This window comes from Janibacter sp. Soil728 (assembly GCF_001428305.1).
Taxonomy (GTDB): Bacteria; Actinomycetota; Actinomycetes; order Actinomycetales; family Dermatophilaceae; genus Janibacter.
The window spans coordinates 781,591-893,905 of sequence record NZ_LMRZ01000001.1; the positions used below are offsets into that span (position 1 = coordinate 781,591).

110 protein-coding genes, 7 tRNA genes, 1 other RNA gene and 2 pseudogenes (2 of these 120 running past the window's edge) are annotated in these 112,315 nt (G+C 69.6%); 62 read left to right on the forward strand and 58 right to left on the reverse strand.

All coding sequences use genetic code 11. The features are described from left to right. Positions 1-16: the beginning of an NADPH-dependent FMN reductase gene (locus tag ASG73_RS03770; protein WP_055990905.1), read on the reverse strand. The gene continues 521 nt to the left of window position 1, outside the view; the window shows 16 of its 537 coding nt (coding positions 1-16); it begins with the start codon at positions 14-16; the stop codon falls past the left edge of the window. Positions 17-115: 99 nt separating this feature from the next. On the opposite strand from ASG73_RS03770, the gene ASG73_RS03775 reads away from it, so the two are divergent. Continuing rightward, positions 116-610 carry a MarR family winged helix-turn-helix transcriptional regulator gene (locus ASG73_RS03775; RefSeq protein ID WP_055990908.1) on the forward strand — a complete coding sequence of 165 codons (495 nt, stop codon included), beginning with the start codon at positions 116-118 and terminating at the stop codon, positions 608-610. Positions 611-636: 26 nt separating this feature from the next. Here ASG73_RS03775 and bsaP read toward each other — a convergent pair whose 3' ends face one another. The 14 genes from bsaP to ASG73_RS03845 all read right to left on the reverse strand — a co-directional run bounded on the left by bsaP (position 637) and on the right by ASG73_RS03845 (position 15,932). After that, positions 637-909, reverse strand: a complete 273-nt coding sequence (gene bsaP / locus ASG73_RS03780) for a biotin synthase auxiliary protein BsaP (protein ID WP_055990911.1) — start codon at positions 907-909, stop codon at positions 637-639. 277 nt (positions 910-1,186) lie between these two features. After that, positions 1,187-1,912: an AIM24 family protein gene (locus ASG73_RS03785; protein WP_055990914.1), complete on the reverse strand. Its 726-nt coding sequence runs from the start codon at positions 1,910-1,912 to the stop codon at positions 1,187-1,189. 118 nt (positions 1,913-2,030) lie between these two features. Beyond that, complete coding sequence (locus ASG73_RS03790) at positions 2,031-2,882, reverse strand: M56 family metallopeptidase (protein WP_055990917.1); 852 nt, start codon at positions 2,880-2,882, stop codon at positions 2,031-2,033. Beyond that, positions 2,879-3,307 (reverse strand): BlaI/MecI/CopY family transcriptional regulator, encoded by a 429-nt coding sequence (locus ASG73_RS03795; protein WP_082566966.1) that lies wholly within the window; start codon positions 3,305-3,307, stop codon positions 2,879-2,881. The genes ASG73_RS03790 and ASG73_RS03795 overlap by 4 nt, the downstream gene beginning before the upstream one ends. Then, the gene (gene cydC, locus ASG73_RS03800) at positions 3,282-5,018 is read right to left on the reverse strand and encodes a thiol reductant ABC exporter subunit CydC (protein WP_235499343.1); all 1,737 of its coding nucleotides are present in this window, start codon (positions 5,016-5,018) and stop codon (positions 3,282-3,284) included. Before cydC ends, ASG73_RS03795 begins: the two co-directional genes overlap by 26 nt. Beyond that, positions 5,015-6,736: a thiol reductant ABC exporter subunit CydD gene (gene cydD, locus ASG73_RS03805; RefSeq protein ID WP_055990920.1), complete on the reverse strand. Its 1,722-nt coding sequence runs from the start codon at positions 6,734-6,736 to the stop codon at positions 5,015-5,017. Before cydD ends, cydC begins: the two co-directional genes overlap by 4 nt. A 2-nt stretch (positions 6,737-6,738) precedes the next feature. Then, positions 6,739-7,845, reverse strand: a complete 1,107-nt coding sequence (gene cydB, locus ASG73_RS03810; RefSeq protein WP_055990923.1) for a cytochrome d ubiquinol oxidase subunit II — start codon at positions 7,843-7,845, stop codon at positions 6,739-6,741. A gap of 15 nt (positions 7,846-7,860) precedes the next feature. Continuing rightward, complete coding sequence (locus tag ASG73_RS03815) at positions 7,861-9,300, reverse strand: cytochrome ubiquinol oxidase subunit I (protein WP_055990926.1); 1,440 nt, start codon at positions 9,298-9,300, stop codon at positions 7,861-7,863. Positions 9,301-9,428: 128 nt separating this feature from the next. Beyond that, positions 9,429-10,700 (reverse strand): MFS transporter, encoded by a 1,272-nt coding sequence (locus ASG73_RS03820; RefSeq protein WP_055990929.1) that lies wholly within the window; start codon positions 10,698-10,700, stop codon positions 9,429-9,431. Between the two features lie 20 nt (positions 10,701-10,720). Next, on the reverse strand, positions 10,721-11,260 hold the full coding sequence (locus tag ASG73_RS03825; protein ID WP_055990931.1) for a DinB family protein: 540 nt from the start codon (positions 11,258-11,260) through the stop codon (positions 10,721-10,723). Between the two features lie 49 nt (positions 11,261-11,309). Beyond that, a complete protein-coding gene (locus ASG73_RS03830) occupies positions 11,310-12,122 on the reverse strand; it encodes an amino acid ABC transporter ATP-binding protein (RefSeq protein WP_055991454.1) in 813 nt (270 codons plus the stop codon). 5 nt (positions 12,123-12,127) lie between these two features. After that, the gene (locus ASG73_RS03835; protein ID WP_082566967.1) at positions 12,128-13,141 is read right to left on the reverse strand and encodes an amino acid ABC transporter permease; all 1,014 of its coding nucleotides are present in this window, start codon (positions 13,139-13,141) and stop codon (positions 12,128-12,130) included. Beyond that, on the reverse strand, positions 13,141-14,034 hold the full coding sequence (locus ASG73_RS03840; RefSeq protein WP_055990934.1) for an ABC transporter substrate-binding protein: 894 nt from the start codon (positions 14,032-14,034) through the stop codon (positions 13,141-13,143). The genes ASG73_RS03835 and ASG73_RS03840 overlap by 1 nt, the downstream gene beginning before the upstream one ends. 134 nt (positions 14,035-14,168) lie before the next feature. Continuing rightward, positions 14,169-15,932 carry a substrate-binding domain-containing protein gene (locus tag ASG73_RS03845; RefSeq protein WP_055990937.1) on the reverse strand — a complete coding sequence of 588 codons (1,764 nt, stop codon included), beginning with the start codon at positions 15,930-15,932 and terminating at the stop codon, positions 14,169-14,171. A 130-nt stretch (positions 15,933-16,062) separates the two neighbouring features. Here ASG73_RS03845 and hisC point away from each other — a divergent pair, with 130 nt between their 5' ends. Then, positions 16,063-17,136 carry a histidinol-phosphate transaminase gene (hisC, locus tag ASG73_RS03850; protein WP_055990940.1) on the forward strand — a complete coding sequence of 358 codons (1,074 nt, stop codon included), beginning with the start codon at positions 16,063-16,065 and terminating at the stop codon, positions 17,134-17,136. 124 nt (positions 17,137-17,260) lie between these two features. Here the strand turns inward: hisC and ASG73_RS03855 are convergent, their stop codons facing one another. Beyond that, on the reverse strand, positions 17,261-18,208 hold the full coding sequence (locus ASG73_RS03855) for an endonuclease domain-containing protein (RefSeq protein ID WP_082566968.1): 948 nt from the start codon (positions 18,206-18,208) through the stop codon (positions 17,261-17,263). 145 nt (positions 18,209-18,353) lie between these two features. Next, entirely contained in the window at positions 18,354-18,752 is a 399-nt protein-coding gene (locus ASG73_RS03860) for a phage holin family protein (RefSeq protein ID WP_055990948.1), read from the reverse strand. A 213-nt stretch (positions 18,753-18,965) separates the two neighbouring features. Between ASG73_RS03860 and pdhA the strand changes: the two genes are divergently transcribed. Genes pdhA through ASG73_RS03875 form a run of 3 tightly spaced genes read left to right on the forward strand, consistent with a single transcriptional unit; the run spans position 18,966 to position 22,624 of the window. Further along, complete coding sequence (gene pdhA / locus ASG73_RS03865) at positions 18,966-20,207, forward strand: pyruvate dehydrogenase (acetyl-transferring) E1 component subunit alpha (protein ID WP_055990951.1); 1,242 nt, start codon at positions 18,966-18,968, stop codon at positions 20,205-20,207. After that, the gene (locus tag ASG73_RS03870) at positions 20,204-21,193 is read left to right on the forward strand and encodes an alpha-ketoacid dehydrogenase subunit beta (protein ID WP_055990954.1); all 990 of its coding nucleotides are present in this window, start codon (positions 20,204-20,206) and stop codon (positions 21,191-21,193) included. The genes pdhA and ASG73_RS03870 overlap by 4 nt, the downstream gene beginning before the upstream one ends. A 12-nt stretch (positions 21,194-21,205) precedes the next feature. Continuing rightward, entirely contained in the window at positions 21,206-22,624 is a 1,419-nt protein-coding gene (locus tag ASG73_RS03875; protein ID WP_055990957.1) for a dihydrolipoamide acetyltransferase family protein, read from the forward strand. Positions 22,625-22,717: 93 nt separating this feature from the next. Here ASG73_RS03875 and ASG73_RS18050 read toward each other — a convergent pair whose 3' ends face one another. Then, positions 22,718-23,119 carry a MarR family winged helix-turn-helix transcriptional regulator gene (locus ASG73_RS18050; RefSeq protein WP_162253959.1) on the reverse strand — a complete coding sequence of 134 codons (402 nt, stop codon included), beginning with the start codon at positions 23,117-23,119 and terminating at the stop codon, positions 22,718-22,720. Between the two features lie 118 nt (positions 23,120-23,237). On the opposite strand from ASG73_RS18050, the gene ASG73_RS03885 reads away from it, so the two are divergent. The 3 genes from ASG73_RS03885 to ASG73_RS03895 all read left to right on the forward strand — a co-directional run bounded on the left by ASG73_RS03885 (position 23,238) and on the right by ASG73_RS03895 (position 25,718). Then, positions 23,238-25,214, forward strand: a complete 1,977-nt coding sequence (locus ASG73_RS03885) for a cytochrome c oxidase assembly protein (protein ID WP_055990963.1) — start codon at positions 23,238-23,240, stop codon at positions 25,212-25,214. Between the two features lie 78 nt (positions 25,215-25,292). Further along, positions 25,293-25,493, forward strand: a complete 201-nt coding sequence (locus ASG73_RS03890; RefSeq protein WP_055990966.1) for a hypothetical protein — start codon at positions 25,293-25,295, stop codon at positions 25,491-25,493. A 21-nt stretch (positions 25,494-25,514) separates the two neighbouring features. Continuing rightward, positions 25,515-25,718: a DUF6458 family protein gene (locus ASG73_RS03895; protein ID WP_055990969.1), complete on the forward strand. Its 204-nt coding sequence runs from the start codon at positions 25,515-25,517 to the stop codon at positions 25,716-25,718. Between the two features lie 80 nt (positions 25,719-25,798). Here ASG73_RS03895 and ASG73_RS03900 read toward each other — a convergent pair whose 3' ends face one another. Continuing rightward, positions 25,799-27,670, reverse strand: a complete 1,872-nt coding sequence (locus tag ASG73_RS03900) for an acyl-CoA dehydrogenase (RefSeq protein WP_055990972.1) — start codon at positions 27,668-27,670, stop codon at positions 25,799-25,801. Positions 27,671-27,974: 304 nt separating this feature from the next. Here ASG73_RS03900 and ASG73_RS03905 point away from each other — a divergent pair. Beyond that, positions 27,975-28,045: transfer RNA gene (locus ASG73_RS03905), tRNA-Gly, on the forward strand. Positions 28,046-28,623: 578 nt separating this feature from the next. On the opposite strand, the gene ASG73_RS03910 is transcribed toward ASG73_RS03905, so the two are convergent. After that, entirely contained in the window at positions 28,624-29,169 is a 546-nt protein-coding gene (locus tag ASG73_RS03910) for a hypothetical protein (protein WP_055990975.1), read from the reverse strand. Between the two features lie 237 nt (positions 29,170-29,406). On the opposite strand from ASG73_RS03910, the gene dcd reads away from it, so the two are divergent. Beyond that, positions 29,407-29,982 carry a dCTP deaminase gene (gene dcd / locus ASG73_RS03915; protein WP_055990978.1) on the forward strand — a complete coding sequence of 192 codons (576 nt, stop codon included), beginning with the start codon at positions 29,407-29,409 and terminating at the stop codon, positions 29,980-29,982. Between the two features lie 21 nt (positions 29,983-30,003). Then, positions 30,004-31,539, forward strand: coding sequence for an amidase (locus tag ASG73_RS03920; RefSeq protein ID WP_082566971.1), 1,536 nt, complete (start codon positions 30,004-30,006; stop codon positions 31,537-31,539). Here the strand turns inward: ASG73_RS03920 and ASG73_RS03925 are convergent, their stop codons facing one another. Then, positions 31,540-32,505 (reverse strand): endonuclease/exonuclease/phosphatase family protein, encoded by a 966-nt coding sequence (locus ASG73_RS03925; protein WP_156466115.1) that lies wholly within the window; start codon positions 32,503-32,505, stop codon positions 31,540-31,542. A 60-nt stretch (positions 32,506-32,565) separates the two neighbouring features. Here ASG73_RS03925 and ASG73_RS03930 point away from each other — a divergent pair, with 60 nt between their 5' ends. The 6 genes from ASG73_RS03930 to ASG73_RS03955 all read left to right on the forward strand — a co-directional run bounded on the left by ASG73_RS03930 (position 32,566) and on the right by ASG73_RS03955 (position 37,628). Next, complete coding sequence (locus ASG73_RS03930) at positions 32,566-33,600, forward strand: enoyl-CoA hydratase/isomerase family protein (RefSeq protein WP_055990984.1); 1,035 nt, start codon at positions 32,566-32,568, stop codon at positions 33,598-33,600. A gap of 54 nt (positions 33,601-33,654) precedes the next feature. Then, positions 33,655-34,788, forward strand: coding sequence for an ABC transporter ATP-binding protein (locus ASG73_RS03935; RefSeq protein WP_055990987.1), 1,134 nt, complete (start codon positions 33,655-33,657; stop codon positions 34,786-34,788). A gap of 1 nt (position 34,789) precedes the next feature. Further along, positions 34,790-35,440 (forward strand): ABC transporter permease, encoded by a 651-nt coding sequence (locus tag ASG73_RS03940; RefSeq protein ID WP_055990990.1) that lies wholly within the window; start codon positions 34,790-34,792, stop codon positions 35,438-35,440. After that, positions 35,437-36,171, forward strand: coding sequence for an ABC transporter permease (locus tag ASG73_RS03945; protein ID WP_055991459.1), 735 nt, complete (start codon positions 35,437-35,439; stop codon positions 36,169-36,171). Before ASG73_RS03940 ends, ASG73_RS03945 begins: the two co-directional genes overlap by 4 nt. Beyond that, on the forward strand, positions 36,168-37,106 hold the full coding sequence (locus ASG73_RS03950) for an ABC transporter substrate-binding protein (RefSeq protein WP_082566972.1): 939 nt from the start codon (positions 36,168-36,170) through the stop codon (positions 37,104-37,106). Before ASG73_RS03945 ends, ASG73_RS03950 begins: the two co-directional genes overlap by 4 nt. 117 nt (positions 37,107-37,223) lie before the next feature. Next, complete coding sequence (locus tag ASG73_RS03955; protein WP_055990993.1) at positions 37,224-37,628, forward strand: DoxX family protein; 405 nt, start codon at positions 37,224-37,226, stop codon at positions 37,626-37,628. An 89-nt stretch (positions 37,629-37,717) separates the two neighbouring features. Here ASG73_RS03955 and ASG73_RS03960 read toward each other — a convergent pair whose 3' ends face one another. The 4 genes and pseudogenes from ASG73_RS03960 to ASG73_RS18470 form a co-directional block, all read right to left on the reverse strand. Further along, positions 37,718-38,287 carry a TetR/AcrR family transcriptional regulator gene (locus ASG73_RS03960; protein ID WP_055990996.1) on the reverse strand — a complete coding sequence of 190 codons (570 nt, stop codon included), beginning with the start codon at positions 38,285-38,287 and terminating at the stop codon, positions 37,718-37,720. An 8-nt stretch (positions 38,288-38,295) separates the two neighbouring features. Next, positions 38,296-38,655, reverse strand: a complete 360-nt coding sequence (locus ASG73_RS03965; protein WP_055990999.1) for an SPW repeat protein — start codon at positions 38,653-38,655, stop codon at positions 38,296-38,298. A gap of 259 nt (positions 38,656-38,914) precedes the next feature. Continuing rightward, positions 38,915-39,553 (reverse strand): annotated as a pseudogene (locus ASG73_RS18270) (iron-sulfur-binding reductase); the annotation flags it as partial. 1 nt (position 39,554) lies between these two features. Further along, positions 39,555-42,834, reverse strand: a pseudogene (locus ASG73_RS18470) (heterodisulfide reductase-related iron-sulfur binding cluster); the annotation flags it as partial. Between the two features lie 233 nt (positions 42,835-43,067). On the opposite strand from ASG73_RS18470, the gene cysK reads away from it, so the two are divergent. After that, positions 43,068-43,994 carry a cysteine synthase A gene (gene cysK / locus ASG73_RS03975; RefSeq protein WP_055991002.1) on the forward strand — a complete coding sequence of 309 codons (927 nt, stop codon included), beginning with the start codon at positions 43,068-43,070 and terminating at the stop codon, positions 43,992-43,994. A gap of 2 nt (positions 43,995-43,996) precedes the next feature. Beyond that, positions 43,997-44,593: a serine O-acetyltransferase gene (gene cysE, locus ASG73_RS03980; RefSeq protein WP_055991005.1), complete on the forward strand. Its 597-nt coding sequence runs from the start codon at positions 43,997-43,999 to the stop codon at positions 44,591-44,593. A 73-nt stretch (positions 44,594-44,666) separates the two neighbouring features. Here cysE and ASG73_RS03985 read toward each other — a convergent pair whose 3' ends face one another. Continuing rightward, positions 44,667-45,008: a hypothetical protein gene (locus ASG73_RS03985; RefSeq protein ID WP_055991007.1), complete on the reverse strand. Its 342-nt coding sequence runs from the start codon at positions 45,006-45,008 to the stop codon at positions 44,667-44,669. 94 nt (positions 45,009-45,102) lie between these two features. Between ASG73_RS03985 and ASG73_RS03990 the strand changes: the two genes are divergently transcribed. From ASG73_RS03990 to ASG73_RS04015, 6 genes are all read left to right on the forward strand, one after another. After that, positions 45,103-45,189: transfer RNA gene (locus ASG73_RS03990), tRNA-Ser, on the forward strand. Positions 45,190-45,259: 70 nt separating this feature from the next. Next, the gene (locus ASG73_RS03995; RefSeq protein WP_055991010.1) at positions 45,260-46,627 is read left to right on the forward strand and encodes a protealysin inhibitor emfourin; all 1,368 of its coding nucleotides are present in this window, start codon (positions 45,260-45,262) and stop codon (positions 46,625-46,627) included. Positions 46,628-46,653: 26 nt separating this feature from the next. After that, positions 46,654-47,103: a type II 3-dehydroquinate dehydratase gene (locus ASG73_RS04000; RefSeq protein WP_055991012.1), complete on the forward strand. Its 450-nt coding sequence runs from the start codon at positions 46,654-46,656 to the stop codon at positions 47,101-47,103. Positions 47,104-47,329: 226 nt separating this feature from the next. Beyond that, positions 47,330-47,533, forward strand: coding sequence for a cold-shock protein (locus tag ASG73_RS04005; RefSeq protein WP_055991015.1), 204 nt, complete (start codon positions 47,330-47,332; stop codon positions 47,531-47,533). Between the two features lie 301 nt (positions 47,534-47,834). Beyond that, positions 47,835-49,229, forward strand: a complete 1,395-nt coding sequence (locus tag ASG73_RS04010) for an LCP family protein (protein WP_162253960.1) — start codon at positions 47,835-47,837, stop codon at positions 49,227-49,229. A gap of 78 nt (positions 49,230-49,307) precedes the next feature. Next, a tRNA-Ser gene (locus ASG73_RS04015) sits at positions 49,308-49,393 on the forward strand. Between the two features lie 69 nt (positions 49,394-49,462). Here the strand turns inward: ASG73_RS04015 and ASG73_RS04020 are convergent. Next, positions 49,463-50,377 (reverse strand): DUF5996 family protein, encoded by a 915-nt coding sequence (locus ASG73_RS04020; protein ID WP_082566974.1) that lies wholly within the window; start codon positions 50,375-50,377, stop codon positions 49,463-49,465. Positions 50,378-50,536: 159 nt separating this feature from the next. Between ASG73_RS04020 and ASG73_RS04025 the strand changes: the two genes are divergently transcribed. Further along, a tRNA-Arg gene (locus ASG73_RS04025) sits at positions 50,537-50,609 on the forward strand. A 546-nt stretch (positions 50,610-51,155) separates the two neighbouring features. Here the strand turns inward: ASG73_RS04025 and ASG73_RS04030 are convergent. Beyond that, positions 51,156-52,994 carry a phosphoenolpyruvate carboxykinase (GTP) gene (locus ASG73_RS04030; RefSeq protein WP_055991024.1) on the reverse strand — a complete coding sequence of 613 codons (1,839 nt, stop codon included), beginning with the start codon at positions 52,992-52,994 and terminating at the stop codon, positions 51,156-51,158. Positions 52,995-53,261: 267 nt separating this feature from the next. Between ASG73_RS04030 and ASG73_RS04035 the strand changes: the two genes are divergently transcribed. The 3 genes from ASG73_RS04035 to ASG73_RS04045 all read left to right on the forward strand — a co-directional run bounded on the left by ASG73_RS04035 (position 53,262) and on the right by ASG73_RS04045 (position 57,839). Further along, the gene (locus tag ASG73_RS04035; RefSeq protein ID WP_082566975.1) at positions 53,262-54,587 is read left to right on the forward strand and encodes an acyl-CoA dehydrogenase family protein; all 1,326 of its coding nucleotides are present in this window, start codon (positions 53,262-53,264) and stop codon (positions 54,585-54,587) included. Between the two features lie 46 nt (positions 54,588-54,633). Beyond that, on the forward strand, positions 54,634-55,899 hold the full coding sequence (locus ASG73_RS04040) for an acyl-CoA dehydrogenase family protein (RefSeq protein WP_055991028.1): 1,266 nt from the start codon (positions 54,634-54,636) through the stop codon (positions 55,897-55,899). Between the two features lie 191 nt (positions 55,900-56,090). Further along, entirely contained in the window at positions 56,091-57,839 is a 1,749-nt protein-coding gene (locus ASG73_RS04045; RefSeq protein ID WP_055991030.1) for a S8 family peptidase, read from the forward strand. Between the two features lie 98 nt (positions 57,840-57,937). Here ASG73_RS04045 and ASG73_RS04050 read toward each other — a convergent pair whose 3' ends face one another. From ASG73_RS04050 to ASG73_RS04070, 5 genes are all read right to left on the reverse strand, one after another. Beyond that, positions 57,938-58,693 (reverse strand): helical backbone metal receptor, encoded by a 756-nt coding sequence (locus ASG73_RS04050; RefSeq protein WP_055991033.1) that lies wholly within the window; start codon positions 58,691-58,693, stop codon positions 57,938-57,940. Continuing rightward, positions 58,693-59,019: a DUF202 domain-containing protein gene (locus tag ASG73_RS04055; protein ID WP_055991036.1), complete on the reverse strand. Its 327-nt coding sequence runs from the start codon at positions 59,017-59,019 to the stop codon at positions 58,693-58,695. The genes ASG73_RS04050 and ASG73_RS04055 overlap by 1 nt, the downstream gene beginning before the upstream one ends. 7 nt (positions 59,020-59,026) lie before the next feature. Further along, positions 59,027-59,392, reverse strand: a complete 366-nt coding sequence (locus tag ASG73_RS04060; protein WP_055991041.1) for a YidH family protein — start codon at positions 59,390-59,392, stop codon at positions 59,027-59,029. A gap of 18 nt (positions 59,393-59,410) precedes the next feature. Next, positions 59,411-62,665 carry a fused isobutyryl-CoA mutase/GTPase IcmF gene (gene icmF, locus ASG73_RS04065; RefSeq protein WP_055991045.1) on the reverse strand — a complete coding sequence of 1,085 codons (3,255 nt, stop codon included), beginning with the start codon at positions 62,663-62,665 and terminating at the stop codon, positions 59,411-59,413. 61 nt (positions 62,666-62,726) lie between these two features. Further along, positions 62,727-63,239 carry a MarR family winged helix-turn-helix transcriptional regulator gene (locus ASG73_RS04070; RefSeq protein WP_055991050.1) on the reverse strand — a complete coding sequence of 171 codons (513 nt, stop codon included), beginning with the start codon at positions 63,237-63,239 and terminating at the stop codon, positions 62,727-62,729. Between the two features lie 122 nt (positions 63,240-63,361). Here ASG73_RS04070 and ASG73_RS04075 point away from each other — a divergent pair, with 122 nt between their 5' ends. After that, entirely contained in the window at positions 63,362-63,958 is a 597-nt protein-coding gene (locus tag ASG73_RS04075) for a superoxide dismutase (RefSeq protein ID WP_055991053.1), read from the forward strand. A 60-nt stretch (positions 63,959-64,018) separates the two neighbouring features. On the opposite strand, the gene ASG73_RS04080 is transcribed toward ASG73_RS04075, so the two are convergent. From ASG73_RS04080 to ASG73_RS04090, 3 genes are read right to left on the reverse strand one after another with little or no spacing between them, the layout of a single operon-like run. Next, complete coding sequence (locus ASG73_RS04080) at positions 64,019-64,375, reverse strand: fluoride efflux transporter FluC (protein ID WP_055991056.1); 357 nt, start codon at positions 64,373-64,375, stop codon at positions 64,019-64,021. Next, complete coding sequence (locus ASG73_RS04085) at positions 64,372-64,803, reverse strand: fluoride efflux transporter FluC (protein WP_082566977.1); 432 nt, start codon at positions 64,801-64,803, stop codon at positions 64,372-64,374. The genes ASG73_RS04080 and ASG73_RS04085 overlap by 4 nt, the downstream gene beginning before the upstream one ends. Beyond that, positions 64,800-66,017, reverse strand: coding sequence for a pyridoxal phosphate-dependent aminotransferase (locus ASG73_RS04090; protein ID WP_055991057.1), 1,218 nt, complete (start codon positions 66,015-66,017; stop codon positions 64,800-64,802). Before ASG73_RS04090 ends, ASG73_RS04085 begins: the two co-directional genes overlap by 4 nt. Positions 66,018-66,075: 58 nt before the next feature. Here ASG73_RS04090 and ASG73_RS04095 point away from each other — a divergent pair, with 58 nt between their 5' ends. Further along, entirely contained in the window at positions 66,076-66,420 is a 345-nt protein-coding gene (locus ASG73_RS04095; protein WP_055991060.1) for a DUF4333 domain-containing protein, read from the forward strand. A 140-nt stretch (positions 66,421-66,560) separates the two neighbouring features. On the opposite strand, the gene ASG73_RS04100 is transcribed toward ASG73_RS04095, so the two are convergent. Beyond that, positions 66,561-68,213, reverse strand: a complete 1,653-nt coding sequence (locus tag ASG73_RS04100; protein ID WP_055991063.1) for an acetolactate synthase — start codon at positions 68,211-68,213, stop codon at positions 66,561-66,563. 43 nt (positions 68,214-68,256) lie between these two features. On the opposite strand from ASG73_RS04100, the gene ASG73_RS18475 reads away from it, so the two are divergent. The 5 genes from ASG73_RS18475 to ASG73_RS04120 all read left to right on the forward strand — a co-directional run bounded on the left by ASG73_RS18475 (position 68,257) and on the right by ASG73_RS04120 (position 73,063). Next, complete coding sequence (locus tag ASG73_RS18475) at positions 68,257-68,388, forward strand: hypothetical protein (RefSeq protein ID WP_268766350.1); 132 nt, start codon at positions 68,257-68,259, stop codon at positions 68,386-68,388. A 146-nt stretch (positions 68,389-68,534) separates the two neighbouring features. Continuing rightward, positions 68,535-70,073: a Re/Si-specific NAD(P)(+) transhydrogenase subunit alpha gene (locus tag ASG73_RS04105; RefSeq protein ID WP_055991065.1), complete on the forward strand. Its 1,539-nt coding sequence runs from the start codon at positions 68,535-68,537 to the stop codon at positions 70,071-70,073. Positions 70,074-70,076: 3 nt separating this feature from the next. Next, on the forward strand, positions 70,077-71,525 hold the full coding sequence (gene pntB / locus ASG73_RS04110; RefSeq protein ID WP_055991068.1) for a Re/Si-specific NAD(P)(+) transhydrogenase subunit beta: 1,449 nt from the start codon (positions 70,077-70,079) through the stop codon (positions 71,523-71,525). A 219-nt stretch (positions 71,526-71,744) separates the two neighbouring features. Next, positions 71,745-72,080 (forward strand): PadR family transcriptional regulator, encoded by a 336-nt coding sequence (locus tag ASG73_RS04115; RefSeq protein WP_055991071.1) that lies wholly within the window; start codon positions 71,745-71,747, stop codon positions 72,078-72,080. Continuing rightward, positions 72,077-73,063 (forward strand): permease prefix domain 1-containing protein, encoded by a 987-nt coding sequence (locus ASG73_RS04120; protein WP_055991074.1) that lies wholly within the window; start codon positions 72,077-72,079, stop codon positions 73,061-73,063. Before ASG73_RS04115 ends, ASG73_RS04120 begins: the two co-directional genes overlap by 4 nt. Here ASG73_RS04120 and ASG73_RS04125 read toward each other — a convergent pair. From ASG73_RS04125 to upp, 3 genes are all read right to left on the reverse strand, one after another. Beyond that, entirely contained in the window at positions 73,057-73,812 is a 756-nt protein-coding gene (locus ASG73_RS04125; protein WP_055991076.1) for a PH domain-containing protein, read from the reverse strand. The genes ASG73_RS04120 and ASG73_RS04125 overlap by 7 nt on opposite strands. A gap of 2 nt (positions 73,813-73,814) precedes the next feature. After that, positions 73,815-73,988, reverse strand: coding sequence for a hypothetical protein (locus ASG73_RS18105; protein ID WP_200946666.1), 174 nt, complete (start codon positions 73,986-73,988; stop codon positions 73,815-73,817). A gap of 90 nt (positions 73,989-74,078) precedes the next feature. After that, positions 74,079-74,717: a uracil phosphoribosyltransferase gene (upp, locus tag ASG73_RS04130; protein WP_055991080.1), complete on the reverse strand. Its 639-nt coding sequence runs from the start codon at positions 74,715-74,717 to the stop codon at positions 74,079-74,081. A gap of 81 nt (positions 74,718-74,798) precedes the next feature. Here upp and ASG73_RS04135 point away from each other — a divergent pair, with 81 nt between their 5' ends. The 5 genes from ASG73_RS04135 to ASG73_RS04155 all read left to right on the forward strand — a co-directional run bounded on the left by ASG73_RS04135 (position 74,799) and on the right by ASG73_RS04155 (position 77,315). Then, positions 74,799-75,254, forward strand: a complete 456-nt coding sequence (locus ASG73_RS04135) for a nucleoside deaminase (protein WP_055991082.1) — start codon at positions 74,799-74,801, stop codon at positions 75,252-75,254. A gap of 94 nt (positions 75,255-75,348) precedes the next feature. After that, positions 75,349-75,438 (forward strand) — tRNA-Ser (locus ASG73_RS04140). Between the two features lie 113 nt (positions 75,439-75,551). Next, on the forward strand, positions 75,552-76,184 hold the full coding sequence (locus ASG73_RS04145) for a hypothetical protein (protein WP_156466116.1): 633 nt from the start codon (positions 75,552-75,554) through the stop codon (positions 76,182-76,184). Continuing rightward, entirely contained in the window at positions 76,166-76,912 is a 747-nt protein-coding gene (locus ASG73_RS04150) for a hypothetical protein (protein ID WP_156466117.1), read from the forward strand. The genes ASG73_RS04145 and ASG73_RS04150 overlap by 19 nt, the downstream gene beginning before the upstream one ends. Positions 76,913-76,961: 49 nt before the next feature. Next, positions 76,962-77,315 (forward strand): hypothetical protein, encoded by a 354-nt coding sequence (locus ASG73_RS04155; protein WP_055991091.1) that lies wholly within the window; start codon positions 76,962-76,964, stop codon positions 77,313-77,315. Positions 77,316-77,349: 34 nt separating this feature from the next. On the opposite strand, the gene ASG73_RS04160 is transcribed toward ASG73_RS04155, so the two are convergent. Together ASG73_RS04160 and ASG73_RS04165 are read right to left on the reverse strand one after the other, a co-directional pair. After that, on the reverse strand, positions 77,350-77,856 hold the full coding sequence (locus tag ASG73_RS04160; RefSeq protein WP_055991094.1) for a LytR C-terminal domain-containing protein: 507 nt from the start codon (positions 77,854-77,856) through the stop codon (positions 77,350-77,352). 2 nt (positions 77,857-77,858) lie between these two features. Continuing rightward, complete coding sequence (locus ASG73_RS04165) at positions 77,859-78,158, reverse strand: type II toxin-antitoxin system VapB family antitoxin (protein ID WP_055991096.1); 300 nt, start codon at positions 78,156-78,158, stop codon at positions 77,859-77,861. Positions 78,159-78,209: 51 nt separating this feature from the next. Here ASG73_RS04165 and ASG73_RS04170 point away from each other — a divergent pair, with 51 nt between their 5' ends. The 3 genes from ASG73_RS04170 (at position 78,210) to lhgO (ending at position 82,898) form a co-directional block, all read left to right on the forward strand. Next, positions 78,210-79,760 (forward strand): helicase HerA-like domain-containing protein, encoded by a 1,551-nt coding sequence (locus tag ASG73_RS04170; protein WP_055991467.1) that lies wholly within the window; start codon positions 78,210-78,212, stop codon positions 79,758-79,760. An 82-nt stretch (positions 79,761-79,842) separates the two neighbouring features. Beyond that, the gene (locus ASG73_RS04175) at positions 79,843-81,699 is read left to right on the forward strand and encodes a hypothetical protein (RefSeq protein ID WP_055991099.1); all 1,857 of its coding nucleotides are present in this window, start codon (positions 79,843-79,845) and stop codon (positions 81,697-81,699) included. Further along, positions 81,696-82,898 (forward strand): L-2-hydroxyglutarate oxidase, encoded by a 1,203-nt coding sequence (gene lhgO / locus ASG73_RS04180; RefSeq protein ID WP_055991102.1) that lies wholly within the window; start codon positions 81,696-81,698, stop codon positions 82,896-82,898. Before ASG73_RS04175 ends, lhgO begins: the two co-directional genes overlap by 4 nt. 27 nt (positions 82,899-82,925) lie before the next feature. Here the strand turns inward: lhgO and ASG73_RS04185 are convergent, their stop codons facing one another. The 3 genes from ASG73_RS04185 to ASG73_RS04195 all read right to left on the reverse strand — a co-directional run bounded on the left by ASG73_RS04185 (position 82,926) and on the right by ASG73_RS04195 (position 86,226). Then, positions 82,926-84,308 (reverse strand): condensation domain-containing protein, encoded by a 1,383-nt coding sequence (locus ASG73_RS04185; protein ID WP_055991105.1) that lies wholly within the window; start codon positions 84,306-84,308, stop codon positions 82,926-82,928. Between the two features lie 5 nt (positions 84,309-84,313). Continuing rightward, positions 84,314-85,678 (reverse strand): condensation domain-containing protein, encoded by a 1,365-nt coding sequence (locus ASG73_RS04190; RefSeq protein ID WP_055991109.1) that lies wholly within the window; start codon positions 85,676-85,678, stop codon positions 84,314-84,316. Between the two features lie 89 nt (positions 85,679-85,767). After that, entirely contained in the window at positions 85,768-86,226 is a 459-nt protein-coding gene (locus ASG73_RS04195; RefSeq protein ID WP_055991470.1) for a DUF3817 domain-containing protein, read from the reverse strand. A gap of 84 nt (positions 86,227-86,310) precedes the next feature. Here ASG73_RS04195 and ASG73_RS04200 point away from each other — a divergent pair. The 11 genes from ASG73_RS04200 to ASG73_RS04245 all read left to right on the forward strand — a co-directional run bounded on the left by ASG73_RS04200 (position 86,311) and on the right by ASG73_RS04245 (position 97,319). Continuing rightward, positions 86,311-86,398: transfer RNA gene (locus ASG73_RS04200), tRNA-Ser, on the forward strand. Between the two features lie 124 nt (positions 86,399-86,522). After that, positions 86,523-86,621: signal recognition particle sRNA small type (ffs, locus tag ASG73_RS17425), an RNA gene on the forward strand. A gap of 162 nt (positions 86,622-86,783) precedes the next feature. Beyond that, positions 86,784-88,358 (forward strand): hypothetical protein, encoded by a 1,575-nt coding sequence (locus tag ASG73_RS04205; RefSeq protein ID WP_055991112.1) that lies wholly within the window; start codon positions 86,784-86,786, stop codon positions 88,356-88,358. Positions 88,359-88,429: 71 nt separating this feature from the next. Beyond that, the gene (locus ASG73_RS04210; protein WP_055991115.1) at positions 88,430-88,999 is read left to right on the forward strand and encodes an NADPH-dependent FMN reductase; all 570 of its coding nucleotides are present in this window, start codon (positions 88,430-88,432) and stop codon (positions 88,997-88,999) included. Positions 89,000-89,088: 89 nt separating this feature from the next. Further along, positions 89,089-91,251: a DNA polymerase III subunit gamma and tau gene (locus ASG73_RS04215; protein ID WP_082566980.1), complete on the forward strand. Its 2,163-nt coding sequence runs from the start codon at positions 89,089-89,091 to the stop codon at positions 91,249-91,251. Positions 91,252-91,309: 58 nt separating this feature from the next. Further along, positions 91,310-91,909 carry a recombination mediator RecR gene (gene recR / locus ASG73_RS04220; protein WP_055991121.1) on the forward strand — a complete coding sequence of 200 codons (600 nt, stop codon included), beginning with the start codon at positions 91,310-91,312 and terminating at the stop codon, positions 91,907-91,909. Then, positions 91,902-92,456, forward strand: a complete 555-nt coding sequence (locus ASG73_RS04225) for a DUF5063 domain-containing protein (protein WP_055991123.1) — start codon at positions 91,902-91,904, stop codon at positions 92,454-92,456. Before recR ends, ASG73_RS04225 begins: the two co-directional genes overlap by 8 nt. A gap of 189 nt (positions 92,457-92,645) precedes the next feature. Further along, positions 92,646-93,920 (forward strand): aspartate kinase, encoded by a 1,275-nt coding sequence (locus ASG73_RS04230; protein ID WP_055991126.1) that lies wholly within the window; start codon positions 92,646-92,648, stop codon positions 93,918-93,920. Beyond that, a complete protein-coding gene (locus ASG73_RS04235) occupies positions 93,917-94,996 on the forward strand; it encodes an aspartate-semialdehyde dehydrogenase (protein WP_055991129.1) in 1,080 nt (359 codons plus the stop codon). The genes ASG73_RS04230 and ASG73_RS04235 overlap by 4 nt, the downstream gene beginning before the upstream one ends. 218 nt (positions 94,997-95,214) lie before the next feature. Further along, complete coding sequence (locus ASG73_RS04240) at positions 95,215-96,123, forward strand: LytR C-terminal domain-containing protein (RefSeq protein WP_055991132.1); 909 nt, start codon at positions 95,215-95,217, stop codon at positions 96,121-96,123. Next, positions 96,120-97,319 carry a pyrophosphate--fructose-6-phosphate 1-phosphotransferase gene (locus ASG73_RS04245; protein WP_055991135.1) on the forward strand — a complete coding sequence of 400 codons (1,200 nt, stop codon included), beginning with the start codon at positions 96,120-96,122 and terminating at the stop codon, positions 97,317-97,319. The genes ASG73_RS04240 and ASG73_RS04245 overlap by 4 nt, the downstream gene beginning before the upstream one ends. A gap of 45 nt (positions 97,320-97,364) precedes the next feature. Here ASG73_RS04245 and ASG73_RS04250 read toward each other — a convergent pair whose 3' ends face one another. From ASG73_RS04250 to ASG73_RS04280, 7 genes are all read right to left on the reverse strand, one after another. Then, positions 97,365-98,102: an enoyl-CoA hydratase-related protein gene (locus ASG73_RS04250; protein WP_055991138.1), complete on the reverse strand. Its 738-nt coding sequence runs from the start codon at positions 98,100-98,102 to the stop codon at positions 97,365-97,367. After that, entirely contained in the window at positions 98,102-98,464 is a 363-nt protein-coding gene (locus ASG73_RS04255; RefSeq protein ID WP_055991141.1) for a YchJ family protein, read from the reverse strand. Before ASG73_RS04255 ends, ASG73_RS04250 begins: the two co-directional genes overlap by 1 nt. Positions 98,465-98,508: 44 nt before the next feature. Continuing rightward, positions 98,509-99,144, reverse strand: coding sequence for a GntR family transcriptional regulator (locus tag ASG73_RS04260; RefSeq protein WP_055991144.1), 636 nt, complete (start codon positions 99,142-99,144; stop codon positions 98,509-98,511). Positions 99,145-99,147: 3 nt separating this feature from the next. Further along, positions 99,148-99,573, reverse strand: a complete 426-nt coding sequence (locus ASG73_RS04265; RefSeq protein WP_055991147.1) for a VOC family protein — start codon at positions 99,571-99,573, stop codon at positions 99,148-99,150. A 120-nt stretch (positions 99,574-99,693) separates the two neighbouring features. After that, positions 99,694-99,767: transfer RNA gene (locus ASG73_RS04270), tRNA-Pro, on the reverse strand. 74 nt (positions 99,768-99,841) lie between these two features. Further along, positions 99,842-100,351 carry a hypothetical protein gene (locus tag ASG73_RS17760; RefSeq protein ID WP_156466118.1) on the reverse strand — a complete coding sequence of 170 codons (510 nt, stop codon included), beginning with the start codon at positions 100,349-100,351 and terminating at the stop codon, positions 99,842-99,844. Beyond that, the gene (locus ASG73_RS04280) at positions 100,348-101,286 is read right to left on the reverse strand and encodes a metallophosphoesterase (protein ID WP_055991153.1); all 939 of its coding nucleotides are present in this window, start codon (positions 101,284-101,286) and stop codon (positions 100,348-100,350) included. Before ASG73_RS04280 ends, ASG73_RS17760 begins: the two co-directional genes overlap by 4 nt. A gap of 56 nt (positions 101,287-101,342) precedes the next feature. Between ASG73_RS04280 and ASG73_RS04285 the strand changes: the two genes are divergently transcribed. Then, positions 101,343-101,801 carry a GatB/YqeY domain-containing protein gene (locus ASG73_RS04285; RefSeq protein WP_055991156.1) on the forward strand — a complete coding sequence of 153 codons (459 nt, stop codon included), beginning with the start codon at positions 101,343-101,345 and terminating at the stop codon, positions 101,799-101,801. Positions 101,802-101,869: 68 nt separating this feature from the next. Here ASG73_RS04285 and ASG73_RS04290 read toward each other — a convergent pair whose 3' ends face one another. From ASG73_RS04290 to ASG73_RS04300, 3 genes are read right to left on the reverse strand one after another with little or no spacing between them, the layout of a single operon-like run. Further along, positions 101,870-104,410, reverse strand: a complete 2,541-nt coding sequence (locus ASG73_RS04290) for a transglycosylase domain-containing protein (protein WP_055991159.1) — start codon at positions 104,408-104,410, stop codon at positions 101,870-101,872. A 56-nt stretch (positions 104,411-104,466) separates the two neighbouring features. Beyond that, positions 104,467-105,621 carry an ArsA family ATPase gene (locus tag ASG73_RS04295; protein ID WP_055991163.1) on the reverse strand — a complete coding sequence of 385 codons (1,155 nt, stop codon included), beginning with the start codon at positions 105,619-105,621 and terminating at the stop codon, positions 104,467-104,469. After that, positions 105,621-106,616, reverse strand: coding sequence for an ArsA-related P-loop ATPase (locus ASG73_RS04300; RefSeq protein ID WP_055991166.1), 996 nt, complete (start codon positions 106,614-106,616; stop codon positions 105,621-105,623). Before ASG73_RS04300 ends, ASG73_RS04295 begins: the two co-directional genes overlap by 1 nt. Positions 106,617-106,645: 29 nt before the next feature. Between ASG73_RS04300 and ASG73_RS17765 the strand changes: the two genes are divergently transcribed. From ASG73_RS17765 to ASG73_RS04315, 4 genes are all read left to right on the forward strand, one after another. Beyond that, positions 106,646-106,801, forward strand: a complete 156-nt coding sequence (locus ASG73_RS17765) for a DUF4177 domain-containing protein (RefSeq protein ID WP_156466119.1) — start codon at positions 106,646-106,648, stop codon at positions 106,799-106,801. Further along, a complete protein-coding gene (locus tag ASG73_RS04305) occupies positions 106,801-107,265 on the forward strand; it encodes a RidA family protein (protein WP_055991169.1) in 465 nt (154 codons plus the stop codon). The genes ASG73_RS17765 and ASG73_RS04305 overlap by 1 nt, the downstream gene beginning before the upstream one ends. Further along, on the forward strand, positions 107,265-108,098 hold the full coding sequence (locus tag ASG73_RS04310; RefSeq protein WP_055991172.1) for an NUDIX hydrolase: 834 nt from the start codon (positions 107,265-107,267) through the stop codon (positions 108,096-108,098). Before ASG73_RS04305 ends, ASG73_RS04310 begins: the two co-directional genes overlap by 1 nt. Positions 108,099-108,199: 101 nt before the next feature. After that, complete coding sequence (locus ASG73_RS04315; RefSeq protein ID WP_200946668.1) at positions 108,200-108,904, forward strand: MBL fold metallo-hydrolase; 705 nt, start codon at positions 108,200-108,202, stop codon at positions 108,902-108,904. Between the two features lie 370 nt (positions 108,905-109,274). Here ASG73_RS04315 and ASG73_RS04320 read toward each other — a convergent pair whose 3' ends face one another. Then, the gene (locus tag ASG73_RS04320; RefSeq protein ID WP_055991177.1) at positions 109,275-109,952 is read right to left on the reverse strand and encodes a Crp/Fnr family transcriptional regulator; all 678 of its coding nucleotides are present in this window, start codon (positions 109,950-109,952) and stop codon (positions 109,275-109,277) included. A gap of 104 nt (positions 109,953-110,056) precedes the next feature. Between ASG73_RS04320 and nth the strand changes: the two genes are divergently transcribed. Together nth and ASG73_RS04330 are read left to right on the forward strand one after the other, a co-directional pair. Continuing rightward, positions 110,057-110,740 (forward strand): endonuclease III, encoded by a 684-nt coding sequence (gene nth / locus ASG73_RS04325; RefSeq protein WP_055991180.1) that lies wholly within the window; start codon positions 110,057-110,059, stop codon positions 110,738-110,740. Beyond that, complete coding sequence (locus ASG73_RS04330) at positions 110,737-111,423, forward strand: NUDIX hydrolase (protein ID WP_082566982.1); 687 nt, start codon at positions 110,737-110,739, stop codon at positions 111,421-111,423. Before nth ends, ASG73_RS04330 begins: the two co-directional genes overlap by 4 nt. Here ASG73_RS04330 and ASG73_RS04335 read toward each other — a convergent pair. Together ASG73_RS04335 and ASG73_RS04340 are read right to left on the reverse strand one after the other, a co-directional pair. Beyond that, positions 111,386-112,213 (reverse strand): alpha/beta fold hydrolase, encoded by an 828-nt coding sequence (locus ASG73_RS04335; protein WP_235499344.1) that lies wholly within the window; start codon positions 112,211-112,213, stop codon positions 111,386-111,388. The genes ASG73_RS04330 and ASG73_RS04335 overlap by 38 nt on opposite strands. An 80-nt stretch (positions 112,214-112,293) precedes the next feature. Further along, a protein-coding gene (locus ASG73_RS04340) for a phage holin family protein (RefSeq protein ID WP_055991189.1) crosses the window boundary here: on the reverse strand, positions 112,294-112,315 show its 3' portion. Its footprint extends 437 nt past the window's final position; only the last 22 of its 459 coding nucleotides appear in the window; its start codon lies beyond the right edge, outside the window; it ends in the stop codon at positions 112,294-112,296.

The following is a 112,315-nucleotide window of genomic DNA, read 5'->3' on the forward strand; positions in this document are numbered from 1 at the left end:
GGACGAGGACGTTCATGAGGGGACTCCAGACGAGGTATTGGTCAAGTGCTTGACCATGGTGCGCGCCATGAATTGTCAAAGTCAAGTCCTTGACCAATGCCTTACGATGAGGGGCATGACCACGCCCATGCCGCCGAGCGTCGACGCCTTCACTGGTGGCGACGCCTGCACCGGCGCCGACGGGCAGCCGCCGCTGGTCAACCTGCTTGCGCGGGCCCAGGCGAGCTTCGTCGCCGACTTCGAGGCCCGGCTGCGTGCCTCCGAGATCGACGGGCTCTCCCTCGCGCACTCCACCAATGTGCTGCGCCACCTGTCCGAGGGGCCACGCCGGGCGCGCGACATCGTCGATCGCTGCGGCGTGACCAAGCAGGCCGTGAGCCAGCAGATCGCGCACCTGGAGCGCAATGGCTTCGTCGCCGTCGGGCGGGACGAGGACGACCAGCGCGCCCGCATCGTCAGCCTCACGACGAAGGGGGAGTGCGCCCAGGTCGTCGTCGGCCGCCTCTTCACGCAGGTCGAGCACGACTGGGCCGAGCGGATCGGCGCGGAGTCGGTCGCCGCCGTGCGTCAGGCCCTCACCGAGCTCCTCGGCGAGGGCACCGCTTGCTGATCGGTCGGTGACCGCGAGCGTCGGCGTCAGGCGCTCGTGAGGGTCCCGGTCGTCTGGCCGTGCTTCTTGCAGGTCGCGGTCCAGTCGGACCCGGACCGGTCCACCGCGAGCGTGCGGCGGCAGGTCGTGCAGTGGATGGGCGGCTCGGTGGCGAGCTGCTGCCGGCACAGGACGTGGTTGCCCTTGCTGGCGGAGGTGCCGCAGCGGGCGCAGTAGGTCATCGCGATGACGGGCGGGATCGCGCCGAGGGTGTCGGGGTCGCTCCAGCCGGAGTCGCCAGCGGTGGGCAGGTCAGTCATGTGTTGATTGTCGCCCATGCCACGCCCGCCCTCCACCGTGGCCCCGTCCGGCGCCCTCGGTGCTCCCTGCCTCGCGCTGCCGACTTGCTACGCGCGGGTACGACGTGCAGTTGCGGGGAGCCGCGTGGGTGGTTCCCCGGAAATTCAAGGGTCGACCGCGCCCAACCGCGGCAGCTGCACGTCGTACCCGCAAGTAACAAATGGTTGGAGTCACGACACAGGTCGGCTGTCGATCACGCCCTCGGCGCCCTCAGCTCCCGGCCACCGCCGCCGACGGTCAGCCACCCAGGAGATCTGCGATGCCGCCGCCGCTGCGGCCCTGGGCCTGGTGACCGCCGTCGACCACCGACTCGGCCGGCTGGACCAGCACGTATCCCTGGCCGCCGAAGGCCATCTGGAAGGTCTCGCCGGTGCCACCGCGCACGAGCGACTTCAGGCCGCCGGTGTCGACCTTGATGTCCATCCGCACCCCACCGGTCCACATGACGACGGCCTGCGCGTCACCGAAGGTCGGTGCGCTCGCCACGTCGAGGGCGACGGGCTCTCCCTTCGTCGTGATGGCGACGTAGCCGCTGCCCCGCAGGACAACGTTGTAGAGGCCGCCGGTCATCGCCGCGCCGCGCGCCTGGATGCGGTGGATGTCCCAGTCGATGGAGGCGGAAAAGGCCAGGATGTTGTTGCCGTTGACCGAGATCATGTCGTTCTCCAGGTACATGATCTGGATCTCCTGGGCGTCGTCGGCGACGAAGAGCTCGCCCTGGCCGGAGCAGGTCATCATCTTGACGCCCTCGCCGGTCGTGGCCTGCTTGAGGAACTTGCCGACCCCGCCGGAGCCTTGGTTCTCGAAGCGGACATCGCCCTGGTAAGCGACCATCGAGCCCGTCCGCGCCATGACCGGGCCGTGCCCCATCTGGACCTTGAGCAACTTCTTGTTCTGCAGCGAGAACTGGTCGGAGGTCTGCTCTTCCTTGAAGTCGGTGAAGAGGGATCCGTGGATCGGCATGTCGTGCGCCCTTCTGCGTGGCCGCCCCCCGCGGGCGCCGGTTGGCCCAACACTAGAGAGCGCTCCCGCCCCCCGGCTAGGGGGGTGAGCACCCCGATGACGAAGGGGGATTCCCCGGTCAGCGCACGACGACGGTCACGAGGGTCGGCGGCACGACGAGAGCGGCAGCACAGATGACGTAGAGGACGAGCGTCTGCCAGGGCGCCGGGTCGTCGGCGACGAGCAGGCGGATGCGGGTGGCCGCTGCCCCCGTGCCGGCGGAGACCCCCGGCGTCAGGTCGGTCCGAGCGGCGGCCTCGGACAGCGAGACGATGGCTCGTCCGAGCGCGACCTCACCCACGTCTTCGCGGGCGGCGCGGTCGGCGAGGACCTCGACGAGCAGGGCGACCTCGCGCAGGGCGGCGTCGGTGCGCAGCGGTCGCGGGGTCGCGGTGTGCAGGACGGTGAAGAACTCCAGGACGAGGTCGTGGCGCTCGCGCAGGTGCGCCTCCTCGTGGGCGACGACGGCCGCCAGCTGGTCGCCGGGCAGCGCGGTCAGCGCCGCCTCGGTGATGACGAGCCGCGAGCCTGCGCCGGGGACGCAGTAGGCGGACAGTCGCTCCGAGGGGAGCACCCGGGTGTGTGCGCCCTCGTGCCGGCCGACGAGGTCGACGAGCTGGCGGTGCTCGTCGCGGGCGGCCCGGATCCGGCGACCGACGTTGTGCCCGTTGATGAGCAGCCGCGCGAGGACCCCGATCGAGGCGATCGTCGCGACGACGAGGACGAGCGCCTCAGGCACGCTTGGCAGAGGGCGGGGTCGCAGCCAGGCGATCGGGGCCGCGGTCAGCAGGCACAGGACGGCGGACGACGAGAGCGCCTGCCAGACGAAGAGCGCCGCCCGCGGGCTGCGGCGCAGTCGCTCGATCCGCACGAGGACGTGCGGCGCGGTGAGGAGTGCTGCCGCGCAGAGCAGCAGCAGTGCGGCTATCACCCGGTGGAGTCTGCCGCACCCCGTCCGCGACGACGGCGGGGACGGTCTCCCTTCGCCTCGACGTCGGCCATCGCGGTCCGGACGGCGTCGAGGTCGTCGGCGCTCGCCTCGGAGAGGAAGTGCAGGATCGCGGCCTGCCGGTCCGCGCTGCTCAGGTCGTGAAGCGGGCTGCGCATGGCCTGCGCGGTGAGGGACTCACGAGTGGACGCCGGCCGGTAGCGCCAGGCGCGCCCGTCGCGCTCGCGGGTCGTCACTCCCTTGACCTCGAGGCGGGAGAGCACGGTCATGACGGTCGTGTAGGCGAGGTCGCGGCCGGTGAGCCGGTCGGAGACCTCGCGGACGGTCAGTCCGGTGCCGGCCTCGTCGGCCCACAGCACGTCCATGATCGCCTGCTCGAGGTCACCCAGCGATGCTTTGGTGGGCACGGTGGCTCGCTCCTTCCTTCTCGATCGTCACGATGCGGTCCATGCGGTCCAGGCCGACCCCGTGGTGGGTCACCATGATCACCGACCGGTCGCCGGCGTGCTGCAGCAGGTCGGTGATGACGGCCTCGGCGGTCGGGTGGTCGAGGTGCGCGACCGGCTCGTCGAGCAGGATCACCGGCCGTCCGCTGGCGATCGCGCGGGCGATGGACAGCCGGGCCCGCTCGCCCCCCGAGATGCCCAGGCCGCCAGACCCCAGACGACTGTCGAGACCGTGTGGGAGTCCGGCGAACCACGTGCCCAGCCCCGCCCGACGAAGGGAGTCGACCAGCCCCTCGTCGTCGGCCTCCGGTGCGGCGAGGGCCAGGTTGGCGCGCAGGGTCGCGGCGAGGACGTGCGGCTCGTCGTCCACGATGGCGAAGAGCGCACGCACGTCGGTCAGGTCGCGGTCGGTGACGTCGGTGCCGTCGATCGTGTAGCTCCCACCGCTCGGGTCGAGGTGCCGGGCGAGGACGGCGAGGGCGGTCGACTTGCCGCTGCCGTTGGGGCCGACGAGCGCGATCCGGGCGCCCGGATCGACGGCCAGGTCGAGGGGGCCGAGGTCGGTGCGCCCGGGGAGCCAGCCGGCGGTGAGGCCGCGCAGCTCCAGCCGCGGCGCGTGGTCCAGACCCTGCATTGCCCTAGGGCAATGCACACCTGGCGAGGCCGAAGGGGGGATCCCCCCGGCTACTCCGTGGGCGACGGCCAGCTCCTGGTCGAGCAGCTCGTCAAGGCGCTGCTGGCAGGCGCGGGCCCGGGCGTGGGCGCGGGTGGCGTCGGTGAGGACTCCGAGGGTTTCGCCGGTCGCGACGGGGGCGAGGACGAGCAGGGCCATGACGGGGGTGCTCGCGCCGGAGGTGGCGGCGAGGGCTGCAGAGACGAGAGCGCCGACGCCGGTGATGATGAGCACCGCTGCGGCAGAGATGGATCGGCCGCGCGCCTGGCGAGTGACTGTGGCATGCAGCGTGTCGTGGGCGGTGGTCAACCACCCGGTGGCCGTCGCCGTGCCCCCGATGGAGCGCAGCTCGTCTGCGTGGTCGGCGCTCAGCTGGGCGATGCGGGCGACCTCGGCGCGGGCCGCGAGCACCTCGGTCTGTGCGTGTGACTCGAGGCGGTCGGCGAAGGCGGCGACCACGGCGGTGGCGGCGAGCATGCCTGCGATGACCAGACCGACCCTCGGGTCGACGAGCGCGGTGAGGGCGGCGGAGGTGATGCCGGCGAGGAGTGCGGCGATCGCCGGGACCGTGACCCTGACCGATGCTTCGACGACGTCGGTCAGGTCGTCGACGACGCCGGTGAGCAGGTCGGCGCGGCCACGGGAGCCGAGCCTGGCCGGGGTGAGGGGGACGAGGGCGGCATAGGTCCGGGTGCGCCGCTCGGCGAGGTCGCCGAGGGCGACGTCGTGGCTGCGCAGGCGCTCCCAGTAGCGGAAGAGGGGACGTGCGAGACCGAAGGTGCGCACGGCGACGATCGTCGTCAGCAGCAGCATGATCTGCGGGCGCTGGTCGGCGCGGACGATGAGCCAGCCCGAGGTCGTCGTCAGGGCGATGCCTGAGGCGGTCGCGATCCCACCGAGAAGACCGGCCATGATCAGCCCGCGGCTGAGTCCCAGAAGCCGCATCTCCTTGAGGTCGTGCGCACCCGGACGCATCTCCTTGAGGTCGTGCGCACTCATCGGGTCACCGCCTGCTGGCCGAGGCGGACGTGGTGGTTGGCCCGAGCCGCGAGGTCGGGCTGGTGGCTGACCGCGATGACCGTGCGGGTGGCGGCGAGGCGGGTGATGGTGTCTCCGATCGTGGCCGCCGACTCCGGGTCGACGTGGGCGGTCGGTTCGTCGAGCAGGACCACGGGCGAAGGGGAGAGCAGCGCCCGGGCGAGGACGAGCCGGGCGCGCTGGCCGGCTGACAGTCCGAAGCCGTCGTCGCCGAGGGGGCTGTCGACGCCCAGGGGGAGCGTGGCGATGGCCTCATGGAGTCCGACCTCGCGCAGCGCCTGCCAGACATCGGTGGACTCGGCCGGGCCGGCGATCGTCAGGTTGGCGCGCAGGGTGCCGGCGCCGAGGAAGGGGCGCTGCGTCACCAGGTGCACCTCGGGTGCGCTGACCTCTCCACGGTCGGGTCGGCGGATACCGGCGATGACCTCGAGCAGGGTGGTCTTGCCGCACCCCGACGGCCCGGTGATGACGGTCAGCCCGCGGCCGGCGACGAGGTCGACGCCCGCCAGGACCGTCCGCTCCGTGCCGGGATAGCTGTAGTCCACCCCGGCGAGCGAGACGGTGCCGGGCAGGCCGAAGGGGGCACCCCCCTTCGCTCCCTGCATTGCCATAGGGGAATGCACGTTCTCTTGCATTGCCATAGGGGAATGCACGTCTTCTTGCATTGCCATAGGGGAATGCGCGTCTTCCTGCATTGCCATAGGGGAATGCGGGTCGAGGTCGGCAAGGATCTCGTCGAGGGCGGCGGCCCCGTCTGCGGCGGAGTGGAACTCGGTGCCCACCCGGCGGATCGGCCAGTACGCCTCGGGCGCGAGCAGGATCGCGGTGAGCCCGATGAGCAGGTCCATCGACCCGGTGGTCAGGCGCAGGCCGACGACCACGGCGACGATCGCGACCGAGATCGTCGCGAGCAGCTCGAGGGCCGCAGCGGACATGAAGGCGAGTCGCAGCGTGCGCATCGTCGCCCGGCGATGACGCTGGCTGACCTCGCCGATGACCTCGACCTGGCGCTCGGCCCGGCCGTAGCTGACGAGCGTCGGCAGTCCGCGCATGACGTCGAGGAAGTGACCCGACAGATCGCGAAGGGAGTCCCACCGCCGCTCCGTGTCCTCTTGCGTCGTCGCCCCGATGAGTGCGGCAAAGAGCGGGAGGAGCGGCACGGTGAGGATCACGACGAGCGCGCTCGGCCAGTCCACGACGAGCAGGCAGGCGATGGCCAGCGGCGGGACCACGGCGGCCGAGACGAGCGCCGGCAGGTACTTCGCGACATAGGGCTCGACCGCACTCGTGCCCTGCGTCGCGAGGGTGAGCGCCCTGTCGCGAGAGGGCGGTGTCCTGAGGTGCGACGAAGGAGCCTCGAAGGGGCGTTGGTGGATCGTGCGCTGTGACCACGCCGCGATCAGCTGCTCGCGCAGGTGGGTTGCCACCACCGTGCCGGCGCGGGCCGCGATGGCTTCCGAGGCCGCCCCGAGCAGGGCGCGCACCGCGAAGAGGCCACCCGTCCAGACCATCGGTGCGACCAGGTCCTGGCCGCGCACCACGGACACCACGAGGACCGCCAGGGCGAAGGCGGTCCCGATCGTCGCTATCCCTTGGGCCACACCGATGCCCGCGAGGGCCGCGACCGGCCTGCGGGTGGCTGGGACCACCCGCAGGATGCGCGGATCGAAGGGCCTCATCGTCAGTGCGCCTCCGCCGACGCCTGCGCGCCGGCCTCGGCCTCGGCGTCGGCCTTGACGTCGGCCTTGACCGCGTGCCGCTGCGGCAGGTGCTCCACCGACAGCCGACGGCGGAAGATCCAGTAGCTCCAGAGCGTGTACCCGATCATGATCGGGGTGAAGACCGCCGCCGCCCACGTCATGATCGTGAGCGTCATCGGTGAGCTGGCCGCGGCGGCGAGGGTGAGGTCCGCGCTGTCCCCACGGCCGTTGATGGCATTGGGCGAGAGCATGAGGAAGTAGCTGACCACCGTCAGGCCGATCGTCGCGGAGGTGCCGATGAAGGCCCGGCCTTCCGCTCCCTTCGCATTGGCGGCGATCGCAGCGAGAAGGGCGACGGCAGCGACGGCCATGACCACCCACGCGGCAGGCGTGCCGCGCTGCATCCCGAGCGAGACGAAGAGAGTGACGGCCAGGACGGCCGAGACCAGGCCGGCTGTGGTCGCGATGCGCCGGGCCTGCTCGCGGATCTCACCGGTGGTCTTCAGCGCGAGGAAGTGCGCGCCGTGGGCCAGGCAGAGGACGGTGACGGTGAGCCCGCCGAGCAGCGCGACCGGCGTGAGCAGGCTGAGCAGCGACCCGTCGAACTCGGTGTACTTCGTCGTGCCCATGGTGTGCTCGGTCATCGGCAGTCCGGCCACGAGGTTGGTCAGCGCGACACCGACGAGGAAGGGGGCGATGAAGGACCCGCCGACGATCGCCAGGTCCCAGCGGCGCACCCACAGCCGATCGGTGCGCTTGTGCCGGTACTCCAACCCCATGTTGCGCAGGATGAGCGTGACGAGCAGGAGCAGCAGCGCCAGGTACATGCCGGAGAACATCGTGGCGTACCAGTGGGGGAAGGCGGCGAAGGTCGCGCCGCCCGCGGTGAGCAGCCACACCTCGTTGCCGTCCCAGTGCGGGCCGATGGTCGTGAGCATCGTGCGGCGCTTGTCGTCGCGCTCCACCTCGCTGCCCTTGCCCTCGAGCACCGGCAGCAGCATCCCGACACCGAAGTCGAAGCCTTCGAGGACGAGGTAGCCGGTCCACAGGACGGCCAGCAGGACGAACCAGACGGTGATGAGATCCATGTCAGTGCTCCCCGATCAGTACGAGAACTCGAGCGGCTGGTCGTCCTCGACGAGACGCGGGGCCTCGAAGGGTTCGGCGCCGCGGCGGATGTAGTCGAGCAGGAGGCGGACCTCGACGACGGCGAGCCCGCCGTAGAGGGCCGTGAAGACGAGCATCGAGGTCCACACGTCGGCGGTCCCCACGCTCGGGGAGACCGCGGTGTGTGTCGCCATCTCGCCGAAGACGACCCAGGGCTGGCGGCCGACCTCGGTGAAGATCCAGCCGAAGCTGTGGCCCAGCACGGTCGCGATCGGGGTGAGCACGATGAGCCCGAAGACCCACCGCTGCATGGGGATCCGGTCCTTGCGCGTCGCCCAGAGGACCCAGGCGCCGACGGCCATGGCGAAGAAGCCCGTGGCCATCATCAGGCGGAAGTTCCAGTAGGTCATCGCGATCGGCGGGACGTAGGTGTCTGCCTGCGTCAGCTCGCCGTCGCCGAAGCTCTCGCGGTACTCCGCCTCGAGGTCGGCGATGCCGCGCACCTGCCCGTCGAAGCTGCCGGTGCCCAGGAAGGAGAGCAGGCAGGGGATCTCGATGACGTGCTTGGGGTTCTCCCCACCGAGGCCGGCGATGGTCAGGACGGAGAAGGGGGCGCACTCACCGGCGGGCGGGGTGTCGTACAGGGCCTCGGCGGCCGCCATCTTCATCGGCTGGACCTCGGTCATCACCTTGCCCTGCAGGTCACCGCTGATGGCCACACCCATCCCCGCGACGAGGACGACGACGGCACCCAAGCGGGCCGCGTGGCGGTACATCCTGCGATCGGCGGAGGGACCTCCCTTCGCCGTGCCCTGGCGCAGCTTGTGCAGGCCGACGGCCATGACGAGGGCGCCACCGACGAGGTAGCAGGCGGTGATGACGTGGGGGAAGGCGACGAGTTGGACCGGGTTGGTGAGCACCGCCCAGAAGTCGGCCATCTCGGCACGCCCGGTCACCGGGTTGATCCGGTAGCCGACGGGGTGCTGCATGAAGGAGTTGGCGGCGAGGATGAAGTAGGCCGACAGCAGGGTGCCGATGTGCACGATCCACATGGTCGCCGCGTGCAGCCGCTCGGGGATGCGACCCCAGCCGAAGATCCACAGGCCGAGGAAGGTCGACTCGAGGAAGAAGGCGAGCAGCGCCTCGAGGGCGAGCGGTGCGCCGAAGATGTCGCCGACGAAGCGGGAGTAGGTCGACCAGTTCATCCCGAACTGGAACTCCTGGACGATGCCCGTGACGAGCCCGAGCGCGAAGTTGATCGTGAAGAGCTTGCCGAGGAACTTCGCCATCCGCAGGTGGTCCTCGTTGCGCGTGCGGATCCACCGTGAGTGGTACCAGGCGACGATGGCCGACAGCCCGATCGTGACCGGCACGAAGAAGAAGTGGTACACGGTGGTGATCGCGAACTGCCACCGAGCGAGATCGAGCACGTCCATCGTATCTCCTACGACGTCTAGTACTACATGACGTCGTAGACGCTACTCCGGTCCGCGGTGGCTGCCAAACCGGATGGTGCCCGCTCCCTGAGGAGCTTGCGCAGCAAGCGTCTCGAAGGGATCGCTGCTCAGGCCCTCGCCACCCGGTACCGCACGAAGGCCGGGCTCACCGCGGTCGCGACGAGCGTCAGCACGATGACCAGGACACCACCGCCGATCGTCGTCACTGCCGTGCCGAGCTCGCCGGCGACCAGCCCGTGGAGGACATCGGCGACTCGTGGACCGCCAGCGACGATGACGATGAAGACGCCCTGCAGGCGGCCGCGCATCGCGTCGGTCGCGGCCGTCATGAGCATCGTCGAGCGGAAGGCCGCCGAGACCGTGTCCGCAGCGCCGCCGATCGCGAAGAAGACGCAGGCGATCCCCAGCCACGGCACGAGCAGCCCGTCCGCGAAGGCGATCGCGACACCGAAGCCGACGATCGCCCCACCCCACACGAGGATCGCGGCGGTGACCGCGAGGCCCTGCCGCTCCACCCGCGAGACCCATCCCGACACCACGCCGCCGAGGAAGGCGCCGATCGGCATGGCGGCGAAGAGCAGGGCGAAGGCCAGACCACCCTCGGCCGGCCCGCCGAAGTCGACGTGCGCCATCTCGGGGATGAGCGCGCGCGGCATGCCGAAGACCATCGCGATCAGGTCGACGACGAAGGACATGAGCAGCACCGGCTGGGTCGCGAGGTAGACGAAGCCGTCGATGACCGAGCGCAGGCCGGGGGAGGAGCCGGCGATGACCGTGACCGGCAGCGGGGGAAGGGAGATGACCGCCCAGAGCGTCGCGAAGAGGAAGAGGGTGTCGACGAGGTAGAGCCACGAGAACCCGAGAAGGGGGATGAGTGCGCCGCCGATGAGCGGCCCGGCGATCGCGCCGCCGGTGAAGACGGTCATGTTGAGCGTGTTGGCCGCGGGCAGCAGGTTGGCCGGCACGATCCGGGGGAGGACGGCCGAGCGAGTGGGCTGGTTGACCCCGAAGAAGGCCTGCTGCATCGAGAAGATCGCCAGCAGCAGCCAGACATTGGTGTTGCCGAGTGCCGCCTGGACGAAGAAGATCGCCGAGGTGAGGATCAGGCCCCACGTCGTGACCGTCAGCAGCCGCCGCCGGTCGAAGTGGTCGGCCAGCGACCCGCCGTAGAGGCCGAAGATCACCAGTGGCACGAGGCCGAAGAGGCCGGTCAGCCCGACATAGGCGCTCGACCCGGTCATCGAGTAGATCTGGGCCGGGACGGTCACGACCGTCAGCTGTGCCCCGATGACCGTGACGATCTGGGCGGTGAAGAGACGTCGGTAGGCCGGAACCTTCAGAGGGCGAGTGTCGGCCAGCAGGCCCCGGAGGCGACGCACCGCGTCACCCTACGCCGATGTCAGTAGCCGGTCTGCCCGTCGACCGCCTCGCGCAGCAGGTCCATGTGGCCCAGGTGGCGGGCGTACTCCTCGATCAGATGGGTGAGGATCCAGCGCAGGTTGAGCTGCTGGCCGCGACGCCGGCCCACCACCGCGCCGTCGAGGTCGCTCCACCCGGCCAGCGCGGCCCGTGAGGCGGCGAGCTCCTGCTCGTAGGCCTCGATCGACTCGGCCGCGTTGTCGGCGGTGGCGCCGACGAGGTCGGCGTCGCGATCCCCCTTCGTCGACCAGCGGGCGACCACGTCCTCGCCGAGCAGCACGGTCCGCAGCCAGTAGGTCTCGACCTCGGTGAGGTGGCGCACCACCCCCGCCAGGCTCAGGGACGAAGGGGGGACCGCCCGGCTCGCGAGCTGGTCACCGCTCAGCCCGGCGACCTTGAGGAAGACCGTCTCGCGGTACAGGTCCAGCCAGTGCTCGAGGACCTCGCGCTCACCGCCCAGCATCGGGCCGTCGCTGCGGGTGTCGGGTCGCTCGCGCACGATGACGGTCGGGTCGGACATGCCCCCACCCTCACACAACCATCTCCCACCGAGCGGAAGGGGAAGGGCGTCAGACCAGGTCGGCAGCGGCCTCGGCGACCCGCTCGTGCTCGGAGCGCAGCCGCTTGAGGAAGTCGCGGGTCCGGGCGTGCTGCGGGTGGTTGATGACCTCGCTCGGCTTGCCCTGCTCGACGACGACGCCGCCGTCCATGAAGACGACCCGGTCGGCGACATCCCGCGCAAAGGCCATCTCGTGGGTCACGACGATCATCGTCATGCCCTGGCCGGCGAGGTCGCGCATGACCTCGAGGACCTCACCGACGAGCTCCGGGTCGAGCGCGGAGGTCGGCTCGTCGAAGAGCATCAGCTTGGGCTGCATCGCCAGCGCCCGCGCGATGGCGACCCGCTGCTGCTGGCCACCCGAGAGCTGGTTGGGGTAGGCGCTCGCCTTGTCGCCCAGACCGACCTTCTCCAGCAAGGCGTCGGCCTCGGTGCGCACCTCGGCCTTGCGGCGGCCCTGCACCTTGATCGGTGCCTCCATGATGTTTTCGCGAGCCGTCATGTGGGGGAAGAGGTTGAAGCGCTGGAAGACCATGCCGATCTCGCGGCGCTGGGCAGCGATCTCCTTGTCCTTCAGGCGGTGGAGCTTCGACGCCCCCGGGGATCCTTGGTCGCGGTAGCCCATGAGGTCACCGTCGACCCAGATCCTCCCCGCCTGGATGTCCTCGAGCTGGTTGATGCACCGCAGGAAGGTCGTCTTGCCCGAGCCGGACGGCCCGAGCAGGCAGACGACCTCGCCGGCCGCGACATCCATGTCGATGCCCTTGAGGACCTCGTTGCTGCCGTAGGACTTGCGGACCTGCACCGCGTGGACGAGTGGCATGCCGCTCACTTGCCGCCTCCGATCGTCAGACCCATCAGGCGGGTCTTCGTGGTGTCGGTCTTGGTCTGCACGGACGTGTTGCCGTAGCCGCGACCGAAGTGCCGCTCGAGGAAGTACTGCCCGACCATGAGCACCGAGGTGATCACGAGGTACCACATGCAGGCCGCCATGAGGGTTGGCATGATCTTCAGCGTCCGGTTGCCGATGGCCTGGGCCTGGAAGAAGAGCTCGGTGCTCAGCGGCAGTGCCATGAGGAGCGAGGTGTCCTTGAGCATCGCGATCGTCTCGTTGCCCGTCGGCGGGATGATGACCCGCATCGCCTGCGGCAGGATCACCCGACGCATCGACAGGCTCGGCTTCATGCCCAGCGCGGAGGCGGCCTCACGCTGGCCGTTGTCGACCGACATGATGCCGGCGCGCGCGATCTCGGCCATGTACGCCGCCTCGGAGAGGCCCATCGCGATGATGCCCCAGATGAGCGTGCTGCTGATCTGGTTGACGTTGAAGGTGAAGAGCGTCAGGTCGCTGCTCATCCCCAGCCACCCGGCGAGCTGCTGGCTGAAGGGGAAGGGCCCGATGTCGAACTTCGGGTAGAGGTAGCCGATGCCGGTGCCGAAGAGCACGACGAGCACCAGGCGGGGGATCCCGCGGAAGAACCAGGTGTAGAGGAACCCGACGAACTTCAGCACCGGGTTGTCCGACAGCCGCATGACGCCGATGACCACACCGAGGCCGACGCCGATGATCATCGAGCCGATCGTCGCGAGGATGGTGCCCTTGAGCAGGCCCTCGAGGACGGGGGAGTAGTTCATCACCTGGAAGGCGAAGGGCCAGTCCCAGCGCTCGTTGGTGACGAAGCTGGAGATGACCATCGCGAAGAAGATCGCGATGATGACGAGTGCGACCCAGCGCCCCGGGTGACGCACCGGGACAGCCTTGATGGGGCCGGTGTCGGACAGGGGAGCCGACCCCCCTTCGACGGTCGAAGGGGGGATCGCCGCACCGCTGCCGGTGGTCATCAGGGGTTGACCGCGAAGGAGTCGATGCCGCCCGACTCGTTACCCCAGTTCTTCAGGATGGCGTCGTAGCTGCCGTCCTTCTTCATGCTCTCGAAGGCGGCGGCGATGGCCTCACCGAACTTCGTCTGGTCCTTGGGGACGACGATGCCGTAGGGGGCGGAGTCGTAGGTGTCGCCGAGCGCCTCGAGCTCGTCACCCTGCTGCTTGACGGCGTAGAGGCTGATGGGGGAGTCGGCGGCCATGGCCTCGGTCTTGCCCGAGACGAGGCTCGCGGTGACCTTGGACTGCTCGCCCTCGACGACGAGCTTCATCTTCTGGTCGCACTTCTTGTTGAGGGCGGTCAGCTCGTCGAGCTGGACGGTGCCCTTCTGCACGCCGACCGTCTTGCCGCAGGGGTCCTTGGGGTCGACCTTGCCGGGGTTGCCCTTCGTCGTCACCCACTGCGTGCCGGCGTTGAAGTAGCTGATCATCGAGACCTGCTTCTTGCGCTCGTCGTTGATCGTGAAGGAGCTGACCGCGACGTCGTACTTGTTGGAGTCCACACCGAGGATCAGCCCGTCGAAGGGGGCGTTCTTCCACGTCGTCTTCAGGCCCATCTTGGCGGCGGCACCCGTGAAGAGGTCGACGTCCATGCCCTCGACGGTCTTGCCGTCGTCTCCGAGGAACTCGTTGGGGGCGTAGGAGGCGTCGGAGCCGATGCTGAGCGTGCCCTTGCTCTTGATGTCGGCGGGGACGAGCTCCGCGACGGCGTCGTCGACCTTCACGTCGGCGGCTGCGGTGGGGGCGTCACTGCCGCTGGACCCGCTGCCCTCCAGGGTGTCGGAACCGCAGGCGGACAGAGCGCCGGCACTGACGGCGAGCGAGACGAAGAGAGCGACGTGGGCACGGCGCATGGTGGTCCTCCAGATGCACGTTGGGGCACTGGAAGCGTGCCCGGTGCGCGCCATCGTGCCACCGCGCCGGGCAGTGCGGGGACATCCACGCCGCGACCGTCACGACATCGTGACGGTCGCCCCCTTCGCCCCGGTCAGCGTCCGCTGCGCGCCAGCAGTGCCTGGACGAAGACCCGCTCGATGTCGTCGGGCGTCTCGGCGATGTAGCTCGTGCCGCCCGTCTCGTCGGAGATCTTCTGCAGCGCGGTCGGGTTGGCCTCGCCCATGCCGATGGTGATGACGCGCACCGGCTTCTTCGAGTCGTAGGCGTCGTCGAGCTTCGTGAGCAGCTGCTTCAGGGTCAGGCCACCGTTGGGGTCGTCGTTCTCGCCGTCGGTGAAGACGACGATCGAGTTGACGTACTCGGGGTCGTACTCCTTGACCATCTTCTGGTGTGCGGCCCAGATCGAGTCGTAGAGCGCGGTGTCGCCGCCGAGGTACTGGTCGCTGCCCTCGATGAGCTTGCCCAGCTTGTCGCGGTGGCTGCCCGCGCCGTCGGCACTGTCCAGTCGCTTGACCGGCGAGATCTGACGGTAGTCCTTGCCCTTGGACTGATCGGTGCTGAAGATCCACGCACCGACCTCGCTGCCGGCCGGCAGGATGCTGGCGCCCTTGCTGAGCGCTCCCTTGGTGACCTCCCAGCGCGTCATGCCGGGGGTCGGGCTGGGTCGCTCCATCGAGCCGGACGCGTCGACGACGGCGAGCATGCGCATGTCCGTGCGCATCTTGTCCCACTGATCGACGGCGGCGATGCGCTCGTCGCGGTCCAGCGACTCGAGCTCGACCAGCTTGGCCGCGGGCTGCCCGGCGACCTCCGGCCCACCCGAGCCGTTGGACTCGCGGAAGCCGGCCTGGGTCAGCGCCTCGCGCATCGTGAGGGTGCCGAGCTCGGTCCGTGCGCTGTCGGCGGTCTTGAGCACCTCGCCGCTCAGCTCGGGGTTCATGATCCACGGGTAGTCCAGCGACAGCGTTCCCTTGGCCGGCATCACCGCGCGAAGGGGGGTGACGTCCGGGTTGTCCTCGTTGTAGGCAGCGATCTGCTGCTCGGACGCGGGGAAGGGCTGGGTCTTCTTCTGGTCCGCGGTGTAGTCGGCGAACAGCTTGGTGAGCGACGGCGCCGCGAAGCGCGACATGAAGATCAGGCGGGAGCCGGTCTCGAGGCCGATCCGGTCCGGCTGCCCGATTCGGCTGGCGTGGAAGGCGAGTCGGCTGGCCGTGTCGGTGTCGGGGTTGGCCATCCGCAGACCGCCGTCCTTGTTGACGAGGGTGCCCCAGGACGGGAAGTCCATGACCTTCTTGGTCTGGTCGGCGCCGCTGGCCAGCACGACGGGGGAGGAGGCGATCGACTGGCCCTCGATCCACTGACCCTTGGTCTTGCTCGCGTCGATCGCGTCGATCCAGGTCGAGCTGTCCGGGATCCAGATGTCAGGGGCCTGGCCCTCGTTGATGTTCTTCGCGGCGTCGGCGGCCGAGGTGGGGGTGACGTCGAAGGCCGCGCACTGGTTGCTCTCCTTGACCTTGGCGAGAGCCTCCTCGAGCGGACCAGCGATCTCGGGGGTGGCGGCGACGGTGATCGCCCGGTCACCGCAGGCGGAATCGGTGCTGTCGTCGCCCCCCAACGCGGCGAAGGCGCCGACGCCGCAGAGGGCGAGCACGAGGAGCGCGGCGAGGGCGAGGAGCAAGACGGGGCGCTTCTTGCCCTCCTTCTCACGCCGGCGGGAGCGGCGCGAGGGTGGGGAGTCGGCGTCCTCCCCCTTCGTCACGGGGGTGGCTGTTGCTGCTGTGGGGGTCTCGGTGCCCTCGGGACCTTCGTCGTCCCAGAGGTCGCGTCGCCGTGAGGGTCGGCTGTCGCCGCTCATCAATTTCTCCTTCGCCGCGGGCGCGCCATCGCTGCCCCCCGCTCAATCATGACCCACCAGAGGACCACACAGACCCCGCAGCGCGGGCGATCCTGTGCGGACGATCACGCCGGGTGGTTAAGGTGCGCGCATGGACACCCCACGGCTGCGCTCGGCCCTCGACCAGGTTCCCGCCTACGTTGCTGGCAAGCCGCCGGTTCCTCGCGAAGGCCTCACGGTCTACAAGGTCTCGTCCAACGAGAACCCCAACCCGCCGCTCCCTTCGGTCCTCGAGGTCATCCGCGAGGCGGCAGGTCAGGTCAACCGGTACCCCGACATGGGCGTCACCGGCCTGACCGACGCTCTCGCCGAGTACCTCGACGTGCCCCGCGAGCAGATCGCGACCGGCACCGGCTCCGTCGGCGTTCTCGCCCAGGTCATCCAGTCGACCTGCGACCCGGGCGACGAGGTCGTCTACGCCTGGCGTTCCTTCGAGGCCTACCCGATCGTCGTCGCGATCGCTGGTGCGAGGTCCGTGCAGATCCCACTCACCTCTGACCACCGCCACGACCTCGACGCGATGGCCGCGGCGATCACCGACCGCACCCGCGTCGTCCTCGTGTGCACCCCCAACAACCCGACCGGGCCGGCCGTCAAGCACGCCGAGCTCGAGGACTTCATCGCCAAGGTGCCGCGCGATGTCCTGATCGTCGTCGACGAGGCCTACCTCGAGTTCGTCGAGGGCGAAGGGGAGGTCGACGGGCTCTCCCTTCGCCGCCAGCACGACAACGTCATGCTGCTGCGCACCTTCTCCAAGGCGTACGGCTTGGCCGGTCTGCGCGTGGGCTACGCCATCGCACCCGAGCCGGTGGCCGAGGCGCTGCGCAAGACGGCCACCCCCTTCGGCGTCAACCTCATCGCCCAGGCCGCGGCGATCGCCTCACTCGACGCCAAGGACGAGCTCGACGTGCGGGTCAAGGACATCGTCGCGGAGCGCGCGCGGGTCCTCGCGGGGTTGCGGGAGGCGGGCTGGGAGATGACCGACAGCCAGGCCAACTTCGTGTGGTTCCCGCTCGGCGAGCGCACGGGCGACTTCGTCGCGGCCTGCGCCGACGCCGGTCTGTCCGTGCGGCCCTACGGCACGGACGGCGTGCGCGTCAGCATCGGCGAGACCGAGGCCAACGACCGGCTCCTCGACGTGGCGCGGGAGTTCGCGCGCGCCTGACGGCCCCAACCCCCTGCATTGCCCTATGGCAATGCACGCGGCCCCCCGACCGTTCGTCTGCATTCCCCTATGGCAATGCAGACGCGGCCGGGAGCGTGGTCGGCGCGGCCGTGGCGAAGGGGGGTCAGGCAGCTGCGCGGACCTCGTCGACGGCCGCGCGGATCTGGTCGAGGATGATCGAGTCCTCCGTGAGGTCCGCCCACACGAAGTGGAGGACGATCCAGCCCTCCGCGCGCAGGTCCGCGTCGCGGGCGAGCTGTCTGGCCATCACCTCGGGCCCCGTGTACTTCACCTCGCCGTCGAACTCGATGGCGATCTTGTACTCCCTCAGGGCGAAGTCCACCCGGTAGTTGTGGCCGCGTGCGCGCGCCCGGACCTGCGGGTCGAACTCCCACGGACCGTTGCGCAGGATGGCGGCCGTCAGCGTCTCGCCGGGTGACTCGTGGCGTCCCTCGACATGCTCGAGGGCTCGTCGGGCCGCGGCAATGCCCCGCGAACCGGTCCGCGATGCCACAGCGCGGCTGAGGTCTTCGGTCGTGCACACCTCGAGCCGCAGGGCATGGTCGGCCGCAACCAACCCGGCCATGGGGTTGTTGCTCATCGCGGTGCCGACGATCGCGGTGACGGGGTCGACGACTCGCACGGTGGCATCGACCAAGGGGACGTGGACGTCGACGCACTCCACCCCCTTCGCCGCGAACTCGCTCACGCGCACGCCCCGCCGCGTCCGGCCATGGCTGACGCCCACCGTCGCGATCTCCACCGTCGAGAGGTCGCACCGTGCCACAGGCAGTCCGTGGAGCAGCGCTGCCGAGACGCGGCAGGCCGCAGCGCCGTCGCCGAGGAGGCGAAGGTTGGCGACGGTCCGCAGGATGTGGCGCTCGTCCTCCGTCGCGTCGGGACGGCACGAGTACCACCCCTGCGCGGCTCGCCAGATCAGCCGCTGCCGCACGAGAAGTGCCAGGTCGTGCCCTGAGATGCCGTCGGCGCGAGCCTGCTCGGTGCTGAAGAGCGGCAGGTCACGGAAGGCGGCGACGTGGCGGCGCAGTCTCGATGCTCTGGTCATGGTCATGGCGCAACCGTGGCCGAAATCGGCCCGCGAACCGCGAGGTTTTCCACAACGAGACGAGGGCGGTGCATTCCCCTATGGCAATGCGCGATTCCCTCGACCGTTCGTCTGCATTGCCATAGGGCAATGCAGAGTCAGGGGTGAGTGGTCAGCGGTCGAGGTCTTCCTTCTCCGGCAGGACCCAGTTGAGGACCATCGAGACCAGAGTGATGACCAGTGCGCCGATGACGGCGTCCCACCAGAACTTCGTGATCCCGAAGCTCAGGCCGAGGGGGCCCGAGATCCACTCGGTGATCTGCAGGAGGAAGGCGTTCACGACGAAGGTGAAGAGCCCGAGCGTGAGGACGATCGCGGGGAAGGCGAGCACCTTGGCGATCGGCTTCACGATCGCGTTGACCACGCCGAAGATCAGCGCGACGAGGATGACGGTCGTGAACTTCGAGGCAAAGGTCGTGTCGTTGTCGGCGAGGACGATGCCGTCGATCAGCCACGCGGCCACCCACAGGGCGACGGCGTTGACTCCGGTCCGGATCAAGAAGTTCGTCATGGGCTCAGCATGTCAGCCCGACCGCTCACCTGCATTGCCCTAGGGCAATGCAGGTCCCGGTTTGGGCGTCCACCTGCTGAGACGCTAGGTTGGCTCACGCCAATGAACTGTGGCTCGGGTCACAAGCCCGCCGCAGCCGATCGAGGCGTCAGACGACGCCCTCCGTGGCCGCGGGCGGGGCGATCCCCTGAGCCGAGGCCGAAGGGAGCAGCAGTGAGCGACAGCGACGTCGCCGGCCACGCCGGGACCCGAGGACGTATGGCAGGGGCCTTCGAGCCCTCGCCCGAGATGGGGCCCACGCCCCCTTCGCAGATCTCGGGGCACTTCTCCGACGACAACCCGGAGATGGTCCAGTTCGTCGACGCGGACGGCAACCGTCTGGCGACCAACGAGACCAATGCCCCGTACGCCCAGATCGTCGAGGACATGACGAGCGAGGACGCGCGGACGATCTACCGCGACCTCGTGCTCGTGCGCCGCATCGACGCCGAGGGCTTCGCCCTCCAGCGCCAGGGTGAGCTCGGCCTGTGGCCGAGCCTCTTCGGCCAGGAGGCCGCGCAGGTCGGCGCCGGTCGCGCGCTGCGCGCGCAGGACTACGCCTTCCCCGGCTACCGCGAGCACGGCGTCGCGTGGTGTCGCGGGGTCGACCCGGTGAGCCTCTTCGGCATGTTCCGCGGGGTCAACCACGGTGGGTGGGACTCCAACGAGAACAACTTCCACCTCTACACGATCGTCATCGGCAACCAGATGCTCCACGCGGTCGGGTACGGCATGGGCATCGCGGCCGACGGCGACATGGGCACCGGCGACCCGGAGCGCGACGCGGCCGTCATGGCCTTCACCGGTGACGGTGGCACGAGCCAGGGCGACTTCAACGAGGCCCTCGTCTTCGCGGCCGTGACCAACGCCCCGGTCGTCTTCTTCGTGCAGAACAACCAGTGGGCCATCTCCGAGCCCAACGACAAGCAGTTCATCATCCCGCCCTACCAGCGCGCCCGCGGCTTCGGCTTCCCCGGCGTGCTCGTCGACGGCAACGACCCGCTCGCGTCCTACGCCGTCGCCAAGGACGCGCTCGACAAGGCGCGCAGCGGCCAGGGCCCCACCCTCATCGAGGCCTACACCTACCGGATGGGCGCGCACACGACCTCCGACGACCCGACGAAGTACCGCAGCGATGCCGAGGTCGAGATCTGGAAGCACAAGGACCCGATCAAGCGCATGCGCGGCTTCATGCAGGAGCGCGGTCACGCCGACCCCGAGTTCTTCGCCGCCGTCGACGCGGAGGCCGATGAGGTCGCCGCTCGCATCCGCAAGGCCTGCCAGGAGATGCCCGACCCGGAGCTGCCGACGATGTTCGACAACCAGTACACCGAGCCACACCCCTTGGTGGAGGCCGAGCGCGAGGAGTTCCTCGCCTACCACGCCGGCTTCGCCGAGGAAGGGGGCCAGGCATGAGCGGCACCCGACTCTCCCTCGCCAAGGGGCTGAACGCCGGCCTGCGCAAGGCGATGGACAAGGACCCCAAGGTCGTCCTCATGGGCGAGGACGTCGGCAAGCTCGGCGGCGTGTTCCGCATCACCGAGGGCCTGCAGAAGGACTTCGGTGACCACCGCGTCATCGACACCCCGCTCGCCGAGTCCGGCATCGTCGGCACCGCGGTCGGGCTGGCACTGCGCGGCTACCGCCCCGTCGTCGAGATCCAGTTCGACGGCTTCGTCTACCCGGCCTTCGACCAGATCGTCAGCCAGGTCGCCAAGATGCACGCCCGCTCCCTCGGCCACCTCAAGATGCCGATGGTCATCCGCATCCCCTGCGGTGGCGGCATCGGCGCGGTCGAGCACCACAGCGAGTCCAACGAGGCCTACTTCGCGCACACCGCCGGCCTGCGGGTCGTCTCGTGCAGCAACGCAGCGGACGCCTACTGGATGATCCAGCAGGCCATCGAGACCGACGACCCGGTGGTCTTCTTCGAGCCGAAGCGTCGGTACCACGAGCGGGGCGAGACCGAGATCGACGAAGGGGGTTCCCCTGACCTTGGTTTGTACGACGCCCGTGTGGCCAAGGAGGGCAGCGACCTCACGTTGCTCTGCTACGGACCCATGGTCAAGACCTGCCTCCAGGCCGCCGCGGCGGCACAGGAGGAGGGCCGCAACCTCGAGGTCATCGACCTGCGCTCGCTCAGCCCCCTCGACCTGCCGACGATCACGTCGTCGGTGAAGAAGACCGGTCGGGCGGTCATCGTCCACGAGGCGCAGACCTTCGTCAGCCTCGGTGCGGAGATCGCCGCCCGGGTCCAGGAGGAGTGCTTCTACCACCTCGAGGCGCCGGTGCTGCGGGTCGGGGGATACAACATCCCCTACCCGCCCAGCCGCTTCGAGGAGGAGTACCTCCCCACCCTCGACCGCGTCCTCGACGCCGTCGACCGCTCTTTCGCGCACTGACCAGGAGGACACGTGGCCGTCAAGAACTTCAACCTGCCCGACCCCGGTGAGGGCCTGACCGAGGCCGAGATCACGACGTGGAAGGTCAAGGTCGGCGACGAGGTCGCCGTCAACGACATCGTCATCGAGGTCGAGACCGCCAAGTCGCTCGTCGAGCTGCCGATCCCCTTCGCGGGCAAGGTCGTCCAGCTCCTCGCCGCCGAGGGCGACACCGTCGACGTGGGCGCCCCGATCATCGCCGTCGAGGTCGCCGGCTCCGACCCCGAGCCGGCTACCCCGGCTGCGCCCGCCGCCGACGAGGGGGACGAGGCCAGCGGCCCCAACCTCGTGGGCTACGGCGCCAAGGCCGGCAGCACCCGTCGTCGCGCCCGCAAGGGTGGGACGCCTACCCCCGCATCGGCACCGGCCGCTGCGGTCTCGACACCAGCCCCGGCCCCGACCCCCGCGGCTCCCGCGGCTCCCGCGGCCGAGCCGCTGACGCCCGAGCGCACCCGCGCCCTGGCCAAGCCGCCGGTGCGCAAGCTCGCCAAGGACCTGGGCCTGGACCTGCAGTCGATCACCCCGAGCGGCGAGGGTGGCATCGTCACCCGCGCCGACGTCGAGGCGGCGTCGTCGGGTACGGCGCCGACCACGGCGACCTCGGCGGCTCCTGCCCTTCGAGGCTCGGGCGCTGGCGCCCTCGCACCTCAGGGAGCGGGAGCCCCCTTCGCCGCAGCAGCGGACGTGCGCGTCCCGATCAAGGGTGTGCGCAAGGCGACCGCCGCGGCGATGGTCTCCTCGGCCTTCACCGCACCCCACGTCACGGAGTTCGTCACCGTCGACGTCACCGCGATGATGGAGATGGTCGAGCGGCTCAAGAAGGACCGTGCCTTCAAGGACGTCAAGGTCACGCCGCTGCTGATCGTGGCCAAGGCGTTCTGCCTCGCGCTGCGGCGTCACCACGAGGCCAACGCGAGCTGGGACGAGGCAGCGCAGGAGATCGTGCTGCGTGGCAGCGTCAACCTCGGCATCGCTGCGGCGACGCCGCGCGGCCTGCTCGTGCCCAACATCAAGGCTGCCGACCAGCTCTCGTTGCACGATCTCGCGGGAGCCCTCGGCGGTCTCGTGGCCACGGCCCGTGAGGGTCGCACCCAGCCCGCGGACCTGTCCGGCGGCACCGCGACGATCACCAATGTCGGCGTCTTCGGCGTCGACACCGGCACCCCGATCCTCAACCCGGGGGAGGCGACGATCCTCGCCTTCGGTGCGGTCCGCCGCATGCCGTGGGTCGTGACGGCGGCCGACGGCAGCGAGTCGATCGAGCCGCGCTGGGTCACCCAGCTCGCGCTCTCCTTCGACCACCGGCTCGTCGACGGCGAGCTCGGCTCCAAGCTGCTCGCCGACGTGGCCGCGCTGCTCCACGACCCGGGCACGGCCTTCCTCTGGGCCTGAGCCGAGACCGTACGACGAAGGGCGGACCTCACCGCATCGGTGAGGTCCGCCCTTCGTGCCGGGCTCGGCAGTGCGCCCGGTGATGGTGCCGGGTCAGCGCTGGTGCCGCTCGTCGGCGGCCACCGAGTCGCAGAAGCGGTCGACGTAGGAGACGAACGCGGCGATGTCCTCCTCGCTCCAGTCCGCGAGGAGCTCGGCGTACCAGGCCTCACGGCGCTCGACGAGCGCGTCGAGCAGGGCGACGCCCTCGTCGGTCAGCGCGACGAGCTGGGCGCGGCCGTCGTCGGGGTCGGGGACCTTGTGGAGGAACCCGAGAGAGGTCAGGTGGCTCACCTGGCGGCTGACGGTGGAGGCGTCGGAGAGGTTGCGCTCGGCGATGTCGCCGACGCGGCTGGGCTGGTCGCGCACGGCGACGAGCACGGAGTGGTGGCTGACCTCGACGCCCGGGTGGACTCGCGGCGCCCGGGCGCGGGTGGCATGGAGCGTGCGCAGCATGCGAAGGACGCTGGTGCTGAGCTGACGGGCTGTGGCAGGCACGGCGTTTCCTCGTTTGGTGATGGTTCCCGCGCAGGCGATGCCAACGTCAGGGGTGTTGGTGCCTAGATTAGAGGGCATGTCCACCACCTCGAGCATCGGCCGCACCTCCTCATCGCCGCTCGGGGTCCTCGGTCTCGTGTCGATCGTCGTCGTCCTGGCCGCGACCGCCTTCGGCGGGGGCGCTGCAGCGCTCGAGCTCGGCGACCCCGGCCCCCTGGTGCGATGGTCGCTCCCGATCCTGCGGACCCTCCACGACGCAGCTGCTGCCGTCACCGTCGGCGCCCTGGTCATCGGCGCCTTCCTCGTGCCCGAGACCACGCGCACCACGCGCCGGGAGACGCTCGCCCGGCTCGCCGGGGGAGCGGCGATCGTGTGGTTCCTCGCCGGTCTCGGACGCATGCTCACCGACTTCGCGTCGCTCGCGGGCATCCCGCTCACCGATCCGCAGTACCTCTCCCAGCTCGTGGCCTTCGTCTGGGACCTCGACAGCACCCGCACCGCGGTGATCTCCTCGGTCATCGTCGCGGTGATCGCCGTGACGGTGCCCCTGGCCCAGAGCAAGGGCGCCCTGGCCTGGGCGGCGGCAGCCTCGATCGTGGCGCTGCTGCCCCTGGCTCTGGCCGGCCACTCGGCCTCGAGCCTGGACCACATGAGCGGCGTCAACGCACTCGCCTTCCACCTCGTCTCGGCGACGGTGTGGATCGGGGGACTGGTGGCGCTGCTCGTGGTCCGCCCGTCGCTCGGCACCCATCTGGCGGTCACCACGCGGCGCTACTCGAGCATCGCGGCCTGGTGCTTCGTCCTGCTCGTGGCCTCGGGGCTGCTCGCGAGCTGGATCAACATCGGTGGCCTCTCCGGACTCGACTCGCGTTACGGCGTCCTGCTCATCCTCAAGTCCGTCGCGGCCGTCGTGCTCGGGGCCTTCGGCTGGTGGCACCGCTCCCGCACCATCGCGGGGCTGGAGGCAGGCGCGAAGGGGGCCGCCCCCTTCGTCCGTCTGGCCGTCGGTGAGGTGGCAGTCATGGCCGCTGCCATGGGGTTGGGCGTGGCCGTCAGCCGTACGCCGACCCCCGACAGCGCGCAGGTGGCGCCGCAGAACGCGATCGTCTACGACCTGTCCGGCTACCCGGACCCCGGCCCGCCGAGCTCCACGAGCTGGCTGACCACGTGGCAGATCGACTGGCTCTGGCTCGCGGTGTCGGTCATCGCGATCGTCGTGTACGTCCGGTGGGCACTGCGCCTGCGCGCTCGCGGCGATCACTGGTCGGCGCTGCGCACGATCAGCTGGGTTCTCGGCTGGGTGGTCTTCTTCTACTTCACCTCGGCCGGTCCCGGCGTATACGGCAAGGTCCTCTTCAGCTGGCACATGATCGAGCACATGGGGGTGGCGATGATCGCGCCGCTGCTCATGGTGCCCGGCGCGCCGATCACGCTCGCCCTGCGGGCCATGCGGGCACGCAAGGACAAGACCCTCGGTCCGAGGGAGGTCATCCTCGCGATCGTCCACTCGAGCTATTTGCGAGTGCTCGCCAACCCGGCCGTCGCGGCCTCGCTGTTCTTCTTCAGCCTGGCGATCTTCTACTACAGCCCGCTCTTCGAGCTGGCCATGCGCACCCACACCGGGCACGTGCTGATGATGGCCCACTTCCTGGCCTCGGGCTACATGTTCGTCTGGGTGCTCATCGGGATCGACCCGGGGCCCAAGCGGTGGCCCCCGCTGGCGCTCTTCGTCGTGCTGCTCGCCACGATCAGCTTCCATGCCTTCTTCGGCGTCATCCTCACGCAGTCGACCGAGCTCCTCGCGCCGGACTACTTCGGCCGGCTCGACCTGCAGTGGATGACCGACCCGGTCGCGGACCAGCGCAAGGGCGGAGCCATCGCCTGGGGCGTCGGCGAGGCGCCGACACTGGTCCTCGCGATGGCCGTGGCCTGGCAGTGGATGCGCAGCGACGACCGCGAGACCACCCGTCGCGACCGGAAGGTCGATCGGGACGGCGATGCCGAGCTCGACGCCTACAACCGGCACCTCGCCGAGCTCGGCCGCGAGCACTGAGCCGACTGGGATCGCAGCCCTGCTCAGCCGCAGAGGGTGCGGCATACTCGAGATGACACGACGATCGAAGGAGACGGCATGAGCGGCGAGGCGCTGTTTTGGATCTTCATCATCATCTTCAGCGTGCTGATGGTGATCGGCTTCCTGCTCCTCGACCGTCCGCGCAAGTCGCCCGGCATCCAGACCCACCTCGGGGTTCGTGGTGACCCCAAGGAGCCCCGCGGACGCCATCTTCCGGTCGAGCGTGCAGACCCCACCCAGACCGACAGCCGGCTCTGAGCCGGAGACAAGGAGCGACACATGTACATCGGAGCAGGCATCCTGCTACTCCTCATCGGCCTCGTCATCGTCTTCGCCTACAACGGCGACATGTCGATCGCGGGCCTGGACCTCGCAGCCATCGGCTGGATCGCCATCATCCTGGGCGCCCTGGCCATCGTCCTGAGCTTGATCGTCGACCGTCGCCGTCGAGAGACCATCGTTCGCGACGACCGTCGCCTCTGAACCGTACGACGAAGGGGGGTTCCCGCCAGATCAACTGGTGGGGACCCCCCTTCGTCAGGTGGTGCGGTGGTGAGCCGTGATCAGAAGGCCGACTCCGGCACATCCATCAGGGTGTTGTCCGTCGCCTCGGCGATGGCCTTCTCGGAGGCCAGACGCGGCAGGACGTTCTTCGCGAAGAAGCTCGCCGCAGCGATCTTGCCGGTGTAGAAGTCCTTGTCCTTGCCGCTCGCGCCGGCCTCGAGGGCCTCGGTGGCGACGGCGGCCTGGCGCAGGAGCAGCCAGCCGACGACGAGGTCACCGGCGCCGAGGAGCAGGCGCGAGGTGTTCTGGCCGACCTTGTAGATGTTGGTGATGTCCGCCCCGTCCTGCTTGGGGTCGGAGGCCATGAGCGCCTGGAACATCGCACCGAGGATGCCCTGGACGTTCTCGAGGCCCTTGCCGAGCAGCTCGCGCTCCGCCGTGAGCTTGCCGCCCTGGGCGTCGACGTCCTGCGCGAACTCCTGGATCTGCATCGCGAGGTGACCCAGCGCCTGGCCGTTGTCACGCACGATCTTGCGGAAGAAGAAGTCCATGCCCTGGATCGCCGTCGTGCCCTCGTAGAGGGTGTCGATCTTGGCGTCGCGGACGTACTGCTCGATGGGGTACTCCTGCAGGAAGCCGGAGCCGCCGAAGGTCTGCAGGGACTCGGTGCCCAGGAGGGTCCAGGCGCGCTCGGAGCCCAGTCCCTTGACGATGGGCAGGAGCAGGTCGTTGACCCGGTTGGCCATCGCGGCGGGGGAGTCCTCGGCGATCGTCTCGGAGCCGGTGGACCGCTGCTCGATGTCGACGGTGTCCTGCTGGCTCGTGGTGAAGAAGACGAGTGCGCGCAGGCCCTCGGCGTAGGACTTCTGCAGCATGAGGCTGCGTCGCACGTCGGGGTGGTGCGTGATCGTCACGCGCGGGGCGTCCTTGGCGGGCGTGGTGAGGTCGGCGCCCTGGACGCGCTCCTTGGCGTACTCGAGCGCGTTGAGGTAGCCGGTCGACAGCGTGGCGATGGCCTTGGTGCCGACGAGCATCCGCGCGTTCTCGATGACGCGGAACATCTGGGCGATGCCGTCGTGGACGTCGCCGAAGAGGGTGCCGACGGCGGCGTGCTTCTCGCCGAAGGTGACCTCGCAGGTCGTGGAGACCTTCAGGCCCATCTTCTTCTCGACATTGGTGACGTAGGCGCCGTTGCGCTCGCCGAGCTCACCGGTCTCGAGGTCGACGGCGTACTTGGAGACGACGAAGAGGCTCAGACCCTTGGTGCCCGGGCCGGCGCCCTCGGGGCGGGCGAGGACGAAGTGGACGACGTTGTCGCTCATGTCGGACTCGGCCGAGGTGATGAAGCGCTTGACGCCCTCGACGTTCCAGGTGCCGTCGCCGTTGTCGGTGGCCTTGGTCCGGCCGGCGCCGACGTCGGATCCGGCGTCGGGCTCGGTGAGGACCATCGTGCAGTGCCAGTGGTTCTCGACGATCCACTTCGCCAGCTTCTTCTGGTCCGGGGTGCCGAGCAGGTGCAGGAGGTTGGCGAAGCTGTAGCTCGCGCCAAACATCGCGATCGCCGGGTTGGCGCCGAGGACGAGCTCGTTCATGGCCCAGCGCAGCGACGGGGGAGCGACGGTGCCGTCGAGCTCCTCGGGGACGTCGAGCGACCAGAAGCCGGAGTCCTTGTAGGCCTGGAAGGACTTCTTGAAGGACTCGGGCATCGCGACCGTCGAGGTCTCGGGGTCGAAGACGGGCGGGTTGCGGTCGGCATCGGCGAAGGACTCGGCGAGCTCGCTCTCCGCGAGACGCGTGTACTCCTTGAGCATCTCGCGTGCGGTGTCGGCGTCGACGTTGTCGTACGGGCCCTGGCCCAGGACCTCGCCGCGGCCGTAGACCTCGAAGAGGTTGAACTCGATGTCGCGCAGGTTGCTCTTGTAGTGACCCATGCTGGCGTCTCCTGGTCGTGAGGGGTGCCGGGGTCGCCCCGACGGTGGTTGAGTAAGCAAGCGCTTACTGTGCTTGTCTTCATCATCATCCGGGGCTGCTTGCCAGAGCAAGCGAAGGGGGCGTGACGTGGACCACAGCGCCTCTTCTGCGCCCTCGTGCTCCCTGAGGTGTGGGGCCGTCCAGGGTCGAGCCTCGAAGGGTGGTGGCACTGCGGGATGCCGGTGGCACTGCGGGATGCCGGTGCGGCTGGAGTCACTGAGCGTGAGTTACGATGTGCGCGCTGCACGCTCCTGGAGCCTGCTCGCCGGTGTAGCTCAATGGTAGAGCGCCAGCTTCCCAAGCTGGACACGCGGGTTCGATTCCCGTCACCGGCTCGTTTTGTCCCGAAGGGGGCGGCTCCGGCTCGATCCGGAGTCGCCCCCTTCGTCGTTTCTGGCGCGGTCGCTGGGCACCCGCGTGCGCTCACCCGGCTCCCGCAACCGTGGCGTGGCCTCGGCCTGACCGCGCTGGCGCTGCTGCTCGCGGCCGTCATCGCGGTGGTCGTCAACGTGACGCTCGGACGCGGGGGGCGACCCCCTTCGCCCAATGTCGCGCACATCGTCATCATGGCGGTCCCGGTGACCTTCCTCTTCGCGGTCATCTGGGACGGCTGGCACCCCACATCTCGGGTGAGGTGCCCTTCGGTGGGCCGGGCCACCAGGGTGAGGTGTGGCTCGCGTCGGCACTGCTTGCCGTGACCTTCCCGCTGCTTGCAGTGGTCACCGACTGCTTCGGGTTCTGGCCGGGCGACGTGAGGTCGCGGACGCGGGCTGAGCACCTGGCGAGCCTGGCGTCGTTGGTCAGGCTTGGCTGACGGTATTTCGGGGGCCAGGTGCGCACAACGACGCCAGGCTCGGTCGGGCATGGCGAAGGGCCCGCGTCCTGGTGGACGCGGGCCCCTTGGTGCTGGATCTCAGGCGGCGGGGACCGGGTTGGTCGACATGTACGGGATGTCCGAAGCGGTCCCGTTGCTGGCGGTCACGGTGACAGAGATGTTGAATGCATCCGGGCTGCTCAGGCCGATGTCCTGACCGAGCGGCGCCGTGTAGCTGCCGCCCGGGGCGATGCTGACCTGGCCGACGCCACCGGTGGTGTTCGGTGGGAGCGTCAGGACGACCGTGTTGGTGCCATAGCCCGAGGTGGTGGAGCCTGCGACCAGGTTCTTGATGTCAGAGCCAAAGATCGAGATGCCCGTGATCGTCTGGCCGCTGTCCACCGTGAAGGTGATGGTGAGGCCCTCGATCGTCTCCGATCCGGTGTTGTTGAAGGTCGTCGGCGACAGGTTGAGGTTGGTCGCGCTCTGGCGCGTGCCGGTACCGGGCACGGACGTCGACAGGTCGTGCGGCGCGGTGGTGGGCGACGCGGCGAGCGAGGGTGCGGCTGCGGCGACGGAGATGGCGGGGACGGCCCAGGCGGCACCCTTGACGATGGTGCGGCGGCTGGTATTCAGGTCGGACACGTTTCCTCCAGGGGCATTGCACAAGACCACGAGGGAGGACAGACGAACGTCACCTCCCCGTGACCAGAACGGCTCGAAGGTTACCGATACCCGACGGTAATAAGGCCCGCTCCGGCGAGGTATTCGCAAGGCGGGGACTCCTGCCTGTTGCTTGCCGGTTTTGGCGCTCACGACGCGCTACTGAACACTTCTTGACGCGCACCAGACGAGCGTGGCCAGTCCTCTAGGGTCTGACCCATGCTGCTCTCCGACAGGGACATCCGAGCCGAGATCGACCGTGGACGGGTCGTGCTCGACCCGTGGGACCCGGCGATGGTCCAGCCCAGCAGTGTCGACGTGCGGATGGACAAGTACTTCCGCCTCTTCGACAACCACAAGTACCCGGTCATCGACCCGGCTGCCGACCAGCCCGACCTGACCCGACTCATCGAGGTCGAGCCGGACGAGGGCTTCGTGCTGCACCCCGGGGAGTTCGTCCTCGGCTCCACCCTCGAGACCGTCACGCTGCCCGACGACCTGGCCGCTCGCGTCGAGGGCAAGTCCTCCCTCGGCCGCCTCGGGCTGCTGACCCACGCCACGGCCGGCTTCGTCGACCCCGGCTTCTCCGGCCACGTGACGCTCGAGCTGAGCAATGTCGCGACCCTGCCGATCCGCCTGTGGCCCGGCATGAAGATCGGGCAGCTGTGCTTCTTCCGGCTGTCGTCGCCGGCCGAGCACCCCTACGGGTCAGGGGCCTACGGCTCGCACTACCAGGGCCAGCGGGGGCCGACGGCCAGTCGCTCCTTCGCCAACTTCCATCGGACGGATCTGTGACCCGCGAGTAACATCGTGAGGATGAGCACCGACACGCACGTCCAGGCCGCCTACGACGAGCTCCGCGAGGAGCACGACAGCCGCCGGGTGTCCACCTTCGCCGACGACGCGCTCGGCACGCTCGACGCCACGGGCGTGGCCGAGGCGATCCGCTCCGGCAGCATCAGCGCCACGGAGGCCGTCGAGGCCGCCATCTCCCGCATCGAAGCGGTCAATCCTTTGCTCGGCGCGACGACCGTCGACGACCACGAGCGGGCACGCAGCCGCGCCACGCACCTGCCGGCCGGGACGTCGGCCCCCTTCGCCGGGGTCCCGTCGGCCTTCAAGGACAACGTGACCGTGGCCGGGCTGCCCATGCGGATGGGCTCCGACGCCCTCCCCTCCGGGCCCCAGGAGAACGACGGGGCCTTCGTCCGGCAGTACCTGTCCACCGGGGTCATCCCCGTGGCGACGACCACCTGCCCGCCCTTCGGCTGGACCGCGACCACCGAGCGCCCGCAGGGCCGGGTCACCCGTAACCCCTGGGCCACCGGGTACTCCAGCGGTGGTTCCTCCGGCGGGTCGGCCGCGCTCGTCGCCTCCGGCGCGCTGCCCATCGCGCACGGCAACGACGGTGGCGGATCCATCCGCATCCCTGCAGCCGCGTGCGGGCTCGTCGGGCTGAAGGCGACCCGCGGCCGTCTCCTCGGCGACCCGACGACCGACAAGACTCCGATCTCGATCGTGGTCAATGGCGTGCTCACCCGCACGGTCCGCGACACCGCGGCCTTCCTCGCGGCCGCCGAGCGCTTCCAGCCCTCCGGCAAGCTGCCCCCGGTCGGTCTCGTCGAGGGACCCGGAGCCCGCCGGCTGCGGATCGGGATGATGCTCGACTCGCCCCTGGCTCCGGCCACCGACTCGCAGACCCGCGAGGCCGTCGAGGGCGCAGCCCGACTGCTCGAGAGCCTCGGCCACACCGTCGATGACAGCGTGCGGATCGCGATCCCCGAGTTCTTCAAGACCGACTTCGAGGACTACTGGGGGTTGCTGGCCATGGCGTCGGCCGCCCAGGGCACGTCGCTCTTCGGCGAGGACTTCGACGCCTCGCGGCTGGACAATGTCACCCTCGGGCTCGCTGCCCGTGCCAAGCGGCGGGTCTACCGCGCCCCGCTCTTCCTCGCCCGGCTGGCTGCCACGGGGATCGCGTCCGAGCGGCTCTTCCCAGCGGGGATGGACCTCGTCCTCACGCCGACCCTGACGCACACCACGCCGAGGATCGGCTACCTGTCGGCCGACCTCGACTTCGAGACCCATTTCGAGCGGCTCACCGGTTATGTCGGCTTCACCCCGCTGCACAACGCCAACGGCCAGCCCTCGATCTCCCTGCCGCTGGGTCGCACCGACGACGGTCGACCGATCGGCGTCATGCTCTCGGCCCGCAAGGGGCAGGAGCGGCTCCTGCTGGAGCTGGCCTTCGAGCTGGAGGCGGCCGCCCCCCTTCGAGGCTCCGGCCCGGGGGCCCTCGCACCTCAGGACGGCGCCTTCGCTCGCATCGACGGCGCGGCCGAGACCGCCTGATCAGTCCAGGGCCACCGTCGCCGTGAGTGCGCGGTGGTCGCTGCCGCGCTCGCGGGTGACGACGAGATCGGTGCAGGTCGCGCCACGGGTCAGCACGTGGTCGATCGGCACCGGGGCGAAGTCGGCGCCCCGCGTGCGTCCCCACGTCCCGGGGAAGCCCGCGCCCAGCTGGGTGGTGCAGTCGCGCAGGCCGCTCCGGCGCACGAAGTCGCGGAAGGCGACCGCGCTCGGCGGTGCGTTGAGGTCGCCGAGCACGATCACCGGACCGTCGGTGGCCTCACTGGCGCGACGAAGGGAGTCCAGCCCCTCTCCCCATCGCTCGGCCGCGAAGAACGCCGGGTTCTGCAGGCGGGTGCCGATGACGCTCACCTCTACATCGCCCCTCCCCAGCCGCAGGACGCTGCCGGGCTGCCGCCCATCGAGCGGCGCGGACGAGACGACCCGCCACGGAGCGCGGACCCACACGTCGACGTCGGCGCCGATGTAGTCGTCGTGGTCGCTGTCCGCGAGGTGCCACTGCGGGCCGAGCGCCCGTCCCAGGCCCTCGGTGCGATCCGGCGCCCACTCCTGGAGCGCGAGCACGTCGACGCCTTCCGCCAGGTCGACGAGCTCGACGTCCGTGGGCCCGGCCCACCCGGTGTTGAGCGTCGCGACGCTGATCGTGGGGGAGTCCGGCGCCACGTGGTGCCCGTCGGGGACCGCGTGGTCGAGCAGGGGTGCCTGGCTGGCCAGGAGCCCGCCGACGAGCGCCAGTCGCCACCACCGGTGGTGGCGCCACGGCAGCAGGGCCGCGGCCACGGCCACGAGGAGGATCGCGGGCACGCCGGCCGCGAGGACCACCCCGAGGCTCGTGCGTCCTCCCTTGAGGTGCATGAGGGCGACGGCGAGCACGCACAGGGCCAGGACGGCGAACGTGGCCCACGCTGCCGCCGTCCCCCAGCGTGTCCTCGCCCTGTCAGTCGTCATCGCGAGGTCAGTGTGTCAGCAGTGTCAGAGGATCCCGCGACCCTGTGCCAAGGTGTCGCCATGGCTGACTTCGCTCCCGGACCCACCGGCACCGACGAGGTGCTCTTCGCCCTCGACGGATCCCTCGGCCGGATCCTGCTCAACCGGCCCCGTGCCATCAACTCGCTGACCCGCGACATGGTCGTGGCCGTCCGCACGCAGCTGCTCGCGTGGGAGCAGGACGACACGGTGGTGGCCGTGACGATCGAGGGCGCGGGGGAGCGCGGTCTGTGCGCCGGCGGTGACGTCCGCGCCGTCCGTGACGCCCACCTCGCGGGCACCTCTGGGGGAGTGGACTTCTGGGCCGACGAGTACGTCCTCGACGCGCAGATCGCTGAGTACCCCAAGCCCGTCATCGCGCTCATGGACGGCATCGTCATGGGCGGCGGTCTCGGCATCTCCATGTTTGCCGATGCTCGCTGGACCACCGAGCGCTCGCGAGTCGCCATGCCCGAGACGATCATCGGCTTCTTCCCCGACGTCGCCGCGACCTATCTGCTCTCCCGGGCACCGGGTGAGGCGGGGACCCACGTCGCCATGACCGGGGCGACCTTCACCGGGGCCGACGCGGTGCACCTCGGCCTGGCCGACGCCGTCGTCGACCACGCGCGCCTGCCGGAGCTCGTCAGGGCCGTCGCGGCCGGTGGTCCCGTGGAGCCGGTGCCCGCCGGAGCGGCGACGAGCGAGGGCAGCGCCCTCGCCGCTGCCCACGACTGGATCGACGAGTGCTACGCCGGCGAGGACCCGGGCGCGATCCTGCGCAGGCTGCGCGCCCACGACCATCCGGATGCCCGTGCGGCAGCCGAGGAGATCTCCCTTCGCTCGCCGTTGTCCGTGGCCGTCACCCTCGAGGCGTTGCGACGGGCCGAGCAGGCCACGTCGGTGCGCGAGGTGCTCGAGACGGACACGGTCGTGGCGCGCGGGCTGCTCGCCCGAGGCGACTTCGACGAAGGGGTCCGCGCACTGCTCGTCGACAAGGACCGGCAGCCGCGCTGGCGCCATGACACGGTGGAAAACGTCTCCCGTGCAGAGGTGCTGAGCGTCTTCTCGGGTTAAGTTGGAGGACCTCGCGGGGTCACTGCCCGCGCGACCGGATGGGACTGGTGCCGGATGATTCGGCTCGACGGCGTCACCAAGCAGTACCCCGACGGCACGGTTGCCGTCGATGATCTCAGTCTCACCGCGCCGGACCGGGCCATCACGGTGCTGGTCGGGCCCTCCGGCTGCGGCAAGACGACCACCCTGCGGATGATCAACCGGATGATCGAGCCGACCTCCGGGTCCGTGACGATCGATGGTCAGGACGTCCTCGCCATGGATGCCGCCCAGCTGCGTCGCGGGATCGGCTACGTCATCCAGCACGGCGGTCTCTTCCCGCACCACACGGTCGAGCGCAATGTCGCGGCCGTGCCTCTGCTGCTCGGCACCTCCAGGCGAGAAGCGATCAGTCACGCCCGCGAGCTGCTCGAGCTCGTCGGACTCGACCCGGCCCTCGGCCGGCGCTACCCCAGCCAGCTCTCCGGAGGGCAGCAGCAGCGCGTCGGCGTCGCCCGTGCGCTGGCCGCCGACCCGCCGGTGATGCTCATGGACGAGCCCTTCTCCGCCGTCGACCCGGTCGTGCGCGAGCAGCTGCAGGACGAGTTCCTGCGCCTGCAGGACGAGCTGGGCAAGACGATCGTCATGGTCACGCACGACATCGACGAGGCCATCAAGCTCGGTGACCACGTGGCCGTGCTGCAGGTCGGGGGCCGCATCGCCCAGCTGGCCCGGCCCGCCGAGCTGCTCGCGCACCCCGCAGACAACTTCGTCGCCGACTTCCTCGGCCGCGACCGCGGCTATCGCGCGCTCGGGTTCCAGAACGATCGGGTCCCGCTGCACGACGAGCCGGTGGTGCCGATGGGCGCGACGGTCGCGGACGCGACGGCCCAGGCCGGCAGCGACGGATGGGTCCTCGTCGTCGACGACCGACGTCACCCCCAGGGGTGGGCACGACCCGCGGACCTCCCGGGCGAAGGGAGCATCGACGAGCGGTCGTTGGCGCTCGGCGGCACCCTGGCCCGCGTGGACGGACCCCTGCGCGTGGCCCTGGACGCGGCGCTGTCCTCACCGAGTCGTCGCGGAGTGGTCGTCGACGGCGATGGCGCCCTCGCGGGCACCTGCCGCGCGACCGAGGTCCTGTCCGTGATCGAGGCCCGCGCGCGGCCGAGCGACCCCGGCGAGCACGCCGCTCAAGCGGTCCGCTGACATGAGCTGGATCCTCGACCACCTCGACGACATCCTGTCGCTCACCCTGCGGCACACGTGGCTCGCCGGCGTGCCCCTGATCATCGGGCTGCTCATCTCCCTTCCTCTCGGGTGGTTGGCCAACCGTCACCGGCGGCTGCGCGGCGTCGTCATCGTCGGCGCGGGGCTGCTCTACACCGTGCCCTCGCTGGCCCTCTTCGTGCTCATGCCGCTCGTGCTCGGCACGGGCATCCTCGACCCGCTCAACGTCGTCGTCGCGATGACGATCTACACGATCGCTCTGCTCGTGCGCTCGGTCGTCGACGGGCTCGGCTCGGTGCCCGAGGAGGTCGCCCGGTCGGCGACGGCCATGGGCTACACGCCGGTGCGGCGCTTCTTCGGGGTCGACCTGCCGCTGGCCGTGCCGGTGATCGCCGCCGGCCTGCGGGTGGCCGCCGTCAGCAATGTCTCGATCGTCTCCATCGCCTCCCTCATCGGGGTCAACCAGCTCGGTGACCTGCTCGTCGACGGGTTCAACCGGGCCATCTCCGGTGAGCTCGTCGCCGGGATCCTCGGCTGTGTCCTGCTCGCCCTCGTCCTCGACATCGCGATCCGCGTGCTGGAGCGAGCGCTCACGCCGTGGCGACGAGCGGACCCGGGGGGCGCCGCATGATCGCCTCGATCCTCGACTGGCTGACGAGCGGCGCGTCCTGGTCGGGCAGCGACGGCATCCTCGCTCGTCTGCTCGAGCACGTCGGATACACGCTCCTCGTCCTCGTCATCGCCGCGCTCATCGCCATCCCCTTGGGCCTGTGGATCGGCCACTCCGGCCGAGGGCGGTGGCTGGTCACCGCAGCCAACGCCCTGCGCGCGGTGCCCACGCTCGGTCTGCTCTTCGCCCTGACGCTCGTGCTGCTCCCCGTGCTACCCGGCTCCGCAGCCTTCCTCGTCCCCAGCGTCATCGTCCTGGTGCTGCTGGCGGTGCCCGCGATCCTCTCCGGCACCTACGCGGGGGTCGAAGCCGTGCAGCCCGCCGCGCGGGATGCCGCTCGCGGGATCGGAATGACGGGGCGCCAGGTGCTGTGGCAGGTCGAGCTGCCCATCGCCCTGCCCCTGCTCATCTCCGGGCTGCGCGCCGCCGTCCTGCAGGTCGTCGCCACCGCGACCGTCGCTGCCTATGTCGGGCTCGGGGGGCTGGGACGATTCCTCATCGACGGGCTGGCCACGCAGGACTACGCGAGCACTGCCGGCGGCGCGCTCCTGGTGGCCGTCCTCGCGCTGGTGCTGGACGCTCCCTTCGCCCTGCTCGAGCGTCTCGTGGTCTCCCCGGGACTCACCGGCCGCTCTCGCTCCCTTCGTCCGTCCGAACCCAACCGCACCGCTCCCGCTGGAGGAACCACATGATCACCTTCCCCACCCGCCGCAGGGCGCGCACGGCCGCGCTCGCGCTCACCATGGCCGGCGCGCTCGGTCTGTCCGCCTGTGGCGGGGGCGGTGACCCGCTCTCCAGCTCCTCCTCGAGCGAAGGGGGTGGCGACACCTCTGGCGACATCGTCGTCGGCTCCGCCGACTTCTCGGAGTCGGTGCTGCTGGCCAACATCTATGTCGGTGCGCTCAAGGCCGACGGGATCAACGCGTCGGCCAAGACCGGCATCGGTTCCCGCGAGGTCTACCTCAAGGCCCTCGACGAGGGGTCGGTCGACGTCATGCCCGAGTACACCGGCGGACTGGCGCTCTACTACGACAAGAACTTCTCCGAGACCGACCCCGACAAGACCTATGCGGCGCTGAAGGACCTGCTGCCCAAGGGGACCAGCGTCCTGGAGAAGTCGGCCGCCGAGGACAAGGACTCGATCGTCGTCACCAAGGAGACGGCCCAGTCCAAGGACCTGAAGACGATGGAGGACCTCAGCAAGGTCGCCGGTGAGATGACGCTGGGAGCGCCGTCGGAGTTCAAGACCCGGTCGCAGGGGATCCCGGGACTGAAGAAGACCTACGGCATCGAGTTCAAGAGCTTCCGGCCGCTCAAGCCCGGACAGGCGACCAATGGTGCGCTGAAGAACGGTCAGATCCAGGCCGCCAACATCTTCAGCACCGACCCGGCGATCGCGGAGAACGGTTTCGTGGTCCTCGATGACACCGAGAAGCTCTTCGGCAGCCAGAACGTCGTCCCGCTCGTGCGCGATGACGCCAAGGAGCAGGTCGCCAAGACGCTGGACGAGGTCTCGGCCAAGCTCACCACCGACAAGCTGCAGCAGATGCTCAAGCGCACCGACATCGACAAGGAGGACCCGGACCAGGTGGCCGCGGACTTCCTCAAGGAGGAGGGGCTCGACTGACCGGCGCGGGGCCCGGGTTCGGGGTGACGGAGGTCACGCCCGAGCGGGGAAGATTGCGGAGCCGGTGACGCTTGAGACCTTCGATAGTTAAAACATCAAGTATTCGGAGGTCTTCCCATGGACGTCATCGTCCTCATCGCCCGCATCCTCTTCGCCGCGATCTTCATCGCGTCCGGCATCGGTCACCTGACCCAGAGCGACGCCATGGCGGGCTACGCCAAGTCCGTCGGTGTCCCGGCGGCCAAGCTGAGCGTCATCGTCTCGGGCGTGCTCATGCTCGTCGGCGCGCTGTCCGTCATCCTCGGCGTGTGGGGCGACCTCGGGGCCCTGCTGATCCTCGTCGCCGTCGCGCCGATCGCCTTCCTCATGCACAAGTTCTGGGCGGCAGAGGGCGAGGCCCGGATGAACGAGCAGGTCCAGTTCAACAAGACCCTGTCGCTCGCGGGTGGGGCGCTCGCGCTCTTCGCGCTCTTCGCCATGGTCCCCGAGCTCGGTCTCACGGTCACGGGCCCGCTCTTCTGAGCTGATCCTTGCGTGACGACGTCAGCCCCGGCCGGGTGGCCGGGGCTGACGCCTGTCTGCGGGGGGTGGAGCGCGGTGCCGCGGGTCGCTCAGGCCGGGTCGGAGGTGAGGGCGCTGCTGATGATCTGAGCAGCTCCGGCGACATCGGGGCCAGCGCCTTCGAACCGCTGCGTGTTGGCCTGGTCCATGACGACAGCGACGAAGGTCTGGGCCGCCTGACGACGCCTGACCGGGTCGATCTTGTGCTCGATCGCGGCGTCGAGGACCCGCTCGGTCAGCTCCAGGATGCTCTCGCGCAGGGCCTGCAGGTGCTCGCGCACCTCGGGGTGGGTGCCGGACTCGCGCCAGATGATGGTGCGCAGGACGATCGACTCGTGCCGGCCCAGTCCGAGTGCGCGGGCGAGCGCCACGAGGGAGGCGACGGGGTCGCCGGGCCTAGCCACCTCGGCCGGCTCGCACAGGGGATGCGAAGGGAGCCGCTCGGCCAGGAGCGCGCGCAGGATGTCGACCTTGCGCGGGAAGTAGTAGAAGACCAGCCCCTTGGGGACACCGGCCCCGTCAGCGATCGCGGTGGTGCCGGTGGCGGCGAAGCCACCACCGGCGAACTGCGCCTCGGCTGCGTCGAGGATTCGTTCACGACGCGAGGTCGAGGTGCCCACGGCATCTCCTAGTGAGAGGGGGCTGCGTGGTGCATGCTCGCTCTGACCTGGGGGAGCGCCAGCACGCCGACGACGAACGCGACGATTCCGGTGATCCATGCAGTCCACGCGAGACCACTCAGGTCGGTGAAACCCATGACCCATGGGGCGATGAAGAGCAGCACCCCGAGGAAGGCGTGCGAGCCCTCGCTCATCGTGGCCCCCGCCCGCGTGTAGAGCGAGTAGGCCGACGCGATCACCGTCAGTCCACCGAGGATCACCATCGTCCACGTCGCGCGTGGTTCCGTCGTCGTGACCAAGGGGGCCAGCAGAGCGACCGCGCCAGCGATCAGGGCCACCCAGTCCTGCCATCGAGTCGAGGTATTCATCGCAGCATCCCACCTTCAAGGGTTGGGATCCGTCGTACCAGAAGCGGATCGAGTCCTTCCATCTTCATCCTGTTTGACCGATCGGTCAAGAGATCGTGGGCCCGGGTTTGAGCGGCATGTCGTACTGCAGTTCGCGGTCCCGTCCCGCCGAGGGGCCCGAGACCTCGTCGGCCTCTTGGTGAACTGCAGTACGACACGCTGACAACGACGAAGGGCGCCGCCCACCTTGTGGTGGACGGCGCCCTTCGTCGTGCGGGGTTCACTCCCAGGACGGGTTCGCGTTCTTCTTCGCGAGGTCCGAGAGGTCGCCGGTGTCGGCCGGGGGAGCGGCTTGCTCGGCCGGGGCGGGGGCCTCGGTCGCAGCAGGTGCCTCCGTGGCCGGTGCCTCGGGGGCGGGCGCAGCCGGCTCCTCAGCAGCGGGTGCCTCGACCGGGTTGGCCTCGGCGGCCGGCTCGTCAGCGGCAGGCTCCTGCGTCGGGGTCTCCTCGACCTTTGCCTCCTTGGCTGCGGGTGCCTCGGTAGCAGCCGGTGCGGCAGCTGCGGCGGGAGCGCTGGTCTCCCACGAGGGAGCGGCGTTCTTGGCAGCCAGGTCGCCGTCGCCGGTGGGTGCGGCCGCGGGTGCGGTCGCCTCCTCGGCAGCAGGTGCCTGAACCGGGGTGGCCTCGGCGGCCGGCTCGTCAGCGGCAGGCTCCTGCGTCGAGGTCTCCTCGACCTTTGCCTCCTTGGCTGCGGGTGCCTCGGTAGCAGCCGGTGCGGCAGCTGCGGCGGGAGCGCTGGTCTCCCACGAGGGAGCGGCGTTCTTGGCAGCCAGGTCGCCGTCGCCGGTGGGTGCGGCCGCCGTCGCGGTCGCCTCCTCGGCAGCAGGTGCTGCGCGTGCCCACCCCCGTCGAGTGCCTCCNGGGTCTCCTCGACCTTTGCCTCCTTGGCTGCGGGTGCCTCGGTAGCAGCCGGTGCGGCAGCTGCGGCGGGAGCGCTGGTCTCCCACGAGGGAGCGGCGTTCTTGGCAGCCAGGTCGCCGTCGCCGGTGGGTGCGGCCGCCGTCGCGGTCGCCTCCTCGGCAGCAGGTGCCTGGCTCGCGGTGGGCTCGTCGGTGACGGGCTCCTGCGCCGGGGTCTCCTCGACCTTGGGCTCCTCGGTCACTGCCGGTGCAGCAGCGGCAGCCGGAGCGCCGGTTTCCCAGGAGGGTGCGGCGTTCTTGGCTGCCATGGAGCCGTCCGCTGCAGCGGGCGCCTCGGCCTTGGGGGCCTCGGTGGCCGGGGCGGCAGTGCCGGTYTCCCAKGAGGGTGCGGCGTTCTTGTCCGCGGCGGTGGCCTCGGCCTTGGGGGCCTCGGTGGCCGGGGCGGCAGTGCCGGTTTCCCATGAGGGTGCGGCGTTCTTGTCCGCGGCGGTGGCCTCGGTCTGAGGTGCGTCGGCCTTGGGTGCCTCGGCTGCCGGAGCGGCAGCGCCGGTCTCCCAGGGGGGTGCGGCGTTCTTGGCTGCGGAGTCGGTCTCCCAGGACGGCGCCGCATTCTTGGCGGCGCTGTCGTCGGAGGACGCGGCAGCAGCCGCAGCTCCGGCGCCCACGGCGCCAGCACCGGCGACAGCAGTGCCGGTCTCCCACGAGGGGGCCGCGTTGTTGCCAGCGACGGTCTCCTTGCCCTTGACCGCCTGCGGGTCCTCGCCGGCCTCCTCGACCGCTTCTGCGGTCTTGGCCGTCTCGGACTCGCTCGGGGCCTTCGGGGTCGCGTCCTTCGCGCCTTCGCCCTCGGCCGGGGCCGGGACAGCGGTCTTGGGCTCGGCCTGGGCCTGCTCCTCGGACTCGGTCGGGGCGGCCTTGGCCGGGACTGTGGCCTCCTTGACCGACGCGAGCAACATCTGGGCGACGTCGACGACCTCGATGTCCTCGGACGCGCCCTCGGACTGCTTGGCGGTCAGACCGTCGCTGAGCATGACGCGGCAGAAGGGGCAACCCACGGCGATCCGGTCGGCGCCGGTCGCGATGGCCTCCTCGGTGCGGTTCAGGTTGATCCGCGACCCGAGCTGCTCCTCCATCCACATGCGAGCACCACCGGCGCCACAGCAGAAGGACTTCTCCTTCGAGCGCTCCATCTCCTTGAGCTCGACACCCGGCAGGGCCGAGATGAGCTCACGCGGCGGGGCGTAGACGTTGTTGTGACGACCCAGGTAGCAGGGGTCGTGGTAGGTCACGGACGGGCCGGTGGACGCGACGTCCTTGTTGCTGGACTTGCGCGGACCCTCCGGACGGTTGACCGGGACGATCTTCTTCTCGCGGACCAGACGGTTGAGCAGCTGCGTGTGGTGCACGACCTCGTACTTGCCACCCAGCTGCGGGTACTCGTTCTTGATCGTGTTGAAGCAGTGCGCGCAGGTGACGACGATCTTGGTCGCACCGACCTCGTTGAGGGTCGCGACATTCTGCTCGGCCAGCATCTGGAAGAGCACCTCGTTGCCCGCGCGGCGAGCGGAGTCACCGGTACAGGTCTCGCCATTGCCCAGGACCGCGAAGTCGACACCGGCATGGTCGAAGAGCTCGGCCACCGCACGGGTCGTCTTCTTGGCGCGGTCCTCGTAGGCGCCGGCGCAGCCGACCCAGAAGAGGTAGTCGACGTCGTCAGCCGACTCGACGTCCTCACCGAGCACCTTGACGGTGAAGGGGAGGTCCTTGGTCCAGTCCATGCGCGCCTTGGCACCCATGCCCCACGGGTTGCCCTTGGACTCGAGCTTCTTGAACAGGCCTCCGAGCTCGCTCGGGAAGGCCGACGCGATGAGGTTCTGGTACCGCCGCATGTCGACGATGTGGTCGACGTGCTCGATGTCGACGGGGCACTGCTCGACGCAGGCGCCACAGGTGGTGCAGGACCACAGGACGTCCTCGTCGATGACCACATCGGGTCCGTGCGGGTTGTACGCCGTCAGCGGGTTCTCAGGGTCGTAGCCGGTCTGCCCGATGAGTGCCATCTCGCCCCAGTTGATGACGGGCGGCTCCTCGACGGAGACTGCGGCAGCGGCGCCGCTCTGCATCGGGGGTCCGGCCAGGGCGACAGCCCCGTGGGCGGTCTGCGCGCGAGTGCCACCCGAGGAGGAGAGGACGCCGGAGACGCCCTGCGCGGCGGCCAGGTACGGAGCCTTGGAGTGCGCGTGGTCGCGCAGCGTCATCATCAGCAGCTTGGGGGAGAGGGGCTTCTCGGTGTTCCAGGCGGGGCACTGGCTCTGGCAACGGCCGCACTCGGTGCATGTGGAGAAGTCGAGCAGGCCCTTCCAGGTGAAGTCCTCGACCTTGCCCACGCCCAGCGTGGAGTCCTCGTCCATCGTCTCCATGGTCTCCATGGAGAAGGGCTTGCCGTCGACGATCATCGGCTGCAGCTCACCGAGGGAGGTTCGGCCGTCAGCGTGCCGCTTGAAGTAGATGTTGAAGAACGCGAGGAAGCGGTGCCAGGCGACACCCATCGTCGGGTTCATCGAGATGGTGATCATCCACGCGTAGGAGATGACCAGCTTGATGAGGGCGACGACGATGATGCCGGTCTCCAGTGCTTCCACGGACATGCCGGTGAAGAGTGAGCCGATCCACCCGGTGAGCGGGAAGTGCAGCAGCGAGGCATGGTCGGCCTCACCAGAGTTGAGGAGCAGCGCACGCTCGAGACCGCGCAGGAGCGCGATGCAGACGCCGACGCCGAGGATCGTCAGCTCGACGTAGTAGGCCTGCCAGAAGGTCGAGCCGAAGAAGCGGGACCTGCGGCCCTCGTCGCCCGGGGCCGAGCGGGGGTGCTGCCTCTGCCGGATGACCATCAGCATCACGATGGTGACGATGCCCGCCATGGCGAAGAACTCGGTGATCCACTCGTAGATGAAGAAGGTCCCGATGAGCGGGATGACGAAGTGGGGATCGAAGAGCTGGATCGTCGCCTGCACGAGGGTCAGGAAGAGCACCCCGAAGGAGATCATCGTGACCCAGTGCGCGATCGCCACGATGGGCAGCCGCGACATGCGGGTATGGCCGAGGAACTCGCGGAAGAGCGTCGCCAGACGCGCCACCGGGGAATTGGTCCGCTCGCCCTGCGTGGGCTGGGCGAGCTTGAAGACGGTCAGGAAATGCTTGACGGCGCGGGCGAGCAGGCCCCATCCGACGATGGTGATCCCGACCCCGATGACTATCGCGACGATCTGGAGGGCAGACATGGGTGGGAGTCTAGGTTGCCCATGGGCACGAGAGGACTTGTGGTGATGCGGCGCTCATCACCGAGGGCACCCTCAGTGGGTCCCGGCTGCGGGCGAAGAAGTGGGGAGCGCCCCTGAGACACTCTTGCGATGATGGATAACACGATGTTGGAATATCCATAACGTCTCGTTCGTTGTCGCGACCGAGTCAGCCGCACGTCGCGGCACCCTCATCCCCGATGGAAGGAACCGCGTTGCCCATCTACGAAGACGCCACCAAGCTCGTCGGCCGGACCCCGCTGGTGCGGATCAACCGCATCATCGAGTCCGAGGCCACCGTCGCCGCCAAGCTGGAGTTCTACAACCCGGCAAACTCGGTCAAGGACCGTATCGGCGCCGCGATCATCGACGCCGCGGAGGCCTCCGGTGACCTCAAGCCCGGTGGCACGATCGTCGAGGCGACCTCGGGCAACACGGGTATCGCGCTGGCCATGGTCGGCGCGGCGCGTGGCTACAACGTCGTCCTGGCCATGCCGGAGACCGCGTCCAAGGAGCGTCGCGCCCTGCTGCGTGCATTCGGCGCCGAGCTGATCCTCACCGAGGGCCCCCTCGGGATGAAGGGTGCTGTCGAGAAGGCCGAGGCGATCGCCACCGAGCGCGGCGCGGTTCAGGCCAAGCAGTTCGCCAACGAGGCCAACCCGGCGGTCCACGAGAAGACCACCGGTCCCGAGATCTGGCAGGACACCGACGGCAAGATCGACATCCTTGTCTCCGGCATCGGCACGGGCGGCACCATCACCGGCGCCGGCCGCTACCTGCGCTCGCAGAACCCCGACGTCCAGCTGATCGCCGTCGAGCCCGCGGAGTCCCCGGTCCTCTCCGGTGGCAAGGCCGGGCCGCACAAGATCCAGGGCCTGGGCGCCAACTTCGTCCCCGAGGTCCTCGACACCGACCTGTACGACGAGATCGTCAACATCGACGCTCCGACCTCCTTCGAGTGGGCCCGCAAGGCCGCCACCGACGAGGGTCTGCTCGTGGGCATCTCCTCGGGTGCGGCACTCGCCGCGGCCGACCAGGTCGCGCGCCGCCCCGAGAACGCGGGCAAGACCATCGTCGTCATCGTCCCCGACTTCGGCGAGCGCTACCTGTCGACCCCGCTCTTCGAAGGTCTCGTCGACTGACCGTGTCCTCCCACCTGCCGATCCGCGACACGATCCGTGAAGATCTCACCGCGGCCATGGAGCACGACCCCGCCGCCACCTCGCGGTGGGTCGTGCTCCTGACCTCTGCCGGTCTGCACGCCATCTGGCTGCACCGGGTCGCCCACCGTTGGTGGATGCGTCCCGGCTGGAGGTGGCCCGCCCGGCTGCTCGCCTATGGCTCGCGGTCGCTCACCGGGATCGAGATCCACCCGGGAGCGCACATCGGCCGCCGGTTCTTCATCGACCACGGGATGGGTGTCGTCATCGGCGAGACGTCGATCATCGGCGACGACGTGATGCTCTTCCACGGCGTGACCCTCGGGGGGACGTCCGGCAAGCGCATCAAGCGTCACCCCACGCTCGGCGACAAGGTCATGGTCGGGGCCGGAGCCAAGATCCTCGGCGACATCCACGTGGGGAGCAATGTCAAGGTCGGCGCCAACTCGGTCGTCGTCAAGGACGTGCCCACCGGCGCAGTCGCGACAGGCATCCCCGCGCAGTACCGCTTCCCCCAGCTGGAGGCCGGCGGGCCGTCGGAGGAGGACCTCCTCTACGCCGACCCGGCGATCTTCATCTGAGCTGCAGAGCATGACGAAGGGAGGGCCCCACCACCAGGTGGTGGGGCCCTCCCTTCGTCATGCTCTGGCAGGCCTAGGCCGGCGTCGGACCGTCGCCCAGCGGGTAGGTCGACGGGCCCTGCGTGTCCGACGTGACAGCGCTGGCGACATCGCGCTGCGGGTCGCTCTTGACCTTGCTGGCACCCGCACGCATCTTCTCGCCCGCCGCCGAGGCCGCGGTGCTCACGGCACCGAGTGCTGCCGGGGCAGCCTTGGTCGTGGCAGCCTCCTTGGCGGAGGCGACCTGACTCTGCACCGGCTTCGACTTCCAGAGCTGGTTGGCGCCTGAGCGGATCTGCTCGTAGCGCTTCCGGCCTGCTCGCGCGCCCAGCACGTATCCGGCGCCGGCGCCAAGGAGGAAGGAGATCTTCGACATGTGGTGACCTTTCGATCTGGTGGTCGGGACGTCACCTCCGACACTACCCACACGGGGGATGGCCTACCGTGGTCTCGCTCGCTCCGGCGAGCAAGGAGGGCTCGCATAGTGGCCTAGTGCGGCGGTCTTGAAAACCGCTATGGCGGCAACGTCATCGTGGGTTCGAATCCCACGCCCTCCGCTCGCGTCCTGCGCTCCTGCGCCGGCCCGTCCCGGGTGCGGTTGTCGGGGGAGAGGAGTTCACTGGGTGGATGACCCGGTGCAGCATCGTCCCCCCGCACGTCCTGGCCGCCCTCGCCCGCTCGGCGGAGGCCGAGCCCGCCCTCGTCGCCGCGCGCACCCTGGCCATCGACGCCTCGCTGCGCCACTCGGGCAGACCCGTGAGGACTCGTCCGTCGGCGATCCCGGCGGCGCCCTCGCCCGAGCAGGGGCCCCTGCGCACGATCCACGACGCGGGCGGCTCCGAGGAGCTGCCCGGCGCGGTCGTGCGCAGCGAGGGTGAGCCGGCCACCGAGGACCTGGCCGCAGATGAGGCCTACGACGGGCTCGGCCTGACCTGGGAGCTGTGGGCGCGGGAGTACGGCCGTGACTCTCTCGACGGCGCCGGCATGCCGCTCGTCGCCACGGTCCACTACGCGCAGCGCTACGACAACGCCTTCTGGGACGGGGCGCAGATGGTCTTCGGTGACGGCGACGGGGAGATCTTCACCCGCTTCACGGCGAGCCTCGATGTCATCGGGCACGAGCTGGCCCACGGAGTCACCGAGCACACCGCCGCACTCGTCTACCGCGGTCAGTCCGGTGCACTCAACGAGCACGTCTCCGATGTCTTCGGGGTCCTGGTCAAGCAGCGCCACCTGGGCCAGTCGGCCGAGGAGGCCGACTGGCTCATCGGCGCCGAGCTGCTCACCGCCTCGGTCCAGGGGCAAGCGCTGCGCTCCATGGCCGCCCCCGGTACCGCCTATGACGACCCGCGCATGGGCGCGGACCCGCAGCCGGCGCACATGGACGCCTACGTGCGCACGAGCGAGGACAACGGCGGGGTGCACATCAACTCGGGCATCCCCAACAAGGCCTTCCACCTCGCCGCCACCGCCATCGGTGGTCCGGCCTGGCAGGCGCCGGGCCTCATCTGGCGCGACGTGCTCACGGGCGAGATCGCGCCGGACTGCGACTTCGCTACCTTCGCGGCACTCACGGTGGCTGCGGCGCGGGCCCGCTTCGGCGACGGTTCCACGCAGGCCGAGGCCGTGGCGGGCGCCTGGCAGCAGGTGGGCGTCATCGCGGCCGAAGGGGGAACCCCTCTCGTCGACGAGACGGAGGGGACCGAGGCAGGAGGAGCGCTCGTCCGCCTCACCCGGTCGGGCGGCGTCGCTGGCTTGACCCGGTCGCGTGAGCTGAGCCTGGGAGAGCTCCCGGAACCCGATGCGCTCGCCTTCCGCTCCCTCATCGAGGGGCCGCAGCTGCCTCGTCTGGCTGCGGAGGAGTCCTCGCGCCCCGATGCTCTCTGCTACGGACTGTGGTGCGAGCGACCGGAGCTCGATGTACAGCTCGCCGAGAGCGTCCTGCCGCAGGCGACTCGCAGCCTCTTCGAGCGGACGCTGCGTCGGGAGGTCTGAGCAAGGTCCGCCGTTAGGCTGCCGGGGTGAGCCCAGCCCCCGCCCTCGTCGTCCTCAACGGCCCCAACCTCAACCTGCTCGGTGAGCGCGAGCCCGAGGTCTACGGCCACGAGACGCTGGCCGACGTCGAGGCCCTGTGTCGGGCGCGCACGGACGATCTGGGGTGGCGGCTCGACTTCCGTCAGACCAACCACGAGGGCGTCATGATCGACGCGATCCACGAGGTGCGCGCCAGTGCGATCGGACTCGTCGTCAACGCCGCTGGCTGGACCCACACATCGGTCGCGATCCGGGACGCGCTGGCCGCGGTGCGTGGGCCGGTGATCGAGGTGCACATCTCGGATGTCCATGCGAGAGAGGCCTTCCGGCACTTCTCGTTCATCACTGATGTCTCTGACGAGGTCATCGTCGGACGAGGGGTCAGGGGCTATGTCGAGGCCATCGACGCCGTGGGCGAGCGCGTCCGCGAGGGCTGACCCGAGGCCGTGGTGGAACGCGACCATGCCACTGCGCGCGTTTGCTGGTAGCGTCGCTCGCGTAGTTGCAGTACAGAACTCTCGCACGATGCATTTGGGCGCGGCCGCCAGCCGAGCCCACAGTATTACCAGAGGCGTGTTCCTCTGCCGAGGGGAGCTTTGCAGCTTGCACAAGGTACCGCGACCTGCGGGACCGGATTGTTCAACAGGAAAGAAGTTTCACCTCATGGCACAGGGCACCGTTAAGTGGTTCAACGCTGAGAAGGGCTTTGGCTTCATCGCCCAGGACGGCGGAGGCCCCGACGTGTTCGTTCACTACTCCGCAATCGACACGACCGGCTACCGGTCGCTCGACGAGGCGCAGCGCGTCGAGTTCGAGATCACCCAGGGTCCCAAGGGCCCGCAGGCTGAGAGCGTCCGTCCCGTCTGATTTTTTCACCCGGACGACGCATCACCTGATGCGGTGACTCCACCGCTTCGCACGAAGGCCCCCGCCAATTGGCGGGGGCCTTCGTCAGTGTTTGGTCAGATTTCTCGGGCTTGGGCACTAGTGTGTCCTCCCGATGAACGACACGGGCGATCACCAGACGCGCGCGGCGCGGCGTGAGGCCGCCCGCGCCGGGAAGCGTGCGCACCGCGACCGTGCCCCTGAGAGTCCTGAGAGGGCCCAGCGTGCGCATGAGGGCACCCGCAGCGCACGACTCGCCCAGAGAGACACCCGTCGCACGGTCGTGCGCAGACGGGCTCTGAAGGTCACCGGTGTCGTCGCGGCGCTCGGCGTGGCCGCTGGCGTCGGTGTCGCTGCCCACCTGAACGGCAACATCTCGCGCGTCGACATCTCGCACGGGTCGGCGGCCCGGCCCGACGACGTCGACGGCGCACTCAACATCCTCGTCATCGGGTCTGACACCCGCGAGGGGCTCGGGTCGGAGTACGGCGTCGGGACGGCAGAGGGCGGACCTCGCTCTGACACCAACCTCCTGGTCCACATCTCCGCGGATCGTGAGGCGGCGCAGGTCATCTCGATCCCGCGCGACTCGATGACCAAGGCGCCCACCGACTGCGAGGACCCGGCCTCGACGGTCGACAACGGCGAGGTGCGCCGCTGGAACGACAACTTCAACCAGGGCGGCCCCGCGTGCACGGTCAAGACCTTGGAGGGTCTGACGGGGGTCTTCGTCGACCACGTCGCCGTCATCGACTTCAGCGGCTTCCAGTCGATGGTCGACGGGCTCGGAGGCGTTGACGTGTGTCTGCCCAAGGCGGTGTCCGACAAGAGCGCCCAGATCGATCTGCCGGCCGGCCGCCAGCGGCTGGGGGGCAAGGAGGCGCTGGGCTACGTACGCATGCGCAAGAGCCTGGGAGACGGCTCCGACCTGCAGCGCATCGACCGTCAGCAGGCCTTCATGTCCTCCATGGTCCAGGAGGCGACCAAGACCTCGCTGCTGCTGCGTCCGGACCGGCTCTACCGATTCCTCAATGCGGCGACCAAGTCGATGACCGCCGACGACGACCTGGGTCTGCGCCGGTTGACGTCGATCGCCTCCAGCCTCAAGGGCCTGGGGACCGACCAGATCGTCTTCGCGACGGTGCCGACCGAGCCGTACCCGACCAACTCCAACCGGGTGCAGTGGCGTCCTGAGGCGTCCGAGGCGCTGTGGGCTGCGATCCGTGACGACGTCCCCCTCCCGGGGCAGGACAAGGTGCGCACCTCGAGCCACAAGCTCACCGTCCGCCCGTCTGCCGTCACCGTGAGCGTCGTCAACGACACGGGAACCTCGGGCCTGGCAGGGCAGGAGGCGGCCGCGCTCTCGGTGCAGGGCTTCACCACGAGTGTCGCGGACATCGCCCCGACGTCCTCCGTCACCGGCGTCCTCGTCCACCACGCGAAGGGGGACACCGAGAGCGCTCGCACCGTCGCCGCCGCCTACCCGGGCGCCAAGCTCAAGGTCGACGACACCATGACGAAGGGGGAGGTCCGGCTGGTCCTCGGTGCCGGGGCGCGCCCTGCCGGGGAGGTCCCCAACCGCGAGGGCGCGGACCCGCTCCCTTCGCCGTCGGTCACCGCGCCGCCGGCGCCCACCGACGTGGCCAGCCGCACCGCTGACGAGGACATCTGCGGCTGAGCAGCAGCCGAGGTCGGGCAGTCGGGGACCCTGACTTTGAGTGGCGCATGCCGGGCGGCTAGTCTGTCCGAGTTGTTGGGAGGCGTCGCCTAGTGGCCTATGGCGCCGCACTGCTAATGCGGTTCGGGTAACACCCGTCGAGGGTTCAAATCCCTCCGCCTCCGCGCAACGGGAGCCCCCGCGCCATCTGGCGCGGGGGCTCCCGCCGTGTCGGGACGCGACCGCTGTCGTGGCTATCGCTCGAGGTGCGCGCGGTCCCACGACCCGGCGTCCGCTGCCGCCTCATAGGTGCGTTGCAAGAAGTCCGTCAGGACTGCGTCCGGGTCGCTCGCGGTGCGGACCGCGGTGTAGGGCAGGACGAACTCGCCGAGCTCGTCGTCCCATCGGGCATGGGGGCCGGGGTCTGCGTCCCGGAAGCCCTCCGGCTCCGGGTAGCAGTACGAGTAGAAGATGCCCTCGCCCTCTCCTCCCGGCCAGTACCCCGAGCTGCTGACCTCGTGCGAGTACGCCTCGTGCATCACGTGTGGGCCGCAGTTGGGTGCGCCGCCCGGGTGTGGGGGAGCGGTCCTGCCGGAAAATCTCGTGGCAGCCATGTCGAGCGCACCCCAGAAGACATGGGTGGGGCTGGACTTGCCGGTGTAGCGGGCGCGGAAGGCGTCCAGGACTCGCTCGACCTCGACGAGGGTGCGCCAGAAGGCCGTGACCTGATCGGCGTCATAGGAGCGGTGGACGGTGTCCTCGGCGAAGGGGATGGCGTCCGGCAGCTCCACCGGCACGGGCCAGATGTCCGTGGACAGGTCCAGGTCGTCGAGCAGGGCAGTGAGGCGGGCGTAGAAGTCGGCAACCGTCATCGGGACCAGATCCATGCCGCCGCTGCCGCCACGCGTCGCAGTGACGTCCAGACGGTGGTCGACGAGGTCGAGGTCGATGGAAAAGCTGCGGCCCGGCTCGGCCGGCATCAGGGAGGTGGTGAGTCCCCGCCCCGTGACGTACAGCGGCGCGTTCCACCAGTGCTTGAGCAGCGGGGCGCGCGCGATCCGGACCTTGCCGATCACCTGCAGCCACAGGATGAAGGTGTCCCTCGTCGGTAGCCACTGATCGAGGGGCAGCTCCGGCCAGGCGGAGGGCGATGCTTCGGGTGCGTTCACGGCGGGTCTCCTTCGACGAGCGACTGCGGCCATCCTCGCAGTGTCCGGTGCCTGCCGCGCGGCCTCGAGCCGCCTCGATCCCAGTCGGCACACCCGATTTCGCCCTCGGGCACCCGACCCGGTATTGTCCTTCCTTGTTGCCGAGATCTTCGGCGGCCTGCGCCCGTAGCTCAACGGATAGAGCATCTGACTACGGATCAGAAGGTTAGGGGTTCGAATCCCTTCGGGCGCACTCTGTGTTGAGACAGACGGAACAGGCCCTGCCAGCGGAAACGCGGCAGGGCCTGACTCGTTCCCGGGCCGGAAGTGCACCCGAGCCGATGGTTGTGTGTTGAACCGGTAGTCCTGGGTGCCGGCGTCGCCATATGAGCCTCGCCGGCAGGCCCGGCTGCCGGTTCAACACACAACATTGCCGCTCAGCCCATCCCAGGTGCGCCTGGAGCTGCAGTATGCGGTGTCGCACGTCGGCGGCCGGGTATGGGAACTGCGTCGGCGGGGAAGACGCGGCCCGCCTCATGGCTCCCTGCACGGCGAAGGCTCGGAGGCGGGACTGGGCTCTCGGGTCATGGGATGGGGCAGGGCGCGCCCTCGCAGCACGGGCGGATGTATCCGCAGCCGTCACACCGCTCGTGGGAGGTCTCCCAGCGCATCAGGCGGTCGCAGTTGGGGCAGGGCTCGGTGAGGTCGGCCATGGACGTCAGCGTACTCAGCCGGGCACGACGAAGGCCCCGCCCCCCTTCGTCAGGGGAGCGGGGCCTTCGTCGGTGGTGCGTGCTGCTCAGGCCTCGTTGTCGAGGGCGGCGGACACGCGGCGGTGCGCCTCCCAGATCTCCTCCGGCAGCCGGTCGAACTGCTTGAGGTGCTCCTCGCGGAAGCCCATCTCCTGCTGCCAGCGCGGCACGTCGATCGTCAGGATCCGGTCGAGGTCCTCCTGCGGGATGTCGAGACCGGTCATCTCGAGCTCCTCCTGCGTCGGGATGATGCCGACCGCGGTCTGGCGACCCTTGACCTCGCCGTCCTTGAGGCGCATGAGCCACAGGAGCGGACGGATGTTCTCGCGGTACCCGGGCCACAGGTAGTGACCGTCCTCAGGGTCCTTCTGGAACCAGTTGACGTGGGCGAAGAGCGGCTTGTCCTTCACCTGGCTGAGGATGTCGAGGTAGTGCCGCGCGTAGTCGCCCTCGCCGTAGGCCATGAAGGGCCGGTTGGACATCGGGTCGTAGCGCAGCTGGCCCTCGACGCCCTCGGCGGCCGCGGTCGCCTCGGCACCCAGGGTGAGGCCGTCGTAGACGCCCTCGGCCTGGTCGGTGATCGCACGGATCAGCGGCTCGCGGTCACGGGTGCGGCCACCGAAGATGATCGCGTCGACCTCGACGCCCACGGGCTCGTCGAAGTCGGGCGCGGCGTTGGGGACATTGGCCAGCGTCGTCGTGAAACGGCTGTTGGGGTGCGCCCACGGGGAGGTGTCGCCCGGCTCGCGGTCAGCGATCACCTCGCCCTTCCAGTCGAGCCAACCCTCGAGGTCGGTCGGCGCCTCGGGCGTGCGGCCCTCCCACCAGACCTCTTCGGTCTTGGGGTTGTAGGCGATGTTGGTGAAGATCGTCTTGGTGCCCGGGTCCACGGAGGTCAGTGCGGTCGGGTTGGTCTGCTCGTTGGTGTCCTTGGCGACACCGAAGACACCGAACTCGGGGTTCATGCCCATGAGCTTGCCGGTCTTCTCGTCGACCCACAGCCAGGCGATGTCGTCGCCGTAGAAGTCGACCCGGTAGCGGTCACCGAGAGCGTCCGGCGGCAGCATCATCGCGAGGTTGGTCTTGCCCGAGGCGCTCGGGAAGCCACCGGTGATGTGGTAGCGCTTGCCGGTCTCCTTGTCGGAGATGCCGATCAGCATGTACTGCTCCGCGAGGAACTTCTTGGTGTCCCAACCGTCGTACGCGCCCTGGCGCAGACCGTGGGCGATCTTGCCGAGCAGCGCGTTGCCGCCGTAGGAGGAGCCGAAGTGCAGGATCATCCGCTCGTCGGCGACGGTCACGAAGTACCGCTTGTCATCGGGGGTGCCCTGGCCGAGGTTCGCGAGGTCGCCGGTGACGTGCACGGCGCGCACGAAGTTGTCCTGCTGCGGCAGGTCGTTGACGTGCTCGACGCCGACGCGGGACATCCGCATCATGTGCAGTACGACGGGGCGGCTGTCGGTGAGCTCGACGCCGGTGGCCCACTGCGCGAGCTCGTTGTTCTTGGGGGACATCAGGTAGGGCAGGACGTACATCGTCTTGCCCTTGGACTGACCGCGCATGAGCTCGGTCAGCTTGTCCTTCATCTCCGCCGCGGGACGCCAGTTGTTGTAGACGCCCTTGTCCTTCTCGTCGTTGGTGGCGACGATCGTGCGCTCCTCGGAGCGCGCGGTGTCCTTGGAGTACGAGCGCGAGTAGTAGCGTCCCTCGCCGGCCGGGAGGAACTCGCCGGACTCGAGACATTCCTGGATGAGCCGGTCGTCGTCCTCGAGCCCGACCACCTCGATCCGGTCCGGCTGGGTGATCTCGGCCCAGTGCTTCACGTACTCGCGGACGGCCTCGTTGGTGAGACCTGACGCGTCAAGCGCGGCGTCGACGTCGACCATGCTCAGTTTCCCTCTCACGTGCTGGTGTGCGGGCGGTCCCTCACGGGTTCTCCCGGTTGCGGGAAGGTTACCGCCCTGTGACCAGCCGTGGCGGGGGGGCGTCCGCGACTCGGCGTGATCTGACGCACGCGAGGTGGGTGAGGGCGTGTGCGTCAGATCGTGGCAAACCTTTGTGACTCACCAGTTTACCGATACCTGCTGTAGCGGGTACTGTCGGTATCGCACACTTTTCATCCACTCAGCACTGTCTCGAAGGGGTAGTCCCACATGGCTTCCAGCGAAACGATGTCCCTGGCGGACAAGGGCCAGCGCCTCGGCCTGCGCCTGATCGCCAAGGCCGGCGGCCTGCCGGGCCTGAAGGACAAGGAGGTGCGGAGCAAGGTCGAGCGCTACCTCTACAAGGGCGCCGTCACCGGCTTCAAGGCCCAGACCGCTGCCGGTCGTGCCTTCGCCAAGAAGAAGGGCTCGGGCGACCCGGCCCGCGCAGCGACGGCCAAGCCGAAGCCGCTCTTCGACCTCACCCCGTCCGAGGACCAGCAGATGATCCAGGGCGTCGCCCGCGATCTCGCTGACGAGGTCATCCGGCCCGCGGCCGCCGCTGCTGACGCCGCGCGGGCCGTACCTGCCGACGTGCGCAGTGCCGCCGCCGACATGGGTCTGCACCTCGTGGGTGTCCCCGCCGAGCTCGAGGGCATCGCCGAGGAGCGCTCCGCCGTCACCGGTGCCATCGTCCTCGAGGAGCTGGCCCGCGGCGACATGGGCATCGCCACCGCGATCATGGCCCCCGCTGCCGTCGCCACCGCGATCGCCGCCTACGGTGACGCCGACCAGCAGGCCACCTACCTGCCGGAGTTCACCGGCGAGAACCCGCCCACCGCAGCCCTGGCCATCCAGGAGCCCCAGGTGCTCTTCGACCCCTTCGCGCTGCGGACCACCGGTCGCATCGAGGGCGACGAGATCATCCTCGACGGCGTCAAGGCGATCGTCCCCGGCGCCGAGAGCGCGGACCTCTTCATCGTCTCTGCTGCGATCGACGGCCAGTCGCGACTGGTCATCGTCAAGCCCGGCACCGACGGTGTCCAGGTCGAGGACGACCCGGCCATGGGTGTGCGCGCGGCCAAGACCGCTCGCCTGCACCTCGAGGGCGTCCGCGTCCCCAGGAGCGACCTGCTCGGCACCGTCGAGGACCACGCCGACGCCGTGCGTCGCGCCCGCCTCGCCTGGGCAGCAGCTGCCGTCGGGACCTCGCAGGCCGTCCTCGACCACGTGAAGGAGTACGTCAAGGAGCGCAAGGCCTTCGGTGAGCCCATCGGGTACCGCCAGGCCGTCGCCTTCACCGTCTCCGACATCGCCATCGAGCTGGCCGGTCTGCGGCTCGTCGTGTGGAAGGCCGCCGCCCGTCTCGACCGCGGTGAGGACGCCAGCGCCGAGATCGCCCAGGCCCGCAGCCTGGTCACCCGTCACGCCACGTGGATCGGCTCGAGCGGCGTGCAGCTGCTCGGCGGCCACGGCTTCGTCAAGGAGTTCGACAACGAGCGCTGGTACCGCGATCTGCGGGGCGCCGGAGTCCTCGAGGGCACGCTGCTCGTCTGAGCCGCGCCCCCCTTCCTCTTACCTACCTGACACGAAGGACACGATCATGATCGACCTCGAGGTTCCCAAGAAGTTCCGCCCGCTCGTCGCCCAGGCCCGTGGCATGGCCGAGGAGGTCTTCTGGCCCATCTCGCGCAAGTACGACCGCGCCGAGCACGAGTACCCCGCCGAGCTGGACCTGGTCTCGGCCGTCATCGACGGCATGGCCGACGGTGGCGCCTCCCAGGGCGCCGGTGCGTCCTCCTCCACCCGGGCCAAGGACGACGGCGCCGAAGAGGGCGACGTCGCCGCAGTCGGCTCCGGCCGGGCCAGCAAGAAGGGGGAGAAGGAGAACAAGAACGGTTCCAACCTCTCCTCGGTCCTCTCCATCCTGGAGACCTGCCGCGGTGACGTGGGCCTGACCCTGTCCATCCCGCGCCAGGGCCTCGGCAACGCGGCCATCGCCGCCGTCGCCAACGAGGAGCAGAAGGCGCGCTACGCGGGCAAGTGGGCCGCCATGGCCATCACCGAGCCCGACGTGGGCTCCGACTCCGGCGCCATCCGCACCACGGCCGTCAAGGACGGCGACGAGTACGTCCTCAACGGCGAGAAGATCTTCGTCACCTCCGGTGAGCGCGCCGAGCTCGTCGTCGTCTGGGCGACCCTCGACCGCAGCCTGGGCAAGACCGCGATCAAGTCCTTCGTGGTGCGTCGCGACAACCCCGGCCTGCAGCTCGTGCGGCTGGAGCACAAGCTCGGCATCCGCGCCTCCGATACCGCAGCCTTCGTCCTGGACGACTGCCGGGTGCCCGCCGAGGACCTCCTCGGTGACCCGGAGATCAGGATCGAGGGTGGCTTCGGTGGAGCCATGCAGACCTTCGACAACACGCGTCCGCTCGTGGCGGCGATGGCGCTGGGCCTGACCCGTGCCTCGCTCGACAAGACCACCGAGCTGCTCAAGGAGGCCGGTGTCGAGATCGACTGGGACCGCCCCGGCCAGGTGCAGTCCGCAGCGGCCGCGAAGCTCATCGAGATGGAGGCGGACTACCAGAGCGCCTACCTGCTGACCCTCCGGGCAGCGTGGATGGCCGACAACGGCAAGCCCAACTCCATGGAGGCCTCCATGGCCAAGGCGAAGGCCGGGCGCACCTGCGTCAACGTCGCCCTCGCCTGTGTCGAGCTGGCCGGTGCCACCGGCTACGCCGAGACCGAGCTGCTCGAGAAGTGGGCCCGCGACTCCAAGATCCTCGACATCTTCGAGGGCACCCAGCAGATCCAGCTCCTGGTCGTCGCCCGCCGCATCATCGGATACTCCAGCAAGGAGCTGAAGTAGTCACAGCGCCCACCAGGGCACGTGACGCGCGCCCCCTTCGTCCTTCGTGGGCGGCAGGGGGCGCGCTGGTGTCCGCGCGGGGAAGCCGGTCAGAACTTGCCGCCTGCTGGCGCACCCACGGACGTGACCTACGTCATAAGGTCGTCGTCGTCATGGGCAACTCGCCGATGACGACAACTGGGAGGAAACACATGCGCAACACTCGCATGGTGTCGGCACTGGGCGCTCTGGCGCTCGGGCTGACCGGTCTCGCAGCGACGAGCAACGCCACCGCCGCGCCGACCGCAGACACCGCAGACACGACCAAGACCGCATCCTCGAACGGCGGCAACACCCATTACGTGGTCCTCGCCGACCGTGGCTCCAGCGCCAAGGCCCTCGCCAAGCGACTGCAGGCGAAGGGAGCGACCGTCACCTCGGTCAACGAGGCCGTCGGCATGGTGACCGTGACCTCGAGCGATGCCAACTTCGCCACCTCGGCCCGGGCGATGAAGGGCGTCTTCGGCGCCGCTGACGAGGGCGTCGTCGGCCGCTCACCGCAGAAGGCCAAGCGTGACGAGACCGAGCGTCCCCGGATGGCGGGCAAGCAGGCCGCGACAGCCCCCACCAAGGGCCCCAAGGGCATGAGCAAGAACCGCGCTGCGGATCCCCTGGACGACAAGCTCTGGGGCATGGACATGATCAACGCGGGTGCCGCGCACGTGGCCGAGTCAGGTGACAAGCGTGTCAAGGTCGGGATCATGGACACGGGCGTCGACGCCAGTCACCCGGACATCGCGCCCAACTTCGACCACAAGCTCTCGCGCAACTTCACGACGGACATCCCCGAGATCGACGGAGAGTGCGAGGTCGAGTCGTGCATCGACCCGGCCGACGTCGACCAGGGTGGCCACGGCACTCACGTGGCCGGCACGGTTGCTGCGGCCAAGAACGGCCTCGGCGTCTCCGGCGTCGCCCCGGACGTGTCGCTCGTCAACGTGCGAGCCGGTCAGGACTCGGGCTACTTCTTCGTCGGCCCGACCGTCAACGCCCTGACCTACTCGGCCGACTCGGGCCTGGACGTGGTCAACATGAGCTTCTACGTCGACCCATGGGCCTACTACTGCGAGGGCGGGGCCCCCGAGGACAGCCCGGAGGAGGCTGCCGAGCAGGACATGATCATCGAGTCGATGTCCCGCGCTCTGCGCTACGCCCACTCCAAGGACGTGACCCTGGTCGGTGCGCTTGGCAACGCGGCGACCGACCTGGCGAACCCGGGGACGGATACCTCCAGCCCGAATTACCCGGAGGGCAACGCCCACCCCCGCACGCTCGACAACGCGAGCTGCATGGACCTGCCGGTCGAGGGCCCGAATGTCATCGGCGTCTCGTCGGTCGGCCCGAGCGAGCGCAAGGCGTACTACTCCAACTACACGACGGAGCCGACGTCCGGCGAGATCGAGGTGAGCGCTCCGGGTGGCGACGCCTATGACTACCCGAACGCCAGCGGACCGAACCCGTCCAGCATGGTTCTCTCCTCCGTCCCGGAGGAGGTCGTCAAGGCCGAGGGATCGGTCGACGAGGACGGCAACATCACCCCGGCCGGAGAGGGCTGGGTCTTCAAGGACTGCGCAAAGATCAAGGGCACGGTGGAGTGCGGGTACTACGAGTACTACCAAGGCACCTCGATGGCTTCACCGCACGCGGCCGGGGTCTCCGCGCTGATCGTCTCCGCCCACGGCAACAACAACGGTCACACGGGCTTTGGTCTCAACGCGGACACCACCCAGCAGATCCTCATGGACTCTGCACGCAACAAGCCCTGCCCGGAGCCGCGCCTCTACGACTACCCGGCACCCATCCCGGCCGGGTACAACGCGGAGTGCGTCGGTGACGACGACTTCAACGGCTTCTACGGCGACGGCATCATCGATGCCCAGGCCGCGGTCGCCAAGAAGTAGCTCTGATCGCCTCTGACTGTGCATTGCCCTAGGGCAATGCACAGGTTGGGCGAAGGGGGCCGGTCACCGCACGGTGACCGGCCCCCTTCGTCATGCCCTCACGCGGAGAGCGTCTCGTGTGCCTCGACCATCGCCGGCCCGTACCAGGTGAGCAGCCGCCCGCTGATCAGCCGGGTCGGCACCCGGTCGAAGGCCTCCGGACCGTCGTCGGCCGTGAACTCGTAGGGCTCGTCGGGCAGCAGGACGAGGTCGAGGTCGGGGCGGTCGAGGTCCGCGAGGTCGACGTGCGGGTACCGGTCACTCGGGTCGGCGTCGGGTCCGGCGAGGACATTGCTCCAGCCGAGGCGGGCGAGCAGGTCGGTCGTGTAGGTGCGCGGGCCGACGGCCATCCACGGGTCGCGCCAGATCGGGACGGCCACCCGGCCACGAGGCGCCGCGGGGGGAGCGGACCACAGCTCGTCGGCGCGCTCCAGCCAGTCCGGGGTCGTGACACCCAGCGCCTCGACGAAGAGGCGGCGCATCGCGACCAACGACGTCGGCACGTCCTCGATGCCGGTGACCCACACGGCGACCCCCTGCTCTCGCAGCCGCCGCACGTCGAGCTCGCGGTTCTCCTCCTTGTTGGCCACGACGAGGTCGGGGGAGAGGCTGCGGATCGCGGCGAGGTTCGGGTTCTTGGTCCCGCGCACCCGGGCGACGTCGAGGTCGGCCGGGTGGGTGCACCAGTCGGTGGCCCCGACGAGGACGTCGGGGCAGCTCGCGGCAATGGCCTCGGTGAGGCTCGGGACCAGCGAGACCACTCGCTGGGGGGCGAAGGGGAGGTCGACGGGCGCGCCGAGATCGTCGAGGAGCATCAGGACACCGTCACGGCCAGCGCGAGGAGCTCGGTCAGGGCCATGGCCCCCACGGCCAACGCGAGGGCGAAGGGAGCCCGACCGTCACGTCGTCGTGACGGCTCGACCGGGGCCGTGGCATACCGCTGCCGGCCCAGGACGAAGGCGGTGCCCGCCAGGGCCAGGGTGGCGAGCAGGATGACCACGGCCGCCGGGCCCAGCGTCTCCCCGGAGTGGCGGGCGATGATCGCGGCGCCCCCGGCGCTGGCCAGCGCGGTGCGCTGCCAGGACAGGGCGGTGCGCTCCGGCTGGGCTCCGTGGGGGGCGGACGAGGCGAGCTCGCTCACACGATCCTCACGAACCCGCGACGACGACGGCCAGGACCGCGGCCGCCACCAGGACGGCACCGGTGATCACGGCCGCGGCCACCCCGAGCGAAGGGAGCGACTCACCCCGACGCATGGCCCGCTCGGCCATCGCCCACCTGAGGAAGGCGAGCACCGGACAGATGGCGCCGAGGACGAGCAGTATGGCCGCCAACCCCCGGGTGAAGCCGTCGGGCACCCCCAGGTCGAGGACGTCGACAGCCACACCTGCGGCGAGCAGGGCCAAGGTCGTGCGCAGCCACGCGAGGAAGGTGCGCTCGTTGGCGAGGGAGAAGCGGTAGTCCGGGTCCTCCCCTTCGCCATAGACCTGGGCTGGCCAACGATCGGTGCTCACGCGGCCACGCTAGCCGTGTCAGACATTGCGCCGGTACTGACCACCGACCTCGAAGAAGGCATCGGTCACCTGCTGCAGGCTGCACACACGTGCGGCGTCCATGAGGACCTCGAAGACATTGGCGTCAGTCGTCGCGGCCTCCTTCAGGCGCACGATCGCCTGCTCGGCCTCCTCGCGGTGGGTCTCCTGGTAGGAGCGCACCCGCTGCAGCTGCGAGACCTTCTCGTCCTCGGTGGCGCGGGCCAGCTCGATCTCGTCGGGCTCTCCCTTCGCGCCGTCCTCACGCAGGAAGGTGTTGACGCCGATGATCGGCACGGAGCCGTCGTGCTTGCCGTGCTCGTAGAGCATCGACTCGTCCTGGATCTTGCCGCGCTGGTAGCCGGTCTCCATCGCGCCGAGGACTCCGCCGCGGTCGTTGATCCGGTCGAACTCGGTGAGGACGGCCTCCTCGACGAGATCGGTGAGCTCGTCGATGATGTAGCTGCCCTGCAGGGGGTTCTCGTTCATCGACAGGCCCCACTCGCGGGTGATGATCAGCTGGATCGCGAGGGCGCGTCGCACCGACTCCGTCGACGGCGTGGTGACGGCCTCGTCGTAGGCGTTGGTGTGCAGGCTGTTGGCGTTGTCGTAGAGCGCGTTGAGCGCCTGCAGCGTGGTGCGGATGTCGTTGAAGTCCATCTCCTGCGCGTGCAGCGACCGGCCAGAGGTCTGGATGTGGTACTTCAGCTTCTGGCTGCGGTCGTTGGCGCCGTACTTCTCCTTCATCGCCACGGCCCAGATGCGGCGAGCGACGCGGCCCAGGACCGAGTACTCCGGGTCCATCCCGGAGGAGAAGAAGAAGGACAGGTTGGGCGCGAAGTCGTTGATGTCCATGCCGCGCGCGAGGTAGGCCTCGACATAAGTGAAGCCGTTGGCCAGGGTGAAGGCGAGCTGGCTGATGGGGTTGGCCCCCGCCTCGGCGATGTGATAGCCGGAGATGCTCACCGAGTAGAAGTTGCGCACCCCCCGCTCGATGAACCACTCCTGGATGTCGGCCATCATCCGCAGCGAGAACTCGGTGGAGAAGAGGCAGGTGTTCTGCCCCTGGTCCTCCTTGAGGATGTCCGCCTGGACCGTGCCGCGCACGTTCTGCAGGGCGTGACCGCGCAGCTCCTCGGCCTCGGCGCCGGAGGGCTCACGGCCCTCGCGCTCGCGGAAGGCGTCGACCTGCTGGTCGATCGCGGTGTTGAGGAAGAAGGCCAGGACCGTCGGCGCGGGTCCGTTGATCGTCATCGAGACGCTGGTCGTCGGCGAGAGCAGGTCGAAGCCGGAGTACAGCGCCTTCATGTCGTCGAGGGTCGCGACTGAGACGCCGGAGGTGCCGACCTTGCCGTAGATGTCGGGGCGCTCGCCCGGGTCGCGACCGTAGAGGGTCACCGAGTCGAAGGCCGTGGACAGGCGGGTGGCCGGCTGCCCCTCGGACAGCAGCTTGAAGCGACGGTTGGTGCGGAAGGGGTCGCCCTCCCCGGCGAACATGCGCGCCGGGTCCTCGTTGTCACGCTTGAAGGGGAAGACCCCGGCGGTGTACGGGAAGGAGCCCGGCAGGTTCTCCGAGCGCCAGTAGGTGACGAGGTCGCCGTGGTCGGTGTGCTTGGGCAGGGCGACGCGCGGGATCTTGTTGCCCGACAGCGACTGCTTGGTGAGCTTGGTGTGCAGCTCCTTGCCGCGGATGGTGACGACCTGCTCGTCGCCGGCGTAGGACTCGACGATCGTGGGCCAGTGCTCGATCTGCTCGGACACCTCGGTCGGCAGCTCCTTGCGCGCGGCCTCGAGAAGCTCGTCGACGCCGTGGCCGTCCTTGCCCGCTGCGGTCAGCTCGTCGTCGACGGCAGCCAGGCGTTGCACGCGGCGGGCTCCCTCGGCGAGCTGCTGGGTGCGGGAGTGGTAGCCACGCACGGTGTCGGTGATCTCCGCGAGGTAGCGCACGCGGGTGGCGGGGACGATCTGACCGAAGCGGGTGGAGTACTTGGTGTCGACGCGCGGGATCTGCCCCTCGTCGACGCTCAGACCCTTGTCGACGAGCAGGTCGAGCAGGTGCTGGTAGAGCGCGGTGACGCCGTCGTCGTTGAAGGTCGCGGCCGAGGTGCCGAAGACCGGCATCTCCTCGGGGCGCTTGCCGAAGGCCTCCTGGTTGCGCACGAGCTGGCGGGCGACGTCGCGCAGCGCGTCGGCCGCACCGCGGCGCTCGAACTTGTTGATCGCGACGACCTCGGCGAAGTCGAGCATGTCGATCTTTTCCAGCTGGCTGGCCGCGCCGAACTCAGGTGTCATGACGTACATCGGCACGTCGACGTAGGGGACGATCGCGGCGTCGCCCTGGCCGATGCCGGGGGTCTCGATGACGACCAGGTCGTAGCCCGCGGCCTTGGTGATGTCGATGACCGTCTGCATCGCCTCGGGGACCTCGCGGTCACCACGGGTGGCCAGCGAGCGGAAGAAGACGGGGGAGACGCCTCCCGTGCTCTCGCCGAGGGAGTTCATCCGGATGCGGTCGCCGAGGAGGGCGCCGCCCCCCTTGCGTCGCGTGGGGTCGACGGCGATGACCGCGATGCGCAGCTTGTCCTGCTGGTCGACGCGGAAGCGGCGCACGAGCTCGTCGGTCAGTGAGGACTTGCCGGAGCCACCGGTCCCGGTGAGACCCAGGACCGGGGCGTGGGAGGCCTTGGCCGCCTGCGCGATGCCGGCGAGGAAGGTCTCGTCGAGGTGGCCGAGCTCGGCGCCCGAGATGGCGCGGGCGATCGCGGCGCGATCACCGGCGAGGACGGCGTCGAGGGAGACCGGTGCGGTCTCCCACACGTCGGTGTCGCAGTCGGCGATGAGGGTGTTGATCATGCCGGGCAGCCCGAGCCGCTGGCCGTCCTCGGGGGAGAAGATCCTCACCCCGGCCTCGCGCAGCCGGGTGATCTCCTCGGGCACGATGACCCCGCCGCCGCCACCGAAGACCTTGACGTGGCCCGCGCCCTGCTCGCGCAGCAGCTGGGTGAGGTACTCGAAGTACTCGACGTGTCCGCCCTGGTAGGAGGAGACGGCGACACCCTGCACGTCCTCGTCGATCGCCGCGTCGACGACCTCCTGGACGGAGCGGTTGTGCCCGAGGTGGATGACCTCGGCGCCCTGGCTCTGCATGATCCGACGCATGATGTTGATCGAGGCGTCGTGACCGTCGAACAGCGCTGATGCCGTGACGAATCGGACCGGATGGGTCGGGGAGTGCAGCTGCGGAGCCTGGGTCATGGCCTACCTCGTCGTCGAAGTGCGGTGGGGTTCTCGGAGCAATGCTAGGACATCCAAGTAATTACGCGCCAGTCACGTCATCCACGACATCGCCATGCGTCGCCCGCAGGGCGGACATCAGCCGGGTGGCGTCGCGGACCTGCGTGGCGTCCAGGCCGGGGGAGGAGAAGACCTGCTCGTTGAGGTCGCGGGTGGCGCGCTCGACCAGCTCCTCGCCGGCTGCCGTGAGCGAGGCGAGGACGACGCGACGATCGGACTCTCGGCGCAGCCGCTCGACGAGTCCCTGGGTCTCGAGCCGGGCCACGGCGCTCGTCACGCTCGTCGCGTGGACCTGCAGCAGGGAGCCGAGGCGGCTCATCGGCATCGACCGCTGCCGGCTGAAGGCGAGCAGCCGCAGGATCTCGTAGCGGGCGAAGGTCAGGCCGTGGGGACGCAGGGTCGCCTCGACGCGCTCGTGGAGCAGCTGCTGGGCGCGCACGACGGACGTCACCAGTGCCATGCCGTCGGCAGCGTCGGGCCAGCCGTGCGAGATCCACTGGGCACGAGCTGCGGCAATGGGGTCACGGTCGGTCATGGGGAGATTGTAGGACGTCCTAGGAATGGCGGCCGTCCCATGTGAGGGTGACCTTTCATGGACCGTGTCGTCGCGTCGTGGAAGGGTAGGAGGTGCACAACACTCGCAATCACGGAGGTTTCATGTACACCCTTCCCGACCTCTCCTACGACTACGGAGCCCTCGAGCCCGCCATGAGCGGCGAGATCCTCGAGCTGCACCACGACAAGCACCACGCCGCCTACGTCAAGGGCGCCAACGACACGCTGGAGAAGCTGGCCGACGCCCGCGACAAGGACCAGCTCGGTGGCCTCGTCGGCCTCGAGAAGACCTTGGCCTTCAACGTCTCCGGTCACGTCCTGCACTCGATCTTCTGGGAGAACCTCTCCCCGGATGGTGGCGACAAGCCGGATGGCGCCCTCGGCACTGCGATCGACGAGCACTTCGGCACCTTCGACAAGTTCCGCGCGCAGCTGACCGCCGCGACGCAGACCACGCAGGGCTCGGGCTGGGGCGTCCTCGCCTGGGAGCCCCTCGGCCAGCGCCTGCTCGTCACGCAGGTCTACGACCACCACGGCAACGTGGCCACGGGCATGACGCCGCTCCTGGCCTTCGACGCCTGGGAGCACGCGTACTACCTGCAGTACAAGAACGTGAAGCCGGACTACATCGAGAAGCTCTGGGACATCGTCAACTGGAACGACGTCTCCGCGCGCCTCGAGGCCGCCAAGAAGGCCTGAGCACGGCAGGGAAGGGAGGGACTCACCAGCTGGTGGGTCCCTCCCTTCGTCATGTGGCGGCTAGGCCGTGACCGCCCAGCCGAGGGACACCAGCACGACCCCGAGCACGAGATTGAGGCCGAGGTCGGCGAGCGCGTGGCGGGTACGCCCCGTCCGGGCCGCAGAGGCGACCTCGACCGCGTGCGTGGCGAAGGTCGTGTAGGCACCGCAGAAGCCCACCCCGACGAGCGGCAGCAGCCAGCCCGGCCCCGTGCCGGAGGCGTGCCCGGCCACGAGGCCCAGGAGCAGCGAACCGGTCGCGTTGACCGTCAGGACCCCGCCCGCAGCGGTGGCGCCGCGGGTGCGGAGGACACTCACGACGAGGTGTCGGGACAGTGCCCCGAGCGCGGCGCCCAGCGCGACGAGGAGCGCGGTCACAGCTCCTCCTTCGCCACGACGTCGTCAGCGACGGCATCGCCGTGCCAGAGACGGTCACCGACCGCGAGACCCAGCATGGCGGCGCCCACCCCGAGGCCGAGGGTCGCCACGAGGTAGCCGAGGAGCCCGAGCAGGCCCTCGCCGGCCAGGCCGTGCGCGTCCAGGGCAAAGCTGGAGTAGGTCGTCCAGCCACCGAGCAGCCCCACCGTGAGGAAGGGACGGACGAGCGAGTGGGGCGAGCTGCGGGCCAGCCAGGCGACGACAAGGCCCATGGCGAGGGCCCCGGTGAGATTGACGAGCAGGGTTGCCCAGACGGCACCCGACGCGAAGGATGCGACGCCCCACCGCCCCAGCGACCCGATGGCCCCGCCGGCCGCAACGGCGGCGAGGGTGCCCCCTTCGCCCAGCTGCGGAGGGGCCGAGCTCACGCGCGCTTGGTCTCGAGGAACTCGGCGATCCGGCCGATCGCCTCGGTGAGCACGTCCTCGTCCGGCAGGGCCACGAGGCGGAAGTGGTCCGGCTCGGGCCAGTTGAAACCGGAGCCGTGGGTGACGAGGATCTTCTTCGCCCGCAGCAGGTCGATGACGAAGGCCTCGTCGTCCTCGATCGGGTAGACCTCGGGATCGAGTCGGGGGAAGCAGTACAACGCGCCCTTGGGCTCGACGCAGCTCACGCCGGGGATCTCGTTGAGCAGGCGCGAGGCGAGCTTGACCTGGTCGTGGTAGCGGCCGCCCGGGACGATGAGCTCGTTGATCGACTGGTAGCCGCCGAGTGCGGTCTGGATGGCGTGCTGTGCGGGGACGTTGGAGCACATGCGCATGTTGGCCAGCAGGGTGAGGCCCTCGAGGAAGTCCGCCGCCTGGTGCTTGGGGCCGGAGATCATCACCCAGCCGGCGCGGTAGCCGCAGACCCGGTAGGCCTTGGACAGGCCCGAGAAGGTGAGGCACAGGACGTCGTCGGCTGCGTACTCCGCCGCGTGGTGGTGCACCGCGTCGTCGAAGACGATCTTCTCGTAGATCTCGTCGGCCATGACCACGAGGTCGTGGCGGCGCGCGATGTCGATCAGACCGCGCACGATCTCCGGGGAGTAGACGGCGCCCGTCGGGTTGTTGGGGTTGATGATGACCAGGGCGTGGGTGTTGTCGGTGATCTTGGACTCGATGTCCGCCAGGTCGGGGTTCCACCCGTTGGCCTCGTCGCACCGGTAGTGCACCGGAGTGCCGCCCGCGAGCGAGACCGCGCCGGTCCACAGGGGGTAGTCCGGGGCAGGGACGAGGATCTCGTTGCCGTTGTCGACGAAGGCCTGCAGGACCATCGTGATGAGCTCGGAGACGCCGTTGCCGATGTAGACGTCCTCGACGGTCGTCTCCGTCAGGCCGCGGGACTGGTAGTACTGCGCCACGGCCGTGCGGGCCGAGTAGATGCCCTTGCTGTCGACATAGCCCTGCGCGTCGGGCAAATGCCGCGTCATGTCGGCGACGATCGCCTCGGGTGCCTCGAAGCCGAAGGGCGCGGTGTTGCCGATGTTGAGCTTGAGGATCTTGTGCCCCTCGGCCTCGAGGCGCTGGGCCTCGACGAGGATCGGTCCCCGCACGTCGTAACGGACATCCCTCAACTTGCGGCTCTGTCGGATCTGACGCATGGGGACCAGTCTCGCAGTACGGTGTGGGCGTCCGGGCCACCATCTCGAAAGGGCCTTTGTGCGTGTCGTCCCCGCAGCATCGCTCGCCCTGGTCGCTGCCGCGCTCCTCACGGGGTGCGGCTCCGACGGCGACCAGCCCGACCCGGGCAGCACCCAGACCGTGACGCCTGCGGACGTGACAGGCCAGGCCGAGCGACTCATCGGCCCCAAGATGCCCGAGGGTTCGACCCTCCACTGCCCCGAGGCGCTCGCCGCGCAGGTCGATGCCACGACGACGTGCACGTGGTCCATCCCGGACGGGAGCTCGATCGGGATGACCGTGACGGTCACGCAGATCGTCGAGGACACGGCCAGTCTGAACTTCACGAACGACGACTCGGTGACGCCCAGCCCGACCTCGTGAGCGTTGCCGCTCCGCGTGGCGCTCCCCCCCTATACACGTTGTGGCTGGCCACACTCCGGATGGTCAGCCACATCACGTGCTGTGGCTGACCATGCGAGGTGTGGCCAGCCACAGTTTGTGCGGATGGGCGGGGTCGGCCCTCACATCCCCGTCGTCGAGCGCGGGTAGGGGATCTGCGGGTCGGTGACGATGTTGACGAGGTAGGGCACTCCCGAGGCGAAGGCGCGGTCGAGGGCCGCCCCGATCTGCGCCGGGTCGGTGACGAGCTCACCGCCGCCCCCGAGCGCGGTGACGACCTGGTCGTACCGGGTCTCGGGGGCCAGGTCGACAGCGACGTCGTATCCGTAGAGCATCTGCATCGGCTGCTTCTCCAGGCCCCACGCGCCGTTGTTGCCCATGACCATGACGACCGGGAGGTCGTGGCGCACGAGGGTGTCGACGTCCATGAGGGACATGCCGGACGCCCCGTCGCCGAGGAGCAGGACCACCTGGGACGAAGGGCGGGCGATGCGGGCCGCGATCGCCGCACCGAGGCCGGCGCCGAGGCAGCCGAAGGGACCCGGGTCGAGCCACGACCCGGGCCGGGTGGGTTCGATGAACCGGCCCGCCCAGGAGACGAAGTCGCCGCCGTCGCCGATGACGACGGCGTCATCGGCCAGTCGGGGCACCAGCTCGCCGTAGATCCGGGCCGGGTGAGCGGGGGAGACGGTGCTGGTGAGCAGGTCGCGGTCGCTCGCGGTCCGAGCGCGTGCCTCGTCCGCCAGTCGCGCTGACCACGATGACCAGTCGGGATGCCCGAGCGGCTCGACCGCGGCCTGCAGCAGGTCGAAGAAGGAGGTCAGGTCGCCGGCGGCCGTGGCGGTCGGGTCGGCGTGCGCGCTCAGCTGCCCGGGGGAGTCGGCGACGTGCACGACCTGCGCGTCGGGCCGCCCGCCGGAGCCTCCGAAGGAGCCGTAGCCGAGGCGGAAGTCGAGCGGGGTGCCCACGACGATCGCGAGGTCGCACTCACCCGTGGCGGCGCGCCGGGCCTTGCCCACGAGCAGGTCGTGCCCCGCGGGCACGATGCCTCGGCCCATGCCGTTCGTGATCGTCGGCAGGCCGAGGTCTGTGACGAAGCGCAGTGCCGCCAGCTCTGCACCCTCGCTCCAGACGTCGGTCCCCAGGACGAGGAGCGGGCGCTCGGCACCCGCCAGGAGTCGAGCGATCGCGTCGACATCCCCGTCGTCGGGTGCCATGCGTGTAGCCGTGGTCGCAGCGACAGGGGCGCCGGGTGCGTCGCCGAAGAGCTCGTCCATCGGGACGTCGAGGAAGACCGGGCCGCGGTGCGGTGCAGCAGCGAGAGCGAAGGCGTTGTCCACCTCGTCGGCGAGCTCGTCGACCGCTGCCACCGTGGCCGCTCGCTTGGTGACCGCACCGAGGAGGCTGGGGTGGTCCAGCTCCTGGAGTGCCCCCCTTCCCCAGGAGAAGGACGCCGCCCGCCCGCCGAGGACCACGAGGGGAGACCCGCTGAAGTGCGCCTGCGTGATCGCGCTGATCCCGTTGGTGACGCCGGGACCTGCCGTGAGGACGGCGAGCCCGGGGGTGCGGGTCAGCTTGCCGGTGGCCTCGGCCGCGAAGACCGCAGTCTGCTCGTGCCGGACGTCGAGCAGGCGCATCGGCGGGTCCGCGGTCACCGCGCCGTCGTACAAGGGGAAGACGTGCGCACCCGAGAGGGTGAACATCGTGCTCACCCCGTGGGCGCGCGCAGCGCAGACGGCACGGGTACCGCCACTGACGTCGTCGTAGTCGTCCACGCATTGAAGGTTACTCGTCGGTAGTGCCCGTAGGCTGGGTCGGGTGAGCACAGATCCTTCGCACACCGTCTGGGACGACGAGGAGGCCGCGCGCGAGGCGGCCCTCGCCTCGCCCGACCTCGCCGACGACGCCGAGAGCCCTGCGGACCCGGACGACGAGGACCAGCAGCCCTGAGGCCCTAGCGGGCACGGCCGGTCGACGCCGGGCCGTCTCACGTTGTGGCGTGTGATCATCGTCCCCGTCACAAACCCTGCATGCCCCGCGCGCACTGTCGTAGGTTGCCCTGCAACCACACCCACCACCCCTGACCAGGAGTGACGATGCGACTTGGCGTGCCCAAGGAGTCGAAGCGCGGAGAAACCCGCGTCGCGGCGACCCCCAAAACAGTCGAGCAGCTGATCAAGCTCGGATACGACGTCGTCGTCGAGGCTGGCGCCGGTGAGGCCTCGGCCTACCCGGACCAGGCATATCTCGACGCCGGTGCGACCCTCGAGCCCGCCGACCAGGTGTGGGCCAGCGATGTGGTCGCCAAGATCAACGCGCCCTCCGACGAGGAGGTGTCCCGCCTGAGCTCCGGCGCGATCCTCGCCTCTCTGCTGGCTCCGGCTCTCAACCCGGACAAGGTGGAGGCGCTGCGCGCCCAGGGCGTGACCGCGCTCGCGATGGATGCCGTGCCGCGCATCTCGCGTGCCCAGTCCCTCGACGTGCTGTCCTCGATGGCCAACATCGCGGGTTACCGCGCGGTGGTCGAGTCGGCCCACGAGTTCGGTGGCCTCTTCACCGGTCAGGTCACGGCGGCCGGCAAGGTCCCGCCGGCCAAGGTCCTCGTCTGCGGCGCCGGTGTCGCGGGCCTCGCTGCCATCGGTGCTGCCGGGTCCCTCGGTGCCATCGTGCGTGCCTTCGACGTGCGACCCGAGGTGGCCGAGCAGGTCGAGTCCATGGGCGCGGACTTCCTCGAGATCGACTTGGGAGACGCTGCGCAGGAGGGCCTTTCGTCTGACGGTTACGCCAAGGAGACCGGCGAGGACTTCAACCGCAAGGCCGCCGAGCTCTACGCGGAGCAGGCCAAGGACGTCGACATCATCATCACCACGGCCCTCATCCCGGGACGTCAGGCACCGCGCCTGATCACCGAGGAGATGGTCGCCTCGATGAAGCCCGGGTCGGTCATCATCGACATGGCCGCCGGTTCTGGTGGCAATGTCGCCGGATCCGTCGCCGACGAGCGGATCGTCACCGACAACGGTGTCCGGATCATCGGCTACACCGACCTGGCCGGTCGTCTGCCCACCCAGGCCAGCCAGCTCTTCGGCACCAACATCGTCAACCTGCTCAAGCTGGTCACCCCGGACAAGGACGGCCAGGCCGTCCTCGACATGGAGGACACGGTCGTGCGCGGCATGACCGTGACCAAGGCCGACGAGACCCTCTGGCCGCCGCCGCCCGTGCAGGTCTCGGCCGCTCCTGCGGCCCCGGCCGCCGCCCCGGTGGAGGCGCCGCCGGTCAAGCCGGTCGACCCCAACCGCAAGTTCTGGCTCATCGGTGGCGCGGCGCTGCTCTTCCTCGTCGCCGCCGCCTTCATGCCCGCGGCCTTCCTGTCGCACTTCATCGTCTTCGCGCTGGCCGTGGTCATCGGCTTCTACGTCATCGGCAATGTCGCCCACGCGCTTCACACGCCGTTGATGTCGGTGACCAATGCGATCTCCGGGATCATCGTCGTCGGCGCACTGCTGCAGGTGACCTCGTCCAACATCGCGATCCAGGTCATCGCCGCCGCTGCCATCTTTTTCGCCAGCATCAACGTCTTCGGTGGCTTCACGGTCACGAACCGGATGCTCAACATGTTCCGGAAGGGCTGAGTCGTGCTCTCCACCGTCGTCACCGCCGCCTACATCGTCGCGGCGCTCCTGTTCATCCTGTCCCTGGCCGGCCTCAGCAAGCACGAGAGCGCCAAGCACGGCAACTGGTTCGGCATGGCCGGTATGGCCATCGCCCTGCTCGCCACGATCGCCCTCGTCATCGACGGGGTCTACTCCGGTGGTGAGGCCACCAACGCCGGCAAGTGGGGTCTGGGCGTCCTCGTGATCACCATGGCCCTCGGAGCGGCCTTCGGCATGCGGATCGCTCGCCGCGTCGAGATGACCGGCATGCCCCAGCTCATCGCGATGATGCACTCCTTCGTCGGTCTGGCCGCCGTGCTCGTCGGGTTCAACTCCTTCCTCGGCGCGCACGGGGACTCGGCCGAGGCCGTCGCCGCGCACAAGGCGCTCGAGGCCAGCGACATGGTCGGCATCCACAACGGCGAGGTCTTCGTCGGCGTCTTCATCGGCGCCGTGACCTTCACCGGCTCGATCGTGGCCTACCTCAAGCTCAGCGAGAAGATGAAGTCCGCGCCGCTGGTGCTGCCGATGCGCCACTGGCTCAACCTGCTGGCCGTGGTCGTCTCCGTCGCCCTGTGCATCTGGTTCGTCGTCTCCCCGTCGCTCGTCCCGTTGATGATCATGACGGTCATCGCGCTGCTCTTCGGCTGGCACCTCGTCGCCTCCATCGGCGGCGGCGACATGCCGGTCGTCATCTCGATGCTCAACAGCTACTCGGGCTGGGCCGCGGCCGCGGCGGGCTTCATGCTCTCCAACGACCTGCTCATCGTCGTGGGTGCGCTCGTGGGTTCCTCGGGTGCCTTCCTGTCCTACATCATGTGCAAGGCGATGAACCGCTCCTTCATCTCCGTGATCGCGGGTGGCTTCGGTGCGGCTGCACCGGCCTCCAGCGGGGACGAGGACTACGGCGAGCACCGCGAGACCAGCGCCGACGCCGTCGCGGAGCTCCTCGCGGAGGCCTCCTCGGTCGTCATCACTCCCGGCTACGGCATGGCTGTCGCCCAGGCGCAGTACCCCGTCGCCGACCTGACCGCCAAGCTGCGGGCGAAGGGGGTGGACGTCCGGTTCGGCATCCACCCGGTCGCCGGTCGCCTCCCCGGCCACATGAATGTGCTCCTGGCCGAGGCCAAGGTCCCGTACGACATCGTCCTCGAGATGGACGAGATCAACGACGACCTCCCGGAGACCGACGTCGTGCTCGTCATCGGGGCCAACGACACGGTCAACCCGGCCGCTGCCGAGGACCCGACGAGCCCGATCGCCGGCATGCCGGTGCTCGAGGTGTGGAACGCCAAGGACGTCGTCGTCTTCAAGCGCTCCATGGCCACCGGGTACGCCGGCGTGCAGAACCCGCTCTTCTTCCGGGACAACACGCAGATGCTCTTCGGTGACGCCAAGGACCGCGTGGAGGACATCCTCCGGGCGCTCTGACGCTGACCTGCAGACCGCGAAGGGCGGCGCTCACCCGATCGGGTGAGCGCCGCCCTTCGTCATGCTCCCGCCCACCAGACCGTGCATTGCCCTATGGCAATGCACGGTCCACATGCCCACCGAACCCGCATTGCCCTATGGCAATGCGGGTTCTGGAGTCGGATGCACACGCAGAAGTGCGATGGACAATAGTGTGCGTCACACACTAAGGTGTGGCGCATGGACGAAGAACTGCTCGCGGGGCACCTCCAGGAGCTGAGGCGGGGGACGGTCGTCCTCGCCTGCCTGGCGACGCTCGAGGAGCCGCGCTACGGATACGCCCTCCTGGAGACGCTCGACACGGCGGGCTTTGCCGTCGACGGCAACACGCTCTACCCGCTGCTGCGGCGCCTGGAGAAGCAGGGCCTGCTGACGAGCGAGTGGAACACCGACGAGGCCCGGCCGCGGAAGTTCTACCGCACCAGCCCGGCCGGCGCCGACCTGCGCGCCCACCTGATGACCGAATGGCGATCGCTGAACACAGCGGTCGAGGCACTGAATGGGGATTTGCCATGACCACCAGCACCAGGACCAGCCTCACCGACCGATACGTGTGGACGGTGACCCGCCAGCTCTCGCCAGAGAGTGGGCCGGACGTCGCCCGAGAGCTGCGGGGGAGCATCGAGGACACGGTCGAGGACCGGGTGGCCGGTGGCGAGGCCCCGGAGGCCGCCGAGCTCGAGACGATCCTCGGCCTCGGCGACCCGGACGTCCTCGCGCGTGAGTACGGTGGCCGCCCGAACCACCTGATCGGTCCGGCGTACTTCCCGGCGTGGGTGCGGTTGGTCAGGCTGCTGCTCGTCGTGCTCGTGCCGATCGCCGTCCTCGGCAACGTGGTCGCACACTCCTTCGGCAGTGACGCCGACTTCGGCACGATCGTCGGTGAGGCCGCGCAGCTCGCGTTCCAGGTGGGGGTGCACCTCGTCTTCTGGACGGCAGTGATCTTCGCGTTGGTCGAGCGCAACGTGGGCCCCCTGGGGCGCGATCAGCTCTTCGCCGCGTGGACCCCCGATGCGCTGGCCGACCCGGCTGACCGGACCAGGCGCGCCAGCCTGACCGAGATGGTCTTCGAGGTCGCCTGGACCGTCGTCATCATCGCGCTGAGCGTCTGGCAGTGGGGTGGCGTGGGGGACGGGGCCGTCCAGGTCCTGGACCCCGGCCTCGCTGCAGGGTGGCAGGTACTGATCGTCGGTCTCCTCGTGCTCGACATCATCGTCACCGTGGCGGCGTGGGCCCGGGGCGGCTGGAACATCCCGCTGGCGGCAGCCAGCCTCGTCAGCGCCGTCGTGTCGGGTGCCGTGCTCGTCTGGCTCCTCCTGGACGGCCGGCTGGTCACGGACCTGCCCCGGGAGTTCGGGACGGCCTTCGGGGTTGACGCGGACTGGACCCTCTCCCTTCCCGCGGTGGCCGTCGGCATCGCCATCATCTGCGGTTGGGAGGCCGTGACGGCGCTGCGTCGCATGCGCGACACGCGCGACACGCGCGGAGGAGATCAGTAGGCGTCGGGGTCGTACGGCGGCAGCTCGCCGGTGTCGGTGTCACCCATGCGGTCGGCCCGGTCGCGGCTGCGGTAGATCAGGCTGTCGCGCCGTGGCGCGGGGCCATAGGTCTCGGGGTCGTCGCCCGGTCCGCCGCCGTTGAAGATGCCGTCGACGACGCCCAGCCGGGTCGCGTAGTCCTGCGAGGTCTCCCACGCCGGCTCGTCATCGTCCTGCCCGTCGGCCTCGCCCCCTTCGTCGTCCTCGTCGAGGCTCATGCCGAAGACCACCGAGCAGATGGCGCGGTAGTTGTCGTCGGGGTCGGGGACGAACTCGATCTTGGACAGCGCCTGGTCCTGGCCGGCGCTCTCGAGGACGAAGGTGCCGTAGCCGAGCACTCGACCGAGCAGGGAGCGCTCGTAGCCCATGTCGGTGACCTTCTTGAGCGGCATCATCGAGACCTTGTGGTTGATCCACCCCTCGAAGAGCACGATGCGCTTGTCCGTGGCCACCACGCGCGTGTGCCGCCACTCGATCCACTGCCACAGGCCCCAGCCCAGGACGGCCAGCCAAGCGAGCCACAGGTAACCGAGGATGCCGCTGTTGGCGTCGCTCACCGAGATGTCGAGCCACAGGACGAGAGCCAGGCTCGCCACGACGACGACGGTCGGCTTGAGCAGCACGATGCGGTGGTGGCGGATCTCCGCCACGGGGTGCTCGCCAGGGAGGAGGTACTTGCGCAGTCCCTTGTGGGCGACCTCCTGCGCCATGACTACCTCGAGATCAGCGAGTCGAAGAACCTGCCCACGTTCTTCACGCCGTTGGCGATCACGTCCCACGCGGAGCCGACGATGTTGGCGGCCGAGTCGGGGGAGGTCAGGATCGCGTAGATGAGGAAGATCGTGAGCAGCCAGAGGACGATCTTCTTGATCGGTGGCGTGTTCATGGCTCGTTGGTCTCCGTCGTCTGCGGGCAGTGGGCACCCACTGTGGGCGTGAATCGGGTCCAGTGTGGCAGATGTGACGCGTGGGACGCGTCAGACCACGCCGTAGAGCCTGTCGCCGGCGTCGCCGAGGCCCGGGACGATGTACCCCTGCTCGTCGAGCTTTTCGTCGACGGCCGCGGTGACGAGCGTGATCGGCACGTCGAGGTTCCCGAGCTCGCGCTCCAGGGCGTCGATGCCCTCCGGCGCGGCGAGGAGGGTGACGGCCGTGATGTCGTCGGCGCCGCGCTCGACCAGGTAGCGGATGGACATCGCCAGGGTGCCGCCGGTGGCGAGCATCGGATCAATGACATAGCACTGGCGCCCGGACAGGTCGTCAGGAAGCCGGTTGGCGTAGGTGACGGCCTCGAGGGTCTCCTCGTTGCGCAGCATCCCGAGGAAGCCCACCTCCGCGGTCGGCAGCAGGCGGACCATGCCCTCGAGCATGCCCAGACCCGCGCGCAGGATCGGCACGACGAGCGGCTTGGGGGTGGAGAGCTTGATGCCGGTGGTGGGGCCGACCGGCGTCTCGATGTCGAAGGGCTCGGTGCGCACCTCTCGGGTCGCTTCGTAGGCGAGCAGGGTGACCAGCTCGTCGGCGAGCCTGCGGAAGGTCGGGCTGTCGGTGCCCTTGTGTCGCAGGTAGGTCAGCTTGTGGGCAATGAGCGGGTGGTCCGCGACGATGACGCGCATGGCCCCGAAACTACCGTGCGCGACACTGGTCCCGTGAGTCCCGGCCCCGTACGTCCTGCGCGCCCCAGCGAAGAAGTGTGGATGGGGCGCGCCCTCGAGCTCGCGGCCGAGGCGGCCGCTGACGGGGACATCCCGGTCGGTGCGGTCGTCGTGGACGCCACCGGCGAGATCATCGGCGAGGGGCGCAACACCCGTGAGCGGGACGGTGACCCCACCGGCCACGCGGAGGTCGTCGCCATGCGGGCCGCAGCAGTGACGAAGGGGGAGTGGCGCCTCACGGGATGCACGCTCGTCGTCACCCTCGAGCCGTGCCCGATGTGCGCCGGCGCTGTCGTGGCCAGTCGCGTGCCACGCGTGGTACTCGGCGCGTGGGACACGAAGATGGGCGCCTGCGGGTCCGTGTGGGACGTGGTGCGTGACCGGCGCTCGATCCACCGCGCCGAGGTGATCGGCGGGGTGCGCGAAGGGGAGGCCGCGCAGCTTCTCGTGGACTTCTTCGGCGAGCGTCGGGAGGGCCTTGGCCCCTGGGCGGGCTGATGTTCACATCGCTCTGACGGACAGGGCGAGCCCGGACCGACCCGACTTCGCCCTGATTTCGGGCCAGCGCCTTCGACCTTGTATTGTGCTCCGCGGTGGCGTGTCCGAGCGGCCTAAGGAGAACGCCTCGAAAGCGTTTGTCGGTTAACGCCGACCGTGGGTTCAAATCCCACCGCCACCGCCAGCGAAGAGCCCCGGGAAACCGGGGCTTTTTGCTGTTCACTCCGGGCCGGGGCGTGCACGAAGGGGAGGGCTGTCGGTCACGTTCAGTGGCGTGACGGGCCCTGTCGTGAGATCTTGGACCGGGGACTCCATCTGCCGCGCCGTATCGAGAGGGCATACATGCGCTACCGCTCCACCACCGTCGTCGCCAGCGCTGTCGCGCTCGTCGCGCTGTTGGCAGGCTGTGGCGACGACAGCGACAGCGACACGGTGAGCTCGTCGAGCAGCACGACCTCGCAGTCCGCCCCCGATGACGAGCAGGCCTATGCGGCGGCCGAGAAGGTCGAGCCGAAGCTCGGTGCGCACAACCCCAACACGCCGCTCCCGGACGACGTCGAGTGGGCGACGAGCAGCTACGCCAGGACCTACAACGACTCTCTTGCCGCGCTGAAGAAGCAGGGCGTCACCAAGACGGGCAAGGTCACGACGACCGGCATGTTCCCTGTCGAGTCGGACCCCGACGCCGCGGGCGGCTGGGACCTGACGATGTACCGCTGCAGTACCTCGACGGTGCGCTATCTCAAGGGTGGCAAGGACGTGACCGCCAGCCCGGACGACCCCACCAAGCTGCTCCCCAAGGGGCCCCACAAGAATGTCCACCTGCTGAGCTTCACCACCCCGGACCAGGGGAAGACCTGGCAGCTGAACAAGTCACAGCTCTTGACCGGCAAGGGCCTCAAGGAGACACCGTGCGCAAAGAACTCATGACCTGTGGCGCCGCTGTGGCGCTGGTGCTGTCCGCGGCACCACCTGCCTCGGCCATCGGGGTCCCGACGGACGTCACGATCACCATCGATCCCGACGGTGGCGGGGTGAAGCTGCACGCAGACACCGACCCGAGCGGCCCGTCCAAGCCGAAGCCCCCGACGAACAACCAACCTCCGGCGAATCCTCGGCCCCGGCCGACGCAGGGGCCCTCCGGGACCGGGACGTCCGGCCGGCCCGCAGCGCCCCGTAGCCCCATCGAGGTGCGCCAGGAGGCCATGGACGAGATCAAGCTGACCAGGCCCAAGATCGGCGCCTCACCGTGTCTGGCCGCGGGCGCAGGCTGCACGGGCACCGTCGGCGTGCCGGTGTGGTTGTGGGTGGGGGACGGCGACGGTGAGCTGCCGACCGATTCCGCCTCGGCGGAGGCCGGAGCCTTTGACATCAAGGCCACCGCCAAGGTGACCCAGGTGAAGTGGTCACTGGGCGATGGCCAGAGCACCCTGTGCTCCGGCACCGAGGCCAAGTACGACGTCGACAGGGACGGCTGGTCGGCTCCTGAGTGCGGGTTCGAGCACGGTTGGAAGAAGCCCGGGACCTACACGCTGACCGCGACCTATGTCTGGCAGGTCGCATGGACCGGGGACGAGACCGGGTCCGTGACCCAGGCCATGTCATCGACGCAGCAGGTCACGGTCGGGGAGCTGCAGAGCGTGGCCACGAAGCGCTGACCGAGGGTTCCCCTTCGCCCCCGAGCCGCAGACATGGTTGCCTGATCCCATGCGTCGCCCCACCCGAGCCGTCCTGTCCGCTGCTGCCATCGTCGCTGTGGCCGTGCCGCTGAGTGCCTGCGACACGTGGAGCTCGAAGTGCGACACCGACAACACGTGCACGATCAAGATCTCCGGCGACCAGTTCCACGACTTCCCGCGGCCCTACGACAAGGACCACGGGCTGGAGTCGGCAGACCGCATCCGGCTGGTCTCGGCCACCGAGGGTGGCGAGGCGCTCATCCAGGCCGGCGGCGTGGAGAGCACGTGCACCCGGGGCAGCAGCTTCCAGATCGTCGACACGACGATCACCTGTGACGTCGTGGGCGACGACAGCGTCGAGCTGACGACGACCCGCCCTTGAGGGGTTGCTGGACCTGACGTCCCGCCCGTGACCCTCAGCAGGGCTTGATGTCCGCCTCGGGGACGAGCTTGGTGAACTTCGGGCCGAGGACCACGTCGACGCTGGTGCGCTTGCGTGCGTCCTGGATCATCTCGAAGGAGCCGGTGTGCAGCCCGACGAGCTTGGCGCCGCTGCGGCCGTTGCTGCCGTAGCGCAGATTCCCGACACCGTCGAGCTTGGCCTTCTTGGGGTCGTTGGCGACCGTCTTGACGTCGAAGCCGCGTGCCGTCAGCTGCGACGCGACCCGTCCGGCGAGCCCGTCGCGGTTGGTCGCGTTGTAGACGTTGACCTCGACCTGCTCGGGGGTGATGCCGCAGGTCGACGGCGAGCTCTGCGTCGTCGACGAGCTGGCCCGCTCGCTCGGCGACCCGTCGGCGCGGATGTAGGACATCGCGTACCAGACGGCGAAGAAGAGCAGCAGCAGCACGATGGTGAAGGTGATGATCGACCGACGGCGTCGTGATCTCGTCGGGTCGTTGTCGTCGTACGGGTCCTCACGCATGGTCAGTCGGTCACCTCGAGCACCCGTGCGTGCAGGGTTCCCCTCTGCTGCAGCGCCGCGCGCAGGGCCCGGTGCAGGCCGTCCTCGAGGTAGTGCCGACCGCGCCAGAGCACGACGTGCGGGAAGAGGTCGCCGTAGAAGGTCGAGTCCTCGGCGAGCAGGTCGTGCAGGTTGAGCGAGCTCTTGGTGGTCGTCAGCTGCTCCAGGCGCACGGGGCGGGGCGGCACGTCGGCCCAGTCGCGGGGGGTGGTGCGCCCGTGCTCGGGGTACGGGCGGCTGTCACCGACGGACTGAAAGATCACGCAGCCACGATAAGAGGGACGGCGCCCGAAGCCCGCACTAGTCTCGTGTCCGTGACCGACTCTTCACACCTTGACCTCATCCGTGCGGGCTATACCTTCGATGCGCCTGCGATCGACCTCGGTGCTGCCGTGCTCGACGGGCAGCCGCACGCGGACACGGCCGTGCGCGTGCCCCTGGCGAGCCTGACCAAGCACGGCCTGGTGGCCGGCGCGACCGGCACAGGCAAGACCAAGAGCCTGCAGCTGATGGCCGAGCAGCTTTCCGCCGCAGGCGTCCCCGTCTTCCTCGCGGACATCAAGGGGGACCTCTCCGGCGTCGCGTCGCCGGGCGAAGGGAGCGACAAGCTCACCTCGCGCACGGCCTCCATCGGGCAGGACTGGCAGCCCACGGCCTTCCCCACGGAGTTCCTCACCCTCGGTGGCCAGGGCATCGGGGTCCCGGTCCGCACGACGATCACGAGCTTCGGGCCGACCCTGCTGAGCAAGGTCCTGGGCCTCAACGCGACCCAGGAGTCGAGCCTGGGCCTGATCTTCCACTTCGCCGACAAGCAGGGGCTGGCGCTCCTCGACCTCAAGGACCTGCGCGCGGTCATCCAGTACCTCGTCTCCGACGAGGGCAAGGCCGAGCTCAAGGGGCTGGGTGGGCTCTCGAGCGCCACTGCCGGCGTCATCCTGCGTCAGCTCATCGCGTTGGAGGACCAGGGCGCGGAGGTCTTCTTCGGTGAGCCGGAGTTCGACACCGCGGACCTCCTGCGCACCACCGACGACGGCCGCGGCATCGTCACCTGCCTCGAGCTGCCGGCCGTCCAGGAGCGCCCGCAGCTCTTCTCGACCTTCCTCATGTGGATGCTCGCGGATCTCTTCCACGACCTGCCCGAGGTCGGTGACGTCGACAAGCCCAAGCTCGTCTTCTTCTTCGACGAGGCGCACCTGCTCTTCGACGAGGCGAGCAAGGCCTTCCAGGACTCCATCGAGCAGACGGTGCGGCTCATCCGCTCCAAGGGCGTCGGCGTCTTCTTCGTGACGCAGAGCCCCAAGGACGTGCCGAGCGACGTCCTGGCGCAGCTCGGCAACCGGGTGCAGCACCAGCTGCGTGCCTTCACCCCCGAGGACTCCAAGGCGATCAAGGCCGCGGTGACGACCTACCCGCACACCGAGTACGACCTCGAGGAGCTGCTCACCCAGCTGGGTACCGGCGAGGCCGTCGTCACCGTGCTCTCCGAGAAGGGCACTCCCACGCCGGTCGCGCACACGATGATGCGGGCGCCGTTGTCCCTGATGTCGCCGTCGACCAAGGAGCTGCTGGAGCAGACGGTCGCCGGCTCCCCGCTGGCCACCAAGTACTCCGAGGCGCTCGACCGCGAGTCCGCGTACGAGATGCTCGCGGCGAAGCACGAGGCGGCTCCGACGCAGGAGCAGGCGCCGGTGGAGACGAAGGGGGAGACGCCCCCTTCGTCGTCGAAGCCGGCCAAGGAGGACCCGGGCATGGTGGAGAAGGTCGTGAGCTCCTCGGCCTTCCGGTCGGCGCTGCGGTCGGCCGGGACGGTCATCGGTCGGGAGATCACCCGCTCCCTCTTCGGCACCTCGCGCCGCCGTCGCTGAGCGGGGACCGCTCCCCGTTGTCGGCCCGCAGCCCGGCTGACACGATGTGGGATTCGAGCCACAGATCAGGGGAGGACTGACGATGACGGGTGTGACCCACGGGGCAGATGCCGCCAGACTGCGTGAGATCGCGAGCGCGATACGTGGCCAAGGGGTGATCGTGCAGGATCTCGGCGACGAGCTCCGCCCTCGGGCCGCGGTGCTGCTGGACGCGTGGGGAGGCCCGGACGCCGAGGCGCTCCTGTCGGACGTCGACGTGCTCCGGCCGGCGGTCGCGAGCATCGGGGCGACCCTCGTCGCGTGGGCTGACGAGATGACTGTGCAGGCCGACCAGCAGACTGCAGCCTCCGGGGAGTCCAGCGGTTCTGGCGGCTCGGGGCAGGGCATCCGCGACGGCATACGCGAGGGGGCTCGCCGATTCGGCGGGCTCTCTGCCCCGGGTGGTGCGCACACGGGCGGACCCGTGCCCGGCTGGCAGGGAGGCAACCCCCTCGCCAACTCGGCCACCGCCTACCAGCACTCGTCCGACGCCGGTGGCGGTGGCGTGAGCGACATCGATGGGGGAGCGTCCGGCCGCGACCCCGGGCAGATCGACCAGCCGGGGAGCGTCTCGAAGTCCACCTCCGTCGAGGCCGGCCCAGTGAGGGTGACTGACACCGCGACGGTCGCGGTGAGCGGCGAGTCCGTCGACGCCGAGGGACGCAGCGTGCAGACGACGGAGGTCACGTTGTCGCGCGAGGGCGCGATCGAGCTCGGCAAGCAGATCGATGGCGTCGGCCTCACGGCGACGGGCTACACCGGGGCCGAGGTCGGCTACTCGGTGACGGCTCCCGCGGGCGTCGACCCGCTCTCGATCGACCCCCTCAGACCGGAGACATGGCCTGAGGGCGTGTCCGTCCGCTTCGACGAGAGCTTCTACGCCGGCTACGGCATGGAGGGCAACTACCGCGGGCTCATCGTCGGGATCGGCCAAGAGGTCGGCACCGGGCAGTACATCGAGGTCAGCAAGGGCGCCGGCAACGAGGTCACGGTCCTCGTCGGCAATGATGAGTTCCGCAGAGCGACCGCTCAGCTCGGCGTCGGGACCGACGAGCTCAACGCCAAGGTGGGGGCCAACAACGGGATCTCGTCCGGCTCGGCGCGGGAAGTGGTGATCGACCGATCGACTCCCGCGGGGCAGGCCACCTACGAGTCGCTCCTCTTCGGTGATGGCAAGGTTCCCGCGGTCGGCACCGCTGGGGTCGTCGACGTCGCCGACCTCACCGTGATGAACGCGCACGCGTCCGTCGACGTCTCGGGGACAGCCGGTGACTGGAGCGCAGGCGGCACGCTCTCCGAGTGGAGTGCCGGAGGGGTTCAGCGCACCCACGACGACGGGACGACGACGCTGGACTGGACGGGCGAGAGCAAGGGTGTGCAGACAGGGGGCACCGCCTACTTCGATGAGGCTGGGAACCCGGTGCCGGAGAAGGGCACGTACTACCTGAGGCTCGAGGGCGTCGACCCCCAGGCAGCAAATGACTTCAACCAGTTCGTCCGGGACTCGTCGACCCAGGTTGATTCCGAGCAGAACGTCGTGCTCACCTACACGCACGACGACCTGCAGACCATGCGCATGCAGGCTGCAGAGACCCAAGCCGCCAACATCAACGCCGACCCGGAGCGCTACAACTACCCCGAGGGCACACGGATGACGGCTGAAGACGTCATCGCGACGGTGGAGGCGGACCCTGACACCGGCATCTTTGCCGTGACGGACGGAGCCGAGTCCAACGGAACCCGCGCCCTGCTGGGGGCCGGCAGTGATGCCGAGATCATGCGGGTGATTGCGCAGGACCCGCTGGGCGTCTCGCAGGACATGTCCTTGGACCACCACGCGGCGACGGGGGACCTGCCCACACCCACGGGTGAGGTCACCAGCCACGAATCCGCGACGTGACAACTGGTCGGACCCTCGTCGTGGGCGCCGGCCTCGTCGGCCTCGCCGTCGCGCGCGAGCTGCAGCGGGTCCGTCCCGACGACGAGGTCGTCGTGCTCGACAAGGAGGGCCGGGTCGGTGCCCACCAGAGCAGTCACAACTCGGGTGTCGTGCATGCGGGTGTCTACTACCCGCCCGGCTCGCTCAAGGCCCGTCTGTGCCGACGCGGGGTCGGGCTGCTGCGTGACTACACGAGCGACAAGTGCATCACCTACGACGAGGTCGGCAAGGTCGTCGTGGCCGTCGACCGCGCGGACGAGCAGCGCCTGGCCGAGGTGCACCATCGCTCCGTGGCCAACGGTGTCCCCGGTATCACCCGGGTCGGTCCGGACGGTCTGCGCGACCTCGAGCCGCATGTGCGGGGGAGGGCCGCGCTGCACTCTCCGACGACGGCGATCACCGACTTCCCCGCGGTGGCCCGTGCGCTCGCGGACGATGTCACAGGTGGCGAAGGGAGGATCCTGCTCGGCCACGAGGTGGTCGCGATCCGGCACCGTCGCGTCGGGGTGGAGGTGCTCGTCGACCAGGCGGGGGAGCGCACCCGCCTCGCCGCCGACCGGCTCGTCATCTGCGGTGGCCTGCACGTCGACCGGCTGGCCCGGATGGCCGGCGGTGATCCCGACCCGCGGATCGTCCCCTTCCGCGGGGAGTACCACCTGCTGGCGCCCGAGCGGGCCGATCTCGTGCGCGGCCTCGTCTACCCGGTGCCCGACCCGAGCCTGCCCTTCCTCGGGGTGCACCTGACCCGGCGCGTCGACGGGAGCGTCGACGTCGGGCCCAACGCCGTGCTGGCCACGGCCCGCGAGGGCTACCGGCTGCGTGACCTCGACGCCCGCGACCTCGCCGAGACGCTCGCCTGGCCGGGCATGCGTCCCGTCGCGGCCCGGCACTGGCGCACGGGTGCGGCCGAGGTCATCGGCTCGCTGTCCGCGCACCGCTTCGCCGAGGCGGCTCGCCGTTACGTGCCCGAGCTGCGGGACGCTGACCTCGGGCCCGGCGGCGCGGGCGTGCGAGCCCAGGCCGTCGGCCGTGACGGCCAGCTCGTCGACGACTTCGTCATCGAGCAGATCGGGCCGGTCACTGCCGTGCGCAATGCGCCGTCACCGGCGGCGACGTCGAGCCTGGCGATCGCCGAGGAGATCGTCGCCCGCCTGGTCTGACCCCGGGGTGGCCCGACCCGTGGGGCCTCAGATCAGCGAGCGCAGGATCTCGCCGGCCCGCGTGTACAGGCGGGCCATGTTCTCGCGCGCCTCGTCGGTCTCGGGCCGGATCGAGAGGATGTACATCATCGGGTCCTCGCGCATGACCCACGAGGTGACATTGGTGTCGCGTGCCCCGCGCGAGACCAGGACAGTGTCGGCGTCACCCCAGGTGGTGGCGCCGGGCAGGTGACGCAGGTCCATGTACGACAGCATGAAGCGCTCGCCGACCTGCGAGAGGGGGACCCCGAGGGTCTGCTCGACGACGTCGTAGATCTTCGCCGCGGGCAGCTGTGAGGCCCCCCGAGCCGTCCGGAAGGCCTGACGGGCACGGCCGGCCACCTCGACGAGGTCGCCGCCCTCGAGGTCGATGTGCACGGGCATGACATTGATGAACCATCCCGCGGACAGCAGCCACTCCGGTGCGTCACGGGTGTGCACGGGGTTGAGGAAGCGCAGGCTCGTCGCGCCGCTGAGGTCCCGGCCTGCGAGGCCGATGGCGGCGTAGACGAGCTGGGTGGTGCGCGTGCCCAGCCGCTCGGCCGCCGCGTCGAGGGCGAGGGCCTCCTCGCCGGTGAGCAGGTCGTGGTGGTGGTGCTCGAGCTCGACGGGCTGACCGACCGTGGTGCCGAGGGGCATCGGGAAGCGTCCGAGCTCCTCGTCGCCGGCGAACCAGAACTGCGCCCACCCCTGCAGGGCCGGGTGGCTGAGGTCGACCTCGCGGAAGCGCTCCCGCTCGGTCTGGGCGAAGTCCATGAAGTCGCCCACCGGGGGCAGCTCGGTGGCCTCGCCGCCGGTCTCCTCGCGGTAGAGCGCCTCCAGCTCGAAGTACACGAGGAAGAAGGAGAACCCGTCGGTGTAGCTGTGGTCGAGCCCGAGGTAGAAGATCGTCTCGTCCTCGCCGACGACGGCCCGCAAGCAGTACCCGAGCCGGCCGAGCGGGTTGCACCCCGGGCGGAAGTCGTCGCTGATCCGGTCGCTCACGTCCTCGGCGGCGATGCTCCCTTCGTCCCGGGCGACGAAGGCGGTCTCGTCCTCGTCGAGGTCCACGCGGGCCCAGCCCGTCTCACGGTCGGCGTCAGGGACGAACCAGCCGCGCATGACGCCGTGCCGGCGCGTCCACCGGGTGACGGCACGAGCCATCGCCTCGGCGTCGAAGCGCCCGGGGATGCGATAGGTGAAGCCGAGCCAGATGTCGTCCTGCTCCCCGGACCCGCTCGTCGCGCTGCGCAGGTCGAGGTGCGCAGCCTGCATGAAGGAGGGCTGGCGACTGCCCGGTGTCGCCGCCGCGATCGCCGCCTCCATCGCAGGGGTCGGCTCGAAGGCCACGTAGGTGCCGGCGATCGACGCACGATCGTTGATCCGGCTCATGCGCATCATGCGGGGACTTCCAGGTGGAGGGCGAAGGGGGTGGCTGTCGCGGACTCGACGAGCCGGGAGAAGCGGTCGGCGGCCGCGTCCAGCCAGTCGCGGGCACCCGGCGCCAGTGGCAGCCGGGTCGCGAGGGTGACGCCCTCGGGCACGATCGTCAGCCAGATGTGGGTCTGGCTGCTCGTGGGCACGTCGCCCAGCTGGATGCTGGAGCCGAGCGGCTGCCACCACTCGTGACCCTCGATGCGAGAGCCGTCGATGATCGACAGCACGACCTGCGGCGTGACGGGGACGTCGAGCAGACGGTGGACGAGCCCCAGGGGCAGTGCCGCAGAGGGCGCGACCTCACGCCAGACCCGGACACCTTCGAGGACCCAGGCGCTGGTGTCGCAGTCGGTCGGCATCGACAGGGACAGCGGTGCGACGCCGGCGAACCAGCCGACGGAGTCGCTCCACAACGACGACGGGCGGCCGTGCGTCGACATCAGCACGTGCGTCTCGTCGCCGAGCGCCTGCATGAGGATCGCGGTCCACAGCATGCCGGTGGGGATGCCCTCTGCCGCGTACTGCAGGGCGAGGGCGGCGGCGACTTCACCGGAGCAGATGTCGTGGCGCACGAGGTCGTGGTCGTAGCTGCCGTCGGGGTCGATGCCGGATGCGGCCGGCGCCGCGGGGATCCGGCCGTCACGCAGGAACTCCCGCCAGGGTCCGAGCCGCTCGTCGTCGGCGTCGATGGCCTCGCAGACAGCGATCTCGGTCGCGGCCAGGTCGACGTGGCTGGGGGAGGTGTGCGGTCGGTGCACCTCGTTGATGACCGCCGTGTGGAGTCCGGCGATGTGGCCGATGGCGGCATAGGCGGACAGGCCGTCGAAGGTGATGTGGTCGAAGGCGGCGTGCAGGACGTGACCGTGCTGCACCTCGACCGTGAAGAGCGCGCATGCGGGTCGGCGCGTGGGCCGGCACCGGGTGTGGAACTCCTGCGTCAGCAGCTCCCGCAACGCCTGCGGGTCGTGCTCCCCGAGGGCGAAGGGGGCGAAGCCCACGTGCTCGGGCGCCAGGGTGCGTCGTCGCGGCTGCTCGTCGACGAGGGTGAGGTGGCTGCGCAGCGCCTCGTGCTGGCGAAACCACTCGGTGAGGGTGCGCTCCACGCTCTCGGTGGTGGCATCCGGCAGCAGGACCGACAGGCCGATCCATGCCGACCACGGGTTGGAACCGTCGGGGTCCTCGTGGAGGCGGCAGAGCTGGTCATGGCTCGGCGGGCGGAGGTCGAGAGGGGAGTCGTTCCAGTGCTCGAGGCTCGTGATGTCGAGGTCCCATCGGGTGACCTCACCGCCGAGGAGGGCCTGGCGGGCCAGGGTGCAGGGGGTCAAGCGGGCCTCCGGGTCGCGTTGGGCGGACGAAAGTCACTGTGTCAGTGAGGAGTTCGTCGTGCGACCGGGAGGACTGTGATCTGTCTCGCTCAGCCCACGGGTGGGCCGACGAGCAGTGCGACACCGGTGAGGACGGCCACGGCGACGACGAGCGCGAGCGCCGCGAGCGCCGGGCGGCGCAGTGCGCCGGACACGACCTTCTCGGGGAAGGTGACGGCCTCTCCCTTCGCCAGCAGTCGCCAGGTGCGGGGGAGGTGGCCGTCGCGGTCCAGCCAGCGCTCGGTCCACAGGGTGAGGAGCGGGGGGATGGCCGAGGCAAGCGCGACGAGGCCCTGCTTGGCCGGCCACTTGCGATCGACCCACACGATGATCGTCACGAGGACGTAGGCGATGAAGACGATCCCGTGGAGCATCCCGCCGATGCGCACCCCGAGCTCGGTGGTCTTGGTGACGTACTTGAGGAACATTCCGATGAGCAGCAGCGTCCAGGTCACGGCCTCGGCCGTGGCGACGAGCATGTAGAGGCGACGGGGCGTGGGGAGGGTCATGCCGACCATGGTTGCCGACAGGTGTTGACGGGGTGAAATCGACCCGATTTCGACGTAGGGGGGTGCTCGGGTAATCTCTGCGGCGGAGGATTCGCATAGTGGCCTAGTGCGCGCGCTTGGAAAGCGCGTTGAGTGAAAGCTCTCAGGGGTTCGAATCCCCTATCCTCCGCCAGAGCAGGGCCCCGGTCATCGCGACCGGGGTCTTTTCTCTTGCCCGGGCGAGGTCGGTGCGCTCTCGGGGCGAAGGGGGGACCTCCCGGCTTTGGTCGCAGCCCGGGGTCCACGTAGACTCTGCGATCGGCACCCCGCGTGGTGGTACCTCGCCGAACTCCCCCAGGGCAGGAATGCAGCAAGGGTAGGCGAGCTCTTCCAGGTACGCGGGGTGTCCCTGTGTCTGCTCGAGATGATCAGTCCCCGGAGCGCGTCGGGTGAGGACCGCCAGCCCAGACCACAGACGAGGAACTCGTCTCAGGTGGCGCTGCGCTCAGTTGGCCGTAGGTTGGATGCAGAGCGGTCGTGACCGCGACCGCGTGCCCCCACCCCGAGGAAGGGGAATCATGGACACCTGGATCTGGATCATCATCGGCATCGTGCTGGTGCTCATCATCATCGGGATCATCGCGGCGTTGTCGCGAGGCGCCAAGGCCAAGCGGATCGAGCGGGATCGGGTCGAGGCCGAGCGGCTTCGCAACGAGGCCGCCGAGCGCGAGCGCACCACCAGGGAGAGCCAGGCCGCTGCCGCGGCCACCGACGCGGATGCTCGTGCGGCGAACGCCGAAGCGCAGCGACAGTCTGCCGAGGCCGACCGTCAGGCGGCTGAGGCCGAGCAGCGTCGGGTCGACGCCGAGCGCCTGCAGCAGGACGCCCACGCCAAGTCCGAGGTCGCCGCTGAGGACCAGCGGGCCTACGACGACAAGCTCCGCGAGGCCGACGCCAAGGACCCCGACGTGCGGACGGACGCCGATGGCAACCGGATCGACGACGGCAACCGGGTCGACGATGGCGGCCGACTCGACGACGGCAACCGGGTCGACGACGGCGGCCGACTCGACGACGGTGACCGGCACGGCGCTGGCCACCACGGTGGCGGCGCAGCCGCTGGCGCGGCGGCTGTCGGTGGCGGCGGTGCGGCCGCGGGCGCGCACGCTGCCCACCGAGGCGATGACCAGGCTGATGGCTCGCGGGACGACAGTGCCCTGCGTGATGTCGACGGTCCACGTCACGACAACGGCTCGGGTCATGACGACGGTCTGGGTTCGGACCACGGTCTGGGCTCGGACAACGGCGCACGGGATGACAACGGCCCGCGTCACGGTGAGGGTCTGCGCGCTGACGAGCGCAGCCTCGACCAGCGTGACGGCGCGCGGGACGACGCCGCCCTGCGCAGTGACGACGGCCTTCGCGACGACGACCGGACTGCCCAGCACGGCGGCGGTGCGGCGGCTGTCGGCGCCGGCGGTGCGGGTGCACTCGCTGCTGACCAGCATGACGGCGCGCGAGACGACAACGCCTTGCGCGACGACGGACTGCGCAACGACGGACTGGGCAACGACGGCCCGCGCAACGACGGCGGCTTCAGCGACGGCAACCGGGATGGTTTCCGGGACGGTGTGATCGAGTCCGAGGACTCCTACGCCGACGGCTCCTCAGGGACACCGGCGGGCGGTGCACGTCAGCAGCGGTTCGACGAGCCTGCTGCTCCTGCCGATGGACCTGCCGGCTCGTTCCCTGCGGAGGGGACGAACGAGTCCTCGCGTGGCTGGGAGACCTCGGACTCCTCGGTCGCCGGGGAGCAGACTGCCTGGGACGCTGACGTGGACCAGCCGGGTGCGGGCGTGGCCTCCGGGACCTCCGCTGCGTCGGTCTCCCAGGGCGGCCCGACCGGGGCGCCGGTGGAGCCGGCCCCCGAGGCTGCTCGCGGGTGGGAGTCGTCCGACCCCACGCGCTCTGATGTCGTCCAAGGTGACGGGGGCCTCCCTTCGTCCACCGAGCCCGAGGCGACGACGCAGCAGGCCAGCTACCTGGACTCGGAGGAGCGGCCGGAGCCCGGCGGTTCCAAGAAGCCGGGTTTCATGGACAAGGTGCGCGGTAAGGTCGAGGAGATCCGCGGGGACGAGCGCCCCCGCAGTTGACCTGACGACGGTCGGGCCCGCCATCTCCGGGTGGCGGGCCCTCTCCGTGCCCCCGACACACAAGGAGTTTCGTGAAGATCGCCATCATCCTCGGCAGCACCCGCCCCGGCCGCTTCGGCGCCCAGGTCTCGGACTGGATCATGGAACAGGTGGCAGGTCGTGACGACGCCGAGTACGAGCTCGTCGACCTCGCGGAGTACGACCTCGACCTGCTCGACGAGCCCACCGTCCCCGGTGCAGCCAAGCGTCAGTACGACAACCCCAAGACGCGGCACTGGGGCGCCAAGATCGACGAGTTCGACGGCTACGTCTTCGTCACCCCGGAGTACAACCACGGGGTGCCGGCAGCGTTGAAGAATGCCTTCGACGTCCTCTACCCCGAGTGGGTCCACAAGGGCGCTGCCCTCGTCTCCTACGGAGCCGACGGTGGGGTGCGGGCCGTCGAGCACTGGCGCACCATCCTGGCCAATGTGCAGATGCACGTCGTGCGCGGGCAGGTCTCCTTCTCGACGATGCTCGAGGCGGAGTCGGGCGAGGACGGCGATGTCTTCGCCCCCGCGGAGCGCCGTACCAAGGAGCTCGGCAATGTCCTGCGTCAGCTGACCCGACTGACCGAGGCGACCGCCTCCCTGCGTTCCTGATCGGACGGATCGGGCTCCTGATCGCACCATCCACAGCGGCCTTCCCCACGGGGGAGGCCGCTGTCGTGCTCCGCACGTAGGCTCGCATCGTGAGCACCGCCCTGTATCGCCGCTACCGCCCTGAGTCCTTCGCCGACGTCATCGGGCAGGAGCACGTCACCGAGCCCTTGATGCAGGCGCTGCGGTCCGGGCGGGTCAACCACGCCTACCTCTTCTCCGGCCCGCGTGGCTGCGGCAAGACGACGAGTGCGCGCATCCTCGCCCGCTGCCTCAACTGCGAGCAGGGGCCGACGCCCATCCCGTGCGGTGAGTGCGACTCGTGCACCGCACTGGCGCGTGGCGGGGCCGGCACGGTCGACGTCATCGAGATCGACGCGGCCAGCCACGGTGGCGTCGACGACGCTCGCGACCTGCGTGAGCGCGCCTCCTTCGGCCCGGCCCAGAGCCGCTACAAGATCTACATCATCGACGAGGCGCACATGGTGACGCCGCAGGGCTTCAACGCCCTGCTCAAGATCGTCGAGGAGCCGCCCGAGCACGTGAAGTTCATCTTCGCGACGACCGAGCCCGAAAAGGTCATCGGAACGATCCGCTCACGCACCCACCACTACCCCTTCCGCCTCGTCCCGCCCGCCCGGTTGCAGGACTACATGGCCGAGCTGTGCACCGCTGAGGGCGTGCAGGTCGAGCCCGGCGTGCTCTCCTTCGTCGTGCGAGCCGGCGGGGGGTCGGTACGAGACTCGTTGTCCGTGCTCGACCAGCTCATGGCCGGAAGCGACGCGCAGGGGCTGACCTACGAGCGCGCGGCAGCCTTGCTCGGCTTCACCGACTCCGAGCTGCTCGACTCGACCGTGACGGCCTTCGGCGCGGGCGATGCCGCGGGTGTCTTCAAGGTCATCGACTCGGTCATCGAGACCGGGCTGGACCCGCGTCGCTTCGTGGAGGACCTGCTCGAGCGCTTCCGAGACCTCATCGTCGTGGCTGCGGCGCCCGACGGCGCGGCAGCCATCCTGCGAGGGCTGCCCGGCGACCAGATCGAGCGGATGCGACAGCAGTCCGCCACCTTTGGTGCGGCCTCCCTCTCGCGTGCGGCTGACATCGTCAATGCCGGACTGACCGAGATGACCGGTGCGACCTCGCCCCGTGTCCAGCTGGAGATCATCGCCGCCCGTGTCCTCCTGCCGGCTGCGGCCGGAGAGTCCGGGTACGCGGCACGCCTGGACCGACTGGAACGGCGGCTCGAGGTCGGGGGAGTGCCCACCGGTGACGGGAGAGCCCGACCGGCCGCGCAAGCGCCTCCTGCGTCGTCTCGGCCTCCTGTGGCCGCTCACGCTCCGGTGGCTGCGGTGTCGGCAGCGCCTGTCGCTCCGCCGGCTCAGGCGCAGGCTCACGCCCCGGTGAAGTCACCTGCCCCCGCGGCGGCCGAGGCCCCAGCGGCTCGTCAGGCACCCCCGGCCGGTGAGGACCAGGTCGAGACCGGGGCGGCACCCGAGGCCCGGGCGCGCACCCCCCAGCACGTGGTCGAGCCGGCGGTGCCGGAGCCTGCGGTCGAGCCCGAGCCGTCCGCGGCCGAGGACTCTGCCCGCCCGTCGACCGGTGGCATCGACGTCGAGGCGTTGCGCCGCAGCTGGCCCGACGTCCTCGGTCGGATCTACCAGATGCGCCGTGCCACCTGGACCTTCCTGTCCGAGCACGCCCAGGTCATCAGCTACGACGGTCAGCGACTGGTGCTCGGTATCGCGACCGTGGGGCTGGCCAATGCCTTCCGCGTGGGCTCCCACGCGGAGGTCGTGCGGCAGGCGCTCATCGACACGTTGGGGGTGGACGCCCGGGTCGAGGGCGTGCCCCACGACATCGGCTCCATGCCCACCGGTGGCGGATCGCAGGCCACGAGCGCACCCGCGTCGAGCCCTGCTGCCGGAGGGGGAGGTGGCCCGGCTCCCGCTCAGGCCACTGCCGCGACGCCGCAGGGTGCGCCACCGACCGACGTGGGGGTCGCTGCGCCCGCCGGGGGGCCGTCCGGAGCAGACTGGGGGAGCGGCGCGTCCGACGCGTCGGCCGCACCCTCGTGGGCCACGGCTGCACCCGCACCCGCACGGGAGGCCCCGCCCTCGCTGCCGGAGCCGACGACACCCCGTGAGCCGGACGACTCATCGGTCAGCGACGACGACGAGGACATCATCGACGCGGGCGCGGCCGGACCCGCGGTCATCGAGCGGATCCTCGGCGGCACGGTCATCCGCGAGGAGTGACTCGGCGCGCCGCCTCGCGGTGTCGCACCGGGTCGCTCCTTCGGCGTAGGGTCAAGGCGTGTACGAAGGCGTGGTCCAGGACCTGATCGACGAGCTCGGGAGACTCCCCGGCATCGGTCCCAAGAGCGCCCAGAGGATCGCCTTCCACCTGCTCCAGGCGGACCCGCAGGACGTGCAGCGACTGGTCCAGACGCTCAGCGACGTCAAGGACAAGGTCACCTTCTGCGAGACCTGCGGCAATGTCGCCGAGGGGGCACTGTGCCGCATCTGCGCAGACCCCCGCCGCGATGCGACCGCGATCTGCGTCGTCGAGGAGCCCAAGGACGTCGTGGCCATCGAGCGGACACGCGAGTTCCGGGGGCGCTACCACGTGCTCGGCGGTGCCATCAGCCCGATGGACGGCGTCGGCCCGGACGACCTGCGCTTCACCGAGCTCATGGCGAGGCTCTCCGACGGGGGCGTCGCCGAGGTCATCATCGCCACGGACCCCAACCTCGAGGGGGAGGCGACGGCGTCCTACACGGCTCGGCTGCTGTCCCCCTTCGACATCAGAGTCACCCGCCTGGCTTCCGGCCTCCCGGTCGGGGGCGATCTCGAGTACGCCGACGAGGTCACGCTGGGGCGGGCCTTCGAAGGGAGGAAGCTGCTCAATGCCTGACGAGACCACGCTGCTCGCCGACGAGTGCGCCGCCGAGGCCGGCGCCTGGCTGACGACCGTCGCCGACATCGCCTCCGGTGCAGCACCCGAGAGCGCCATCCCGCTGCTGCTGCTCACGACGAGCCAGATCCAGCTCGTCGGGGCCCGGCTCGGGGCCATCGCCGATGTGGTGCTCGACGAGCGCTTCGAGCACGACGCCGGGCCCGACACCGAGCTCGACCCACTGCGCGCGGGCCTGGCCCACCTGCTCGACGGGGTCGACGACTACGCCGACGTCGTCGATCCGGTGACCTCCGTCGAGACCACGACCGGGGCCCTGAGCAACGACCTCGCAGCCATCGCCGCTGCCCTGACCCATGGGCTGGCCCATCACGAGGCCGGCCGAGCAGCTGAGGCCCTCTGGTGGTGGCAGTACAGCTATCTCGCGGACTGGGGCGATCGGGCGGCGATGGCGGTGCGCGTCCTGCAGACGCTTCTGGCGCACCTGCGACTCGACGCTGATGCCGACGTGGTCGGCGAGGCGGAGTTCGACGCCCTCAACTCCTGAGGTGTGAGCGGTCACGGCCCGCTCCAGGAGCCGGGCCGTCACGACGCACCCGCGTAACGTCACGTCTGTGTCTCAAGGGTGCCCTCCTGATGGACTCGACTCGGCCTGAGGGCATGCGGTCGTTATCCTCAAGGGGCCGCGCCGGTCCGAGTCCGGGCCGGACCCGCGAACAATTTCACGGAGCATTCCTTGAGCCTGGTTGTCCAGAAGTACGGCGGATCGTCGCTCGCTGATGCCGAGAGCATCAAGCGCGTCGCACACCGCATCGTCGAGACCAAGAAGGCGGGCAGCGATGTCTGCGTCGTGGTCTCAGCCATGGGAGACACGACCGACGAGCTGCTCGACCTCGCCGAGCAGGTCAGCCCGGTGCCCCCTCCTCGCGAGATGGACATGCTCCTGACCGCCGGCGAGCGCATGTCCATGGCCCTCGTCGCCATGGCCATCGCAGACCTGGGGCACAGCGTGCGGTCGTTCACCGGCAGCCAAGCGGGCGTCATCACGGACGCCTCGCACGGCAAGGCCAAGATCATCGACGTGACGCCGGGCCGGATCACCGAGGCCCTGGGCAAGAAGCACATCGTCATCGTCGCCGGGTTCCAGGGCGTCAGCCAGGGCACGAAGGAGATCACGACCCTCGGGCGTGGTGGCTCGGACACGACGGCGGTGGCGCTCGCTGCAGCACTCGAGGCCGACGTCTGCGAGATCTACACCGACGTGGACGGCATCTTCACCGCTGACCCGCGGATCGTGTCCAAGGCTCACAAGATCGACCGCATCTCGCACGACGAGATGCTCGAGATGGCCGCCAGTGGCGCCAAGATCCTGCACCTGCGTTGCGTCGAGTACGCGCGCCGCTTCAACATGCCCATCCACGTGCGTTCGTCCTTCTCGTCGAAGGAAGGCACGTGGGTCCTGCCCCCCGACCCTGAAGGAACCGAGGACATGGAAGAACCGATCATCGCCGGAGTCGCCCACGACGACAGCGAGGCCAAGATCACCGTCGTCGGCGTGCCGGACCAGCCCGGTCGCGCCGGCCAGATCTTCACGACCGTCGCCGAGGCGCAGGTCAACATCGACATGATCGTGCAAAACGTGTCCGAGGCCGACACCGGTCTGACGGACATCTCCTTCACGCTGCCGATGACGGACGGCCAGAGGGCCGTCGAGGCGCTCATGCGCACCAAGGACGAGGTCGGCTTCGAGTCGATCCAGTACGACGACCAGATCGGCAAGCTCTCGCTCGTCGGCGCTGGCATGCGTACCAACCCGGGGGTCTCTGCGACCTTCTTCCGGGCGCTCGCCGAGGCCGGCGTCAACATCGAGATGATCTCCACCTCGGAGATCCGCATCTCGGTCGTCACCCGCGCCGACCAGCTCAACGATGCGCTGCAGGCCTTGCACACCGCCTTCGGCCTGGACTCCGAGGACGGCGAAGCGATCGTCTACGGAGGCACCGGCCGGTGAACTTCGACCCGTCGTCCGCCACCCGGCCCACGTTGGCCCTGGTGGGGGCGACGGGCCGCTTCGCGGAAGCAATCGCCTCCTCGCTCGCACTGCGGGACGACACATGGGGTGAGATTCGCCTGCTCGCGCCGGGCGTGAGCACGCGCACGCTGAGCATCCGCGGTCGCGAGCAGACGATCGAGGTGCTGCGCGAGGACTCCTTCGACGGAGTGGACGTGGCCCTGTTCAACCTCGCCACCGAGATCACCCATGAGTGGACCGCTCGCGCCGTGGCGGCCGGAGCCGTCGTCGTCGACGCCAGCGCCGCCCACCGCAGTGACCCGCAGGTTCCGCTCGTCGTCCCGGGGATCAACGGCGACCAGGTCTCGCAGCGACCCAAGGGAGTCGTGTCCCTGCCGGGGCCGGTGACCTGGGGCCTCATCGACGCGGCGCACGTCCTCCACCACGGTTGGGAGCTGCAACACCTCGTGGTCACGGGCCTGATCGCCGCGGTCTCCAAGTCGGACCAAGGAGTGGCCCGGCTGCGAGAAGAGCTGCACACCGTCGCCTCCGAGCCGACGATCGGGCTGCACCCCGGCGATGTTCGTGCCGCAGTCTCCGACCTGCCGGTGGCATCGCCCTTCCCCGCCCCGTTGGCGCTCAATGTCATTCCGTGGGTGGGCCAGGCAGACGAAGGGGGCTTCACCTCCTCGGAGCTGGCGGTCAGCGAGGAGGTGCGCAAGGTGCTGGGGCTCAACGACAGCGTCCCCGTCGTCGTCACCCTGGTCCAGGTGCCGGTCGTCCTGGCCCACTCGATGGCGTTGCACGCGCGGTGCGCGCGACCGGTCGCCATCGACAAGGTCCGTCAGGCCTGTGTCGCGGCGCCGTCCCTCGTGCTCCTCGACGAGGAGACCGGAGAGGTGCCGACTCCGGTCGACAGCGTCGGCATCGACCCGCGCTTCGTGGGCCGGATCCGCCAACCCAAGGGTGCCGGGCACCACGTGGACCTCTTCGTCAGCGCCGACACGATCCGCCGTGGGGCGAGCGCCATGGTGCTCATCGCCGAGCTGGTCCGCGACGAGATCGCGGGTTCGTGATGATCCCTTCGAGGAGCGTCAGCCCCCGACTGACTCTCGAAGGTGACGTGAGCGCAACCTCTTCGTCACCCCGGGCGTCAACACTGATGATGGCGGAGCGGTCTCGGTCGGAGAACGATCCGCTCATGTGTCTTGTGTGACTGGTGGTGCAGGAGTGACTGTATGGAGCACGTACACTGCGGTAGGGGGAAGAACTAGTGAAGGACAGGGGTCAGCACGTGGATGAGCACTCGGACGACACGCCCGTTTCGTACCGGGTTGTCGGCTTTGACGAACTCGAGGGCTCAGCGGCCGCGCACTACCGCCGGCAGCGTCGACGGCGTCTGCTGCTCTTCGTGACCCTGCCCGGCCTCTTCCTGGGCACGGCGACGGTGGCGACCGCCTACGGCACCGGACTCATCGGCTCACCGACCGTGACCTGCGAGCCGGTCTCGGAGACGGCGCCTGCACGCGGTTCCTTCGAGATCACGCTCCTCAACAGCAACGACACCAACGGCCTCGGCACCGACGTGGCGCGCGAGCTGGCCCTGCGCGACTTCAAGGTCGCGACCGTGGGCAACGCTGACAGCTCGGTCTACGTCAAGGGCCCGGCGACGATCTACTACGGCTCCGAGGGCCGCGACAATGCCCTGCTGCTGCAGAAGCAGATCCCGGGAGCCCAGGTCTGGAACGACGCGCGGCCGGGTGACAGCGTCCAGCTCGTCCTCGGCTACGGCTTCGACAAGCTCGTCACCGAGCCCGACCCGCCGCTCCCGGCGCCGTCCGAGATCAAGGTCAACGTCTACAACACCACGTGGAAGGAGGGCCTGGCCTCCGAGACGGCCAAGGACCTCAAGGATCGCGGTTTCAAGGTCGGCAAGACGGGCAACGACCCCCGGATGAGCTTCCTCGAGGACGAGGTGGCCATCATCCGCTTCGGCCCGGAGGGGCAGCGCTCGGCCAAGCGGCTGGCACAGCAGATCTCCGGGGTGCAGCTGCAGAAGGACGACCGGACCGACGCGACCCTCTCGATCGTTCTGGGCAACAAGTACGACGGCCTGAAGCCGGCCTCGTCCGTCCCCGAGGTCAAGCCCTACGTCCGGCCCCCGGAGACGATCCAGAAGCCGTGCACCCTGCCGAAGGAGTGAGCGTCCGCACGGTCGCCCTGCTCACCGCTGGAGGGCTGGCACCCTGCCTCTCGTCGGCTGTGGGGGGCCTCATCGAGCGCTACACGCGAGTCGCTCCCGACGTGCGCATCATCGGCTACCTCGATGGCTACGCAGGTCTGCTCACCGGCCGCAGCATCGAGGTCACGCAGCAGGTCCGGGCACAGGCCTTACGGCTGCACGACTTCGGTGGTTCCCCTCTGGGCAACTCGAGGGTGAAGCTGACCAACGCCGCCGACCTGGAGCGGCGCGGACTCGTCGAGCCGGGCGCCGACCCCCTTCGCGTCGCGGCGGAGCAGCTGATGGCTGACGGGGTGGACGTGCTGCACACCATCGGTGGGGACGACACGAGCACCACCGCTGCCGACCTGGCCGCCTACCTTGCAGAGCACGGCCACCAGATGCGCGTCGTCGGGCTGCCCAAGACGATCGACAACGACATCGTGCCGATCCGGCAGAGTCTGGGGGCGTGGACGGCCGCGGAGCAGGGAGCGTTGTTCGCCCGTAACGTCATCGGCGAGCACTCGTCCAGCCCGCGCATGCTCGTCGTCCACGAGATCATGGGGCGGCACAGCGGCTGGTTGACGGCAGAGACCGCGCGTCGCTACCGCGCGGATCTGGTCACACGGCCCTTCGTCCCCGGCTTCGGCAACGACCCGCGTTGCTGGGACGTGCACGCGGTGTACGTGCCGGAGGTCGACATCGACCTCGAGGGCGAAGGGGGGCGCCTGAGCGCGATCATGGACGAGATCGGGTGCGTCAACGTCTTCGTCGCCGAGGGAGCCGGTGTCGACGACATCGTCGCCTCCCTGGAGTCCGCGGGCCAAGAGGTCCCGCGAGATGCCTTCGGCCACGTGCAGCTGGACGAGGTCAACCCGGGGGAGTACCTCGCGTCGACGTTTGCCGAGCGCATCGGTGCGGAGAAGTCGAAGGTGTGGAAGTCGGGCTACTTCGCCCGCTCGGCCGCGCCCAACGACGAGGACCTCGCTCTCATCGCGCGCTGCGCCGACCTGGCCGTGTCGGCCGCCCTCGACAGCGGGTCGGGCGTCGTCGGTCAGGACGAGGAGCGCGGCGACGAGCTGCGTGTCATCGAGTTCGACCGCATCGCGGGCGGTCGCGCCTTCGACCCGAGCGCCGACTGGTTCACCGACCTGCTGAAGGACATCGGCCAAGCCTGAGCGTCGGGCCGGGGCCGCCACCCTGCGTCGCTGCCCTCGCCTCGATCAGCCCTCGTGCTTGCGCCGCAAGGACCACATCTGGGGCGAGCGCTCGACCTCGACAGCGACCTCCCAGGGGAGGCCGCCGGGGGCGGTCTCGCGGCGGAAGCTCTGCACGAGCCGGCGGGAGAGCTGCGGGTCGGCGGCCACTCGCGCGGCCACGTCGCGAGCTGTCTGCTCGACCACGTCGTCCTCGACCGCTGCCCAGGCGAGGCCCCGCTCGACGGCCTGCTCGCCGCGCACCTCTTCGCCGAAGAGGCCCATCGCCGCAGCGGTCTCACGACCGGCAGTGCGGTGCAGCAGGGAGAGGTGACCACCGCCGGGGTGGATCCCGATCTGGGCGAAACCCGGCAGCAGGCGAGCTGTCGTCGAGACGATGCGCAGGTCGGTGGCCATGGCGAGGTTGAGGCCCGCTCCGACGGCGGCACCGCGCACAGCGGCGATCGTGGGCAGGCCGATGGTCCCGATCGTCGTGAAGGCGCCATACACCGTCTCGAGATCGCGGTAGGCGCCGTCCTCGACGGGGTCGCTTCCGACGTCGGCGAGGACTCCTCGGACCGCGCCCGCGCAGAAGTGCTTGCCGCCGGTGACGACGACGGCCCCCACGGAGTCGTCTGCCTCTGCCGTGCGGGCGGCGTCGATCAGCTCACGGGACATCTCGACGGACAGCGCATTGCGCCGCTCGTGGGCGTCGAGTGTGATCGTCGCGATGCCGTCCGTGACGGCGTAGTTGACCTCGGTCATCAGATCTCCTTCGTGTAGAACCAGCGGCCACCGCGACGGGTGAATTCGCTGCGTTCGGCGAGTTCGCCATCGGTGTGCCGGGCGATGAAGTCGACGACACCCGTGGTGTCGTCCACGCCTCCGCCGATGGTCTCCCGGACCTCCAGGCCGAGCCATCGGGTGTCGTCGAGGTGGACCTCGGACGGTCGTGTCCGGCCGTCCCAGGTGCGCCACAGGTGCTCGGCATTGCCGTACACGTGGGCGGTGTAGCGGCTGCGCATGAGCGCTTCGGCCGTCACGGCCTGGCGCTCAGCGGCCAGCAGTGGGCCGCAGCACTGCGCGTAGGTCTCTCCGGAGCCGCAGGGGCAGGGGTCAGCGGTCATGGATGCAGGGTAGGCCAGGTCGGTCTGCCGGCTGCGGACGTCGGTCAGCCGCGAAGGGCGGTGCTGCGGATGTGCTCCTCGAGCGCGGTCGATAGCGCGGCGCCGTCCCCGGCCCCGAGGAGGTCGACGAGTTGGTCGTGCTCGCGGGTGAGCGCGAGCAGGTGGCGCTGGGGCGTCGGTGCCCCCAGCCGGGCCAGCCGCACGAAGGCCCCGAGCTGGTCGAGCAGCAGCATGAGGGTGGGCATCGCGGCAGTAGCCGCGAGGGCCCGGTGGAAGGCCTCGTCGGCCTCGAGGAAGGCGGTGACGTCGCCACCCTTCGCCTGGCGGCGCTGTCGGTCGACCAGTGCACGGAGCTCTTCGAGGTCCTCGTCGGTGCGCCTCTCGCAGGCCGTCTGCGCCGCGGTGACCTCCAGCGCCACGCGAAGGGAGGTCACCTCGCGTCGGTGCTCCGGCGAGATGTCGACGACGCGTAGCTGCCGCCGCGGCCCGGGGACGAGCAGCCCTTCGCTGGTCAGGGCCCTCAGCGCCTCGCGCACGGGCGTGCGTGAGACGTCGTGCTCGGCCGCGGTCGTGGCCTCGTCCACCGGGTCTCCGGCAGCCAGTCGCCCGGTCAGGATGTCGTCCCGCAGCGCCGCGTGCAGGCGCCCTGCCTTGGTGGAGGGCGAAGGGGAGATCGTCACCGGCTACTTCGCGAAGATCATCGACTCGTCGGCGAAGGCCTTGAACTCCATGGCATTGCCGGCCGGGTCGAGGAAGAACATCGTCCACTGCTCGCCGGGCTGCCCCGCGAAGCGCAGGTAGGGCTCGATGACGAACTGCGCGTCGGCGGCCTTCATCTTGTCCGCGAGGTCATGGAAGTCGTCGTAGGACAGCACGGCGCCGAAGTGCGGCACGGGGACCTGGTGCTCGTCGACGGGGTTGTGGCCCGCCGGGCCGGGGGAGCCATCAGCGGTCTGGTGGGTGACCACCTGGTGGCCGTAGAAGTTCCAGTCCACCCAGAGGGTGTCAGAGCGGCCCTCGCTCAGGCCGAGCACGCCGCCGTAGAAGGCGCGGGCAGCAGCGATGTCGTCGACGGGGATGGCCAGATGGAAGCAGGGGCGATCGGTCATGGGTCCTCCTGGATCGGGTGAGCCCAATGTATACATCGAGATCACTTGTGTACAAGTGGCATGGCATCGGGACACGCAAAAACCGGCCCTGATCCTTGGATCAGAGCCGGTTTCGGCGGGTCGGGGTGACAGGATTTGAACCTGCGGCCTCTACGTCCCGAACGTAGCGCGCTACCAAGCTGCGCCACACCCCGAGCTGTTCGCCCCCTGCATCAGGAAGCGACAAGGAAGGATAACCCAGTCGTCGGCCCGAGTGACAATCGGGGGCTCACCCCGGCAGCTGTGTGACCACGCCGTCGCCCAGCTGGGAGCCGCTCGTCGCCGTGCCCGTCGGTTCCGTCGGGCTCTGCGTCGTCACCGGTCCCGGGTCGACCGACGAGGTCTGGGGGGTGGGGGGCGGGGTCCACGGTGGTGTCCACGTCGACGTCGTCGGCTCAGGGGTCCATGACGAGGTCGACGTCGCGGTCGGCTCAGGGGTCCACGTGGACGTGGACGTCGTGGTGGGCTCAGGAAGCTCGGGCGTCGTCTCCGGCAGGTCCGGCTGGGTCGTCGACGTGGGTGTCGGCGAGCTCGTCGTGGTCGTCGAGCTCGCCCGGGTGGTCGAGGTGCTGGAGCTCTTCTTCGTGACCTTCTTCGCCGGGGTCGTCGACGAGCTGGTCGACAGGGTGGGCGCCGGGGGCAGGTCGACGGCCGGTGCGGCGTCGGCGACCGCCCACGTGGAGGCGCCACCAGCGAAGATCGCGGCTGCGGTCAGCGCAGCCACCTCTCGTACGTTCATCGCGGCACCTCCTGGGAGACGAGGGTCAGCAGAGCGGCTTCTGGCCGGCAGGCGAACCGGATCGGAGCGTACCGCGAGGCACCCAGTCCGGCGCTGACGTGCAGCCACGCCGCATCTGCCGGTGCTGTCGTCGAGGTGCCGGCGCCGGGCCACCAGCGGGAGACTCCCTTCGCCCGACCCCGGTCGAGGTCGCAGTTGGTGACGAGGGCGCCGACACCGGGGACGCACAGCTGGCCGCCGTGCGTGTGACCGGCGATGACGAGACGCGCGCCATCGGCCGTCATGGCATCGAGGATCCGCTGGTAGGGAGCATGCGTGACGCCGATGGTCGTGACGTCGGGATCGGCGGCTCCACCCACGGACGCGTAGTCATCGCGTCCGATGTGTGGGTCGTCCACCCCGACGAAGTCGATGGGCACTCCTGCGAGCGTCATGCGGGTCCGCGCGTTGTCGAGGTCGCTCCACCCGTGCGAGGTCATCGCCGACCGCAGCTCGTCGGTGGGCAGGTCGATGCGAGTGCCCGAGACCTTGGCATGGTGCTTGGTGAGGTACCGGGCCGGGTTCTTGGGCGTCGGCGCGTAGTAGTCGTTGGACCCCATGACGAAGACACCCGGCCGCTCCAGCAGCGGCTCGAGACCCTGCAGGACCGCTGGCACGCCCTGCAGGTGGCTGAGGTTGTCACCGGTGTTGACGACGAGGTCCGGCTCGAGAGCCGCGAGCCCGCGGATCCACTCCGTCTTGGCTCGCTGTCCGGGGACCATGTGGATGTCGCTCAGCTGGAGCACGCGTACCGGGAGCGACCCCGGCTGCAGGACCGGCAGGGTGAACCTTCGCAGCGCGAAGAGGCGCGGCTCGACGAGGGTGCCCCACGCCAAGGCGGTGGCCCCTGCGGCGGCGGTGCCGGCCAGCAGACGGGCGGAAGGGGGGAGAGTCACGCAGCCATCTTCGCAAAGTGGACGAGCGATCGGGTGGACGCTGCCACAATCGATCCATGACCGACACCCTCAAGTCCACCCTCCAGCGCGACCTCCACGACGCGATGCGTGCCCGTGAGGCGGTCACGGTCGGCACCCTGCGCATGACGCTGACAGCGATCAGCAACGAGGAGGTCGCCGGGACCTCCGCCCGCGAGCTCAGCGACGAGGAGACTCTCAAGGTGCTGGCCAAGGAGGCCAAGAAGCGCAAGGAGTCAGCAGCCGCGTATCGCGACGCCAGCCGGCCCGAGCTCGCCGAGCGCGAGGAGGCCGAGCTCGTGGTGCTCGAGGCCTACCTGCCCGAGCAGCTCGGCGACGACGAGCTCACCGCGATCGTCGACCGGGCCGTCAAGCAGGTCGGCGCGACCTCGATGGCTCAGATGGGGCAGGTCATGAAGGCCGCTCAGGCCGAGGCCGCCGGACGGGCAGACGGCGGGGTCATCGCGGCCAAGGTCAAGGCACGCCTGGCCGGCTGAGCCCGCTGACATGACGAAGGCGGTGCCCCTCCGTGGAGGGGCACCGCCTTCGTCATGTCCGGCTTCCGCTACTGCGTGGCAGTCTTCTTCGGCTTCGCAGGCTTGGTCGACTTCGTCGTCGCCTTGGGACTGGACGTCTTGGACGTCGGCTTGGGGCTGGACGTCTTGGACGTCGACTTCGGAGCCGAGGTGGAGCTCGGCTTCGGTGCCGGCGGCGGAGGCGGAGGCGGCGCCTGGGTCGTGACCGGCGGCGGCGGAGGCGTGTACGGCGGCGGCGTGTACGGCGGGACCCCGCTGGAGACGTACATCGTCACCCTCGAGCCCTTGAGTGCCCTGCCCCGGGGCTCGGTGTAGGCGACTGAACCGGCCTGCGCGTGGCTCGGGACCTGGCTACCCTCCGTGGCCTTGAAGCCTGCCTTCTCGATCTTCTCCTTGGCCTGTGTCGGGCCCATGCCGGTGACGTCCGGGATGCTCCGCAGGTCGCCGTTGACGACCTTGCTGCTCGGCTTCTTGAACTTCTTCTCGGGCATGTCCTCGGACGCGGCGTTCATGATGTCGCTCCAGATCGGCGCGGCGAGAGTGCCACCGAAGACGTTCTTGTAGTAGCGACCACCGAGGGTGATCCCGTCCATGTCGTACTCACGGATCGGGGAGCCGACCCAGATCGCCGTCGACAGCTGGGGGGTGTAGCCGGCGAACCAGGACTGCTTGTGGTTGTCGGTGGTACCCGTCTTGCCAGCGGCCTGACGGCCACCGTCGAGTGCACTACCGTCTGCGGTCCCACCAGGCTCCAGCGGGCCGAGGAGGAGCTGCGTGACCCCCCTGGCGACACCCTTGTCGATGACCTGCTTGCACGGCGGGGTCTTGATCTTCATCTCCTTGCCGTTGGCCGTGGTGATCGACTCGATCGGGTTGGGCGGGCAGAACTTGCCGTCAGCGGCGAGCGTCGCGTACGAGGACGCGAGCTGAAGGGGGGAGGTCGAGTCGGAGCCGAGGACGAGGTTGGAGATGGCGTAGTCGCCCTTGACCTTCTTGCCGTTGGCGTAGCTGAGACCGTAGGGCAGCCCGTAGCCGTCCGTGAGCCCCATCTTGGACATGACCTTGGGGATGTTGCACGAGCCCACGTCGGAGGCCAGCTGCGCGAAGGCGGTGTTGATGGACTTCTTGGTCATCTCGGCCAGGGTCATCTTGCCGCCGACCTGGTAGTCGTTGGAGACGCGCCACGGCCCCGTGGTGGTGCACTTGGACTGGAACTCCTTCGACGAGAAGGCGTGGGGGTTCTTCACGCCGGCGTAGGGAGCATCGACCGTCGACTTCAGGGGCTTGCCCTTCTCGAGCGCGGCGACCAGCGCGTACATCTTCGCGGTCGACCCGATGGCGAAGCCGTTGGTGCCGCCGTACTGGGCCGGCACGCTCCAGGCCTGCTCGGAGTAGGTGGTCGTGGCCTTCTTCAGGCCCACCTTGTAGGTCGAGGTCTGGGCGATCGCCCGCACCTTGCCGGTGCCGGGCTCGACCAGGGCACCGGCGGCGCCGAACTTCTCGGTACCGCTGGGCACGCGCTCGGTGAGCTCCTTCTTGAGGTCCTTCTGCCAGTCGCGACGAAGGGTGGTCTTGATCCGCAGGCCGCCGGTGTTGACCGCGAGCATGCGGGCGTCAGGGTCAGGACCCAGCTCCGGCATCTGACGCAGGTACTGGATGACGTAGTTGCAGAAGTAGGGGTCGGCCGCCTTGGAGCAGGTGCCGCCCTCGTTCTTCTTGATCTTGAGCATGCTCTCGACGCTCTGGGACTTCGCCTTGTCCGCCTGCTCCGGGGTGATCATCCCCAGCTGCTGCATCCGGTTGAGGACTGTGTCGCGGCGCTGCTGGACCTCTTCGGGGTTGGTGCGCATGTTGAGGCGGCTCGGGGACTGGACCACCCCGGCGAGGGTGGCCGACTCGGCGATGTTCAGCTCCTTGGCGTGCTTGCTGAAGAAGTGGTTGGCCGCGGCCTCCACGCCGTAGGCCTGGTCGCCGTAGAGCGCGAGGTTGAGGTACCCGCCGAGGATCTGGTCCTTGGTGTGCGTCTTCTCGACGTTGAGGGCGTACTTCAGCTCCTGCAGCTTGCGGCTGTAGGTCTGCTCCGTGGCGGCCCGGACCGCTTCCTGGTCGTCCTCGCGCACCGCCTTCTCCTGCAGCATGAGCTTGACGTACTGCTGGGTGATCGAGGATCCACCCTGGGTCTGGCCGCTGGAGGCGTTGGAGACGAGGGCACGCAGGGTGCCTCGGACGTCGATGCCGCCGTGCTCGTAGAAGCGGCTGTCCTCGATGGCCAGCTGCGCCTTGCGCATCCAGGGCGAGACCTTGCTCAGCGGGACGACGATGCGGTTCGCGTCGTAGGGCGTCGCCAGCAGCTTGCCGTCAGCGGAGTAGATCTTCGACTGCTGCGCGAGCGGGTTGGCGGTGAACTCGTCGTCGAGCTCGTTGAAGCTCTGGGCAGTTGACTGGGCGGCCCCGCCCGTGGCGCCTGCGAGGGGGATGGCGATGCCGGCACCCACGAGTCCGATCCCGACAGCGACGGCCAAGAAGGCCCCGAGCAATCGGAAGAGATGGGGCATCCGGGAGTCAGACATGCGCAACAGGGTAACCGCCGATCCTGTGCATGGACTGCAGCCGCGCGGACGTGTGATCAGCGACCTGTGAGGGCTTCGCCGATCTCCCGCAGGCCCGCGAGGTCATGGATGTCGACTGCGTGCGCGGGCACGGTTCCGAGGGGTACGCCCGGGTGGGAGGTGCGAAAGCGGGTGATGACGCCGCGATGGCGGGCTGCGGTCTCGGCGACCTCGGCGTGCACCCTGAGCAGGGCGGCCGCGAGGTCGTGCCCGCCCATCTCCTCGAGCTGGGCGGCTGCGTCCTCGGCCCGACCGGCACCCATCTGCTTGGCGCCGGCGATGTGGACGCGGTTGACGAGGACACCGGCCAGAGGCATGCGGTCGCTGGCCAGGCGCTCGATGAAGAAGCCCGCCTCACGCATCGCGTCCCGCTCCGGGGCCGCGACGACGACGAAGGCCGTCTCGGGGCGGGAGAGCAAGGCGTAGGTCTGGTCAGCGCGCTGACGGAAGCCACCGAACATCGTGTCCATGGCAGCGACGAAGGTCTGGACGTCCCGCAGGAAGTCACCCCCGAGGAGCTTGGTCATGACCCCGCCGGCGAGGGAGACCCCGGCGCTGAAGACCTTGAGCGAGGCCCGGCCACCGACCTTGGCCGGGGCGGTGAGCAGCCGGATGAAGCGTCCGTCGAGGAAGGACCCGAGGCGCTTCGGGGCGTCGAGGAAGTCCAGTGCGGACCGCGAAGGGGGTGTGTCGACGATGATGAGGTCCCAGTCCCGGGAACCGTCGGCCATCAGCCCACGCAGCTGGCCGAGCTTCTCCATCGCCATGTACTCCTGAGTCCCGGCGAAGGAGCTGGAGACGGCGATGTAGAAGGGGTTGGCAAGGATCTGCGCCGCCTTGTCCGGTGTCGCGTGCGCCTCCACGACCTCGTCGAAGGTGCGCTTCATGTCGAGCATCATGGCGTCGAGCGAGCCGCCGGCGGAGGTGTCGAGGCCGGTCACGGGGCGCGGGGTGTTGTCGAGCTCCTCGAGCCCGAGGGACTGGGCCAGCCGGCGCGCCGGGTCGATGGTGAGCACGACCACGCGTCGACCCTGCTCTGCGGCCCGCACCGCGAGGGCCGCGGCCGTCGTCGTCTTGCCGACTCCGCCGGAGCCGCAGCAGACGACGATCCGGCGTTCGCGGTCGCCGAGGATGGTGTCGAGGTCGAGCACCGGGGTCTGGGGGGTAGCCATCACAGGCCTTCCTGCTCTGCGAGCACGTCCGCGAGGAGTCCCAGCTCGCCGGACTCGACCCCGTCGCTCAGGTGGGGCAGAGCGTGGACCGGGATGTCGAGGGCCTGCAGGATCGCGTGCTGCTCGGCCTGGAGCCGGGCGCGTTCCACGTGGTCGACGCCTTCCTGCAGCAGTCCGGCGACCAACGCCGGGCCGGTCTTGATGCCGACGGCCGTCAACGCGGCCTCCAGGGACTCGTGGACCCGCGGGTCCTGGTCGGCGACCGCTGCGGCGTCCTCGTCGGCGAGGAGCGGCTGGCGCACGCCGTTGGCGATGACCGACCCGACACGAAGGGAGAGGGTCCCCAGCTCGTCGATCGCGTCGAGGGTCTCCTGCACCGGCATCTCCTCCAGGAGCGTGACGAGGTGGACCGCGGTCGCCGGGCTCTGCAGCAGACGGGTGATGGAGTCGGCCTGGTTGCGCACCGGCCCGACCTTCGCGACGTCCGAGACCTCGGAGTTGACGTTGAGGAAGCGGCCGATCCGGCCGGTGGGCGGCGCGTCGAGGACGACGGAGTCGAAGACGGGGCGCTTCCTGGCTCCCTTCGTCACCCGCCCGACCGCCTCGTAGACCCGCCCGATCAGCAGGACATCGCGAACACCCGGCGCGATCGTCGTCGCGAAGTCGACGGCCCCCACCTTCTCGAGGATCGAACCTGCCCGGCCGAGCTTGTAGAACTTCTGGAGGTACTCCAGCAGTGCGGTCTTGGCGTCGACGGACAGGCCGACGACCTCGCCGCCTGACGGGTCCGTCACGAGGGTGCGTTCTTCGGTGCCGAGCGGGGCGACGTCGAGGACCTGGGCCAGGCCCTGCCGACCCTCGACCTCGGCCAGCAGGACGCGTTGTCCACGGGCAGCGAGAGCCAAGGCCATGGCGGCCGCGATGGTGGTCTTGCCCGTACCGCCCTTGCCGGTGACGACGTGCAGTCGGACGGGGGAGTCAGAGGGGCCGGTCACGCTCCCCACCCTACGAGTAGGGTGCCGACATGACCCAGTGGGAATACGTCACAGTGCCGCTCATCGTCCATGCGACCAAGCAGATCCTCGACCAGTGGGGCGAGGACGGATGGGAGCTTGTCCAGGTGTTGCAGGGCGACGGAGGAAACCTCGTGGCCTACCTCAAGCGTCCCAAGGCCGTCTGATGGGGCGCATCGACGACCGGCTCGCCGAGCTGTCCATCACCCTGACTGACCCGGCCGCCCCAGCAGGGGCTTATGTCCCGGCGATCGTCGACGGCAACCACGTCCTGACCTCCGGCCAGCTGCCGATGGTCGACGGCGCGCTACCGACGACCGGGCACGTCGGTTCCGAGGTCGACCCGGAGCAGGCCAAGGAGCTGGCACGCGTCTGCGCGATCAACGCGCTCGCCGCGATCCGCTCCGTGATCGGCGACCTCGACAAGGTCGAGCAGGTCGTCAAGGTCGTGGGCTTCGTCTCCAGCGCGCCCGACTTCACCGGCCAGCCCGGGGTGATCAATGGCGCGAGCGAGCTGCTCGGCGAGGTCTTCGGCCCGGCCGGGGAGCACGCGCGGTCCGCCGTGGGCGTCGCGGCCCTGCCGCTCGGCGCGCCCGTCGAGGTCGAGGTCACGGTCCGGATCCGCGACTGATGGCACAGCGCGACTTCCTCCTGGGTTCCATGCGCGAGGCACTCCTCGGTCTCGATGGCGAGCGCCCGGCCCGGAGCGAGCCCGCACCGACCAAGCTGGCCTCCACCGTGATGCTCGTTCGTGACGACGAGGGCCCACTCGAGGTCTTCATGCTGCGGCGGGTCTCGTCGATGGCCTTCGCGCCGTCGATGCATGTCTTCCCGGGCGGCGGCGTGGACCGGCGCGACGCCGAGGACGAGCTGCCCTGGGCGGGCCCCGCCGTCGAGGAGTGGGCAGAGACCATGGACACCGACGACGCCAGCGCCCGCATGCTGGTGGCGGCCGCTGTGCGCGAGATCTTCGAGGAGACCGGTGTCCTGCTGGCCTCACCCGTCTCCGACGAGGACCAGCCCCCCGAGCTCGACCGCGAGGTTGCCGCCGACCTGAGGGCCCGACTCGTCGCGCACGAGGTCGGCTTCGGTCAGGTCCTCCTGGAGCACCGCCTCGTCCTGCGTAGCGATCTGCTGCGGTACCGGGCGCACTGGATCACTCCAGAGGCCGAGCCGCGCCGCTACGACACCCGATTCTTCATCGCGGCCGTCCCCGAGGGGCAGGACCCCGACGGCGAGACGAGCGAGGCCGACCGCTCGGAGTGGCTGCGACCCGACGCAGCCGTCGCCGCCTTCGAGGACGGCGACGTCATGCTCATGCCGCCGACGCTGGTGGCCCTCGAGCAGCTCGCCGAGGTGAGCACTGTGAGCGGCGCACTCGCCCAGGACCTCCCGATCGCCCCGGTCATGCCGCAGCTCGTGGAGACCGAGGCGGGCCCGGCCATGCGGGCCCAGCTGCCGTGAGCGCTGCGGTCGCTCCGGAGCCGTCCGCCCCCTTCGGGCAGTGGACGGGAGGCCAGGCGAGCGACAGGGCCTTCTGCCTCCTCCAGGGCAATCCGGGACCCATGACACTCGACGGCACCAACACTTGGGTCCTCATGGACCCGGGCGGCACCGAGGCGATCGTGATCGACCCGGGTGAGGACGAAGCCGCCCACCAGCAGCGGGTCGTCGACCACGTCACCGCACTCGGGGCCCGGGTCACCCGGATCGTGCTCACCCACGGTCACTTCGACCACAGCGAGGGCGCACCCCGTCTGGCGCAACTCACCGGAGCCCCGGTCCAGGCCGTGGGTCGCGGCCACGACGACCTCGGCGACGGCGACGTCCTGACCGCCGGTGGGCTCGAGGTGCGCGTCGTGGCCACGCCGGGCCACACCTCGGACTCGATCTCCTTCGCGCTCGCCGCGGACCACGCGCTCCTCACCGGCGACACCGTCCTCGGTCGCGGAACGACGATGGTCGCCCACCCCGACGGTGAGCTGGCCGCCTACCTCGACTCGCTCGAGCGCATCAAGGCGCTCACCGGCGACGGCGAGGTCGCCGCGATCCTCCCCGGTCACGGACCGACCGTCCCCGACGCCGCCGCCATGGTCGACTTCTACCGGGTCCACCGTCGTGAGCGCCTCGAGCAGGTGCGTGCAGCGATGGCAGACGGAGCCGCTGACGCCGATGCGGTCGTCGCGTCGGTCTACGCCGACGTCGACCGCTCCGTGTGGCCGGCTGCGAAGCTGTCCGTGCTCGCGCAGATGCGTTACCTCGGCGACTGAAACTCTGTCCGCCGGCGGCAGGTCGGGTTCGCCGGCGACAGGCTGGGTTCGCCGTCGACGGGCTGGAGCGGCCCTAAGGACGAAGCCGGCGGCTCTCCCTTCGTCTCACCTGGTCTTCCATGCCGGCTTCGCCCATGAGTCGGGCCGCACCCACCCTGTCGCCGGCTTCGTCCACGGCCGGGAAGCACTCACCCTGTCGCCGGCTTCGCCCATGAGTCGGGCCGCACCCACCCTGTCGCCGGCTTCGTCCACGGCCGGGAAGCACTCACCCTGTCGCCGGCTCACCCGTCGTCTGGACCACCTGAGTCGGGTTCAGGTGGACGACGAAGGCCCCGGACCGAGTGGTCCGGGGCCTTCGGGTGCGTCTGGGTCAGCGGGCGCGGCGCTGGAGGCGCTCGACGTCGGTGAGCAGGACCGCGCGGGCCTCGAGGCGCAGCCAGCCGCGGGAGGCGAAGTCGGCCAGGGCCTTGTTGACCGTCTCGCGAGAGGCGCCGACCAGCTGGGCGAGCTCCTCCTGGGTGAGGTCGTGAGCGACCATGACGCCATCCTCGACCGGGCGGCCGAAGCGCTGGCTCAGCTCGAGCAGCGCCTTGGCGACGCGACCCGGAACGTCGGTGAAGACGAGGTCTGCCAGGTTTTCGTTGGTGCGACGCAGTCGCCGGGCGAGGGCCGACAGGAGCGTGCCGGCGATGTGCGGGTGCGCTCCGAGCAGCTGACTCAGCTGCTCGTTGCCCAGACCGATGAGCTGCGTCTCCGCCACGGCCGTCGCAGTGGCGGTGCGCGCACCCGGGTCGAAGAGGCTCAGCTCGCCGAGCATCTCGGACGGGCCGAGGATCGCCAGCAGGTTCTCCCTGCCATCGGTGGAGGAACGACCGAGTTTGATCTTGCCCTCGGTGATCACATACAGGCGATCACCTTGGTCGCCCTCGTTGAAAAGGACGTCCCCGCGCTCCATGCGCACAGGGGTCATCGTCGCCATCACCTCAGCGGCGTCGGCGTCGTCAAGGGTCGCGAAGAGCGGGGCGCGGCGTACGACATCGAGGTTCACAGTCGGCAGTGTGCCATGTCACCCGGCTCAGGGGGGCCTAGGCTGCGGGGGTGTCTGTCGATCGCGAGGAGTCCCAGCTGGCCCTGACCCGTCGTGCCCGGCGGATGTACCGCACCCTCCACGAGCGTTATCCGTACGCGCACTGCGAGCTCGACTTCGACACTCCACTGCAGCTGCTGGTGGCCACGGTCCTGTCCGCCCAGACCACGGACGTGACGGTCAACAAGGTGACACCGACGCTCTTCGCCCAGTGGCCCACAGCAGCCGACCTCGCGGGTGCGGACCGCACCGCGATGGAAGAGGTCCTTCGCCCGACCGGTTTCTTCCGGGCCAAGACCAACTCCGTCCTCAAGCTCGGGATCGCCCTCGTGGAGGAGCACGACGGTGAGGTCCCGCCTCGTCTGAAGGACCTGGTCAAGCTCCCGGGAGTGGGCCGCAAGACGGCCAACGTGGTGCTGGGCAATGCCTTCGGCATTCCGGGGATCACCGTCGACACCCACTTCGGCCGACTGGCTCGTCGCATGGGGTGGACCGACGAGGAGGACCCGGTCAAGGTGGAGCACGCAGTCGGCGAGCTCGTCCCGCGCAAGGACTGGACGATGCTCAGCCATGTCCTCATCTTCCACGGGCGGCGGACCTGCCATGCCCGCCGACCGGCGTGCGGGGCCTGCCCGGTGGCGCAGTGGTGCCCCTCGTACGGCATCGGCGAGACCGACCCGGACAAGGCTGTGAAGCTGCTGAAGTACGAGGTCGCTCCCGGCGCCCAGCCAGCGGAGGAGGGTTCTTGAGCACGTCATCAGTACCGCCCGAGTGGTTGCTCGAGGCGGAGACCTCCCTGCGCGCCGACCTGCCCGGGTGGTTCACGCAGTTCGCGCCACCGAGTGCCGCGAAACGCAGGTCCGCAGTGCTCATGCTCGTTGCTGCGGGGGAGGAGGGGCACGACATCGTGCTCACCGAGCGCTCCGGGAGCCTGCGCAGCCACGCCAGCCAGGTCTCCTTCCCCGGAGGCAAGCTCGACCCAGGGGAGACACCGATCGAGGCTGCCCTGCGCGAGACGTGGGAGGAGGTCGGCGCGGAGCCTGCTGGTATCGACGTCGTCGGATCCTTCCCCGATCTCTGGCTCAGCCCGAGCCAGAACGCCGTCACCCCGGTCATCGGGTGGTGGCGTGAGCCCGGCACCTTGCGGGTCGTGGACCCGGGAGAGGTGGCCCGAGTCGAGCGCATCCCGGTCGCCGACCTCGTGGACCCCGCCAACAGGTTCATGGTCAAGGGACCCAGCGGCTTCACCGGGCCGGGCTTCGAGGTGGCCGACCTCTTCGTGTGGGGCTTCACGGCGCAGCTGCTCAGTGTGCTTCTGGACGCCTCTGGCCTGAGCCAGCCGTGGGACGAAGAAGTGCGCCGTCGCCTGCCGTGGCGCTTTGTCCGTCAGTACCTCACGGGGACGGGTGGGCGACTGCCAACCACGCGATGAGGGCTGAGCTGACCGCCTCGGGTGCCTCTTCGGGGAGGAAGTGGCCCACTCCCGGGATGTCGGTCAGTGTCATCGTCGCGTTGACGAAGCGTCGGCTCTCCTGAGCCATGACCGGCAGCGAGGTCGGGTCCTGCTGGCCCTGCAGGTGCAGGACGGGGATGCTGATGCTCCCTGCGACCCGGTGCAGGTAGCGGACCCCGGTCGGGGTGAGGCGGCAGCGGTAGAACCAGCGGTGGTACTCGGCGGCCGCTTGCCCGGCGAAGGGGACGGCCATCGCCTCGGTGTACCGCTCGGCGGTCTCGCTGGTGATCCAGGCGTGATCGGGGCCGGACCAAGCCCGCAGACGTCTGGCGACGGACAGGGCCTGCCGCTCGGAGGCGAAGGGGGCCTGCATCGCCCGGAGGTACTGGTTGGCTCGCCACTGGAGGGGATGACGCCACATGGCCCTGTGGAAGATGGCGGGGTGTGGCATCCCGATCGGGGCGATCGCCGTGGTGACCGCCGGTTGGTGGGTCGGCATGCTCCACGTGATCCACGCGCCGAGGCCGAGACCGACGATGGCCGCGTCGTCGGCACCCAGACTGCGGATGATGGCCGCGATGTCGTCGCAAGCCGTCGGCGCGTCATAACCGGACGGAGGCTTGTCGCTCGCGCCGAAGCCTCGCAGGTCGACGGCCGCGACCCGGTAGCCGGCAGACGCTAGTGCGGGGATCTGGTGGCGCCACGCCCACCAGAACTGCGGGTAGCCGTGGACCAGGACCACCAGTGGCCCGCTGCCGGCGAGGGCCACGTGGAAGCGGGCACCGTTCGCGGAGACGAACCGGTGCTCCCACGGGCCCTCGACCAGAGCGGCCGCAGCGTCGGGGGGGTTCAGCTGCGCGGCTTGATGGCG

Coding starts and splice junctions, on each gene's coding strand:
- ASG73_RS04155 (WP_055991091.1), top strand. CDS start 76,962: ATGCGTCGCCCCACCCGAGCCGTCCTGTCCGCTGCTGCCATCGTCGCT.
- ASG73_RS03870 (WP_055990954.1), top strand. CDS start 20,204: ATGAGCGGCACCCGACTCTCCCTCGCCAAGGGGCTGAACGCCGGCCTG.
- ASG73_RS04030 (WP_055991024.1), bottom strand. CDS start 52,994: ATGGTCGACGTCGACGCCGCGCTTGACGCGTCAGGTCTCACCAACGAG.
- ASG73_RS03925 (WP_156466115.1), bottom strand. CDS start 32,505: ATGACGACTGACAGGGCGAGGACACGCTGGGGGACGGCGGCAGCGTGG.
- ASG73_RS04205 (WP_055991112.1), top strand. CDS start 86,784: ATGGACACCTGGATCTGGATCATCATCGGCATCGTGCTGGTGCTCATC.
- ASG73_RS03815 (WP_055990926.1), bottom strand. CDS start 9,300: ATGGACGTGCTCGATCTCGCTCGGTGGCAGTTCGCGATCACCACCGTG.
- ASG73_RS03985 (WP_055991007.1), bottom strand. CDS start 45,008: ATGTCGAAGATCTCCTTCCTCCTTGGCGCCGGCGCCGGATACGTGCTG.
- ASG73_RS03900 (WP_055990972.1), bottom strand. CDS start 27,670: ATGGGTCACTACAAGAGCAACCTGCGCGACATCGAGTTCAACCTCTTC.
- ASG73_RS03855 (WP_082566968.1), bottom strand. CDS start 18,208: ATGACCATGACCAGAGCATCGAGACTGCGCCGCCACGTCGCCGCCTTC.
- ASG73_RS04045 (WP_055991030.1), top strand. CDS start 56,091: ATGCGCAACACTCGCATGGTGTCGGCACTGGGCGCTCTGGCGCTCGGG.
- ASG73_RS17765 (WP_156466119.1), top strand. CDS start 106,646: ATGACCCAGTGGGAATACGTCACAGTGCCGCTCATCGTCCATGCGACC.
- ASG73_RS03940 (WP_055990990.1), top strand. CDS start 34,790: ATGAGCTGGATCCTCGACCACCTCGACGACATCCTGTCGCTCACCCTG.
- ASG73_RS04195 (WP_055991470.1), bottom strand. CDS start 86,226: ATGACCCTCCCCACGCCCCGTCGCCTCTACATGCTCGTCGCCACGGCC.
- ASG73_RS03885 (WP_055990963.1), top strand. CDS start 23,238: ATGTCCACCACCTCGAGCATCGGCCGCACCTCCTCATCGCCGCTCGGG.
- ASG73_RS03935 (WP_055990987.1), top strand. CDS start 33,655: ATGATTCGGCTCGACGGCGTCACCAAGCAGTACCCCGACGGCACGGTT.
- ASG73_RS03930 (WP_055990984.1), top strand. CDS start 32,566: ATGGCTGACTTCGCTCCCGGACCCACCGGCACCGACGAGGTGCTCTTC.
- ASG73_RS04105 (WP_055991065.1), top strand. CDS start 68,535: ATGCGACTTGGCGTGCCCAAGGAGTCGAAGCGCGGAGAAACCCGCGTC.
- ASG73_RS04115 (WP_055991071.1), top strand. CDS start 71,745: ATGGACGAAGAACTGCTCGCGGGGCACCTCCAGGAGCTGAGGCGGGGG.
- dcd (WP_055990978.1), top strand. CDS start 29,407: ATGCTGCTCTCCGACAGGGACATCCGAGCCGAGATCGACCGTGGACGG.
- ASG73_RS03840 (WP_055990934.1), bottom strand. CDS start 14,034: ATGCGCCGTGCCCACGTCGCTCTCTTCGTCTCGCTCGCCGTCAGTGCC.
- ASG73_RS18050 (WP_162253959.1), bottom strand. CDS start 23,119: ATGCTGCGCACGCTCCATGCCACCCGCGCCCGGGCGCCGCGAGTCCAC.
- ASG73_RS03835 (WP_082566967.1), bottom strand. CDS start 13,141: ATGACCACCGGCAGCGGTGCGGCGATCCCCCCTTCGACCGTCGAAGGG.
- cydB (WP_055990923.1), bottom strand. CDS start 7,845: ATGGATCTCATCACCGTCTGGTTCGTCCTGCTGGCCGTCCTGTGGACC.
- ASG73_RS03955 (WP_055990993.1), top strand. CDS start 37,224: ATGGACGTCATCGTCCTCATCGCCCGCATCCTCTTCGCCGCGATCTTC.
- ASG73_RS04265 (WP_055991147.1), bottom strand. CDS start 99,573: ATGACCGATCGCCCCTGCTTCCATCTGGCCATCCCCGTCGACGACATC.
- ASG73_RS04250 (WP_055991138.1), bottom strand. CDS start 98,102: ATGACCGAGGTCAACTACGCCGTCACGGACGGCATCGCGACGATCACA.
- ASG73_RS18105 (WP_200946666.1), bottom strand. CDS start 73,988: ATGAACACGCCACCGATCAAGAAGATCGTCCTCTGGCTGCTCACGATC.
- ASG73_RS03890 (WP_055990966.1), top strand. CDS start 25,293: ATGAGCGGCGAGGCGCTGTTTTGGATCTTCATCATCATCTTCAGCGTG.
- ASG73_RS04315 (WP_200946668.1), top strand. CDS start 108,200: ATGACACTCGACGGCACCAACACTTGGGTCCTCATGGACCCGGGCGGC.
- ASG73_RS04040 (WP_055991028.1), top strand. CDS start 54,634: ATGATCGACCTCGAGGTTCCCAAGAAGTTCCGCCCGCTCGTCGCCCAG.
- ASG73_RS03775 (WP_055990908.1), top strand. CDS start 116: ATGACCACGCCCATGCCGCCGAGCGTCGACGCCTTCACTGGTGGCGAC.
- ASG73_RS04125 (WP_055991076.1), bottom strand. CDS start 73,812: ATGGCGCAGGAGGTCGCCCACAAGGGACTGCGCAAGTACCTCCTCCCT.
- cydC (WP_235499343.1), bottom strand. CDS start 5,018: ATGAGTGCGCACGACCTCAAGGAGATGCGTCCGGGTGCGCACGACCTC.
- ASG73_RS04135 (WP_055991082.1), top strand. CDS start 74,799: ATGGGGCGCGCCCTCGAGCTCGCGGCCGAGGCGGCCGCTGACGGGGAC.
- ASG73_RS03945 (WP_055991459.1), top strand. CDS start 35,437: ATGATCGCCTCGATCCTCGACTGGCTGACGAGCGGCGCGTCCTGGTCG.
- ASG73_RS03860 (WP_055990948.1), bottom strand. CDS start 18,752: ATGACGAACTTCTTGATCCGGACCGGAGTCAACGCCGTCGCCCTGTGG.
- ASG73_RS04075 (WP_055991053.1), top strand. CDS start 63,362: ATGTACACCCTTCCCGACCTCTCCTACGACTACGGAGCCCTCGAGCCC.
- ASG73_RS04070 (WP_055991050.1), bottom strand. CDS start 63,239: ATGACCGACCGTGACCCCATTGCCGCAGCTCGTGCCCAGTGGATCTCG.
- ASG73_RS04005 (WP_055991015.1), top strand. CDS start 47,330: ATGGCACAGGGCACCGTTAAGTGGTTCAACGCTGAGAAGGGCTTTGGC.
- ASG73_RS04050 (WP_055991033.1), bottom strand. CDS start 58,693: ATGCTCCTCGACGATCTCGGCGCGCCCGTCGACCTCCCCTTCGCCCCC.
- ASG73_RS04255 (WP_055991141.1), bottom strand. CDS start 98,464: ATGACCGCTGACCCCTGCCCCTGCGGCTCCGGAGAGACCTACGCGCAG.
- ASG73_RS04225 (WP_055991123.1), top strand. CDS start 91,902: ATGCCTGACGAGACCACGCTGCTCGCCGACGAGTGCGCCGCCGAGGCC.
- ASG73_RS04295 (WP_055991163.1), bottom strand. CDS start 105,621: ATGGCTACCCCCCAGACCCCGGTGCTCGACCTCGACACCATCCTCGGC.
- ASG73_RS04305 (WP_055991169.1), top strand. CDS start 106,801: ATGGGGCGCATCGACGACCGGCTCGCCGAGCTGTCCATCACCCTGACT.
- ASG73_RS04175 (WP_055991099.1), top strand. CDS start 79,843: ATGACGGGTGTGACCCACGGGGCAGATGCCGCCAGACTGCGTGAGATC.
- icmF (WP_055991045.1), bottom strand. CDS start 62,665: ATGACCCAGGCTCCGCAGCTGCACTCCCCGACCCATCCGGTCCGATTC.
- ASG73_RS04160 (WP_055991094.1), bottom strand. CDS start 77,856: ATGCGTGAGGACCCGTACGACGACAACGACCCGACGAGATCACGACGC.
- ASG73_RS17760 (WP_156466118.1), bottom strand. CDS start 100,351: ATGAACGTACGAGAGGTGGCTGCGCTGACCGCAGCCGCGATCTTCGCT.
- ASG73_RS03830 (WP_055991454.1), bottom strand. CDS start 12,122: ATGCCACTCGTCCACGCGGTGCAGGTCCGCAAGTCCTACGGCAGCAAC.
- ASG73_RS04035 (WP_082566975.1), top strand. CDS start 53,262: ATGGCTTCCAGCGAAACGATGTCCCTGGCGGACAAGGGCCAGCGCCTC.
- ASG73_RS03785 (WP_055990914.1), bottom strand. CDS start 1,912: ATGCCGATCCACGGATCCCTCTTCACCGACTTCAAGGAAGAGCAGACC.
- ASG73_RS03895 (WP_055990969.1), top strand. CDS start 25,515: ATGTACATCGGAGCAGGCATCCTGCTACTCCTCATCGGCCTCGTCATC.
- ASG73_RS04185 (WP_055991105.1), bottom strand. CDS start 84,308: ATGAGCCGGATCAACGATCGTGCGTCGATCGCCGGCACCTACGTGGCC.
- bsaP (WP_055990911.1), bottom strand. CDS start 909: ATGACTGACCTGCCCACCGCTGGCGACTCCGGCTGGAGCGACCCCGAC.
- ASG73_RS03845 (WP_055990937.1), bottom strand. CDS start 15,932: ATGAGCGGCGACAGCCGACCCTCACGGCGACGCGACCTCTGGGACGAC.
- ASG73_RS04310 (WP_055991172.1), top strand. CDS start 107,265: ATGGCACAGCGCGACTTCCTCCTGGGTTCCATGCGCGAGGCACTCCTC.
- ASG73_RS03825 (WP_055990931.1), bottom strand. CDS start 11,260: ATGTCCGACCCGACCGTCATCGTGCGCGAGCGACCCGACACCCGCAGC.
- ASG73_RS04120 (WP_055991074.1), top strand. CDS start 72,077: ATGACCACCAGCACCAGGACCAGCCTCACCGACCGATACGTGTGGACG.
- ASG73_RS03920 (WP_082566971.1), top strand. CDS start 30,004: ATGAGCACCGACACGCACGTCCAGGCCGCCTACGACGAGCTCCGCGAG.
- upp (WP_055991080.1), bottom strand. CDS start 74,717: ATGCGCGTCATCGTCGCGGACCACCCGCTCATTGCCCACAAGCTGACC.
- ASG73_RS03965 (WP_055990999.1), bottom strand. CDS start 38,655: ATGAATACCTCGACTCGATGGCAGGACTGGGTGGCCCTGATCGCTGGC.
- ASG73_RS04290 (WP_055991159.1), bottom strand. CDS start 104,410: ATGTCTGACTCCCGGATGCCCCATCTCTTCCGATTGCTCGGGGCCTTC.
- hisC (WP_055990940.1), top strand. CDS start 16,063: ATGGACACCCCACGGCTGCGCTCGGCCCTCGACCAGGTTCCCGCCTAC.
- ASG73_RS03995 (WP_055991010.1), top strand. CDS start 45,260: ATGACCCGGTGCAGCATCGTCCCCCCGCACGTCCTGGCCGCCCTCGCC.
- ASG73_RS04285 (WP_055991156.1), top strand. CDS start 101,343: ATGACCGACACCCTCAAGTCCACCCTCCAGCGCGACCTCCACGACGCG.
- ASG73_RS04090 (WP_055991057.1), bottom strand. CDS start 66,017: ATGCGTCAGATCCGACAGAGCCGCAAGTTGAGGGATGTCCGTTACGAC.
- cydD (WP_055990920.1), bottom strand. CDS start 6,736: ATGAGGCCCTTCGATCCGCGCATCCTGCGGGTGGTCCCAGCCACCCGC.
- ASG73_RS03950 (WP_082566972.1), top strand. CDS start 36,168: ATGATCACCTTCCCCACCCGCCGCAGGGCGCGCACGGCCGCGCTCGCG.
- nth (WP_055991180.1), top strand. CDS start 110,057: ATGTACCGCACCCTCCACGAGCGTTATCCGTACGCGCACTGCGAGCTC.